The sequence below is a fragment of the Planctomycetaceae bacterium genome (genome assembly GCA_041398785.1).
Lineage (GTDB): Bacteria > Planctomycetota > Planctomycetia > Planctomycetales > Planctomycetaceae > JAWKUA01.
This window is the reverse complement of the sequence record JAWKUA010000017.1, coordinates 1-115343: the sequence shown is the minus strand read 5'-3', so window position 1 is coordinate 115343 and position 115343 is coordinate 1. Positions and strand designations below refer to the sequence as shown.

Genomic DNA, 115343 nt, shown 5'->3' with positions numbered 1-115343 from the left:
CTGAGTCAGGTCGGACGGAGTCGACAGAAGATGTTAAAGCGGTGCCAGACATCGGTGTTCGTGAGTTGTTTCCTGTTTGCGTTTGCCCTGCTGCCGCAGAGTCCCTGCCGGGCGGCGGATGTGCGCTGGGAGAAGGACCTGGAGTCCGCGCTGCAGTCCGCGAATCGATCCAATCGACTGGTGCTGCTGAAGTTCACCGCGGACTGGTGCGGCTACTGCAAGAAGATGGAAAAAACCACCTTCGCCGACGATTCCGTCGTCAGGCTTGTGAACAACAGATTCGTTCCGGTCCTGGTGGACGCCGACGAAAACAAGGACCTGGTGTCTCAGTTGAAGATCAAGGGGCTTCCGGCCCTGCTGATCGTGTCGCCCGACATGCTGATTCTGGAACGAATCACCGGCTACCAGACCGCCGAAAAGTTGCTGCCTCAACTTAACCAGGCACTTGCGGCAAATCAGCCGGCACAACAGCCGACTCAGGCGGTTTCCGATTTCCGTCAGCCGCCCGCGCCGCGAATGGCGAAGCCTGTTTCCCGTTCGCAGGGTTTCGCGGACGACTTTGGTGACGACTTCGATCGTGACTTCGACGGCGATCTGGAAAAGGAAATTGATGCCGAATTCGGCAGCGATCCGTTCGCGAATGACGCCTTCGGCAGCCGCGGCAGCGACGAAGGACCGGGCCGGGCTCGCGTGTCGTCCGGCCAGCAGAATCCGTTTGGCTTTCCCGAGCGCGGAGACGAAAACACCAACCCCTTTGCCGGACGTCCGCCAGCCGGAAACCCGTTTGCAGAACACGCTGCTCCAGGCCCGCGGGACAGCATCCAGGAAGCTCGCAAACCGGCGTTCGGCGGGCTGTGTCTGACCAGCGTTGTCGAAGAACGACGCCTGGTCACCGGACGGCCGGAAATCGTGGCGAACTATCACGGCAGGCTGCTGTTCTTTGAAAGCGAACAGCAGAAACGCAAGTTCCTGGCGGCTCCGGAAAAGTACTGGCCGATGCTCGACGGCGACTGTCCGCTAACGCTGCTGCAGACAGGTCAACACGTGAGCGGTGAACTGCAATACGCCGCAGTCTTCCGCCAGCGCATCTGGCTGTTTCGGTCGCCACAACTGATGCAGGAATTCATCAGCGCTCCGGCGGAGTACGTTGATCGCCTTCAAAGCGAAGTACGGTAGTCATCGAAACGAAAAAACCGCGGACCGAAGTCCGCGGTTTTCGATTGCTGATCGTTGCAGCCTGGGCACCATGACGTGCCGACGAAACAAACCGCCGGAGCCACGGTGGGCCGCACGATACGCAGATTGCTGTCCCGGTCCCGTGTTTCCCGCCGGACTGAATTATCGCGACAGGAATGCCACAACGGCACCGACGTCGACCACCAGAGTCACGTCGTCGAATGCCGGCAGCGATGTCACCACTGCTCGAAGTTCCGCCGGTTCGAAGTTGACCCAATCGGTCTGAGGCAGCGTGGACGATTCCGTGATGGCCTTGTACACCGCCTGAATGTTCGGACGTTTGCGGACTGTGATGATGTCGCCGGCCTTTACCATGATGCCGGGCTTGTTGACTGTGACACCATTCAGTTGAAAGTGCCGGTGGACGATGCCCTGGCGAGCCTGCGGTCGCGTCAGAGCGAAACCCGCGCGGCGCACGACGTTGTCCAGCCGCCGCTCACAGATCAGCAGCAACTGCTGTCCGGTGTTGCCCTTCATGCGCCGCGCCTTGTCGAAGTAGCGGTTCAACTGCCGGTCGCGCAGGCCGTAGAAGAATTTGATCTTCTGCTTTTCCGCCAGGCCGATGCCGTAGTTCGTTGGCTTCTTTCGGCGACGGTGCATTCCCGGCGGGAATTCCTTTCGCTCAAGAGCCCGGATGGAACCGGCAGATTCGTAAACGTTGACTCCCAGGCGACGATTCACTCGCCCCTTTGGTCCTGTGTAACGCCCCATCTGTTCTGAAATCTCCGAAAACGCTCTGGGCTCTGTACCGCCGCGGCGCCACTCACGCCGAGACCGTCACCACTTGCTTTCGAAACCGCCGCCGCAACTCGCGTCGACGTGTGCTCGAAATCGACAGGCACTCCCAAACCGCGATTTGCGGCGGAATGCGTACAGAGAAATGCATCCTGACAGTGACCGTCCGCCGGACGACTGCCGACCGGCGATCACCGCAAGTCAGGACTGGGCAGAGAGTATCGGCGCGTGACCGGAAGATCAACACGGGCGGACGCACCGAGTCGGGATTTTCCCGCGCCAGCGCTGACTGCCGGCTGCTCATGCTGACCCGCACAATGGTTCATGCTCCGCCGGGAAACGCCAATGCGAACGCTTCTTTCGCCGGTGGCCTTGAGTCGCGACTGCTGAGAGCTTCTAATTTCGGGACATGCGGGAGATTCTCTGACTCGCGCGGTGGTTTTGCGCCGAATCCGGGCGCCGCGATTCCGATCTGCGGGATTCCGACGTTCCCGGCAGACCGGTCGCGGTATAGCCGGGCCAGCGATTCTCATTCCCGAAGGTTTACCTGGAGCCCACGATGTCTGACTGGCTGCAAAGATTTGTCGATGACGGGACAATCGGTGACACGCAACTTGAGGAAGCTCGCAGCATGGCCGCGAACCTCGGGATCACCGTCGAAGATGCCCTCGTCCGGCTCAACTACATTTCCGGTGTCGACCTTGGCCGAGTCCAGGCCGAACACTTCGGGTACGAATTCGTCGACCTGGAAGGCAAGCAGATTCCCAACAGCATCATTGAGCTGGTTACGGAATCGATGGCCCGCGAAAACCTGGTCATCCCCGTCGACGTGGACGGCGATTCCGTCGTGATCGCCATGCACAACCCCAACAACATCGAAGTTCTGGACAAGCTGCGGTTCGTCATGAACCGCGACCTGAAAGTCGTCATGGCACCGCTGGAATCGATCCAGGGAGCCATCAACCGGCACTATGGTCAGACGGAAACCGAATCCGTCGACACGATGATCTCCGAATTCACCGAAACACAGATCGATTTCACCGAAGTCGAAGCCGCCGCCGCCACCAAAGGCGACGAAGACGACAGCGCCCCCATTATTCGCCTGGCAAACCTGATCATCACCGAAGCGATGCAGATGCGAGCCAGCGATATTCACATCGAACCGTTCGAAGACCGAATTCGCATTCGTTATCGAATTGACGGCGCTTTGATGGAACGGGACAGTCCTCCCAAGCGACTTCTGGGAGCCCTCATTTCCCGCTTCAAGATCATGGCGACGATGGACATCGCCGAAAAACGCCGGCCGCAGGACGGACGAATTAAGACTCGCATGGGAAATAAGGAGTTCGACCTGCGAGTCAGCATTCTGCCGACCAATCACGGGCAGGCAGTGGTCATGCGTATCCTTGACAGAGACAACATCAAGATCGGCATCCGCAATCTGGGATTCAGCGAAGATAACTACCGCACGTTCCAGAACGTCATTCGCCGTCCGAACGGCATCTTTCTGGTGACCGGACCCACAGGCTCCGGAAAGACCACCACGCTGTACAGTGCTCTGGGCGAACTCAACCGCCCGGACCGGAAGATCATCACCGCCGAAGACCCCGTCGAATACTACCTTCCGGGGATCAATCAGGTGGAAGTCAAGCACAGCATCGGCTTCGACTTCGCCCGCATTATTAAGGCCATGCTGCGGCAGGCTCCCAACGTGATTCTCGTGGGGGAAATCCGGGATACAGAAACCGGAGAAATGGCAATTCAGGCATCCTTGACTGGACACTTGGTTTTCAGCACACTTCACACGAACGATGCGCCCGGAGCTATTACACGTCTTATCGATATGGGCGTACAGCCATTTCTGGTCGCCTGTTCGCTCATGGCGGTCATGGCGCAGCGCTTGGTGCGCGTTGTCTGCCCGAAGTGTAAGGAGCCCTACCAGCCGACTCCTGAGGAGGTCGACTACTTTGAACTGAGCCCCGAGGAGCTGGAAGAAGGTGACTGGGTGCGAGGAAAAGGGTGCAATAACTGCCAGCACACCGGATACCGGGGACGTCGAGCCGTTTTTGAGCTGATGACCATGAATTCCACGCTTCGGGAAATGGCCTTCAACAGCGAACCATCCCAGAACATCCGCCGCCAGGCTCGCCTGTTCGGAATGAGAACTCTGGTCGACGATGCGAAGGACAAGGCAGCGGCAGGGCTTACGACACTGGCCGAAGTCATCAAGCTGTCCAAGGGGGGCCACTAAGCAACTCTGCGGCGAATCCGGGACGAAGCAGATTCGTCCGCTCAATGGACATCGATGCGCAGGATTGGAACCGATTGCGGAGTCCGGGAATAATCAGACATCTCATTCACGGATCTTCTGATGTTCATCACCCGCTCATCATTTTCTGCTTTTTCCCATCTTTGATCCGTCAAACTGATTCTTGCTGAGGGAGTGGCATTTTTCATTTCTGCGTCGCGTCCGGAGTTTCGCCGAATCGCGACATCTGATTGATGACATCTGGACCATGCGCTGGCATCGGTCGGAATTCCCGGGAATCCCGATCGGCGTGATGTCCCGCTGAACCTGAGTGTGAGATTCGAACGCCAACTGACTGAAAGAACTGTGCATGGCGCGTCAGCTTCAGATTGATAAGCTGCTGGAAACGGTGGTGCGGGAGTCGATCAGCGACCTGCACATTACCGTCGGGCAACCCCCGGTGGTGCGTTCAGGCGGCCGGCTGATTCGCCTGGACACCAAGACGCTCGACAAGGAAGACACGACGGCGCTGATGAAAAGCATCACGCCGGAACGAAACCAGCAGGAACTGCAGGAAGTCGGCGGCACCGACTTCGGCTTTGCGTTCGGCGACAAGGCCCGGTTCCGTGTCGCCGTCTTTAAGCAGCGCGGCATGATCAGCATGGTGCTGCGGCAGATTCCCCGCGACTTCCTGACTTTCGAACAGCTCGGTCTGCCGCCTGTTGTCCGCGAATTGATTCAGCGGCCGCGAGGTCTGTTTCTGGTCACCGGGCCGACCGGTTCCGGAAAGACCACCAGTCTGGCCAGCATGATTAACTGGATGAACCATAACATGGATCATCACATCATCACGCTGGAAGACCCGATCGAATACTACCACGATCACAATAAGTCCACGATCAATCAGCGCGAAGTGGGCGTCGACGTGCCGTCGTTCCCGGAAGCTCTGCGGCGAGCTCTGCGAATGGACCCGGACGTGATTCTGGTCGGCGAAATGCGAGACCTGGAAACGATCTCCGCGGCCATCACCGCCGCCGAAACGGGCCACGTGGTCTTCGGCACACTGCATACCACCGGTGCCCAGGGAACCGTCGACCGAATCATCGACGTCTTCCCCACCAATCAACAGGAACAGATCCGCACGCAGCTTGCCAACGCCATCATCGGAATTCTCAGCCAGGCACTGCTGCCCCGCAAACCGAAGGGCCTGGTCGCCGCCTACGAAATGCTGGTGGTGACCAGTGCCATTTCCAACCTGATTCGCGAAGGCAAGACCTTCCGTATCAATTCCTCGATTCAGACCGGCCGCAAGTTCGGCATGATTCTGCTGGATGATTCCCTGTTCAACCTGTGGAAGAACGGATTGTGCGAAGAAGCGGACGTGATTACCAAGTCCAACAATCCCGGCGAACTGCGGGCTCGCATCGAACGAGCCAAACGCGGCGTCTTTGACGACGATGAAGACGACGACGACGAATTCGACGACTGACTCATGCAGTAAACAGGGAACAGTGAATAGTAAACAGCAAATCGCGGTGGTGATGTTCCTCTCAGACCTGAGTCTCGCGGTTTGAGCATTGAAGTTTGTTTTTCCTGGTTGAGCTTTGAAATCTGCTGCTTGAAATTCGAGCTTTGTCTTTTGGTTTCCCTGTTCTCCGCTATTTACTTTTCCCTAATCACTATTTGCTACCCTTCCCATGGCACAACGCAAGCTCGGACAGATTCTGATTGAACTCGGTTATCTTTCTGATGACCAGTTGTGGGACGTGCTGGAAGAGCAAAAGCAGAGTTCCGGCGAACCCATCGGTCAGGTCGCCGTGCGCATGGGCCTGGTAACGCAGGCGCAGGTCACGGAGGCTCTGGCGGAACAGTGGGGCATGCCCGTCGTCAATCTGGCGGAAACCAATATTCCGCCCAGCGTGCTGGAACTTGTTCCGCAGACGATGGCCGAAATCTACAAAATCATGCCCGTGTCGCTGCGCAATGATGTGCTGACCGTGGCCATGGCTGACCCGCAAAACGTCGCGGCACTCGACGACCTGCGCAACTTTCTGGGAAATGAAGTCCGCGGCGCCGTCTCCAGCCTGGCCGATGTCGAAGAAGCCATTGCCCGATACTACGCGGACCGCGAAGAAAGCATCGAAGACGTCCTGGATTCTCTGCGCGTCGAGGAAGACGAAGGCGGCGCCATCAAAGGCTATGACCTGGCCTCCGACGAAGAACTGTCCGACGCGGCACCCATCAAAAAACTGCTGAACATGGTGATGCTGCTGGCCATTCGCGACCAGGCCAGCGACATTCACCTGGAACCCTTCGAAGAAGAATTCAAGATCCGCGTGCGAGCCGACGGTGTGCTTTATGAAATGGTCCCGCCGCCTCGCCACCTGGCAAACGCCATCGTTTCCCGAGTCAAAGTGATGTCCGATCTGGACATCGCGGAACGCCGCCTGCCCCAGGACGGTCGTATTGAACTGAACGTCGGCGGCAATCCGGTCGACCTGCGAGTCAGCGTGCTGCCCACTCTATTTGGCGAAGCCGTCGTCATGCGGATTCTGGACCGCACCGTGGTGGCTCTGGACCTGAACAAGATCGGGATGGATGCCGGAATTCTCAGTAAGTTCCGCACGCTCATCAAAGCCCCAAACGGCATCATTCTGGTGACCGGTCCGACGGGCAGCGGCAAGACCACCACGCTGTATTCCGCACTGAACGAATTGAATGACATCGAAACCAAGATCATCACCAGCGAAGACCCCATTGAATACGACATCGAGGGAATTATCCAGGTGCCGGTCAACCCGGTCGTCGGCGTGACCTTTGCCAACGTGCTGCGAGCCATCCTGCGGCACGACCCGGACAAAATTCTGGTGGGGGAAATTCGAGACTATGAAACGGGGGAAATTGCCGTTCAGAGTGCTCTGACCGGTCACCTGGTCTTCAGCACACTGCACACCAACGATGCCGCCAGCGCGATCACTCGCCTGCGCGATATGGGAGTTCCCGCGTTCCTGATCACGGCAACCGTGGAAGCCATCCTTGCTCAGCGGCTGGTGCGCCGCATCTGCACGGAGTGCCGGACGGAATTTGAACCGTCCGACGAACTACTGATGGAACTGCAACTGCCGCTGGATACGGCTCGCAAATACAAATTCTATTTCGGTAAGGGCTGTGCCCGCTGCAACAACGCCGGCTACAAGGGCCGCATCGGCATCTACGAACTGCTGGCCGTCACCGACGAAATTCGTGACGCCATCGCAGCGGAACAATCCGCCGACGAAATTCGAGACATCGCCCGGACTCAGGGCATGTCCACACTAAGAGAATCCGGGCTGAAACTGATCTTCGACGGACTGACCACGATCGACGAAGTCGTCCGTGAAACCGTAATGGAGGACGTGGAGTAGGGGGAAATGAACAGGAGCTAGTAAACAGGGAATAGGGAATAGTAAACAGTATGCAGTGTGTGCGTCCCGGCGAAACATCGGTCCTCGCTGGCCCCTATTTCCCCGTCGACTATTCACTATTCCCTGCTCACTATTCACTGTTCACTAGTTCCTGCCTCAAACTGCAGCGTTGCATTTTGCAGCAGCAGAATTGAACACTTCCAGCGGCGGGAACTGCAGCATTCCGCAGCACATTTCACAAGTGCCTTGAAACATATACTTTAGAACGATTTTCCAAATCCCGGAACAGAGTTTGCCTTCTCCTTCGGAACGGCCAACTCTCGGGGCTGATCGGAGACAAGGGTATGCCAGTCTTCCAATATGAAGCGATGGACAGCACGGGTCTTGAAGTCAAAGACTCGATCGAAGCTCCGTCGGAGGCCGAAGCCCAGACGATGATTCGGGAGAAGGGCTTCTATGTTACAAAAATCCGCGAAAAAGAACGCCGCAAGAAGGAAAAGCCGGCGCAGAAAAAGGGCGTCAATGACAAGCGCAAGGCGTTCACGCTGGGAGGCGTCAAGCCCAAGGTTCTGACAACGTTTACGCGGCAGCTTTCCACTTTGCAGGACGCCGGACTTCCGGTCCTGCGAAGCCTGAGGATTCTGGAAGGCCAGAACAAGCCGGGGGCGCTGAAGAATGCTCTGATGGATGTGATCGAAGATATTGAATCCGGCAATACTCTGTCGGAAGCCATGGCCAAGCAGCCGAAGGCCTTTGACAATCTGTACGTCAATATGGTCAAGGCCGGGGAGGCCGGTGGTGCTCTGGAAGTCATTCTTCAGCGTCTGGCGGAATTCAAGGAAAAGTCGCAGTCGCTGAAGCGGAAGATCGTCGGAGCCATGATCTATCCGGCGGCGGTCATCACCGTCGCCGTCGGGATCGTGTCGTTCATCATGATCTTCATTATTCCGAAGTTCAAAAAGATCTTTGAGGACTTCGGTACCGACCTGCCGGCAATGACCCAGTTGCTGATTGACATGAGCGACTGGATGATGAGTTACTGGTACATGCTGATTATCGGGCCCATTGGGTTCTGGCTGTTCATCAAGATCGTCAAGAAGAACAGGACCGGAGCATTCGTTGTCGACTGGATTGCGCTCAGGATACCACTAATCGGGAAGATTCTGCACATGGGAACCATTGCGCGCGTCACGCGAACTCTGGGAACCCTGATTGCTTCCGGCGTGCCGATTCTGGAAGCCCTGCTGATTTCCCGCGACACGGCGGGCAACCATGTATTCGTGCGGGCATTCGACAATATCTACGCGGCTATTCGTGAAGGAGAAACCATCTCCGTGCCGCTGAAGGAAGCCAAGATCGTGGACGACATGGTCGTCAATATGGTGGACGTGGGCGAAGAAACCGGTGCTCTGGATGACATGCTGTATAAAGTTGCCGACGTCTACGACGAAGAAGTTGAAGTTCGAGTGGAAGCGCTGGTCAGTTTGCTGGAACCGATCATGGTCGTGGTTCTGGGTCTGATCGTCGGTTTCATCGTCATCGCCCTGTTCCTGCCGCTGATTAAGCTGCTGAACGACCTGGCATAATCCCCCGTCATAATGGTCCCTCTCCTGCGAATGCGGGAACCCAGTACATCACCGTCATTCCCGCGCAGGCGGGAACCAGTAGTGTCCTGTTCATCGTATTTTGATGTGTGCCACTGGCTGTGCCAGTGCCTCTGCCCCTGAAGACACTGGCAAAGCCAGTGGCACACGACCCATCGGTCCACGCCTGACAAAGCAGTAGGTTCCGGCGGCACTTACATCACCGTCATTCCCGCGTAGGCGGGAACAGTACACAACCGGCATCCCCGCGCAGCCTGCACTCGCGCAGGCGGGTGGCGGGAACCGAGTAGTATCCTGTCCATCGTAAATTGATGTGTGCCACTGGCTGTGCCAGTGCTCTGTGCTCAGGAAAACACCGGCACAGCCAGTGGCACTCATCAATCTGAACCCCGTATCCTGACGGAGCTCTCTCATAATGAAGATCGACATTCAAAACCAGCCGCTCCGGAAGAAGTCGCGACGGTTTCACACTGATTGAACTGCTGGTCGTCATCGTCATCATCGGTATCCTGATGGCACTGATCATTCCAACGATTCAGGGAGTGTTGCGGAAGGGTTACGAGGCAGAAGTGTCGGCAGAGATAAATCGCCTGGAAACCTCGATCGCCAGCTTCAAGAATGATTTTGGCTATGAGCCATGGAGTGCCATCGTGTTGACGGAGATCCGTCGACGACACCGTGGCAGGCGGAGTATCGCACGCGGTTGAGGCGTCTTTGGCCGAATAGTTTTCATTCACTGGAACAAATGATTTCAATGGCAAGATGGAGATACAACGGACGAACTGTTCCTGGACAGTTCCGAATGCCTGGTGTTCTTTCTCGGCGGAATGTTATCGTGATAAATGGCAACGGCGATGCCAGCGATAAATGGGCCTCCTGCGCTACGGGGTTCTCAAAGAATCCCGATCAATCCCTTCGTGCTGACTGGCGAAACTCGCCAGGGCCATATTACGCGGCTTCAATATTGGACGCTCGTTGATACTGACAATGACGGAATGTACGAATTTGTCGATCCGCTGTCCGGACAAAAGACGCCGTACCACTTCGTGTCATCCAACAATGGTCAGGGATACTCCAAGACTGATGGTTCACTGAACTTCTATGTGGATGGCGACGGCAAGACACCTCTGAAACGTGATTCCATCAGATCCTTTCACCTGGTATCGACGGTGAGTTCGGCTTCGACATCAGGCCGCCCACCTTTACCGTAGGTCCTGGACCGATTTCACAGCACGCCGGTTTATTCCAGTGATGTGGATTTTTCCAACCGTCCACTTGAACGCGACAACATTGCAAACTTTGCCCAGGTGAGGCGCCTGAGGCCATAACGTTCATTATTCATCCGCGAGCCGCAAGGCGGCCAGTGCCCTGTCCATCGTGCTTTGATGTGTGCCACTGGCTGTGCCAGTGTCCTCCACCTTTGAAAACACTGGCACAGCCAGTGGCACACGACCCATCGATTCATGCCTGACGCAGCACTAGCCCCTGATTGCTGCGACCAAGACCGGGGCTAGTGCCCTGCGGCTTGCCTGTTCCCTGTTTCTCTCGCCAGTAGGCGGAATCATGTCAACACCACAAATCACCATTCATCGACGGCGCAGCGGTTTTACTCTGCTGGAACTGCTGATGGTCGTGGCGGTTATTGCCATCCTGATGTCTCTGACATTCGTGGTGATGGCGGGCGTTGTTCAGCAGGCGGAAGAAGAGGCAACCAAGGTCACAATTCTGAAAGTCAACCGCCTGCTGGAACAGCGGATTGAAGCGTTCGATCGAGCCTTCAAGGGCAGCCGTCGCGATGACTATGTGCGCGGCACCGTGCTGCTGCTGCGGCAGATTGACGGTCGGTTTGACTATTTCGAACAGCATCCGGACGAGGCACCGCCCGCCATTCTGTTGCTGGCAAGAAAGGCCGGGTTCCGGTTTGAGTTTCCTCAGCGAAATGTGGAACTGGTCGCCGGGTTCGATACACCTCCGACAGGTCCCGGCCTGTCAGCAGCAGTCTCCGATACAGTGACCGGGTTGCCGGGATCTGTGTATCGCAAACAGGCGTACCCGATTGCTCGCACGCAGCTTGTCAATGAAGGCACTGCAAATCCGACAATCACTCAGATCAATACGCGGGTCAGTGAGAACTACGCAAAACATCAGGCCTACGAAGCGACGGCTGCAACCAGTGAAGATGTGCATTCGTCGGAAAGCGCGGAATTGCTGTACTTCACTTTGATCTCCTCGGGCACGTTTGGTTCGTCGCCCGTTGATGCGGATTCATTTACCTCGGCCGAAGTCGGTGACATCGACGAAGACGGCCTCCCGGAATTCCTCGACGCCTGGGGCAATCCGCTGAGGTGGTATCGCTGGCCAACTCGTCTGATTGATCCCACAGCTCCCAATCCGTTCGCACCGGATTTTTTCAATGCGAATGATCCGACAGAAGTGGATCCGGTCCCTGATAATATCGACGGCATCGTCGACGGAGAGGGACGCGAAATCACCAATACGGAACGCGACTATGCCGGCCTGATTTTCAAGGGTCTGCCGCCTCAGTCTGTTCCAATTCTGGATTCGCTTGGCAATCCGGTGACGCAGCGAGATCTGCTGCTGGTTGATCCGGATGATCCCGTCGGCATCCTGTACACGTTCATCGAAGATCCCAAGTACATCAACATGGGCATCGATCTGACGCAGGAATTCAACGAAGCCAAGTATCACACGCCGGATACGTACCACGCGCCGCTGGTGATTTCCGCCGGGCCTGATGAACGGCTCGGGCTGCGGGAACCCAACGATTTCAACGCCGGCGCCGGCATCTTCGGCAACCTCGCACAGTATGCGGGAACAACAGCCGCAAGCCCAAATCCAGTGGATCCAGCCGGATTGATCGATCAGCTATCAGACAATATCAGTAACCGCAATCGGCGGATGGGAGGTCGGCGATAATGAGACGGCTTTCCATTCACAACCGCCAGTGCGTGGTCCGGCGTTCCGGGTATACGCTGATCGAAATCCTGGTCGTGATTTCGATCGTCCTGATTCTGGCGTCAATCACGCTGGCGACGGTCAAGTTCAGCCGGGACGCCGATCGCGTGCGGAATGGAGCACTGCAGGTTCAGTCCTTTCTGGCGGGTGCTCGCGACCGGGCGATCTACAGCAAGGAACCGCGGGGAGTCCGGTTGTTTATTGAACCGCCGCCGGGTGGAGTCGCTGCCGGTCCTTCTCCGGTCAGCCGGACAATTTCGACAATGGCCTATATTGCTCCGGGAGGCACCTGGGGATCACCGGAAAATTCCAGCGGCATCAATCTGGAACGCACGGCTCCCGGTGCCGACGTGACGCTGGTGCATGGATTCAATAACCCCGGCTGGTGGAATCTGAAACGTCGCGGCTGGCTGGTCGACGGGTTGAGAATCCGCATCCCGAAGGGACCGACTGGCAACTGGTATCCGATCGACACATCGCTGATCGACACCACGGTTGCTCCGGCGGATGACCAGCTTCTGATCCTGCAGATTCCCTATGCCGATCCCGGCGATCCAACAGACACGATTGCTCACCGCGATCTGACTTATGAAATTGAATTGCCGGCCCGCATTCTGCCACAGGATCCGGCCATTCTTCCTGAAGGCACGGTGATCGACCTGGACGGCTCCAAAGTTCCCGACATCTGGCGTCCGGCCAATACCGGCAACGGCAATTATTCCGGCTACATGGACATCGTGTTTTCGCCGCGAGGCAATGTGATCGGCGACGCGGCGGCCGCGGGCGTGCTCCACTTTTATGTCTGCGATTCGGAAGATTCGCTGTTTCTGAAGGAGCAGTATGTGAATGGCATTGCGGCGTCACGAGCCGTTGCTCCGCTGGTGGCACTGAATGCCTTTGATTCGGCCGTCGCTGCAGGATTGCCGTTCATTCCAATGGATGAAATCGATCCGAACCTGGCGTCGGGCGGAACCGCCTGGCTGGGATTGTCGGATACGCATATCGTCAAAGACCGCCGCATGGTCAGCGTGTTCACTCAGACCGGTGGAATTTCCATCAACCAAATCAATTCCTATGTGGGATTCGGTGGCGGGGCGCCTGATCTGAATGATCCGGTTGATATCGACAACGATGGCAACTTTGCGGAACCCGACGGGCTGGCCGATGATCCGTATCGTTTTGCAGAAACCGGAGATGTGGCACCATGAAACAGCCGACTTCTGTGAACCGAAATCCCGCTGCTCATGCCCGTCACGGCGTGACGCTGGTGGAAGTGCTGATGTCGCTGATGATCATGAGCATCGGCGTGACGTCGGTCGCCGTGTTGTTTCCGATATCGATGCTGCGGTCCATCCAGGCAACGCAACTGACCAACGGAGCGATCACGAAGTACAACGTGGAAACTCTGCTGGACATGCAGCCGGGGCTGATCTTTGATCCGGACGGTGACTATCTGGCCGGACCGGCTGCCGGCAGCCTGGATCTGCTGACGGAACATTTTCGCTTTCCGGCGACTCGGAACTACATCGTCGACCCGGCTGGTTTCTACACTCACGTGGCCGACGGACAGTTTGGCTACGCGGGATTGTTCGGAAACGATCCCACCGGACTGCTGACACCCGTCATCCCCAGACATGGCGGAGGGCTGCACATGGTTCAGGGCTGGGATATTGACGGCAGCGTCGGCGCACCGTTCATTCCGGCGACTGCAGCACATTATCGAGCACTCCAGGTTCTGGGCACGACACTGGCGAAGCAGGGCGACGGCTGGACGACTCAGATTGAAGCCGCCATCAAGGATTCCGCCGCTCAACTAATCAGCAACGGAACCGGTTACGTTGGAATTCAGCTCAGTTCGGACCTGGATCTCAGCCAGGTACCCACATCAGACCTGCTGACGCCCGTTGACGGCGGCGGCAATCTGCTGATTCCGGACCCCGGTGTTTACCGAATCGTGATTTTCAATGAAGACAGCAATATCTCGCAGTCATTCCCGCTGACGTACCTGGATACGGGCACAAATTCCGTGTACTGGTCAGAAGATACCAATGCGGACGGAACGATCGATCGCGATTACGACCAGAATGGCATCGCCGATTTCCGGTACCTGCCGAATGAGTTTCTGTTCGACACGGACGGCGATCTGATTCCGGATACACCGCTGGTCAGTATGGTCCGGCTGGAGTCCAATCGTGAGAATCAGTTTACGTGGATGCTGAACGTTCGTCGCCGCAGTGACGGGCTGGCTCGCAGTATTGACGTCATCGTTCGGTTCGCCAACGGCGTCGACCCGGCCGACGAACGCATGTTTCCGGCGACGTTCGTGGCCGGCACTCCGGGAGTCAGCAGCTATCAGGTGTTTGTCGCAAACGCGACCGACGGAACGGAGCCCAATATTCGCAAGGGGAAATTCATCTTTGATGCCCTGAATGGTGTCTGGTACCGAATTCAGGATGTCCAGACGAAGCCTCTGCTGGCGACGGGACCTCCCTGGGACACCTACGATTACATCGTGACAACCGAAACAGCGATTCGCGAAGCAGCGGGAACTGACTTCATCGATGACAGTACGCTGAACGGCAGCGGCACGTTCGCCGGTGCCATGTTCCCGACGGGGATTGTGGATATCTATCCGATGGGATCACGCAACATTCCGGACGGATTCTGATTTTGAATCCGGGCCATCAAAAGGCTGAATTATGAACCGCGTCAGACGTCAACACTCGCCGGCCGGCAGCCTTCGACGAGGATTCACTCTCGTCGAAATGCTGGTTTCGGTTGCGCTGGTGCTGCTGATGATGACTATGTTCACCAGCATCTTTTCGATGGCAACCAACAGCGTCAGCAAGCAGCGCAGCATCTCGGAGAATGACCAGCGGGCGCGCACGCTGACGACAATCATCCGAGCCGACTTTGCCAAACGAACGAACCGATATCCGTTTCCCTATTACCCCGGAGAACTGAATTCCACATCGCCGACGCCATTCGGAAATCGAGCCGGCTACATTTATATTTCCACCAACGATCCCTATAGCGGTCTGGACGACATCATTCAGTTTACGGTGAACGCGGATAATCTGGTCGAGAACACGGACCAGTCCCCGTATTTCGGCGCCAGCAAGCTGCTGTACGACGCGCTCGCGGAAGCACTGAACGAAGATCGCCGGACAACGATTCGGTTCAACCCGAACCAGCCCGAAGCGGACGATGGTCAGATCTTTACGAACGGCGTCGCCAGTTCGCGTGCGGCGGAAATCAGCCTGTTTGTCCGCAACGGCGACCTGATTCGGCGAGTCAGCCTGCTGCGTGATCCGCTGCCGATCGCCGGTCAGGACTACAGCGTTGAACCACGCAGCACCGGTCAGCCGGGACCTCCGCCGATCGGTGACCATCCGTACTTCATCGACGAGTCGGATCCCGATCTGGGACTTGGTGCCGGCAACGGGGGGCACTTCTACTTCGTTGGCAACCCCGGAGCAATTGATCAGATCAACCCCGGTGATCCCGACTATTTCTTCCTGCCGGCTGGTACCTCACCGCCAACGTCGTGGAACGTCATTCCCATCAACGACTTCTGGCGGCACTTTGATTTTTCCGGGATACCGGTGAATTTTACGCTCAACCTGCCAACCAATGTGCAGTTCATCGGCGTGGATTCGCTGGATAATTCGACGCTTGGCGGAGGAACCACTCCGCTGGGCAATCCGCGGTTTCGTTTTGGATTCAATCCGGTCACGGGATGTTCGCGGGAACATGACAACGCGCTGACAGCGCAGTTCATCGGCCGGTATGTGCAGGCGGAAACGTCGTTTATTGACTTCAACTATCCAATTGCTCCCAGCCGGTTTGAATCGACGGGCGGAGGACTGATCGGCAATGGTAATCCGATGGATGTCGCGGGGACTCCGCTGAACCTGAATCCGTCGGTCGGTCTTGTCGAACAATACCGGGACGCGACCGGAAACGGCCGCGGCGGTGCTCGCCGAGTCGAAGACCTGCTGCTGACCAATGTGCATGATCTGAAGGTGGAAATCTGGGACGATCGGCTGGGACGATTCGTCACGCCGGGTTACGGCGATTTGACGTCGGCCATCGCAACGGGCAATGTCGGTGACTATCACATTCGCCGCAGCCTGCAGGTTCATGGAACTGGTTCAAACGCCGGGCGAGTTCAGTTATGGACCGCTGTCAGGCGGTTCGGAGTTCCCGCTGCAAACCGCCAGCTGCCACATATTTTTGACACGGGCACAGCGGCGTGACCCGCGACGTGGACGGCAGCGGGACGCTGGAAATCGCCGAATCGCAGCCGCCGTACATCGCGTACGCGTTCGATCCGCCAAGGCAGAATGATACTCCGCCGGGACCGTCGTCGCCGTTTGCTCCGGCACCGAACAACCTTGGGTACTGGACGGCTGGGACAAACTATACCGCCGGACAAGTCGTCTTTGCTCCGTGGGTGGACGGTAGCGGTGCGACGGCATCGGATGGTGCTTTTCAATACGATGAAATTCCTGAACCGAAATTCCAGATTGCCTACCGCTGTGTCGTAGATGGCACGTCGGCAGCTACTCCTCCGAACTTCCCCAGAGTTCCTGACAAGCGGATCTCTGAAGTACGGGTGTCGCGGAGTTGGCTCCCAGCACGTTGGTCTGGGAATCGTCGACAACCGTCGGCCGCTGAAGTCTGTGCGGCTGACGATTCGCTTTCTGATCAGAATTCTCAATCAATTCGTCAACTGTCGCTGATTCTAACTGACAGAGTGATCGTGCCAGCGGATCAGGTGTGCCTTGCACTGATCTGAATCCGCGAGTGGTGAACTTATCGATCCACAGGCAACAGCCCGTGGACATTTTCACCCTCTCGCACAGCGGGAGGTCGAGGATGATCGGCGTTTAGCCGATCATGCGAGGAGGGCTGACCGCGCGGTTGCTCTGGCAGTCAGGCGCAGTCGGCCCCCGGATCAACCGGCTGGAACGCCGGTTGATGGCGACCCTCTCCGCGCGCGGAGGGTGAGGATGGTCGGCTGAACGCCGGCTGATCGTTGACCTCCCGCACGGCGGAAGATACTAGGGTCGAGGATGATCGGCGTGTAGCCAATCATGCGAGGGGAGGGCTGACCGCGCGGTTGCACTGGCAGTCAGTGCAGTCGGCCCTCCCCTGGATCAATCGGCTGAACGCCGCTTGATCGGCGACCCTCCCGCACAGCGGGAGGGTTAGGCGGATGCCAGGATCAAAATTACGTTAGAAGAATATTTGACGTCACTCAGGAAGGGGCGCGAGATACGAGTGTGGGGATGTCGGCCGTGAGTAACCAGTCAAATCGGCAGTCGCCGACGAGTTTTCGGCGACGAAGACGTCAGAATCAAACACGGTCCGAAGGCTTGCTGTGGAGCGTTCTTCGTGCCAGGCAAGTATGCGGACTGAAGTTTCGTCGCGAGCATTCAATCGAGAATTGGATCGTTGATTTTGCCTGCGTCGCAAAAATGTTGATCGTGGAAATCGATGGTGGGTATCACGACGCGACCGCAGAAAGCGATCTGCAACGTCAACGCAAATTGGAACTGCTGGGATGGACCGTCCTGCGATTTTCGGACAAAGACGTAGAGCATAACGCAGAAGCGGTCGCCTTTGCCATCGCCAGGGAACTGGGGCTGGAATACGAATTCAAGGATCGTGTCAAAACTGGTTCAGGAATGAAGACACGGCGTGCTCCGTCCCCTCGCTGCGCTGGACCTTCCAAATTGGGAGGATGAAAAGTTGGGACGGAACATTCCGCTTGAATACACATCATTGGGTTCAGGTGTTCTGCCGTGAACCATCGCTCTTTATCGAGCGGGCCGCGTCCGGTTTCAAGGAGCCGGTGACTATGAAACGCTTCCACAAAAAATCACTGCCTGTCACAAAATCGAATCGCCGTGGTTCGACGCTGATTATTGTCCTGGCGCTGCTGGGGCTGCTGGCGTTTACGGGCATGTTCTTTCTGACGTTCTCGTCTCAGGAACGCGCGGCCGCGGAGTATTTTTCCGAAGCGGCGAAGGCGGCGGTCAGTGAGACGGACGATCCGTTCCCGTGGGCAATGGAACAACTGATCGTCGGCGCCAACAACCGCCAGAAGGCCAGCATTGTCTGGAGTCCCACGAATCGCCATTCGATCCTGCGAAACCAGATCGGCAGCGACCTGGCGCCTCACACTGGCACGGGGGTTCACGTCATTTACGATATAACAACAGGTCTCCCGGCAGTGGATGACCTTGATTTCGACGGCACCGAAGATGCCTGGACAACGGTTCTGGAAAATCGCCTGAACTTTGTCGACGCTCTTGCTGCGTACGGCTATCCATCGCCACTGTCGCCGACCGGGTTTACGGAAGATCAGGTCACTGCCGGTCGAGACTATTTTTGAATTGCGGATGCGGTCCCTCAACCGGACGTTGACTACACGTACCCGGACATCAACAGCCTGTTCGTCGCCTACAAGGGATTTGCGATTCGTGACAACGGAGCCGCCGCGGTGCCCCGGTATGAACGCGTTCCGGTCATTATTCCGTCATTCTTCCGTCCGCAGTATTTGAAGTCCGCACAATTCAACGGCGACCCCGCTGACGGTTCACCCAATGTGCCGACGGACTTTGACTGGTACGACCACACGGCTCATCCCGAATACCGGTTCCGATCGTTTCGCCCCTCCACCCGGAACACATTGGCGGCTACCGCATCGACGGCACGCCCGTGTTTCGGTACCTGGATGTGACGCGACCCGCCGACGCAAGCATTGATTGCTTCGCTGCCGCTTGCCAGCGGTGAGTTTCCGTTCCGACCCAATGAAGGCGTTCGCGGGGCGTGACAGCCGGCAGCACCAGCTTAGCCCGATTTCTGGCCGAAGCTGGAGTGTCTGGACAGGGCATCGCCCGGTCAACGACCGGGGGCTCGGGAACGGTTCAGTTTGAACTGGATTCCGACAACGGCGACGGAATCCGTGAAGGCATCCCCGGATGGACTTCAACTATCCGGTGCAGGAGACCGCGAACGGCGAGTATTTCGTCACGCTGCATTCGTTCACTATCCTGGATCTGGACGGCCTGATTGATCTGAACATCCACGGCAATATATCCGGACTGGCTCGAAATAACACGGTTCCCGGCCAGGTTGGCACCGTCATGCTGAACGGGCTGGTTTCCCCAGTCGAACCAGGGACTCGGACCGAACGAAATCAGTCCATATTGGGCAGCGCTGATGTTCGGACGCCGGCACGGAATTCACCGACTGGTATGGTTCGAACCCGTGAGTCGTCAGCAACAGGCCAACATGGAACTGAACTGGCTGCTGACAGGCCGTATTGAAGGGGCGGGCGACTACAGATGTTTTTGAAGGCCCGCTGGGGAGACAGTATCTTTGGTACCATCGTTTCAATGCCGGACGGACCATTGCTTCGCTGCCTCGCCCTGGTCGCTCTGGTGACATTGCCACCGATGCAACGGGGCTCATCAACTTCGACGTGCGGATGATCGGTGGCGCCGAAAGTTGGCAAGAAGGGATACGATGACAATGCGGATGTGCTGGAAGGTGTGGCTGCGTCGGAAACCGGGCGTGTCAAAGGGTTCGTTCATCCGCTGGATTACTCCGGGACGAGGACAACCCTGGGCAACGACGTGCGCGTTCCGAATCTAGTCATGGAGCGCGGGCAGCAGTCCTTCGTCGGCTATTGTATACCGGTTACAGCCTGCTTGGCAGTCTCGCTCCGGCGCGCTGAATGATTCGCGTTATTTGATGGGACCGGATCAGGCTTATGGGACTCCCGATGACCTGGTGACGCTGCCGTTCTTCGACGCGGCTCTTGACGATCCGCTGGAAATGATCGTGGACCAGGATGCAACGCTGCGTCCCGACGACCAGATGTTCGGATATCAGGACTTGATTCAGGGGCACCTGCCCGACGTTGCGGATAAGGGTGTAAGTGAAATCAGCAGCCGCTTGAGTGATCTCGACCCATTTACGTTCAGTGATACCGCTGACTCAGGCCGGTCGATCGGTTCACAACGTTAAGTCATTCTCTGCGGTACGGGCCGATCACCAGTCGGAGAATTGGGACCATACAGCGTACGAACAGTGGTCCCGCGCCAGGCCGGAGACGACGGGCCGCGATGGTGGGAATGGACGGCGGACACCGACGGTGCTGATACCGACAATGACGGCTTCGGCAACGGTGACGGGCTGTTGGGTTCCCGCCGCGGTTTGGAATTGCTCAGCCGTATAGCACGCTTGATCGTTTCGGCCGCAGGTTCGTCGGACGACCGTGGAACCGGGCGAAGTGCGGAACCTGATTGGTCAGCTTCCACTGAGCGTCAATCACATTCTGGACGTGGATCGCAACGCCAGACTCCGCGAGAAGGCACGCCTCGTTTTCTGGCCTACACCTGCAGCGAGCCGGCATGCGATTCCGTCCGCTGACCGAACATCCGGACGCGACCGTGGAGGGTGCGGGAGTCACGGCGATCAATACGATTCCTCCTATACCGCCGGTCAGCCTGCCGAATTTCCCGCCGAACACCTTCGGAGAGCGGGAATTCTGGGCTCGCCACCCGATCGACAGCAACTCGCTCGTGATATCTACGTGCTGCTATACACAATCGGCGGAGCGGAAATTGCCGCCAGCGGAAATGAAATCCGCGACTACACACAACCGAATGATCCCAACGCGGGCACTGGAACGTCGCTCTACACTCATGCTCCAGCTTCGGCATATAGGCTCAGTTCGCGGTCAACCTGGTGGATGCGATGGATTCCGACAATGTCTCATTACCCGTTTTGAATATAGACAAGAATCTGGGAGACGGCTGGAACCTGGATGACAACCCAGTGACCAATGACGGCTTCATCGCTGCAGTATCAACGGACGCAGAATATGCCGCAGCAACTCAGAACGGACTCTATCCAGCGGAAGACAATGCTTTCGATCGCGGTGTGGTTTTCGGTGTGGAAGGACAACAACTGGCGTTTAGCGAAGTACTGGGAATCCGATCGCCGGAAATCAGTGCGGGCGACCATCAGGCCACTCCGTACGACGATCAGCTGGGCCTTCGCGATTTTCTGTTCGTTGAACTGCAAGAACATGCTGCCGATGCCTCTGGACGCTCCAGACGACATCGACAACGGCAGCGACAGCCTTGTGGCGGCTCGCACGTTACGATCGCGTTAATCCTGGCGGATCCACGATCGCACTGCCTTCGGCGCTAACGGCATCGATCGCCGTGTTGGAACACGCGGAAAACGTTATCGATGGCGGCGGACGGTTCACCATTTCCGCAGCCAGCGATTCCGGCCTGAACGGCACACAAACCAGTGCGTTCTTTGTGGACCTGGGCAATCCTGTCAGTGGCTCGTTTGACGGGAACTTTGAACTGATTGCTCCCGATGTTCCTGGCGTCGCGGACTCGTCGTCTCCGGGCGCGACCGACGCTTTAACGGACATTGATGTTCTGCACGCGACTCATGTCGGCCGGTTTGAAGTGACCGGCGGCAACTTTATGGGGACCGTGGGATTCTCCGTGCCGACTTATGCCGGAAATCAGCCATTTCAGGATGCCGCCGGGCAGACAATCGGCTTCGATGCCGCACCACCCACCGATCACACAACGTTCGGATTCGATCTGGTTCTGCAGCGCCGGCTGAATCCGAATATGCCCGCTCTTGATGAACTGGTGGAGAACCCGTGGGTGGAAGTTGACCGAATTCGCGTGATGCTGGCGGATTTCAATCTGACCGACGGAGCACCGCCGATTCAGGTCTTTGATCCAGCCGACGATCACAAGGGTGTCGGACGTCTGAAGAGCACTCAGCGGCTGGAACCGCTGAACGATACACTCGCCGTTTCGCGACAATTGATGACGCAGCCGAAGACCGCAGCAGTTCCCGTGGCCATGCCGCATCGTTTCAATACGGTCAAGGGTGACAGCGGAGGGATCATCAGTGATTCGCTCGGAGTCAATTCCGGCAACCTTGTTGACCCGACCGTGCGCGGGTCAGATGCAAATCCGTTCACACTCTGGCAGCCACATTTTGATCGCGACTATGCATCAACCGGTGAGTTGCTGAATCTTCCGGTGATTGGTCCCAGCCTGCTGACTCAGCGTTTGGACCGGATGAGGCTTGGTTCCTACCAGCAGGTGGGAGACGCGGTGTCTGATCCGAACCTGCTGTCCAATGCGGCAGCCATGTTTCTGATGCCGGACTTCACGGATCTGATGCCCGCGCGTCCCATTGAATCGGCGGAGGACAACCGCTGGTATCGACTGCTGCAGTTTGTCGAAGTACCGTCTCGCGTGAACCGGATGCTGGGCAACTATCTGGCCCTGAACCGACTTCCCGGCAAACTGAATCCCAACATGATTCGTCATCGGGAAGTCTATGCCGGACTGATCGATGACCCGAATTTCGCAACCGCTCCGGTCCTGGCGGATGCAGCACCGCAAAACGGTGCGGAAGATGGTCCGTTTCTGCCGGGGCTGGCGCCGCTTGACGGAACTGATGCGACGCCTGGTTTGAGTGTCCGCGACCGTTGGCACGAATTCATCAACGAACGTGATGGACTGGTGACAAGCTGGGATCCAACAGCGCCGACACCACAGGTCGCCAATTTCTGGATTCCGGGGACTCCCAACAGCCGTCCGTTCCGGTCATTCAACCACATGAACACGTTTGTCGGTTCCGAAAACGGCGGTGATTCGACGCTGCTGAGACGTCTGGGGCTGGATCTGCCTGCAGGACCATTCATCAACCGGGCTGGCGAAGGTTCCGCATATACGACCGGCGTTGATCCCGGCACCAACCGGCACTGGCTGGAAGTCGGTGACCGGCCGTATCATCGCGGTGTTGCCGGTGGTGTATATCCGGAACAACCATGCAGAAGCATCAGTTGCTGTCGAAAATCATGAACAACACGACAACCGTCAGCAACTGCTTCATTGTCTACGGTACCAGCCGCCTACTTTGAAGCACTGCCGGAACCCAACAGCACAGTCTTTCGTGTGGGTGGTCGGATGTGGTCTGATCTGACGGCGATGGAGATCATCAGAATGACGCCGGCTGGGAACGCCGGGCTGTGTTCCTGATTGACCGGACAGAATTGTTCAATGCCTATGATCCGGGGTCCGGGTCATTTGACTGGGAACGGCTGGTGAAGCATCGCGTCGACCTGCCTTCGGACGGGAAATGACGCTCGAGTCTGCGGTGTGTGGCTGTCCTGACAATCCCGTGCCGAACGGAATACGGGAGTCTGATCGCCTGAAGTGACCGGGAACCGTGGCTGGTGAGGAATCGCTGGTCGCGGGTTTCGCAGCGCGAAGGAACCTCCTGCTTTGTCAGCACGGAATTGAAGAGTCGTGTGGCACTGCTGTGCCAGTGGGTTCCTGAGCGAAGAAGCACTGTGCACGACGCTGTGCCAACCTCGGGGCTTGGGGTCGGCAAACGCTGCTGCCCGACCGGTGGCTCACGCCACCGGATATCCTGGATCATTCAGGGCCACGACGGGACTCTATCCTGTCGAAATGCAGCGACGGATCGGAGTCCCATCGTACAGGGTGCATTTCGCTGACTCGACACGACCACCGTCTCCCAGATGCCTTACGTCAGGAAATCCTGATCGCGTGAGTAATCCGCTAACGTCCCGCGTTGCATCGGGGCAAGGATGTCCGGTTGGCACGGTTTGCTCGTTTTCCCGACGATTGCGGCGAGTGAACAAGTCGTTCAATCCCACCTGTCTCGCGGCAAAACGCATGGATCGCGAGTCGGCCGGCACTCTGGTTTCGCCTTCGTGTCCTACGTTTCCGTAACTCCTGCGAAGGAGGTTCAACGGGTGCTCGCACTTCCATTGCGAAGTGGTCCGCGAGTTGACCGGAAGGACACGCGGCCCGGACACGTTCCCGCCCCGGCGCTGTGGCTTCACGATCGCAGTGCGCATGTTCAGTGTCTGTTCGAAGACGTGACGGTGAGCGTTGGAATTTGAAAGTCCGCACGTCCTCCGGCAGCGGAACCCGTCACGTCGAATTTTGTGCAGGCAGAAACTCCAGGCCCAACCGGTTAGCCGGCGGTTGTCGCTTGAGTTCTGCCGGTGTTCTGTATTGTGTTCCGGCAAACGACTGACGCTGCTCATGCCAGGCGCCGCGACCGATTCACAAACCGCCGTCATTCCGGCCGAAGACGGCCAGGTCACCACGTACATCAATCAGGAAGCCGCGGCGCAGACGGCCTGGTTTTCTCCCAATCGGCGCGTCATCTTTATCAATGGCATGAAGAATTCCGGTCAGGACCACGCGGCGTCGGCACTGGCGTTGTCGCTGATGCAGATGTGTCCGGTCGTTGGCGTTTACAACCGCAGCAGCGGGGTGTTTCGCGACCTGATGCAGGCATTCGGAGACAAGGATCAGTTCAACGGCCCGACATCGCTGAGTGCGTCAAACCGAGTCGCCGTAGGCAGGATCTTCCGCCAGGCGACTTCTGAGCAGATCATTCTGAATGCGCTCGGGCGCAATCCCGCTCAGGTATCTCTGTTTCGACTGATGAGAAGACCGGAGCATCGCAGTGCGGAAGTGTTCGCTCACAGCCAGGGCTGCCTGATTTTGAGCAACGTGCTTCAGGCCATTGCGGCGGTCGACGGGAAGTCCGGGATCCAGGGCCGTGTTGTTCATACGTTTGGTTCGCCGGCGGTGCGATGGCCGAAGGGAATTCGGCAGTTGGAACACGGCTTTACGTTCGACCCGGTGAACTGGCTGTCGGGAATCGACTTTTCCATGAATATCTCCAAGGTGGGACTGGCGGCCGGTTCGTTCAACCCGGTGTCTCACGGATTTCTGACGTACCTGGAGAACGATCCGGCGTTCGTGGTCAATCGCTGCCGAATCGGCGGCCTGGGCGTCACGTTCCGCATGAACGAACCGGCACTGGCAGAATGTCTGCTGGACATGGGTTCGAACCTGCCGCGCGTCCGCCGCATTTTTGAGTACCTGGACGCCAAACATAACAGCGACGCGGATGACGTGGCGGAGCTGTACATCGAAGGGCTGAAAAAGAACCCGTCGCTTGCGAAAACGGTCGCCGGCGATCGCGAACTGGTGCGAGTGCTGAAAAAGGTGCTGAGTGAAGGCTGGACCACGGAATCCGAAAAGAAGGCCATCGCCTGGCTGGATTCGCTGTGATCGTCCGGCGGGACCACTGATCCCGAACTTCTCGCCAAAGTCCGTTCGCGGCGTCTGAAATGCGATCGCGGGGCGAGTCTGGCGTGTTCGCGCGGTCGCATTCGCAATTGACGACGAGCCGGACGGAACGCAGCGGCCGTGGAATCGTCGTGATCCTGCGACGATCGGTCGGCATTCATTCGACCCGTTGCGCGCGGGCTTCCGTTCTTCCCTGAATGATTTAATCGGCGCCGGACCGAACGCCCCAGGATGAATCGTGCGGGTTCACGGTGCGTGGGGGTTTTCGGCCGAGGGAATCGATCGGGGTCGCTTGATTGGCTGTCGGTGCCGGTTAAGCTGACTGCCCGCGTGGTGATTTCCACGTGACGTCAGCCTGCCCCGCCAGTGCTTCGTCAGCGAGTATTGATGGATAAAAAAGGTGCGGTCATCGGCAGGGCGATTCTCCTGCCATGCTGTTGCCGCATCGGGCGTCCGTTGGCACGTGCGGCTCAGCGGGAGCCTCGTCCTGCCGAACATCGGTTGCCGATCTGCATTCATCAAACGACGACTGACGGACCACACGTCTCACCCTACAGACAGTCCCCCGGGAATTCATCACGATGAAAGTTGCCGTTTGGGCATTGGTCGTTCTGCTCATCATTCTGCACCAGGACTTCTGGTACTGGGACGACGCAACACTGGTCGGCGGAATCGTGCCGATCGGGCTGGCTTATCACGCCGGAGTTTCGATGGCTGCCGCGTTCACGTGGTTTCTGGCCACCAAATTCGCCTGGCCGCTGGATGAATCCGACGACGGCGCGGAAGGAGGTCAGGCATGAACCTGCTTCTCGCACAGGCACCGGCCGCGGCTTCGGGAGGATTGAATTCCGGCCAGGCAGCTATCGTGGTCATCGTTGGCTATCTGGGATTGCTGCTGGCGCTGGGACTGTTTTCGTCCCGCCTGTTTGCCGGAACGGGCAAGGACTTCCAGGTGGCCAGCCATTCCATCGGCCCGTTCATGCTGCTGATGTCTCTGTTCGGCACGACCATGACCGCGTTCGCGCTGATTGGTTCCACGGGAGAATCCTGGAGTCACGGGATCGGCGTTTACGGTCTGATGGCGTCATCCAGCGGCATCATTCATTCACTGTGCTTCTTTGTGCTGGGCGTCAAGTTGTGGAAGTTCGGAAAGAAGTACGGCTACGCCACGCAGCTTGAATACTTCAGCGATCGTCTGGACAGCCGCAATATCTCCTTCGTGCTGTTTCCGATTCTGGTGGCGATGGTGATCGTCTACATCATGACGGGGATCATGGGAGCCGGAACGGTTGTCAGCGTGTTCACGAAGGGCGCGTTTCCGGAATTCTTCACCGGCAAGCTGATCGACATCAATGACCCGAGCAAAGGCGTGCTGCCGCCAACCGTCGGGCGATTCCTCACGGGCTGGGGGCAGCGATCATTTGTGTCGTGGTGCTGATCTATGTCTTCTTCGGCGGTATGAGAGGCACGGCATGGGCCAACACATTTCAGACGCTGGTCTTCATGGTGCTGGGCATCGTGACATTTTTCGTGATCGCCAACGCGCTGGGAACCGGCGACGGGCTGATCGCGAAGATGCAGTCGATCTCCGCGAAGGTGGATGTTTCAAAGACGACTCGGGCCGAAATGTCGAAGTCGGAGTTCGTTTCGTATCTGCTCATCCCGCTGTCCGTGGGAATGTTTCCTCACCTGTTCCAGCACTGGCTGACAGCAAAAAGCGCCAATGCATTTAAGCTGTCGGTGGTCGCTCATCCGCTGTGCATCATGCTGGTGTGGGTACCCTGTGTGCTGCTGGGCATCTGGGCAACGACCGACGTGGCGCAGGCGGCCATTCCTCCGCTGGCGAAATTCACCGCCGCTGACCAGAACAAAGTGCTGCCGTTTCTGGCCGACCGCTTGTCCGGCAAATGGCTGGGAGCGTTTCTGTCGGCTGGTGTCCTGGCGGCGATTATGAGTTCTCTGGACAGCCAGTTTCTGTGCGTCGGAACAATGTTTACCAACGACATCGCCAAGCGTTTTGCTTCCGGCGGTCAGATGTCCGACAGAGCGACGGTGCTGGTGACACGACTGTTTATTGTCGCTGTGGTGCTGTTGACGTACTCCGTCAGCATGATGCAACTGGGCGATGTGTTTTCGCTGGGAGTCTGGTGTTTCAGCGGATTTTCCAGTCTGTTTCCGCTGATCTTCGCGTCGCTGTACTGGAAGCGGCTGACAAAATTCGGTGCGTATGCCTGTGTTGTCGCGGCCGCCGGTACGTGGCTGGCGCTGTTTGTGCATGGTGTGAATTCCGGTGATCTGGACTTTCAGCTTGCCATCCCCATCGGATCGGAACCGCTGGAAGTCATGCCGGTGACGGCCATGCTGCTGGCATCGACCGTTGCCGTGATTGTCGGATCGCTGGTTTCCAAACCATTGCCCGAAGCGACCATCAGGAAGTTCTTCGCGTAGTCCGCGCGTTGTTGCGTCCGTCAGCGGATCGCGCGGATGGCTGATTTGCGGTGTCAGCGCTGCAGTCCCGGCCGGCGCAGGTTCAGGAAGTCGACATTCAGCGACGGCTGCCCATCCATCGCCAGCTCCGCCAGGACGCGTCCCAGCACCGACGCGAACTTGAATGCATGTCCCGACATTCCGGCGGCAAAGCAGACGCTGTCGTGTTGCGGATGACGGTCGACGATGAAGTGTTCGTCGGGTGACATGGTGTAGAAACACACATCGTGCAGCCGCCGGCGCGAGGAAACTCCCGGAAGGTGTCGCTTCAGAAATTCGCTGACCCGCTGCGTGTCGGCTGAATCCTCGCGCCGATCGATGGTCAGCGGGTCATGGATCAACACGCCGCCACTGTGTTCGGCAACCTTCACTCCGTTCACGCCGTCTGTCGGAAAGCCGTAGAAGTAACCGTCCAGCGCTTCGACGAAAAAGCACGGACAGCCGTTCGATTCGAAATACCGATCGTCGTCCGGTTCAAACCAGTGCAGGTGCTTCAGAATCACCTTCAGCGGAATCTTCAGGTCCGCCAGCAGATCGTTTGCCCAGCAGCCGCTGGTGATGACCAGCCGTTCGGCTTTGTACGCTTGCGAGTTCGTGCGGACGGTGACGCGACCGGGATCGGCAAACCACTCGATGACCGTTTCGCCGTGCTTCGCTTCGGCACCAAATCGCGTGGCTTCCTCGATGAACGCCTTCACGCATTCTTCCACCAGCAGATATCCGGCGTCAGCTTCGAACAGCACGGCGGAATCATCAGGAAGTCGGAATCCCGGAAAGCGAGCCGCGGCGTCCGCCGGCGAAAGTTGCTCGACCGTCAGCCGATGCTGCTTCGCACTGTTCAGGACTCCCTGAATCACCGCGCCGTTTGGCTGCCCGCTGTAAAGCAGCCCCGTTCGATGCAGCAGGTTCGCGAAACGGCGTTCGCAGAATTCGTCCCACAGTCGATAGGCTTCGTGCAGCAGCGGGACGTAATCGGGATGTTCGAAGTACGACCGCCGGATGATTCGCGATTGACCGTGAGAACTGCCGCGATTGTGGCCGGGAGGAAACCGGTCCAGTCCCAGCACGTTCGCTCCCCGGCGAGCAAGCTCGTACAGCACCGCACTGCCGATGCCGCCGGTTCCGATGACAATGACGTCGTAGATCATTCCAGCCCTGCGCGTTCAGTTGACGATTCGGTCTTCGATGAATTCCATCAATCGGCGGGCGATGTCCGTCTTCAGGCCGGAAAATTCCGCCATGGTTTCGGCGTCGGGGCTGAGGATTTCGACGCTGTTTCGCAGCGACGAAATCGCTGACGTGTCGTTCAGCACAATGCAGTCGCAGTGCTTCATCCGCAGCTTTCGCATGGCGTTCGTGCGAGGATCCTGCGATTCCAGAGCGAAGCCGACGATCCAGCGGCCGTTCTTCTGGCTCCCCAGCTCGGCCAGCACGTCGGACGTTTCGACCAGTTCCAGAATGATCGGCTGCCCGGTCTTGGTGATCTTTCCGGCGACGCGTTCGCGCGGGCGATAGTCGCAGACGGCGGCTGTCGCGATGACTCCGTCACACGAAGGAAAAATCGCCAGGCAGGTTTGCCGAAGCTGGTCGGTGGTTTCAATGTGATGAACTTCCGCGCCCTGCGGAACGGGCAGGTCGACCGGTCCGGTGACCAGGACGACCTCGTGACCTCGCTCGACCGCCGCTTCTGCAATCGCGTATCCCATGCGGCCGCTGCTGGCGTTGGACAGAAAACGCACGTCGTCGACATACTCGCGAGTCGGTCCGGCGGTCAGCAGAATTCGCATGTGATGTTGTTTCCGGGCTTCCGTGTTGTCGGATGACGCTTGCTGGGCGAATCTTGTACAGAAATGCCGCGACATCCTCAATCGGATGAAAGTACGGGGTCAGCAATGCCTGCCGATGAAAGCAATAGTGGTCTCATTCCGACATCCCTGTTTGCGTAATGTCAGGATTTCCAGTCGACCACAGGCATTCACTTCGCCCTCCCGTTTAACGGCGGGAGAGCGAGGTATCGGGTTGGTTTCACGCTGCCTTGCAGCGGGAGGACCGTTGCTTGATTCAAGGTAACACGGCCGTCAACATGCATGATGGCGACGTCAAAGCACGGCGAGCACGGTGTTGCAATCGCCGTGCAGTACGGCGAGTGCCGCTGTGGATTTCTTACCAGAAAAGCAGCCGGGATCGGGTCTATGAAACTCGCGTCACCAAGTGCTGAGATTGGGGTCTGCGGAAAAGACCTGCCAGAAAGGGCGATCCGTTATCGACGGATACGGATCCTGGCGATCTGTGTTTTCCTGGTGCTGATCTTCGTTTCGTTCGTGCTGTATCGGACGTCAGTGGTTCGCGGCATTGCGATACCCGTGGAAGACACCGGCGGTGTCTACTATCGATCCCGCGGTGAACCGTCGATGGCGTCAATCATCAGAAGCCTGGCAGGCGGCGGAACCAGCAACGAGGATACGATTCTGTTCTTACCAGGACGGGTGTCCGACGCCTGGCTGAAACAACAGCGCTTTCGACTGGAACGACTAGCGCCGCTGAATCTCACCATCAACAACCCGCGTGTGACTGACGCCGGCATCGCTGAGCTGACCGGTATCAGCGAATTTCGGCGCCTGGATCTCGCAGACACGTCCATCACTGACGCGTCAATGGGCACCATCGCAAAGTTGCGATTCTCCGCTGGAGCAGTCCTGTCCGTGGCGCGGACCAGAGTTTCCGATGCCGCAATTTCACAACTTCTGCAGACGCCTGCAGGCACCAGAATCGGTGGCCTGGAGCTTCATTCCGGGCAACTGACAGCCGCCAGCATTGCCGCGATTCAAGCGAACAGGCCGTTGTCGTGGTTTGGCCTGTACGACGCCGATGATGACTCCATATCGCGACTGCTGCAGTTGAAACTGATTGCCGGCGTTGTGATTCAGGGTGAAGACGTGTCGTCCTCGAGTCTGCCGGTGCTGGAACAACTGATTCAGGCGAATTCTCTGATATCCATGACGCTGCTGGATGTCCCGTTTACCGAAGCCGAACTGCAGCGGCTGAAGCAGTTCGACGTGTCATGCCGTGTCTTTGCGCAGTCGTCGGACGAGCAACGTCGATTTCGCATGGTATCACGTCCCGGAAACTCCAGATGACACGTGGCGCGAATTTAGGTCTGAGGTTGTGGCACGTGGTCCGATCCGGCACGCGCGATCGCAATCCGTGCGCGGAGGTCTTGGAACGGGCTGAAGCGAAACGACCGCCGACGACATTCCGGGCCGCGTGGGTTCGTCCGTTGCGATTCCAGAGTATGATGACCGGAACGTGAGTTGCAGTCTGATGCCCACAGTGCAACGAACTGCGTCGAGATCGGAATCAGGCGGAGAAGTAAAGTCCGCTGGCTTCGTTCGGCGCTTCGGCGTTCAGCGTCGGCGGAGTGTTCCGGTCGGGATCGCACGCTTCAACTTTCCGCACAGGAGAATTCATCATGGCAAAATCGGCGAATGATCAAGTGCAGCCTGCGGGTCGCGAACCGGCACAGCTGCGGGACGACGAACAGCGACGTGAGCCCGAAGACGGCATGGCGCTGTGCCTGTCCGGCGGAGGTTACCGGGCGATGCTGTTCCACGCCGGTGCATTGATCCGGCTGAACGAAATGGGTCTGCTGCCGAAACTTGCGCGAGTCTCCAGTGTCTCCGGCGGGTCAATCGTGGCCGGCGTGCTGGGTCTGAACTGGAACCGGCTGCAGTTCGACGCGAATGGTCGAACGGCAAGACTCTCCGAACTGGTCATCGGGCCGCTGCAGAAAATGGCGAAGACGAACGTCGATACCGGTTCGGTTCTGAGTGGCGTGCTGTTGCCGGGAAGCGTGAGCGACCGCGTCGTGGGCCACTATCAGAATGTGCTGTTTGGTGACGCCACGCTGCAGGATCTGCCCACCGACGCACAGGGTCCGCGGTTCGTGTTCAACGCGACCAGTGTTCAAACCGGATCGCTGGTCCGCATGTCGCGACCGTACCTGGCCGACTATCGAGTCGGCCTGATTCACAATCCGAAGATCAGTCTGGCTCAGGCGGTGGCTGCGTCGTCCGCGTTTCCGCCATTTCTGTCGCCGACGGAGATCGACGTGGATCCCAGTGACTTTGAAGTCGACGCCAGCCTGGAACTGCAGCACGAGCCGTACACCGACACGCTGGTGCTGACGGATGGCGGAGTCTACGACAACCTTGGCCTGGAACCGGTCTGGAAGCGATACCGCACGATCCTTGTCAGCGACGGCGGCGGACAGATGCAGCCCGAACCGGAACCGGACGGCGACTGGGCTCGGCATTCAAAACGCATTCTGGACATCGTCGACAATCAGGTCCGCAGTCTTCGAAAACGGCAACTGATCGATTCGTTCATCAACGGCACACGTAACGGAGCGTACTGGGGCATTCGCACGGACATCGACAACTATCAACTGGCGAATTCACTTCCTGCGCCGGCGGATCAGACTTTGAATCTGGCAAATACGCCGACACGGCTGAAGAAGACTCCCGTCAGGCTGCAGCAGCAACTGATGAACTGGGGTTATGCCGTCTGCGACGCCGCGATCCGAAAGCATTCGGAACCTCTGGTCGCTGACAATTCTGTGTCGCCCGCATTTCCGTTTGACGCGGGTCTGGCGTGACCTGCCTGGCTTGAGTGACGCGGACAGTTACACGGCATCGATCCAGTTTCGGAACGCTGACTCATCAGCGTTGCGGCCGCTGAGAACGATCACGATGTCGCCAGCGCCGGACGGATCAATCCTTCCCGTCAGCAGCGCGGCGGTCGTGATGGCTCCGGACGGTTCCGTTCTCAGACCGTGGTGTTGGTACAGCCACTTCATGGCGGACTGCGTGTCGAGATCCGGCACGGCGACGGCCTGTCTGACATACCGGAGCAGAATCGGCCAGTTGTGTTCGCCGACATCGTACGACAACAGTCCGTCGCAGATACTGGAGGGTCGATCGATGCGCATGCGTCGGCCCGCGGCGTGTGACTGACCGAAATCGTCGGCGCCGGCCGGTTCGACTCCGATCATCGCTGCGTCCGGGAATCCTTCGGCGATGGACAGCACCTGCCCGGCCATCAGTCCTCCGCCGCTGACCTGGCAGACGAAATGGGAAATGGCGCGGTCCTGAGCACGCAGTTCCCGCACCATCAACGGCCGCGACTCCGTTGCCGGCGATCACATGCGGATCGTCGTAGGGAGACGCCTCGACGCCGCGTTCCTGTTCAGCGATTTCCTTCGTGATGCGGTCTCGGGCGTGAGTCTGATGGTCGGTGGAAATGTCGTAGGTGCGGATTTCCGCGCCCGAAGGATCGCGTGAGTTCGAATTTAACCTGCGCGCGGTTTCGGGCATCACGATGATGACGCCTTGCCGAACCGCATGCCGGCATACGCGATTCCCGAAGCAAAATTTCCCGACGAATGGGCGGCGACGGGGCGGTCACCGATTTCGTCCTGATGAGCGGCCATCCAGTTGAGGGCCTCCCATCAGTTTGAACGATCCCACCGGGGTCCAGCCGTAGTCCTTGATCCAGACGCGGCGATCGGCGCTAAGCCCGAGTTCCTTTTCCAGGGCGTAGGACCGAATCAGCGGCGCGGGAGATACGTGCGGCCGGATTCGCGGTTCGGCCTTAAGAACGTCGTCGATCGTCGGGATGTGCAGCGACATGGAAGTACCGGATGTTAAGCAAGGATCTCCCGAATCACCTCACCGGCGACATCGGTCAGTCGGAAGTTGCGGCCGTTGTGGAACCACGTCAGCCGTTCGTGGTCGATTCCCAGCAGGTGCAGCATCGTGGCGTGCAGGTCGTTCACGCTGACTCGGTTTTCGACCGCCGCGTAACCGATTTCATCCGTTTCGCCGTAACTGACGCCGCCCTTCACGCCGGCACCAGCCATCCATTGCAGGAAGCCGTTGGGGTTGTGATCGCGACCGTTGCCGTTTTGTGAAATCGGCATTCGTCCGAATTCACCACCCCAGATCACCAGCGTCGAATCCAGCAGTCCGCGTTCCTGCAGATCGGTCAGCAATCCGGCGACCGGCACGTCCGTCGCGGCGCAGTGATCGGTGTGGTTCTGAGTCAGATTGCTGTGAGCATCCCATTCGCCGTCGCTGTAAACCTGCACAAAGCGGACTCCGCTTTCGACCAGCCGCCGCGCCATCAGGCACTTCGACCCGTACGAACGCGATTTCGGATTGTCGATGCCGTACATCGCGTGAGTCGCCTGCGTTTCCTGCGACAGATCGACCACGCGGGTGGCTTCGGTCTGCATTCGAAACGCCAGTTCAAACGACTGCATGCGGTCGGCAAACTCAACGTCGCCGTTTTGTCGCGACAGGTGCTGGTCGTTGAGCGCGGCCATGAAATCAAGCTGAGCCCGCTGATCTTCGGCGGTGACTCGCGGCTGGCGATTCAGGTTCAGAATGGGTGTTCCCTGCGAACGAAACAGTGTGCCCTGAAAAGTCGTCGGCAAAAATCCGGAGCCCCAGTTGTGAGGCCCGCCCTTCGCGCCTTTGGTGTTTCCCATCACGACATAGCCCGGCAGATTCTGATTGACGGTTCCCAGTCCGTACGTGATCCAGGCTCCGGCGGTCGGGAAGCCGGGTCGAGCCAGGCCGCTGTTGATCTGATAAATCGCCGGCACATGATCGTTGGACTGGCTGTAGCACGACTTGATGAACGCCAGCTTGTCCACGTGCCGGGCAACGCTGGTGTATTTTTCACAAACCCACTGCCCGCAGTCTCCGTACTGCTGAAACGAAAACGGCGACTTCATCAGCGGTCCCGGGTTGCCGAAGAATGCCTGAATGTCCGTCGTCTGTCCGTCGCGTTTTGTCAATTCGGGTTTGGGATCAAAGATGTCGACAGCGCTGGGAGCACCTTCCATGAACAGCCAGATCACGGCCTTTGCCTTCGCGGGAAAATGTCCTTCACGCGGAGCCAGCGGATTGGCGTGCTGCTGATCGGCCAGCAGCCGCTGTTGTCCGAGCATCGACGCCAGCGCAACCATGCCCGCTCCGCCGCCCGCGCGAGACAGCCATTCGCGTCGGCTGAGTGCGCTCGCGATTCGACCACACGGGAATTGTCCGTGACGAAAACCTGTGGAAGCCATTTCGGAATCTTCTAGTCGACGTAAAGGAATTCGTTCAGACAGAACAGCGACTGGCAGTAGTCGGTCACCGCTTCGACACGAGAATCCGTATCGCCGCGAGCCTGCCTGGTTTGTCCCTGGCGCTGCAGGAATTCGACGGCCGCGTGAACTTCGGCTTCGGTCGGGGACCGCGAAAATGCCAGATTGAAGGATGTTTCGACGATGCGCTGATCGTCGTCGCCGGATTCACGGATCAGCCTTGTCGCAAAGTCACCGGCACAGGTTCGCACAAAGCCATCGTTCAGCAGCGCCATCGCCTGAGTCGCCACCGTGGTGTTCTGCCGGCGCGAGCAACTGACCAGCAGGTCCGGGCGGTCAAATGCCTGAAACAGCGGATACGGCACCAGCCGCTTGTGAAACATGTACACGCTTCGCCGGCGCGTTTCGGCGTTGTCCGGAGCGTCATGCGGATAGTCACCGCCCTTCAGGTTGCGCGCCAGGTTGGCTTCCGGAGCGATGTACGGCTTGAAGCCCGGACCTCCCGGCTGAAGGTTCAGCGTACCGCTGACGGCCAGCATGGAATCTCGCAGAACCTCCGCCTCCAGTCGCTTCGGAGGCATCTTCCAAAGCAGCCGGTTTTCCGGATCAACCTGAGCCGGCCCGGGATTGTCGCCGGATGATGCCGGTGCCGAATTCGATCGGTAAGTTCCCTGTTGCCAGACAGCGCTGTTCAGGATGTTTCGGTGCAGGCGCTTCATCTGCCAGCCATTGGCGACGAATTCGTGAGCGAGAAATTCCAGCAGCTCCGGATGAGTCGGCGCTTCACTGCGGACTCCGAAATCGCTTTCCGTGCGCACCAGTCCGTGGCCGAAATGATGCTGCCAGATGCGATTCACGATGACTCGCGCCAGCAGGGCTCCGCCGCCGTGGTCGACGTCGGTGATCCAGTCCGCGAGTGCTCGCCGCTGCAGAGTGCTGTTGGCGTTCGGCATCGCGGCGCGGGCAGCGGACCAGTACTGTTCGGAATCACGACCTTCCGTCAGAATCGCGGGAAAGCCCAGCCGCACCTGAAGTTCACGGTCGTAGAAATCGCTGCGCCGAAACAGCCAACTGGTGCGCACCTGAGAATCGAAATCCTGAAAGAACAGTCCCTCCTGACCGTCCGGCAGCTTTCCTTCTTTGCGGTCTCCGCTGTGGAACACACTCAACAGCCGATAGTACTCCCGCGACGAAAACGCGTCGTACTTGTGATCGTGGCAGCGAGCGCAGCCGACCGTCAGTCCCAGCAGACTGGTGCCGAGCGTGGAGATCACGTCGTCCAGTTCGTTGTAGCGATTGAACAGACGCTCCTCTTCCAGAAATTCATCGCCAAGCTGCGAATGTGTGCCGCCGGTCAAAAATCCGGTGGCCGCTACCGCCTGGGCGTTGTCGGGTTCGTATTCGTCGCCGGCGATCTGCCAGCGCACGAACCTGTCGAAGGGCATGTCGTCGTTCAGCGCATGAATCACGAAGTCGCGGTAGTGGTAGGCATGATCGCGATCGCGATCCGATTCCTGACCGTCGCTGTCCGCATAGCGGGCCAGATCCAGCCAGTACCGTCCCCAGCGTTCGCCAAAATGCGATGAATCCAGCAGTCCGTCGACAAGTTCCCGCACGGCAACCAGCGGGTCGGCTGCGTAGTGCGCTTCGAACTCTGCCGCCTGCTGCGGCGTCGGCGGAAGTCCGATCAGGTCAAAGTAGATTCGTCGCACCAGCGGCCGGGCTGTCTGCGGTTCGGACGGCGACAGGCCGTTGTCCGTCAGTTTTCGGAATACGAAGGCATCGATGTCCGAACGCGGCCAGGAATCCGCAATCGCGGAACGCGGTGATTCGACCGGTGCCAAACGCTGATAGGCCCAGTGCCGGCGAGCACGTTCCAGCCGCGGGTCGAGCACGTCAGCGCCGGAAGGCCATTCCGCTCCCTGATCGATCCACGCCCTCAGCACTCCGATTTCTTCGTGACTTAACCGAGGCTTGTCGTCCGGCGGCATCACGCGGTCCGGTTCCACGGCCGCAATCAGATGCACCAGCGGGCTGGCCAGACTGTTATTCGGCACGATCACCGCGCCGTGTTCGCCGCCTTCGCGAACGCGAGCACGGATGGCCAGATTCAGTCCGCCTTCTTCGTTGCCCGTGGCGTGACATTCAAAACAATGCTGACGGAAGTATCGGCTGCACGTCGCTGACGAAGTTCACCTGCCGTTCCGCTGCCGGAGGAATCAGTTCGACCAGTTCGTCGAAATCACCGGTGCCGGCGGCGAAGTTTTGCTGAACCTCGCCGACCGTCAACGCCCGGCTATAAACGGCGATCAGATGCAGATCCCCCAGCCAGGCTCGATCGGCCGTTGCTTCGTTGGCGATCAGCAGCGGATAGCTTTCGTCCCAGTTCGAAAGATCACCTTCGGTCTTCTGAGTCGCGATCGGTTTCCCGTCGACGAACACGGTTGCGGTGCCGTCGGAGTCTCGCGTGTAGACGATGTGAGTCAGCACGGACTTCAGCGAACCGCCGCCGGTTGTCGTGGCCGGTATGCCGTTGGTGCTGGTCGCCGTTGTTCGCAGCCGAACTTCCCAGGCATCCTGCTGCTGACCAAGCGTGACGTTGCGGTTTCCCGTATCGGTCGACAGTGACAGAATTCGAGCCGGGCCTGACTGCTTTGTGTTCGCGGGCCGAACCCATGCTTCGACGGAAATTGCCCGCGACGTTCGCACGGCGTCGATGACTTTGCGAGCCGGTCCGTCGGACTTCAGGACCGTTTCGTTGTTCAGAGTCAGCACGCTGCGCGACCATTTCGTCTTGCCGGGATCGGCGATCGTCAGATCCAGCGGAGTTCCGGTGCCGGACTGGTCGTGGACAATTCGGCCGTCGCCTTCGTCGAAGGTGTACAGCACCTGCAGACCCGTCGTCGTTCGCTGGGCCTGCGCGGAAGTCGCCAGGCCGGGGACGAATGTCAGCAGGACAGTGAGACAAACACGCATTTTGCTTCTCTGTGAATCGGTTTGAATTCAGACACCCGTGTGGTCGCGGCGGGTTGACGAGCGACCTTCGCCGAAAATCCGGAAGGCGAGAGTTTCCCGCATCCATCCCTTTTTACCTTCCCGGAAGCCCCGCAACAAACGCGGATTCACACAACTCGGCTTTTGCTCTCGCTCGCCCGGACGAGCGACGCGGGACCGGGCTGCCGTCGTCGGTCAATCGGCAAATGAAAAAACCCTTCCCGGAGCCCGGGAAGGGTTTGTGGAGGCGTCAGAGGACGGAAGCGATCCGGTCCTCGTACAAATCATCAGCCGGCGGACTACTGCGTGCGTTCCGCGGGGACTCGATCACCCTCCGACGGCGGACGAATGGTCACAACCGTGTGGCGGATGTAGGTGTCGTCGGTTGGTCCGGGCACGGTCGCGGTCAGCCGGCCTTCCATGAAATCGAACTTCGCTACAATCTGTCCGACGCTGGGCAGCAGCGCCAGAATGTCGCTGACGGCGGCCAGTTCCGGAGCATACGCGGACGCTCCCGTCATGCCAATCACCATCGGCAGCATGGCTCCCACCTTTTGCAGCGCGGCACCGATTTCCCGCGTCTGCTGACCGATGTTTGTGTAGCCGATGCTGCGCACCGGACCGTCGACCTGCAGGTCGAACTGCGTGAATTTCTCCGTGCCCCTGATCGATTCGCCCGAACCCGATCGCGTTTCTTCAACGGTCTGAACGGCCTGAGCGTGTGTCGCCACAACGAACCAGCCATCCTGAAAACCGATCACCGGACGAATTCCCAGCATCGGCAGCATGTTGAGTGACAATTCTTCAAAGCCGTCCATTCCGTCGACCGGTTTCAGCGCAAGGCCCTGCTGCTGCACCTGAGGAATCTGCTGCAGCGCTTCGATTCCGCGATGAATCAGAGCTCGGATCCGATCCGGCTTGTCGCACCTGCAGTACACCACGGACTGTCCCACTTCACCAAACGCGGACCGTGTCGTGCCAGGCATGTTGATCGACACGGTTTCGCCGCTGAAGCCCTGCAGGAAGTCTTCGTCCAGATGGATGTCGTATTGGTCCTGAATTGCGGCCCATTTGTCGAGCCCCTGCTGAGCTTCCGGGAAATGCTTCGGAATCGTTTCCATCACCCACGCATACAGCGGATGCAGCGTCGCGCCGGAATTCAGCGAATAGCTGGTGGCCGATGCCGGAACCCAGCGATCCCAGTGTTCGAACGATTCCTGATCCTTGAACATTTTGCCAATAACTTTGTTGTCGACTCCGGGCAGCAACTTGCCGATCGCCGCGGACCGGTTTTGATAGTCCTGCGTGTACTCCACGGTGACTTCGTAGTCGATGCCATTGAATTGCTCAAAGGCTTCCTGCAGCACCGCAGACACTCTTGCGGCTTCTGCATTGCCGCCGCTGACCTGATTGATGAATGCCGGCAGTCCGCCGAGCTGTTCGAACAGGCGCCGTCCGTCAAAGAACGTCACACCGTCTTCCACGGCGGGCACGTGAGTCAGCGCTTCGGCCAGTCGCGGATCGTCGAACTTGGATTCCGCCGACGGATTCTTCAGCAGCTCCAGACTTCCTCGAAGCATCTGCCGCGACGTGCTGAACACGAACACATTTTCGTCGACGACGCCCAGCACCGGCTGAAACGGCGCCTGCGGAGGCAGGACCATGACGGTGATTTCCGTGCCGGCCAGAGTCTGCGTTTCCACGCGGATATTCCCCTGCGCCGCCTGTTCGGCCAGCTTCATCAGATTCGTAATTCCGGCCACCAGGGATTTCGCAGCGGCACCGTCGTCGCCAAATCGCAGCATCAGCAGATGCTGTGACGTCGGGATTTCCATCTTCTGTGCGTAGACGGATTCGGTGCAGTTGACCAATGCATTCCACTGGATCGGTTCCAGGGCGGTTTCCAGCGTCCGGCGGACTTCCTGGAATTTCTGCAGATCGCGTTCCGACATCCTCCGTTCGATGACCGTCATGACCTTGTCGGCGATCTGAGTTTCCTGGACCGTGTCCCAGATGTCCTGGTAGTACTGCGACTGGTAATCACGTTCGGGGTTGTGCTGATGCCACGCCGCCAGAAACGTGTCGTTCGGCACGGCTTCCCGCAGGTCCGCGGCATTCGCCATCGCGGAAAACGGGACGGCGAACACCAGAGCGGCGTTCAGAAATTGAGATCGCAGTTGCATGGAAGATTCCTTCTGAGGGAAATGGATTGACGGCACGCCGTGCCTGCTGTTCGGGAACTTTCGTAAACGCAGGACGCAAGCGTTCGGATCAGCGAAATCTGGATTGTCCCGTCTTGTTCGACGCGCGGCGCGATTTCCTGGACGAAGTTTGAAAAGGTTGCGCCGGTTACTTCGCGGTCGCTGCGGGAATCCACGCCGGAGAGTCGCTGACCAGTTCCCGGTAGCCGGATTCCAGGGCTTCGATCAACTGAGCCTGTTCGGGCAGATCTGTGTCTGTCAGATTCTGAGTTTCTCCCGGATCGTGCTGCACGTTGTAGATTTCAAAGTCGGACAGCTCCGCCGATTTCGCTTCGGCCAGCGTATCGGGAATCAGGTTTTCCCGCCGCGGGAACTCACCGCCGTTCAGCCGAGCCAGCACTTTCCATTTTCCGTGACGCATGGCGACTCGGGCGTCGTTGATGCCGTTGTAGTAGGTCCAGACCAGAGGCTTGCTTCGATCCGGCATGGACCCCGATTCAAACAATGACACCAGACTGATGCCGTCGAGCGGCCGGTTGGGCGGAAGTTCGGTACCGGCCAGTTCACAGGCCGTCGGCAGCAGATCCAGAGCCGAAGCCGGTGCGTCGATCACCTGCCCCGGACGAATCTTCGCCGGCCAGTTCATGATTCCCGCGACATGAAATCCGCCATCATGCGTGTGAAGTTTCATGCCTCGCAGAATTCCGGTCGTGCCCCAGCTTCGGTTGGCGGTGCGGTAACGATTCAGAGTCTCCGGACCGTTGTCCGCCGTGAATACGATCAGCGTGTTGTTGCGCACGTTCAGCGTTTCCAGCGCGGCGACAACTTTTCCGACCGCCAGATCCACGTTGTGTACGTTGGCGAAAAACTGAGCCTGGTCGGGGTGCCACGCGACGTCACGGTATAGTTCCACAAGTTCCGGCGGCGACGCGACGGGCTCATGAGGTTCGTGGAACGGCAGGTAGATGAAGAACGGCTTATCGGGATTCGCTTCCCGCCGGCGAGTCAGCCAGGCAATCGCTTCGTCAGCGGCGATCTGGCAACTGTATCCTTCGATTCGTCCCACGGCATTGCCGTTGCGGACGTAGTTGGCCGGGTTTTCATGAGACGGAGCTGCGTTGTTCTGCGTCGCCATCCAGTGATCGAAGCCGGCGTCACCGGGCTGAGGCTGGCTGGCGCCGTTGAAGTCGCTGTTGCAGTGCCACTTGCCGGCCAGGCACGTTGCGTATCCGGCATTTTTCAACAGATGAGCAACCGTAACTTCCCCGCGACGCATGTGGACCTGTTCGCGCGCATCAGGCCGCGGCTGATTCGCCGGCGGAATCCAGTCGTACACACCCGCACGGTTCGGACTGCGGCCGGTCAGCAGCCCGACTCGCGACGGCGAACAAACCGGAGCCGTCGAATAGAAGTTGGTGAAGCGAATTCCCTCTCCGGCCAGCCGGTCAATATTCGGCGTGCGAATATGCGGATGCTCGTGGATGCTCAGGTCACCGTACCCCAGATCGTCGCACAGAATGATGACGATGTTGGGACGTTCCGCGTGAACAGTGCTGCTCAAAATCAGAACGGCGACAGCAAAGAGAAATGCGATGCGAATCATGGAACGACGTCCGATCATGTACAGCAGTGAATGGCAAACGAATTTCGTCCCGGCGCCCGCGCACCCACCTCCCCCAAGCGCAGCGTCCGGGGGGAGGTCGCACGAGCGGAGCGATGTGCGGGAGAGCTCGAACGCGAAACCGGCGGTGTCCCGGCACAGCGCGAGCCACGCGCGGTCGCCCCTCCCCGAACGTCGCTTCGCTCGTTCGACCCCTCCCCGCTGGCCTTCGGCCGGGGGAGGTCGCACGAGCGGAGCGATGTGCGGAAGGGGGCTACTTTTCCCCGAAGAACGGGAACAACTGTCGAATTTCCGCTTCGGACGGCTGACGTCCGTATTCGCAGATTTCGAACGCTTCGGCGTACTGGATTTTTTTGGCGCGATCTTCGCCGTACAACTTCACCAGAGTGCTGCGGTAGCGATCGGCTTCGCTGCGCTGGCGGCCTTCCCAGCGTTCCTTCAGCCACGCTTTGCGAAGTTCCGGTTGAGACGCCGGCGGCGCTTCGGCGGCTTCCTCGGCCGAACCGAGTGCTCCTCCTTCAAACGTCTGCGATTCCAGGGCCAGCAGAGCATCGACCTTCTTTTCAAAGACTTCGTCGACAGCGACCGCGATGTCGGCTTCAAACGGATACGGTTTCTGGAATCGATCGCTGGAGTACAGGAACACCGGATTCTTCTTCAGCGGCGGAGTATCCGGGCAGAAAAACGGAACAGCGACCATGTAGGCCGCGTCCTGCACCAGGACTCCCGTGTAACGATGATCGGGGTGATAGTCCCAGGGCCGGTGAGCGATCACGATGTCGGCATTCCATTCGCGGATCAGTCGAGTAATCGTCTTGCGGTTTTCGAGAGTCGGTTCGAGTTCGCCGTCGTGGAGATCCAGAACCTCCGACGCGGCTCCCAGGCGTTTTGCGACTTCGCCGGATTCGGCCGTGCGTCGCTTGGCCAGAGGCCCGCCCGCCATCTGCCAGTGCCCGATGTCTCCGTTGGTGACGGAGACCAGTTTGACATGATGTCCCTGAGCCGCCCACAGCGCCGCACATCCGCCGCTTTTGTATTCGGCGTCATCCGGATGAGCGCCGAAGCAGATGATCCGCAGCTTGCCGTCGTCCGCGGCGGGCTGCTGCGCCTGCGCAAGGGGTGATGACGGAAGCAGTGCCAGCAGGACGACGATGATTCTTTTCTTCATGGGAAACTCCGGTGCTCACGAGACAGTGAAATTCGAGCGATGACACGGCCGGTCCATCGATTCCCCGGACGACCGCAATGACGGAAGCGTATCGCAGACACACCGCCTGACGGTACCAACCAGCGGCGATAGCATTATTTCACGTGCCGCGTGGTGGTGCTCAATTGATAGGCACGCACCGTTCTTCATGCCGAACAGGGGCGCATGCGGAACAGCGCACCACCTTTCAATCACTCCTGACGAATTCTGATGCGTCGATATTCCATCTGGCCGCGGTCGCCTTCCAGGCCGATCGGGCCGGATTCGGGAACTTTGAATTCCGCTTCCAGAAGTTCGCCGTTGCAGGTGCAGCGGGCGACTCCGTTTTTCACTTCCGCGACCAGTTCGTTCCAGTCTCCCGACTTGTACTTCTTCAGGTCTTTGTACGGTCCGGCCAGCGGAAAGTCGCGGCACTGCAACTGCGGATCGCGGATGAAGACTCCGCTGTCGGCGTTCGGCGTCGCTCGAAATTCCAGCTTCAGCGTGAAGTCGCCGCCGAATTCCCGCGTTGTCCACAGTTGCTGAATTTTTCGGCCTTCCGGAGGAGTCGTGACGACAAGCCTGCCGTTGATCGCCACATAGCGGTGTTCGGGAGTTTCACGCTGGCCATCAAAGCTGACCGGTTCCTTTACGACGGGCCAGGCGGCGGCGTTCGGATCGTTCTTCCGCCAGTTTTCGCGAGCCTTCAGCATGGGCTCCGTGGTCTTGCGATAACCCCAGCCCGTCAGATCCTTCCCGTTGAACAGGCTGGTGAATCCGGGTTCCGGCCGGAAGTCATCGGGTTCCGTTTCGAGAAACCCCAGCGTCGCGAAGACCGGTCGCAGAGCACCCGCCCACATCTGATAGCCGCTTTCGTTGGGGTGCAGCAGGTCGGGGAACTGAGCGGCATCCGCGTCGCCGTCTTTGTTGGCGAACAGCGTCCAGGTATCCAGCAGAATGATCTGCGAATCGCCCTTCACCACCGAGGCGACAAGACTGTTGATCTGTTTGATCTTCTCAGCCGGACGCTTCTTTTCCGAAGAACTCGGGAAGACCTGGCACAGCACGATCGGCATTTCTTCGTTGTGCTTTTTCAATTCTGCCAGGATCAGGCTGATGTTGGCGGCGATGGTTTCCGGTTCCGCGGCTTCTTCCAGATCGTTGGTGCCCATCAGCATCACAACGGCGGCGGGATGCAGGTCCAGCACGTCTTCCTTCAGGCGAATCAGCATGCCTCGCGTGGTATCGCCGCTGATGCCGCGATTGGCGAGTTTCATTTCCGGAAAGCGGCCCTGGAAATCATCGCCCCAACCCTGAGTAATCGAATCGCCGAGAAACACGACGGCGTTCTGTTGGGCCTGCACCTGTTTGGCAAAGTCGGAACGGCGATTCGACCACAGGTTGCGAAACCAGTCGTACCGACGAATCGGTCCGGCACCGGGCAGCCCGTCGTCCGATTCCGGCAGCGCGAACTGCTGCGGTGAGTCCGCCGATGCCTGGTTCGCCGTTGTCCACAGCGGCGTCGCGAAACCGCAGAACAGCAGCAGCGCAATCAATGTTCGGTGTGAAGACATCGTTCGGACTGAAGACATCGGAAGGCTCCTGGCGGGGAAACTGTCTGACCGGAAGTCTGACACAACTCACCGCGCGACGAAAGCAATCGCCGCCTCAGCAGGCACCGGCAGCGACGTCACTCCGCGTACGAACTCACGCCCTGGCACGTGCAGACCAGATGACGATCGCCGTAGACGTTGTCCACGCGGCCGACCGGTGGCCAGTACTTAAAGTCCTTCAGCCAGGAAGCCGGATACGCGGCCAGTTGTCGCGAATAGGAGCGGTTCCAGTCGTCGGATGTCACAGCGGCGGCGGTATGCGGAGCGTGCTTCAGCGGATTGTCTTCACGATCGAGCGTTCCGCTTTTCACGTCCATGATTTCCTTGTAAATCGAAATCATCGCGTCGCAGAATCGATCCAGTTCCGCTTTGGATTCGCTTTCCGTGGGTTCCACCATCAGCGTACCGGGGACCGGCCAGGACATCGTCGGCGAATGAAAGCCGTAGTCCATCAGCCGCTTGGCGACGTCTTCCACTTCGACTCCGCTGTCGGCCTTGAACGGTCGCAGGTCGAGTATGCATTCGTGAGCCACCAGGCTGTTGGCTCCCCGATACAACACGGGAAAGTATGGCTGAAGACGGTGAGCGATGTAGTTGGCGTTCAGAATCGCCTGCCGCGTGGATTCCGTCAGCCCGTCGGCCCCCATCATGGCGATGTACATCCAGGAGATCGTCAGGATGCTGGCGCTGCCATACGGCGCGGCGCTGACGGGACCGACGGCATGCGGCGACAACGAACCGACCTCGCGCTGCTCGCCTTTGCGCGAAGAGGGTGAATGAATCGGGTGCCCCGGCAGAAAGTTCGCAAGGTGCTGCGCGACTCCGATCGGACCGACGCCCGGGCCGCCGCCGCCGTGAGGAATGCAGAACGTCTTGTGCAGATTCAGGTGGCAAACGTCGGCTCCCAGTTCGGCCGGAGACACCAGACCCAACTGAGCATTCAGGTTGGCTCCATCCATGTACACCTGCCCGCCGTGGTGGTGGATGATGTCGCAGATGTCACGGATGCCGTCTTCGAAGACTCCGTGCGTCGACGGGTACGTGACCATCAACGCGGCCAGATTTTCGGAATGCTGCGCTGCTTTCGACTTCAGATCGTCAACGTCGATATTGCCTTCGTCGTCGCACGACACCGCGACAACCTTCATACCCGCCATCACCGCACTGGCGGGATTCGTGCCGTGCGCGGACGTCGGAATCAGACAGATGTTGCGATTCTGCCCGCCGTTTGAAAGATGGAATCCGCGAATCGCCAGCAGTCCCGCGAGTTCTCCCTGGGAACCGGCGTTCGGCTGAACCGACACCGCATGGAACCCCGTGCAGGCGGCCAGCCAGGATTCAAGCTGCTCGATCATCGCCGAGTAACCGGCCCACTGTTCCGGCGGAGCGAATGGGTGCAGCGAACCGACTTCCGGCCAGCTAAGCGGCATCATTTCGGCCGCCGCGTTCAGCTTCATTGTGCAGGATCCCAGCGGAATCATGCTGGTGTTCAAAGCCAGATCCTTCGATTCCAGCCGATGCAGATAGCGCATCATTTCCGTTTCGGTGTGGAAGCTGTTGAACACCGGATGCGCCAGGAATTCGCTCGTGCGACGAAGACCCTGCGAAACGTGCCGCATTTCCGTACGACGGGACTCCGGTCCCGTCGAATTCAGGTGCTGCGACGGGATCGGAGTCCCGTCGTACGGCGCGTTGAAAACGTCGCACAGCGCGGCGATTTCGTTTGCCGACGTGCGTTCGTCCAGCGCAATTCCGATGTCGCCGTTTTCGAATCGGCGTAGATTGATGTCGGCATTCGCTGCCTGTCGCAGAATCGCATCGGACTTCGCGACATCGCCGATCGAAATTCGCAGCGTGTCGAAGAACGTGTCGCTGTGCATCGCATATCCGGCTTCCGTCAACCGCGCCGCCAGCTCCGCGGTGAAACCGTGAACTCGTTCCGCGATCCGTCGCAGTCCCTTCGGTCCGTGCCACGCGGCATACATCGACGCCACCACCGCCAGCAACACCTGAGCCGTGCAGATGTTGCTGGTGGCCTTGTCGCGTCGAATGTGTTGTTCTCGCGTCTGCAGCGACAGCCGATACGCGGGATTGCCGTGAGCGTCCTTCGAAATTCCGACCAGGCGGCCGGGCAGCTTGCGCATGAACTTTTCGGAACAGGAAATCCAGCCGGCGTGAGGACCGCCGAATCCCATCGGCACGCCGAACCGCTGACTGCTGCCCACGGCAATGTCGGCTCCCAGTTCGCCCGGCGGAGTCAGCAGTGTCAGCGACAGCAGATCCGCCGCCATCACCACGGCCACCTTCGCGTCGTGCGCAGCGTCGATAAAAGTCCGGAAATCACAGATCGCGCCGTTCGTGTCCGGGTATTGAATCAGCGCGCCGAAGTAAGTGTCATCGAACGTGATGTCGGCGTGACTGCCAACGACCACTTCAATGCCGACCGGTGCGGCTCGCGTCTGCAGGACCGCAATCGTCTGCGGGTGGCAGGCGTCGGCAACAAAAAACCGCGTTGCTGTTCGATGACCGGCGAAACACATCGTCATCGCTTCCGCCGCGGCCGTGCCTTCGTCCAGCAGCGACGCGTTCGACACCGCCAGTCCGCTCAGGTCACAGATCATCGTCTGAAAGTTCAGACATGCTTCCAGCCGCCCCTGCGAAATTTCCGGCTGATACGGAGTATACGCCGTGTACCAGCCGGGATTTTCGATGATGTTGCGCTGCAGCACCGGCGGCGTCACGCAGTCGTGGTAACCCATGCCGATCAGAGAACGGCAGATCCGGTTCTGCTGCATCATCGATCGCAGCCGCGTCAAAGCATCGGCTTCGCTGACGGCGTCCGGCAGTTGAAACGGCTGCCGTCGGCGAATGTGAGCCGGCACGGCGGCCGCAATCAATTCGTCGACGGAAGCAAAACCGATTTCGGCCGCCATCTGCTTTGCAACGACGGCGGACGAACCCAGGTGGCGGTCACGAAACTGCCCCGCCGCCTGCTCCATCGCGGACGAATCGTCGCTGACAGTCGACGGCATCGGCGGCGCTTCAACTGATTTGTTCACGGTAAGCTTCCGGAGTCAGCAGGGAATCGAGTTCAGCGGCGTCGCCGGCTCGGACCCGGAACAGCCAGCCCTGATCGTACGGATCGCTGTTCACGGACGACGGATCATCGGAAAGCGCGGTGTTGGTTTCCACGATTTCCCCCGACAACGGCGAATAAATGTCGCTGGCCGACTTCACGGATTCCACCACCGCCACTTCCTCCAGCGCCTTTACGGTGCGGCCAATGTCCGGAAGTTCGACGTAGACAAGCTCCGTCATTTCGGCTTGAGCGTAGTCGGAAATGCCGACCGTGAAGACTCCGCCGCCATCGTCGCGAACCCATTCGTGAGACTTCGCGTACTTCAGATTGTCTGGAACGTTCATGTGTTCGATTTCCGGATGAGCCCAAAATGTTTAACCGCGAGCCCTGGCGAGCGCTTCGCTTACCGGGTTGCTATACCCCGAGTAGGGTCAATTGAGGTTTTCTGGCTCGCGGTGGAAGAGGTGCTGGATAGATGAGTGTTCGCCGCGGCCAGAATAAAACCAGGCCAGCCCGGGGCCGACAAGTCCGCTTCGACCGATGTTTGATTCGAGGCCGTCATACCGAAGCGCTCCCCCAGGGGTCGCGGTTAAACATGGGGTCACACGAATGGCTTTCTGACGACTTCCGCGGGAAAACGCTTGCCGCGAATTTCGATGTCTAAAACCGTCCCGATCTTCGCGAAGGGAACGGGAACATACGCCATCGAAATGCCGGCTCCAAGCGTCGGCGAAACTCCGCCGCTGGTCAGTTCCGCCAGTTGTTCATCGCCGGCGAAAACCGGGTAACCGTGCCTTGGCGGCGGAGACTTTTCCGTCTGCTTCAGAGCAACCAGCTTCGTGTCGAGTCCTTCCGCCTTCTGTTTCAGTAGCACGTCCCGTCCGATGAAATCACCCTTTTCCAGGTCGACAGCGAAGCTCATCCCGGCCTGCAGCGGTGTGAGTTCCGGCGACAAATCGCTGCCATTCAGCGGATAACATTTTTCCAGGCGCAGAATGTCACGTGCTCCCAAGCCGCATGGCGTCGCTCCGCTGCTGACGGTTCGCCGCCACCACGTTTCGGCGTCGCGGATCGGACAGAAAAGCTCAAATCCATCTTCGCCGGTGTAGCCCGTGCGGCAGACCATCACCAGGCCACCCGCCTTCGTTTCGAACGAGCGGATGCAGAACCGTTCCGGCAGTTGCGGCTCGGATTCCTTGAGTGCATCGTCGGTCATCTGAAGAAAGGCGTCGACGGAGTTCGGTCCCTGAATCGCGAGTCCGCCAAAATCATCGCTGCGGTTTGTGAGCGTAATGCCGGACGATTCCGCGTGACTCCGCAGCCAGGCGAAGTCTTCGTCCACTTTGGAAGCATTGACGACCAGGAAATAGCTCGTCGGATCAGTTCGATAGATGATCAGATCATCGATCACGCCGCCGCGGTCATTCAGCAGAAACGAATATTGCCCCTGCCCGAGTTCCAGCTTTGAAACATCGTTTGTCAACAGGCCGTTGAGCCAGGTTGTCGCTGACGTGTCGGGGGGAATCCACGAAGATCTGCCCCATGTGCGAAATGTCGAACACGCCCAGCGATTCTCTCACGGCTTTGACTTCGGGAATGATGCCCGAATACTGCACCGGCATGTTCCAGCCCGCAAACGGCACCATGCGTGCTCCTGCGGAAACGTGGACGTCGTGAAGCGGGGATTGCCGGAGTTGTTCGGGCATGTCTGTCGGGAACCGTTGAAGTTTCAGGCGGGCAGCATTTCACACCGGTCGCGTCGATAACGGCCGTTCTCCGTCGTTTAAACAATTGCCGATGTGAAGTGACGCGTTGTACCAGTCTCGCGCGCTCGGATGTAGCGACGGCAAATTCATTCCAAGCCGGCGATTTGCATCGGAACGCAGCCGGATGCCGAAAACGTCGGACAAATTGCCGGTTCGAACAGGTCTGTTGCCGGGGCGGCGTGCGCGGTTCGCGAATCGTGGCTCGCCGGATAGAATTCCTGCGGTCAACAACCAACGACCGGCTCTTGCGGAAGTATTCCCGTCATGCTGTTCAATCCTCAGATTTCCGCGAAGGCGCTGTATCCGTTTTGCCAGTCGATGGCACGGATGCTGGAAGCCGGTGTTGAGATTCCGAAGTCACTGAAGACGTCGGCCGCGCGATCGTCGGATTCTCGCCTGACCGCTGCCGTCGACCGCGTGATCACGCGAGTCAAGCGGGGCGACGATCTGACATCGTCGTTTTATGAACACGAAGAACGCTTTCCGGCACTGTTTCTGGATCTGCTGAACGTCGGCGAACAGACCGGGTCGATGCCGGAGATCTTCGGGTCGCTGGGGAAGTACTACGAAGCCAGAGTCGACCGGGTGCGTGAATTTCGGACGGCAATCGCCTGGCCGATGATCCAGCTTTTCGCCGCGATCTGCGTAATCGGACTGCTGATCTGGCTGCTGGGAATCGTGGGCACCGGCAACACGGACGTGCTGGGGTTTGGCCTGCTGGGAGCTCGCGGCGCGACGATCTGGTTTGCGCTGTGTTTCGGGTCGCTTGGCGGTTTGTGGATCTCGTACAAGATGTTCAGCCGCACAATCGTGGGGCAGCAGGTTCTGGACCCGCTGCTGTTGCGGATACCGGTTGTCGGAAAATGCCTGCGTTCGTTCGCGATCGCCAGGTTCGCGTGGTGCTTCGCTCTGACGCAGCAGGCCGGAATGTCGATCAAGCCGTCGCTGGAATCGAGTCTGAAAGCCACCGCCAACGGCGCGTTTGTCGCGGCGATTCCCATCGTCTGGAACGAAGTGCACGAAGGCGAAACTCTGGCCGATGCCTTCGCCGCGCCGAAGCTGTTTCCGACCGAGTTCCTGCAGTTCGTGGAAACCGCCGAACAGACAGGAACCGTCCCGGAAGCTCTGGATCGCATGAGCCACCACTTCGACGCCGAGGCTCACCGAGCGATGATTTTGCTGTCGGCGTTCCTTGCGAGAATGGTGTGGGGGCTGGTCGCCGTCGTCATCATCTTTTTCATCTTCCGCATCGCCATGTTCTACGTCGGCATGATCAACAGCGCGGCCCGTGACGCGCTGAATGTCGGGATCTGAATACCAGGCAGGAGCAGGATGATGACCGATGTGATTAACGGAATCACGATGCGCCGGCTGACGGACAGCGACATCGACGCCGCGAGCGAACTTTGTCGACTGGCCGGCTGGAACCAATTGCCGAACGACTGGAGACGCCTGCGAAACGCCGAACCCGACGGCTGCTTCGCGGCGGTGTCGGACGATCGCGTCGTCGGCACCGTCACTACCACAACCTACGGCACGGGACTGGCATGGATCGGAATGATGCTGGTGCACCCGGAGTTCCGGCGGATGGGTATCGGAACTTTGCTGATGAAGCAGGCGCTGAGTTTTCTGGAATCACGCAACATCGCCTGCATCAAACTGGACGCGTCGCCGGATGGGTTTCCGCTGTACGAGCAGCTTGGATTTCACGATCTGTGGTCGTTTCATCGCTGGCATCGCATCGGCGACGGTAGTGTGTCGCGTCATGAACCAGCTCCGAAGACGATCGATCCGGGCCTTCGCGACGAACGCGCCTTCGGAGCGTGCCGCGCGTTGTGGCTGGAACGGCTCGCTCGCGACAGCATCGTGGTGACGCGTCCGGAGGGTTTTGGAATGCTGCGTTCCGGTCACCTGGCCTCGTATCTGGGTCCGATCACTGCGACTGAGACGTCAACCGCCGAAAGCATCGTCGAAGAACTGCTGCGGGAAACGTCAGGATCCGTGTTCTGGGATGTTCCGTCACCCAATCAACCAGCTCAGGAACTGGCCGACAAGCTGGGTTTCGAACCTGTACGCACGCTGACTCGCATGTGGACCGGCCGGCAGTTCACGCCCGCCGATGAGAGCCTGCAGTTCGCGCTGTGCGATCCAGCGACGGGATGAGGGGTGGAACGATGGGGAATTGGGAATGGGGGGTAGTGTTAAGCTTTGGGATTTGAGATTTCAGATTTGAGATTTCAGATTGGAACCTCTGGTGACGTTGTTATCGGGGATTCAGCAGCGTGACTTTGGTCCCGTCGTAGCGGGCGACGCAGTCGGGGTTTCCCAGAGCATGCTGTTCCAGAATGCGTTCCATCGCTTCCACCGCCGCAACAACCTGCCGGTCGGCGCTCAGGTCCGCGTAGGCAAGTGACCGAATCTGTTGCAGCCGTGATTCACGGTCGCCCGTGGTTCCGTGTTCCACGAAGGCGACTTCGCGAGCGAACTTTTCGATGACTTCAATTCCGTAGCCGCGCTGAGTTCTGTCGCCCCAGGGTTCGACAAACGTGCCGTTGAAGTGGTTGTTCAGCGAAATCGGCATTTTCACCGGCGTCAGGTCTTCCACAGTGCATTCGACGCCGCGCTTGCGCGAATGGCCGTTCCACAGTCCGTTGTCGAAACGAAACTGCACTTCCTGGTCGACGTAGCCGGGGAAATTGTCGGGAGTCACCCAGGACGTGTGGATGTCGAACGCCGCTTCGCGTCCGCTGTCGTATTCATAGATCAGCCTCAACTGAGTGCTGTCCCAGGTGTTTCCATCCTTCGGTCCGATCAGTCCGCGCTGGCCGGTGCAGGTGATCGTCTTCAGCCGTCCGCCGAATGTGAAATCGATCAGCTTGATGTAGTGCACGGCGACGTACGTGCCGGGATTGCGGCCGGTGATCCATTCGGCGAACTGCGATCCGGAAATCTGCTTCGGTTCCAGCAGACTGCAGTAGCCGTTGTTGACGTGTTTCAGCACGCCGTCGTACACCAGAGTCCGCAGCTTTTTGTGATCGGGGTCGGTCAGCTTGTGATAGACGACTCGCGCCAGGACCTTGTTCTTTTCCGCCAGAGCCACCAGGTCGTCCATCTGCTGCAGCGACAGGACGGACGGCTTTTCGACCAGCAGGTGAACTCCCGCCTGAAGGATGTCTCGACAGGCTTCGAAGTGACGATCATCGGGAGTCGCCACGCAGGCGAAATTCAGATCGTGCTGCAGCATGTTGGCGACGGCGTCGTCACCGCTGAAGCTTTGGAAATCGGCAATGCGACCACCGGCCGATTTCCTGTAAGCGTCCGCTCGCCGACCGGTTTTGGTGGCCACAGCAACCAGCGGCACGTCAACGTCGCCGAAGTCGCGGTGATAAATCCCGTCGGCGTGAGCGGCTTCGAAAAACGGCTTGTACGTTTCGTCGAAAATCATCCCCATGCCGACCATGCCGGCTCGCAGAGACGAACGTGATTGCGAAGAAGTCATCTGGCATTCCAAAAAAACTGAAGCGATAGAAGCCGAACCATGCCCCCGCCGGCTGACGCGCTGTCCGGCGGAATCAATCTCGCCGACCGGTTCGCGAACGGTCCGAACGCGAAGCCATCGGTCCGCGGCCATCCGCAGGGTTCGAACGCCGGCAAACTGACAGTCCTGCCGTTTTCCCGTTCCCGGCAGTCATTGTCTGGGGGGACAGCAGGCGGCCAACGGCTACGATGAGAAGCCGGCAAAGCGGTTTGCGTTTCCGATCCGTTGGTGACGTCGTCGCACATCCGGCGACAATCTGTGCCCGCCGTCAGAGGAGTGCCACATGTCAATTATCGAGTCGAATGCTCCGAGCGCCGCGACGCTTCAGCTTGGACCGCTTTCCAACGGCATGATGGTGGACCCGGAAGAATTCGACGCTGCGGAATTCGAACCCGGCTGGCGATACGAACTTCTGAACGGAGTATTGATTGTGAGCCCTTCGCCGCTTCGTCAGGAACGCGACCCCAACGAAGAACTTGGCCGGTTGTTGCGCAACTTTCAGGAGACTCCGCAGGGAGCCGTTCTGAATCTGACACTGGCTGAAGAGACCATTTCCATCGGAGCACAGCGGCGTCGAGTCGACCGGGCGATTTGGTGCGATCTGGGTCGATTGCCGCACGACGACGAGGTGCCCTCGATCGCCGTCGAATTTGTCTCCCTGGGAAAACCGAACCGGGTCCGCGACTACACCATTAAACGCGACGAGTACCATCAGGCAGGTGTTCGCGAATACTGGATTTTCGATCGCTTTCGAAAGGAATTGACCGTCTTTCGATTTCAGGGATCAGCGGCTCAACACACTGTTTTCGGCGAAGGAGCCGTGTATGCGAGCCCGCTGTTGCCTGGCTTTGAACTTCCGCTGGCACGGCTGTTCGAACTCGCGGATCGCTGGGATACGGTCGACGATGCCAATGCGGACAAGGACTGAGTCGGCGCCGGCGCGGCCCCGCCGGTGCAGTCCCGCCGCGGTGCTGTCCGGCCAGCGCTGCCTCGCTGCCTTACGACGCACCGGCGCTGATGATTGATTGCACGGCCGTGACAACGTCGGAGGTCGCAACTTCCTGCTGGGTGCCATCGGTGAGTCCCTTGACCTGCCATTGGCCGGTTTCAAACTCGGCGGCTCCCGCGATCAGCGCGACCAGAAATCCCTTTTTGTCGGCGTACTTCATTTGCTTGCCGATGTTCTTCGCTTCGGGGAACACTTCGGCTCCGATGCCCGCCTGTCTCAGCGTGCGAGCCATGCGAAGATAGTCGCCCGCTCGATCTGCTTCGAACATCGTCACCAGCACGGGAGCGGGCGTGGACGATTTCCGCGTCATTCCCAGTTCTTCCATCGCGGCCAGCATGCGGTCCAGCCCCAGACTGGCTCCCACGCCGGGAAGTTTCTGCGACGTAAACAGTTCCGCCAGGTTGTCGTATCGTCCGCCCGAACACACGCTGCCGATGCCGGGCAGGTCACCCAGCAGCGTTTCGTAAATCGTGCCGGTGTAATAATCCAGCCCGCGGGCAATGGACACGTCCAGCGACACGCGCTCATCCGGCAGCCCGCACGCTTTCACGCTGGCGAACAGTTCGCGCAGGTGGTGCAGTCCGATTTCACCGGTCTCACTGCCGGACAGCATGCCGTCCAGCGACGAAAGAATCTGTTCGGGAGTCCCCTGCAACTGCGCCATATCCAAAACCCGACCGGCCTGCTGATCGCTGATGCCGACAGCGTCCACCATTTCCGCGATCACCTTGTCACGGCCGATCTTGTCCAGCTTGTCGAGCGACCGAAGAATGCCGGACGCGTGCTGCTGCAGGTCATTCTTTTCCAGCAGCCCGTTCAGCACACGGCGATTGTTGACTCGCACGGTAAAACGTTCGATGCCGATCGCTTCGAACAGATCGTTGATGACCAGCAGAGTTTCCACGTCGGCCGTGTTGCTGGTGGTGCCGATCGTGTCGAAGTCGCACTGCAGGAATTCGCGAAATCGTCCGCGAGCCGGCCGTTCGCCACGCCACACCGGGCCGATGTGATAGCGGCGAAACGGTGTTCCCAGTTCCTGAATGTGCTGAGCCGCGTATCGCGCCAGCGGCACCGTCAGATCAAACCGCATGGCGACATCGCGGTCTCCCTGATCGGTAAAGCGAAACACCTGCTTGTCGGATTCATCACCACCCTTGCCCAGCAGGACTTCGGCATACTCCAGAGCCGGCGTGTCGATCGGCGCAAATCCGTAGCTGCGATAAACGCCGCGAGCGATATCGATCAGCCGTTCGCGGGCCATCATCTGGTCCGGCAGGAAATCACGGAATCCGCGAAGCGTCTGCGGCTTGATTTTCTTTGACGACATAAGCTGGCACAGATTCCCGAACGAACAAACGGACGCGGCGCGATTCGGCGCACGGAAGCCGGGTGAGCGCCGGCGTGAGCCGCGAATGCTGTCGTCCACAGCGCGAATCATCAACGCCACCGTTCCGGATTGCACTCAAATTGCGACATTTTGTCGAACCGAGCGGCGCCACACCGTTCGACACACGAGTCGAGTCCCGGTGCCGGAACTCGAAGCAGCGCCAAGTCCCGCTCCAACCGCCACCCCGAAGAACCAGCCTTCCGCGCCGTTTGCATTCCATCTTTGTGCTCTTCGTGACCTTTGTGGTGACCCTGACCATTTGTCTGATGGGAAACCACGAAGAGCACGAGGGAAAACGGCTCTTCCGGGAATGGGGGTGCTGCTGAAGATTCGGTCGGTGAAGGCCCACGGATGTTCGCCGTGAGTGCTACTTATTCTTCGACCGACCTGCTACAGGATCCGACAACCTCGCGTTTCCGGTTGTTGATGCTCGGAGGGCAGGCACAACGTCAGCCGGAGCCGACAGGCTCCGGAAGCTGGTGCCTCGGCGTCCGCAGGCCTGAAGGGCCGACACATCCGCTGCGGCTAAAGCTGTATCGCCCCTCCGGGCAACGCCGTTAAGTAAAAACAGCGGGCGGGAGGTTGAGTCTCCTGAGAGTTTGTTTTTGTTTGGCAGTGGCTTTCCGAACGATGGGTTCTTTGGCCGATGGTTTGTCTTTGTTGTTGGGTTGATAGCGCGCGATCTTGCTGCTGGTGCGCGTGTAGTCATCCTTGACCGCGTCGCTCAACTGACGACTGAGAGCACGGCCGTCGGTCGCTTCTTCGTGGTACATGTCCATTGTCTCCTGAATAATTGCCAGGCTCAGTGAGACGCTCGAATGCTCCGGAGGCCGGTCCACTTTGATTTGTTCCTTCACCGCAAACAGCTGGATCATCCACAATCCGACAAGTGACCAGTCCATTTCCACATAGCTGCATTCGGACGTTCGACTGTGCAGCTCGCGGCGACCGAACGTCTGCTTGAACGAACGGAACTGAAGCTCAATTCCCCAGCGCATGGAGTACACTTGAGCAACCTTGGCATTTGACAGCCTGCGTTCGTTCAGCACGCTCGTCACAAGACTCATGGTACCGCGTTCGTTCTTGATCTGAATCAGCCGCAGCACCAGCGGCGGCTGCTTGCGACGAGCCGCAGCATCCGGCCACACGTACACAATTCCATCGCGTTCACGCGCATGGCCAAGGTTCTTTATCAACCGCACGTTGGCTCCCACGCGAACCAGAAAATGATGGCCGTTATCCAGAAGCGCATTCCAGAAGTCGTAACCGACGAAGCCCGCGTCGCCGCAAAAGAGCGTGTTTTCCGGGAAAGTCTCCGTTTTCAACATGTCCATCAGATGATGTCTTTCGCTGGAAGTCGACGCTCCGGTTTTCCATGTCCACGGCATCTTCAGTCCCATATGCCAGATCAAAGTGATCCACATCTGCGGTTTCACCGGAGCCGACAGTTTCTTACTTCGCTTCTTCCTGTTCTTCCACTTGCGGCGCGACTTGGCCTTCTTCCCGTGACCATAGTTCTTCGCCGAGAAAGCTTTCTCATTGCTCTGCGTTCGCGGCGTGGTGACACGAGAACCATCGACCGCCAATGCGACCCATAAACCAATTCGCCAGTGTTCGCCGCCCACTTCTTCCATAAGTTCCTGCATCCGCTTCTGCGTTCGCGGCAGCAGTTTGACGGACCACGTCTTCAGTGCTCCCGTGAGCCCCTGATAACTCTTGACAGCCACCCAGCCAAACATCACCCGGGAGAGTCGCCGAGCATGAACATACGCGCGGCCGAGCGTGGTTCTGCCGGACCACACCCAGAGGACCGCCAGAATGACAAGTTGATGAGACTTCCATTTGATATTGCCATGCAGGCGGACGTCCGCGAACATGCGCTCGTTGACCACCCACGTCAGCGCGTCGCGCAATAAAGCGCCATGAGTAAACTTCGGTGCCTTCTCCTGCGTGTTGACCGATGCGGCCGCTTGCGTCTTCCGTGACATTCGAGCCAGACTCCTTCCCGGGCTGAAACATGATCAGTCCGCACACCACATGCGGGAGTCTGGCTTTTTTTCATATTCCGCTCTTCAACGCTACCCCGGTTTTTGCCGCCTCTAAATCCTTAACGGCGTTGCCCTCCGGGGCTTTGGGCAGGAATTCGGCATCTGACCGGTGACTCACGCCACCGGCTGAGGTTGTGTCGGCCCGCCGGGCCTGAAACGCTGTTGACTCAACACCCCCATTTTCCGGATGAGCCTGAAACGGATGTTTTCCGCCTCCTGGACGGGAGCCGGGGTGAACCAGCCTTCCGCGCAAGTCGCGTTCTCAACTGCCATCTTCCTGCTCTTCGTGACCTTTGTGGTGCCCCTGACGATTTGTCTGATGGGAAACCACGAAGCGCACGAAGGAAAAACGGAGGGCTGGCGTCAATCGGTGGCAGGTCTTCAACAACCGGCACCGCCGGCTTCGCCTGGTGGCCGGACAACATTCGGTTTCACAGCAGGCTCTGGATAATGCTGGCCGTGATGGTTACCGTTGGTTTCAACAGCGCAAAGAACCATCGGGCGAATCTCAGGCAGGCAGATCGTGACAACTCGCGGGCCAATCAGACTGCTGACGGCGACACTGGCGTTGACCGCGCTGGCGGTCGCTCATGGACCGCTCATCGTTCGCTATTTCAGCAATCGATTGCCGGTCGACGATCCGATCGGAAATCTTCCCGGCGGAGGTCTTGCTCTGCCGGCAATCGGCGTCTTTGTCCTTCTGCTGGCGACGCGGCTGGATGTGGCTCGATTGTTCGAATACGAACCTGCTCAGCGGGTTCTTCGGACGATCGCGGTGCTGCTGTTTCTGGACGTGGCGCTGCTGGTGGCCGCGTACGCTGTTGCGAATCCGTGGCTGGCAGTTCCTGCGGCGTGGCTGCTGAGTGTCGCGGTGTGCCTGATGCTGCCCGAACGAGGCCACCGGCGGTCCGTCGCCTACGTCTGCCCGGTCCTGTTGTTCGCCATCGGACCGCCGCCGTTTGTTCGAGACCAGTTCGTCAGCGCGTTATGGGCGCTGACTGGGGGGCTTGCGTCCCGGCTGCTGGACGCCGCCGGTTATCTGCACCTGTGGCAGCGTCCGACGCTGGAAATCCCGGGTCGGACAATTTCTCTGGAACCGTTCGACCGCGGTGGTGCCGCCGGTTTGTGGGTGCTGCTGTTTGTCGGTCTGGCGGCGATCATCTGGTCGCGGCGTCGATTCCTGCACACTTTGATTCTGTTGCCGGTGGCGTTCAGCTTGTCGGTGATTATCTGCTGTGTTCACACATGTGCGGCGGTGATCGCACGGCAGGCGTATGACGTGGAAATCATTGACTCAGCGGCCAGCCAACTCATCGCGATCGCGTCTGTGCTGGTGTTTCTGGGACTGCTGTACTGCGCGGATTCCGCGGTGACATTTCTGACGGCCCCGATTCCTCGACAGAGCGACGAGACATTCTGGGTGAAGCTTCGAGTCGCCATTCGCAACCCGGACGTCGCCAGGCTTCGCAATCCACTGAACGCGATGTGGAATCGCGCGTTTGATGATCGGTCCTGGCCGGCGAGTCAGGGTACCGGGAAGTCCGGAAGATCCAGTGTGTCATCGCAGCGGACTCCTGTCAGGTCGGAGCTACTGCGGCCGTCGTATCAGTTTTCGTGGCTGAAGGTGTTTCTGAAGTCCTGGTCACGGTCCCGGCCGAAGCACCGGCTGCTGATCGGGCTGCCCGCTATTGCAGTCGCGGTGGCTGTGACTGGAATCGTGGTCCGAGTCCGGGACACCACACCGTCCGCTGTCACCGAACAATATCGCACGGCTCTGGCCGACCTGACGGAAGACAACGACGCCGCTGACGAAACCGGACTTTATCTGCGAAAGCTGCTGCAACTGCGCCCGTTCGACGCCGAAGTGCGCCACGATCTGGCGATGCATCTGCTGCGGCAACACCGCGTCGACGAAGCCATGGTACACGTGCAACGACTGACTCCCGTCGACGGTGCCGGCCATGCCCCGACGCGCCTGTGGCTGGTCGATCAGAGCCGCAAACCTGAAACGGTGGTTTCGTTGTCCGACGAGGAAATCGAACAGCAGTTGCTGCTCGCGATCCGCGATTCTCCGATGAACGCCGACACCCGGCACCAACTGGCCAATCACTATCGCAACAAGGGTCAGCCGCGGCTGGCGGAACAGCAGCTTCTGGCGGCCATCGAACTCGATGCCAGGCTGCAACTTCCGCTGGCGATCGTTCAGCGAGAACTGAATCGCGACGAAACGCAGATCGCCGAACGGCTTGCCGCAGCCGCTCAGGTCTTCGAAGAAGCGCTTCGCCGTGACGAATCGGATGAGGAATCTCGACGGCAACTGGTCGCCGTTCGCGTGCTTCAGAATCGAACGGACGACGCGGAACGAATGCTGCGGGATCGCATCACGTCGTCGGGCAGTTCCCGAGCCGCGGAGACTCTGGCGGAACTCCATCGCGAACGTGCGGCTGCGCTGCTGGCACAGTCCAACTTCAACCGTGATGCGGCGGCGGAACTAATCACGCAGGCAATTCGGCTGAATCCCGCTGATGTCGCTTCGTATCAGATGCTGCTGAAGCTGAAACTGCTGGATGCGGAGTTCGATGCCGCCGACTTTCGAGGGGCACTCAACCACTGGCACCGAGTCAGTGAAACCGACAGCGCGTCGGACACAGACCGCGTGGTTCTGGCGGAACTGCTGATCTGCATCGACGACCACACAGCGGCCGTGGCGGCTCTGAAACCGCTGTCCCGGATTCGACCGCAGTTTCGACCGGCACTGGCCCGACAACTGCTGCTTGCCGGCGACGTCCCGGACGGCGGACGTCTGGTGCAGGAACTTCTGGCGGAACAACAGCAGCGACTGAACGACGATCCGCAAGACATCGACGCCGCTGCGTCTCTGGCCGAACTGCTGATTTCCGCGGGACGCCCCGGTCAGGCGCGAGACACTCTGCACCAGCGTCTGCCAGCGATCGAAAACACCGACGTCCGCGGCGCTGACCGGCAGCGAATCGAAACGGTGTTTACTCACGCGTGTCTGGCAGTGTTCGACGAACAGGTATCCCCGGTCACTTCGGGACGCGAGATGTCGCGCGAATCGGCGCGGGACACGATCGAACTGCTGGCGGACATCCTGAGGATCGATCCGCGAAACCGCGAAGTGATTCGGCGAGCGGCGCAGATTTCGTTTACGGAATCGGCACTCGCGGAACCCGCCGGTCAACTGCTGAACCTGGTCCTGGCGGAAGGCAGCACAACCATCGACGTCTACGCGATGGTCGGCAGCTACGCGTTGCTGGCAGGAGATTTCGACCAGGCTCGCACGTACTTCGAACGCGCACATCAGCTTGACACCGACAACCCGATTGTGCTCAACGGCCTGGCACTCACACTGATCCGCCAGTCCGCTGACAATCACGTGCCAGCTCTGGAACTTTCCAACTTAGCATTGCAGTTCCTTCCCGAGCATCCCGACCTGCTGTCGACTCGCGCGGAAGTTCACATGGCGATGCAGAACTGGGACGCCGCGCGGTTGGATCTGGAACTGTCCGCGACCCGCAAGCCCGGCAGCCGCGTGACTCACGAATTGCTGCTGACCGTCTACAACGCCCTCCAGGAACCGGGACTCGCCGGCGAACAGCGGCAGATTCTGAGCCAGATCGGGGACGAATAGCGGAGCGACAACGCCGCAAAGCGTCCGCCCATCCGCCTTTCCGGGCACACCACGTCTTCCAGCGCTGCAGCGGGACAGCACGTCGCCTCCGGCCTCCGGCGCGTCAGGGCACCGTAAGAATCACCGTGGCCCACTGTCCGAAGTTTTCTTCGATGCTGACTCGCAGTTCCCGAATTCCCGTTTGCTGCTGCAGGTTCAGCATGGCGATCAGGCGCTGAGCGAACCAGCGGGCGATTAGTTCCGCAGTCGTGTTTGCCACCGGCAGAATTCGGCAGTCTTCAGCCGGAAACACCCAGCGGCGGTCTTCGAACACAGCTTCGACTTCGCGGCCGTCGTCGCTGGTTCGCACACGGATCTGATTGTGGTGTTCCGGCAGCAGAACGCTGTGATCCAGTTCGGCCACCAGTGCCAGTGCCGAATCCCGCATGGCGATGAAATCGAACACGTATGAGTTTTCATCAAGATCGCCGCACACCACAACGTCGATTCGCCAGTTGTGCCCGTGCAGCCGTTCGCAGATGTTTCCGTTGAACGTGATGAAGTGCGCGGCGCTGAAAACCAGGGAGTCCTTTGTGACACGAGCTTCAAAGTGTTCCGTCATGATTTGTTCTGTCCATGGGCGGCTGTACGGCAAGCTGACCGGGGCGTTCGCTCGCGGAATGCTGTTCGCGGCCGATCTTAGGTCGCCGGATGCAGCGATTCAAACTGCAGTCTTTTTCCTGGCCTGCGGGTCCGTTACGCTTTTCCCGCGCCGTTTGGGAGTTGCAGAAAACCGGAATTGCGGCGACGCGGACCTTCCGGCTGCGTGCCGATCGATCATGTTGTGAGTTCATCCATGCGACAGTTTTTTCAGCGATCCATTGTTCGCGGCGTCATGTCGCTGCTGGTGTTGACGGCGGCCGGCAGCGCGGTTGCTCAGCGCGATCTGCGAGACATTCCTGCGCCGGACCCGGAACTGGAGCGGTCCACGTTTCGGCTGCCGGAAGGATTCGAAGTCAATTTGTTCGCGGCCGATCCGAAGATCGCCAAACCGATTCAGATGAACTTTGACGAAGCCGGCCGGCTGTGGATTGTCAGTTCCGAAGTGTATCCGCACATCGAACCCGGAGCCCCGGCAAGCGACCGTGTCATCGTGCTGGAAGACTTCGACCACGACGGAGTATCCGACGCGACTCATGAATTCGCCGAGGGACTGTTGATTCCCACGGGCATTGTTCCCGGTGACGGCGGAGCGTATGTCGCCAACAGCACCGAACTGCTGCACTTTTCCGACAGCGACGGCGACCTGAAAGCGGACGCGAAGCGCATCGTTCTGTCGGGATTCGGCACGGAAGATACTCACCACATTTTGCACACGCTGCGGTGGGGACCGGACGGATATCTGTACTTCAACCAGTCAATTTACATTCACAGCCACATTGAAACTCCGTGGGGAGTCCGCCGATTAAACGCAGGCGGCATCTGGCAGTTCCGCCCGGAGACTCTGGAACTGGGTGTGTTCCTGCGAGGACTGGTCAACCCGTGGGGGCATCATTTCGACCGCTTCGGCCAGTCGTTCGCGACCGACGGCGCGGGCGGCGAAGGGATCAACTATGTTATTCCCGGCGCTTATTATTTCACCGCAGCGGATGCTCCCGAGATTCTGTCCGGACTGAATCCCGGCAGCCCGAAGCACTGCGGTCTGGAGATTGTCGAAACTCCGATGCTGCCGCCTGACTGGCAGGGTTCGGCGATTACCAACGACTTCCGCGGTCACCGCGTCTGCCGGTTTGTTCTGACGGAAGATCGATCCGGCTTTGTGTCGCGGGAGCAGCAGGAAGTGATCTGGTCCGACCATGTCGCCTTTCGGCCGATCGACGTGAAGCTGGGGCCGGACGGAGCCATCTACATCGCCGACTGGTATAACCCGATCATTCAGCACGGGGAAGTGGATTTCCGCGATCCGCGACGCGACCACACTCACGGCCGCATCTGGCGAGTATCGTGGACCGGAGCATCCGATCGCGGGCACGTCGACCTGCCGTCGCTGTCGAATGAGGAACTGTTTGAGCAGCTTCGCAGTCCGGACAATTTCCGCCGTCAGGCCGCCAAACAACTGCTGCGTCAGCGTGACGGAGACGTTGCCGCCGAACTGCGGACGTGGCTGGCCAAAGCGAATCCGAATGCCGAACACCTGAAGCTGGAAGCTCTGTGGGTGTTTCAGGCGGCGCGACAGATCGAACCGGAATTGCTGTCGGAACTCCTGCAGGCGCAGAGTCCCGAAGTGCGAGCCGCCGCGGTGCGCGTACTGAGTCACTGGAAGTATCAGATCGCCAATTCGCGCGAACTGCTGGATCAGCGAGTGCTCGATGCCCATCCGCGCGTGCGACTCGAAGCGGTTCGCGCGCTGTCGTTTTCCCCGAACGAAGCGTCCGAATTGGCGCGAGCGGCGGCGGAAAACAACTCCCGGCGCCCCAATGTCGCACCCGCTCACGACGCGACTCGGATCAGCTCGATCATGAAGGCCGCGGATCTGCCGACGGACCGATTTCTGGACTACGGCATTCGACTCAGTGCGCGCGAACAGTTCGAACACTGGGAGCCTGCGTATCGGGAAGGCCGACTGAACTTCGACAGCGTTGACCATGTCCTGGCGGCGTTTGCAGCCGTCGGACGCGGGGCTCCGCTGGATCTGTTGCTGGAAAAAGTCAACGTCGCATCCGTCACGAAGCAGCAGCGTCAGCAGTTGACGTCGCTTGTGCTGGACCAGGGCACCGCCGAACAGATCGCTCGCTTTCTGGAAACAGCGCCGCTGGAATCGGACCCGGACATTCTGCGGCAGGCTCTGGATCATACCGGCCGCGAAAAGAAACGTCTGGCACTCAGTGAACCGCTGCGATCGCGAATTCTGGCGCGAGACAACGCCGAACTGCGGCGGCTCGGGCTGCGCGCAACCGGGCAATGGCAACTGCCGGACTTCGCGTCAACGCTGAAACAGATTTCCGACACCGAGGATGCACCGCTCGAAGACAGAATCGCGGCGCTGACCGGCATGGCTCTTACGGAAGACGCGGCAACTGTGAACGAATTGCGGCAGTTCGCCGGGAATCAGAAACATCCCGTACCGTTGCGGAAGCATGCCGTCGTGGCTCTGGCCGGTGTTCGACCGGAACAGGCGGCTGCGATCGCCGCGGACATGCTGACGGTGATCGATGCCGGTCAGCGTCCCGGTGACATCGCCGCCGCGTTTCTGTCGATGAAGGGCGGTGAGCAGTTGCTGGCCAGGTCTCTGGCCGGCGCGTCGTTCAGTTCCGATGTCGCTCGCGACATGCTGCGAGCCGTCCGCGAATCGGGTCTGGCGGCCGCTGAACTGGAAGCCGCCGTGCGCAGCGCGGGAAGCGTCACCAGCCGAAAGGAACTGTCTTCCGAAGAACGGTCCCGGCTGTTGAAGATGGCGACGGAATCGGCACACGCTGCCGACGGAGAAGCCGTCTACCGCAACCCGCAGCTCGGGTGTCTGAAGTGTCATGCGATCGGCGGCGCCGGCGGCAAAGTCGGGCCGGACATGATCAGTCTCGGCGGAAGTGCTCAGCCCGACTACCTGCTGGAATCGCTGTTGAATCCCAATGCGAAGGTCAAGGAAAACTACAACACGGTGGTCGTCGTCACGACGGACGGAAAGCTGCAGTCGGGCATTCAGGTGCAGCAGTCCGATGAAACCGTCACGCTGCGAAACGCGGACGACGAACTTGTGCAGATTTCGCGGGCCGACATCGAAGAGATCACTCCGGGACTGTCACTGATGCCGGAAGGCCAGGTCGATTCACTGACCGATCAGGAACTTGCAGCGCTGGTGCGGTTTCTGTCCGAACTGGGACGAACTCCCGAATACACGCTCAGTCGCCGCGAGTTCGCTCGCACCTGGGACGTGATGTCGGCCACCCGGGAGGCTGTCTTTCGGCTGCGTCGCACCAGCTACGGTCAGGCGGCGACCGATGATCCGGCATTTCAGTGGAATCGCCGATACAGCACCGTCGCGGGAGTGCTGCCGCTGAACGACATTCCGGTTGTGGACGTCAGAATCGGCGCAACGGAGACCAGCCGCGGATTCGGTTTCGTCCGCTGCCATCTGAACGTGGAAACGGCGGGGACGGTTGCTCTGCGATTCAATGACGTTTCCGGTCTGGAACTGCGCGTCAACGAAAAGCCGGTGATTCTTACGAACGACCTGCTGCTGGACGTCACTCCCGGTCGGCTGCGGCTGACGCTGACTGTCGACGGCACCGCCAGAAATCAGCCTCTGCAGTTGGAGATCATTCGCGACAAGACAACGGCCGTGGCAACGATGGAACAATAGCTGCGGTCTTCTGCTGCGGTCGGCGCAGCAATCGACGAGAGCGGCCGCGTCAGAATTCGATCAGCAGCTTGGCGGCTTCCTTCAGCAGTTTTGAGCGTATGAAAACGGTGTCCCGGACGTGTTCGTCGGCACTGACGATATGCACGATCAGTCGCACGCAGCCGCTGTTGATCGGCAGGTTCCCGCGCTGAGAACCGGGGATCGGTTTTCGATAACCGTCACTTCCCACGACAACACCTTCCAGATCGCTCAGGTTGTACTTCTCCGTGCCTTTCGGAAGCTGGACCTGCACAACGATCTTGTAAGGTTCGCCGGGATCCGGGTTTTCGGGTTCCGTCCAGACGGTGAAGCTTCCGTTGGTGACGGCTCCGAACGGCACGGGAAGCGGCAGCGTGTCACCGCTGGCTTCGGCGCTGGCCGGTTCGCCCTCCGCGGTGCTGGCCTGCGCCGCAAGACTGCTGAGAAAACCCTTATCGAGTTCGACGGCGTCGACCGTCATTTCTTCCGGAGCCAGCGTGGTGTCGTCCACATTCAATTCCATTTCGACGGGCACCGGTTCGACCTGCAGTGTTTCGGAAACGTCGATTTTGGTTTCCAGCAACTCGACAGGTTCGGTGTCGAAATCTTCGGGGTCCGACATCGACGCCGTAAAGACGAAATCGCCGTAGCGATCCGGTCCGTGAACGACAATCACGGCCAGCATCAGCAGCATCAGCCAGTGAACATAGAACGCGGTAAACCACGTCATCCAGCGTGACTTCTTCGTGTTTTCCGCCAGCCATTCGCGGTACGTCTGCTTCGGAGCGGCCGGTGGTTCATGCAGCGCGACGACGGCCGCGGCCGGCGTTGCTCGCGGCGCAGCGGCCGGCTTCGGCGTCGAACGATACGTCACCGTGGCTGTCCGGCGCTGTTCAACCGTTGGCACTGAGGCGGCGTTTTCCGATTCGCCGCGCGCCGAGGTTCGCCGCGCGAGTGTGGAAGGCGCTGCGGGTTTCGACGACGTTTTCGCGACTGCGCGACGGGAACCGGGCGAACCCTTGCGAATGATCAGCCGTGTTCGGTCGCCCGCGCGTCGGGCTTGCGGCGTCGATTGAGCGAAGTCGAATTCGTCAATCGAAAACAGAGTCTGGGAACTGGCTTTCACGACAGGCGACCTCTCTGCCCGGCGGCAACTTCCAGCGGAATCGGGTTTCGTCCGGGAAATCGTGGTGATTGTTCGAAATGCGTTTCAGGCCCGGCAGGCGGCTTCAGGACGTCGCTATTTGCGCACGTAGAAGAATTCCCGCGAATGGCGAGTGCCTTTGGGCAGTTCCTTGAATTGCTTGGCGATCCGAAAACGGCGCACTTCGTCGGGCGAATCCAGGAAGACGATCACCATGCGATAGGCGCTGCCCGACAGGGAATCTTCGTTGCCGAAGTTGACTCGCGCGGCGAACGAGTTGCCGTTAATACCGACCATCTGCTGCACCCACCAGTCGTCGCCGGGCAGGTCGGAACGGACCAGCGCGATCGGCCAGCCGGTAGCTCGCGTAACGCCGACGACGTTCTCCACTCGATCCACGCGATTGGATTCCAGCGGAGTCTGCAGGACAACGTCCTCCAGCGTTTCGTCCTCAGTGACGACGACCGGGTCCGTTGCGGCGGGCTTGTCCTTTTCGTCCTTATCTCGTTTTGAGGAACCGCGGCTGCGCCGGCCGGAAGACCGGTCGGTGCGCGATGGGGATTTTGCAGCCGGCTTTTCGTCTGCGTGATTTGCGGTCGCACGCGCGTGGTCCGCCATCGCGATGTGTCGCGTCGAATCGTAGTAGCTGGGAGCTTCCGGAACGGGATCCACAAATTCCGTCACCGGCCGCCGCCTGCCGATCAGCGCGGGAGGCGACGTGTCCCGCGGAGTCAGAATCTCGCTGATGGGCTTATCGAACACCGGATCGGCGGCGGCTGGTTCCGGTTCGTCAATGTGCGTCATCATCGCCTCGGCCGGCGACATCGCGGAGAACGACCCGGTGTGTTCGGAGTAGTCGCGGCCGATATCCGTCGTTCTGGTGACACTTGCGGACGCCACCATCGCCGCGAGGGATTCCGAATCGCTGTCATAGGAACCGTTGTCGGTCGACCACGTATCGGCATTCTTCGCGGGCGGAAGCGCAGCCACGGAGGCGTCGTGCAATGGTCCGGTGTCGTCGTGATTCGACGGCTGCGCGTCTCCGGACAGTTCTTTGTCGACTTCTGACTCAACCGAAGAACTCGCGGGAGCACACAGAAAAACCAGACACAGCGGAATCACCGTCAGAAGGGTGGCCGCGAAAATGGTTACGAATGGATATTGTCTGGAGTTCACGGGAAACATCCTTCACGAGTGCCAGGTTCTCACGAGTGGGTGAAAGCCCTCGTCTGAAAAATACCCGTCGACGTGAACGCAGCAGCACCAGAATTCTTCGGCGAACGCTGTTTTGTCCGGAGTCAGGCCGGATGCCTGGTCGGCGAAAGGAATTCCGGTCGGCGGGACTCGTCCGCTGGCGCAAGCGGGGGAACGGCTGCCTGGAGGACACGCAGCGCAACCGTCAAAGGCGATATGACCGCTGGCTTCACGTCGGGATTACCCGAAGTCTCCAATTCGCAACGTCCAAAACCGCAGCGTGGCCTTTTGGCAACCTATGTTTCCGGCGTGTAGATCGAACACCATTGGAGAAACTTGCCGGGCCAATTCCATTTTTTCTGAAACCGGCATACCGGACGGAATTGCGAGAGGCGGAAACTGCCATGACTTCAATTACAGACCCTACATCCGGCATTGGTGACGGAACCGCAGCATTCGAAGCGGTTGAGCGTGGTGCATACCGTTTTTCGAACCGCAGTTCCGCCGGAACCACACAACAAACAGCAGCGGCCGCGCCGACCGCAGAACCGCCCGCCACGCGCCGGCGCGGTCGTTTGCTGATTGCTTTGCTGCTGATCGCGGCAGTGGCTTCGGGAGTTGCAACAGTGTGGGATTCTCTGTTGCGCTATCGCGCTTACGGAGTTGTCACGGGCCAGATTGTCGACGTATCCGTGCCCATCGACGGAGTCCTGAAATACGTGCTGGTCCGGGAAGGCGACACTGTGCGTCAGAATGATGCTCTGGCCACTGTCTGCGATCTGGAAATCGAACAGAAGCTGGCTCGCGTCGCTGACGAACTTCGTATCGCCGACGCCACGCTGCACGCGGAGATCGCCAGAATTCAATGGCAGTCGCACGTCGACGAAACCGAAATGACTCGCGCGGTGGTCGAACTCTTCGAAGGCGATTCCCGGCTGCATGAAGCCACGGGAAATCTGAACATCATTCGCAACGAACTTTCCCGGACGCAGAAACTGCACGAACGGAAGGCGATCGCCGAATCAGAAGTTGTCAACCAGACACTGCTGGAAAAATCGCAGCAGGATCGGCTGGAAGCCATTCGTGAATCACTGATCGTCCTGAAGCGGCGAGCGGACGCGGCCCAGCAGGTTCCGAGGCTCGGACCGGAACAGATCGCTCCCCTGACCGCGAAGTGCGACATGCTGCTGAATGAAATTGACCGGCTGCAGGAATGGCTGGCTCAGGGAGATCTGCGGTCTCCCGTCAACGGCACCGTGCTGACCCGGCATCGACCCGCCGGCGAATGTGTGAAGGCCGGCGAGCCGCTGTTTTCGGTCATCGAAGAATCGTCCGCCGAAATTGAACTCTACGTCGACCAGGATATGTCGAGCGAATTTCAGGTTGGCAGCATCGTGGAAGTGAAGATTGCCCCGCTGGACGAACTGGTGCCATGCACTGTCGTTTCCGTCGGCAGAGAACAGCGCAAGCCGCCGGAACATATCGGCATCTTCTATCGTTCAGACATCCGGCTGCTGCCGGTTCGGCTGCGTCCCGTCGCGCCTACGCAGGAAGTTCGAAATCTGCCGGTGGGAGCGGTCGCCAAGCTGCCTCATTTCAGCACGCGATTCTGATCGTGTCGCGGCGATCACAGGACGCTTTCGATGCCAGTTTCCCTTCCCCGATCCCGTGCCGTGTGCGGGAGGCAACGATCATGAACCCTCAATTTGTATTGCTCGTCGACGACGACACAAGCTCCCTTCAGACGCTTACGGATGCTCTGCAGTCTGCGAACATTCGCTTCGCGACGGCGACGAATGATCGTGACGCCTGGCACCTTCTGCGAACCGAACCGGCCATTTCTCTTGTTGTGGCTCGTTATTCGGGATCACAGATCGACGGCCGCCGGTTGTGCGAACGAATTCGGCTGGTGAAGGCGCCGTCTCAACTGCCGGTGCTGCTGATACTGGGCGGTCACCAGAACAATCTGCGTGGTCCGGCTCTGGACGCCGGTGCGAACGACGTGCTGACGTTTCCGATGGATGTTCGGGAACTTTGCAACTGGGCCGCCGGAACGGGCGTACCGACGTCACGCCGCATCGACGCGTCTCACGCTGCCGGTTCAGTCGCCGCGAAGAACGGAGCCGCGCAGCAGACGGTTGTCGTCGTCCCGGAATTCAACCCCACCAGCATGCGGCTGACACACAACATCACTCCGGGGCAGAGACGCCGGTGGGACAACGATCCCCGCGTGACGAAGATTCCGCTGGACACAGTCATGCTGTGCCCCGAATGCCACGGCGTGCCGACATTTCGTCTCGGCTGCCGCAACTGCGGCTGCGGGCTGACGGAAAGAGCCCGGCTGATTCATCACTTCGCGTGTGCTCACGTCGGACCGGAATCGGAATTCCGCCGCGGTCAGGAGCTGACGTGTCCCAAGTGCAAAATGGTCGGCCTGGTTGCCGGAGCGGACTTTGAAAACGTCGACGGCGAACTGATTTGTTCGGACTGTCGCGTTCCGGTGAATCGGCCGGAACTGATCGGGCACTGCCTGTCCTGTGATCACCGATTCGCGGCCTGTGATGCCGTTGTGGATGAACTGATCGGCTATCGGCTGCAGCGTGCGACCGGGGCTCCGCGATCCGAACCGAAGCAGCCACAGTTTCATCGTCCGGCCTCTCGACCCGCGGTCCCCGCGACGTGATACTGAACTCTTCGAACCGGCGGTTGTGTTGTGACATTTGATCGCGAGAACTCCGATGCTGCATTATGAATCTCAACTGAATGTGGGCGAAGCGCTGCCGTTTCAGCCTCACTGCGTGCAGGCCGGAGTGCGCCTGTCGGAACTGAGCAGCCGTAACGATCTGCAGCACCATCCGTTTCTGTTTGTGATCGATGAACAGGGAAATCCGCTGGGTGTCCTGTCGACCCGCGAACTGTCCGGCCGCATCGCATCGGAGAATCCGGTCGAACGCCGGCAGTGGCTCAGCATGCCTGTCGAAGCACTGCTGGACAATCGCCTGGAATCGCTGAGCAATCGCAGTTGCGGGTTGTCGGCCGATGCTCGCGCAGCCGGACTGCCGTCACAATGCACGGCCGTCAGTGAAGACGGACGCCTGCTGGCACTGGTGACCGACGACGATCTGCTGATCAGTTGGCGTTCCATTGCCCAGACGCTGCGGCTGTCGCAGAGCGATACCGTGACGGGTCTTCCCAACCGCACGGCCTTTGAGCAGCATCTTCGAGCGGAATGCAATCGCTGCGAACGATGCGGCGATTCCGTGGCCGTCATTCTGATTGATCTGGATCATTTCAAAGCTATTAACGACCGCTGCGGCCATGCCGCGGGAGACTTCGCGCTGCGAGCCGTCGGCAAAGTGCTGCGGCGAACACTGCGATCGTACGACATGGTTGCGCGGTACGGTGGCGATGAGTTCTCCGCGGTGTGCTGCGGATTCCGGCCGGGGGAAATTGAACCCGCGATGCGAAAGCTGCAGGACACTCTCAGAAACCTGCAGAACGACAGTCCGCCGGAACTGCCGATACCAACGCTGTCCATTGGAGCCTGCGTGGTTCACCACTTCAGCCCGGTGGATGGTCCCGAAGAAATTGTCGAACACGCAGACGAGTGTCTGTACGTGGCTAAGCGGTCCGGTCGCGATTGTTCATTCACCACGGAAATCGGCGCGGAGCTGCTGAATACGCTCCCGCTTCGCGATTCGTCACTGCAGACCGGCGGCAACTATCGTTGATCGAAGCCGGCGGCCGGACAGCTCACTCAGGATGCCCGCTATGCTGATCGAATGGATGAACTGGGTCCGCAGTCTGCGCAGCGACGAGCTGATCGCCGTGCTTGGCATTCTGCTGCTGATCGATGCACCGCGTTACGCCTTCAGCGCGCTGGTCATGGCTGTCTGGGACGTAATCCGCAACGGCTGGAAATCCTGCCTGCCCGGACCGCACGCCACGAAGTACGACTACTTCCCGACTGTCTGCGTTCTGATCGCCGGCCACAACGAAGCCCGCACGATTGTGGAAACCATGAAGTCAGTGTGGGGACGCTATCCTCGCCTGGAAATGGTTGTCGTCGACGACGGTTCCACTGACGGGATGGCGCAGGCCGCTCAGTCGTTTGCCGAAGGCCGCGACGGAATCACGGTTGTTCGGCGGCTGATTCGCGGCGGAAAGTCGTCGGCGCTGAATCATGGCCTGAGACTCGCGACGGCCGAAATCATCGTCACCGTCGACGCGGACTCCCGGCTTTCCGATTCATCCCTGCTGGAACTCGTTCAGCCGATGAAGGACCCGAACATCGCCGCGGTCGCCGGAACCGTGCTGGCATGGAATCCGTTCACCAACCTGGCCACCTGGCTTCAGGCCTACGAATATCGGCAGACGATCTTCGTCAGCCGCATGTTGCGCGGACGGCTGGGACTGCTGGGCATTGTGTCCGGCGCCTTCGGAGCCTTCCGAGCGAGTGCGCTGAAACAACTGGGCGGCTGGGACGTCGGTCCGGGCGAAGACGGTGACATCGCTCTGAGACTGCGAAAAGCCGGGATGAAGATCGCAGTCGCTTCGTACGCCAACTGCTTTACCAACGTTCCGAGATCCTGGTTCCGGTTGTTCAAACAGCGGTGCCGCTGGGATCGAACCGTCATTACGTTTGAATGCCGAAAGCACCAGGACATGGGATTTCCCTGGAGCCGCAACTTCCGGTGGTCCGACTTCTGCCTGATGATGGAACGCTGGTTCTTTAACGTCGTCGCCGTCTATACGTTCTGGCTGTACGGTGTCTGGATCGTGCTGCTGTTTCCCGGCGGTCCGCTGAATCTGCTGGCGCTGCTTTACTGCTGCGGCCTGTGCGTGGAGCTGCTGCAGGCACTGACGCTGCTGTATTACTCCGACCGCCTGAAGCACGATCTGGCTCTGTCGCTGGTGCTGCCGTTCTATCCGCTGTTTCAGGTGTATCTGAAGGCCGTAGACGTGTACGCGCTGACCAGAGAAATCCTGTTCCGCGATTCCGGCGACGACAACTTCGTACCGGCTCACGTCCGCAGCGCGACATGGCGCTGGTAGGCCGGTGATTCAGCGGTGACGGTTGTGCCGGTTCGCCTGCTGCGAGTCGGCGGCGAAGCGATCATGAGTATGTTCGCCGAATCGTCTCGCCGCCGGCCCCGTGTTGCACGATTCCCCGCGACACGTCAGCCGCAGCGGCGTGCAGATCAACCTACGAACATGCGGCGACCAGAGGTTGGAAGTTGCTGCTTCCAACGCTTAGACGAAACCGGCACTCGGCGACCAGCATCCGCTTCACCATCTCCAGCGGCACGGTTTTCAGGTTCACATTGGCCTGAATCAGAGCGTCATAAACCGCCTGCCCGGCGGCAGTTTCCAGCAGATCGCGTTCAAGAGTGGCGCTTGACAGTGACATGTCAGATTCCTTTCGGGTGTTCTCTTGCGGGGAGGGACATTCGGAGAAAGAGAGGGGTTCACGCGAGGAAGTTCCAAACTTGCCACCATGAATCGAAGCGGGGTTGTCAGCGACAAACCGTCGGCCGTGGTTTGCCGTGAATTTCAGCGAGTCGGCAGCTTCTTTCAGCAATCTGTCTCTCAGCTTCCGACTCGCCGGACATTCCGATCCTTACAAAGTCCGTGACTTTGTGCCGGATCGTTGCTGACAAGACCATGACATTGCACACCAGATGCCGAACCTGCCGGTCGTGCCGACATTTCGCGGTCCGGCCGTAAGTCCCGCAGCCGCAGGACAATCCGCCGCGTCGGCGAGAAGCGAATTCTGCCGCAAAGAAAACGGCGCTGGCATCGCTGTCGTCAGGGCGGTGTCGGCTGGATTCAGCTTGATGACACTCCGGGGTTCCGCCAGCCGCCCCGGCCCGCCGTTTTGTGTTGCCGTCGTCCGGCATCGGAACATTCGCCTGGACGATTTATACTGGCCGCGGCGAACGCTGATACTTTTCGCACCTTTCCATGCCGCGAGCCAGAATACCTCAATTTGCCCCGCTCGGGGTATACATTGACGTTCTGCCAGCGAACCGGCTTCGAAATGCATGCTGCCCGGAACACTTCCAGGTCGGCACTTCATCCGCGCATCCAACACTCCCGGCGCAGCGGCTGCACGAGCGGAGCGATACGTGGGCGCGGTCCGGTCGCGCGTCAGGCGTTCCGTGAGCACGACACCACGATGCCACAGGCCGGTTTCAGACCACCGTGCTGAGCCATTTGGTCATCTGAATAATTGCGAAGACCAGTATCCACGCGGCGATAAATCCCCCGGCGCCCAGCAGCGTCGGGCGGGGAAACTGAAAGCCGGAGAACTGAATGACCGGTTCGCGAACGTCGTTGTTGTACGGTACGACGCACGGAGCGGCGTCGGCTTCGTCGGCCCGCACCGGCGTTCTCAACAGCGTGAAGAACCGTTCCAGTTGCTCGTCCGTCTGCTGCGGCGTCAGCAGCGACACAATCACGCCGACGATGATTCCGGCCGACAGGTAACTCATGTTGACCCAGGCATCGGTCATCACAAGCCCCGATTCGGTCATGCGAAACACGGAATCACGGGCGGCGTCGGGAAGGACGGAAGCGATGGTCTGCGGGTACCAGACAACCAGCACCCATGTCAGCGCCGCCGCCAGAGTCGACAGCCAGACGGCCATGGTGTTCCATCGCTTCCAGACAATGCCGAACCACATGCTGACGCCGATTGCCGCCGGCGTCTTGATGATGATCTGCAGGGCATGGATGACGTCGGTAAACGTTGCCTGCAGAATCAGAGCCATTGCCACAATGACCAGACCGGCCAGACGGCCCACCCAGACGTAGTGCCGTTCGGAACGCGTCGTCACCAGGTATCGTCGATAAATGTTTTCGGTAAACAAACCGCTGGAAACCACCATCTGCGCATCACTGGTGCTCATCACGGCCGCCAGCAGCGATGCCATCAGCAGACCAATCAGCCCCGGGGAAACTCGCGGCAGAATGTCGTAGGCCGCTCGACCAAAGAGCTGGTCAGCGAAATCCTTGTCGATCGTCTTCAGTTCGTTGATGCGTTCGGGCGGCAAAGCGTCCAGGTTTCCCGCGGCGCGTTCTGTCAAAGCGGCGTGCAAAGCGGCCTCTTCCGGGTTGCCCGAAGTCAGCAGCGGGCTGGACGATCCCAGATACCACGCGATGCAGGCCAGCCCCGTAAACGTCCACGCAACGGTACACAGACGCTTCAGAAAGTTGCCGAAGGTGAAACCGAAACGGCCTTCGAATTCCGTCTTGCCGGCTCCGCAGACGCCCATGATGTGTGGCTGCACGATGATGCCCGCCAGCGCCGTTGCGGAAAGCGTGAAGACGTAGAACAGCGTGATGGGTTCCTGTCCCAGTTCTTTGGCGACATCCAGTGTAGCTACAAAATCGAACATGCCCTTCTTCAGTCCCGCGGTCTGATGCAGGGCTCCAAACCCTCCGATTTCATGAAACACAAACGGCAGCAGCAGGATCGAGAACGCGATCGTCAGCACTCCCTGGATGAAGTCTGTGATGATGGCGGCGCCGAGACCACCGGCCATGCCATACGTCACGAACAATACAGTCATCGCCAGGATCGCGTATTCATAGCCGGCCAGCAGTCGCCATTCGATACGCGGCTGCAGAGTCGTCACGGCGGGAACATCAGCGGCGGCGCCATCAACTGCAGGATCAACTGCAGGATCAGCGGCCGCGGGCGGCGCGGCACCGGGAACTGGAACGCGTTCCAGCTTGAACACCGGAACTTCGATGTTGATCCTGGCCGCCATTTCATCCAGAGCGTTACCGGTCAGAGCGTTGATCATCTTGCCGCTGCTGTACAGGGCTCCCGCGATGAACACGATGGAAATGATGATGCCGTACACGGAATACAGCACGGCGGTGCCGGGACTGAAGCGAGCCTGAAAGAAGTCGGCCGTCGTCAGCGCCCGGATGCGGCGCAGCATCGGAGCAATGATCCAGTAGAACGGAGTCGCCGGCAGCCACAGAAACTGCCACCAGATTCCCGCCAGCCCGGCTCGCCACGTGCCGGCCACCACGCTGATCGCCTGTTCGCTGCTGGTGCCCGATCCGAAGGCAAAGAACATCATGAAGACTTTGCCAAACCGCCTGCCGCCCATGAAGAAGTCGGCAACGTCATGAACCTTCCGTGACGACCACAGGCCGATGATCAGGATCAGCAGAAAGTATCCGCCCAAAACCAACCAGTCGGCAGTGTGCATTCCCAGAAAGGAGTTCGGCATAAACTTCTCCAGACGGACAACCGCTGTTGAGATTACAGTGACGTCCTGGCAGCAGGATCGCATGGCATCGATTCGATGAACGGTGCGATCGGCACGATATCAGACCGCCACTAAACCTCAATCCGCATCCATGAACGACCTGAAGCCATTGCCGTCCTGCGCCGGACTGCGAGCCACCATTATGGGACTGGGCACGTTCGGAGGTGGAGTCGCGGCGGCGCGATTTCTGGCGGCTCGCGGCGCGGACGTGTCCGTGACGGATCTGCGCGGAGAAGTCGAACTGGCGGATTCGCTACGGCAGCTTGCCGACGTGCCGATTCGAAATCTGTGGCTTCGCGAACACCCGGCCGCCGCGTTTGACGAATGCGATCTGCTGGTTGTCAACCCGGCGATTCGGCCGGATCATGAAGCGGTCGCCGCCTGTCGTGCTCGCGGAATCACCGTCACCAGTGAAATCGAACTCTTTCTGAGCCACAATCCCGCTCCCGTGATCGCCGTGACGGGAAGTAACGGCAAGTCAACCACGTCGGCTCTGATCCACCACCTGCTGAGTCACGACGAAAGGTACGACGACGAAACGCTCAGCGACGACGCTTCATTCACGGTGCCTGCCAGGACATTTCGTCGAGCGTGGCTTGGAGGAAACATCGGCCTTAGCCTGCTGATGTCGCTTGATCAGATCACGACGAACGACATCGTTGTGCTGGAACTGAGCAGCTTTCAGCTCGAACAACTTCGCGACGTGAGGTTCGCTCCGCAGATTGCCGTCGTGACAAACTTCGCTCCCAACCATCTGGAATGGCACGGCACCGTTGACGCGTATCTCACCGCGAAGCAGCGGCTGTTGAAGCATCAGTCGTCTGACAGCGAGGCTGTGCTGCCCGACGAACTTCAGGCGGAAGACGGCTGGCGCGTGCGTGGAACGACGATGCGGTTCGGCACTGTCGACAGCGGAGAAGACGGGGCGTTTCTGGAAGAAGGCCAGTTGATCCTGCGTCGCGGCGATTTCGAGGATGCTGTGCGTCTGGCTATCCCGAGCCAGCTTCCGGGACGACACAACCGTCTGAACATCGCGGCGGCGGCGTGTGCGGCGTGGCAGTTTGGAGCGAACGTCGCGTCGATCGGCCGTCGGCTGCAGTCATTCCGGCCGCTGCCTCACCGGCTGCAGCAGGTTGCGGAAGGTGGCGGCCTGAGGTTTTTCAACGACTCCATCGCGACGACTCCGGAATCCGCCATCGCGGCGATGGAAGTCTGCGGACCGAACTGCGTGATCCTGGCAGGAGGTTACGACAAGGGACAGGATCTGACTTCGCTGGCCGACACAATCCGGCAGCACACGCGAGCCGCCGTGCTGATGGGTCAGACGGCAGCGGTGCTGGCCAGCCTGCTGGAGACCGCGCATCCCGAAAGTTCCGCTGCATCAGACGTTGTCGAACCCGGCGTGCCGGCGACGCCGCTGATTCGCGTTGCCACGGACTTCGCGCACGCGTTCGCTCAGGCGGTTGCACTTGCGGTTCCAGGCGATATCGTGCTGCTGTCGCCCGGATGTGCCAGTTACGGCTGGTTCAGGGACTACCGAGACCGCGGCGAACAGTTTGAACTGCTGGCTCGAGAATGGACGTCCAGGCAATGAATTTTACTGTCCGAAGTTTCGCGTTCCGGAGCGGACGATCCGGGTGTTCGAACACACTCTCGCGTACGCACCGCTTCGACGGATTCACTCCGGGCGGAATATTCGGCGTCGCGATGACTGTGGCGACTCTGGCGCTGATGTTCGCCGGCTGCACGTCGGAATCGAAACCGAAGACGGAGACTCCGCCGCCGATCAAGTCCGCGGAAGCGTCGTCGGTTCCCGATGTCCCGACAGCCGACGATCTGCGACGGCAACTGCGAGCCAACGAGCGGGCTGCGTTCCGGCGCGTCGGTAATGACTTCGTCGAAGCGGATCTGTTTCAGTCGGGAACCAAAACGATTGAACCGCTTGCCGGGCTGCCGCTGCGAGCTCTCGACCTGGGCGCGTGCAAAGCGATCAGCGATCTGACTCCGCTGAAGGGCATGCCGCTGAAACGGCTGATTCTGGAGGACACGTCGGTCGAGGACATCAGCCCGCTGGCAGGCATGGAACTGGAACTGCTGTTTCTGCAGAACACAAAAGTCAAAGACCTGTCGGTGCTGAAGGGAATGCCGCTGAAGCAATTGAACCTGATGAATGTCCCGGTCAGTGATCTGTCCGTCGTGGAAGGAATGCCGCTGGAGACACTGTGGATTCCGGGAACTCAGGTCACCGATGCTTCGCCGCTGAAGAACATGCGGCTGGTCAGCCTGGACCTGGAAGACGTGCAGCTTTCCGATTTCAGCATCGTCGCCGCCATGACGTCGCTGAAACGGCTGAACATTTCCGGCACGCCGCTGCAGGACGTCAGCATTCTGAAGGACCTGTCGCTGGAGAGGATTTCGATCACTCCGGGCAAAGTGACATCCGGCATCGACGTCCTGCGGAATATGCCGACGCTGTCCCAGGTCTGGGTCTCCAACGGTCTCGAATCCGAAACTCAGCAGTTTGCCGCCGCGGATTTCTGGAAACGTTACGACGAAGGAGCGTGGACTCCCGGCGAACAACCGGAGTCGCCGACTGGCGAATCAGAAACGGAAAGCAGTCCGCCGGACGCCGCCGACGCCCCGTCTCAGCCGGATGCTGACGGTACGGAAGAACGCTGATTCAACCGCGAAGGCGGCGTCTTTCGACTTCCTGCGGTCCGCAATTCGCATGACTCACGAAAGCAGGGACTATTCCCCACATTCGACGATCGCTGCTCGTAGGCACGGGCGAACGCCACGCGCGGACAGCGAACTGCGGAGAACTTTGTGAATTACAGTGTCATTCAGAAGATTCGATCGAATGTCGCCGGAGCACTGCTGGGCAAGGAAAAGACCGTCCGGCTGTCGGTCGTGGCACTGCTGGCCGGCGGCCACGTGCTGCTGGAGGACGCGCCGGGGCTGGGGAAGACGTCGCTGGCGCGAGCGCTGGCAAAATCGCTGGGCTGCAAGTTCACGCGGCTGCAGTGTACGCCCGACATGCTGCCCAGCGACATCATCGGGTCGAACATCTATCGGCCCAACACCGGGGAATTCGAATTTCGGCCCGGCCCTGTGTTCACCAACATTCTGCTCGCCGACGAAATCAACCGCACGACGCCCCGCACGCAAAGCGCGCTGCTGGAAGCGATGAGCGAACATCAGGTATCGGTCGAAGGAATGACGATGCCGCTGGAATCGCCGTTTCTGGTCATCGCAACCCAGAATCCGTTCGAATTCGAAGGCACCTACGCTCTGCCGGAAAACCAGCTTGACCGCTTCATGGTCTGTCTGGAAGTCGGCTACCCGGATCCGTCGGTGGAACGCGAGGTTCTGAAGCAGCACCGCAACGGCGAACCGGTCGAACAGCTTTCCGCCGTCACGGAAGCGGCTCAGGTGGTCGAAATCCAGAAGCAGGTCACGCAGATTCGTGTCGACGATTCGATCTCCGACTACATGCTGGAAATCGTTCACGAAACTCGACAACACCCGGAACTGACGCTGGGAGTCAGCACGCGAGGAGCCCTCGTGCTGTACCGCGCGACACAGGCTCTGGCGATGATCGAGGGCCGTGACTACGTGATCCCGGACGACGTCAAGGAACTGGTTGTTCCGGTGTTCGCACACCGGCTGGTCTGTCGCGGAGCCATCCGGGAAGGTCAGCGTCAAAAGGCCGCTCAGATCCTGAATGTCATTCTGGATTCCGCGCCGGTGCCGTCGTAGCCCGACATCACATGCAAGGCCGTGTTCTGTCGGCAGGTCGCACGGAAAACTCGACACCGGCTTACGCTTGTGCGCCGCCGGAACCTCCCGTCGAAGTATGCCGCGGGCGGGGAAGAACGAGGCATGCAGGCTCGCGACCGTAAGACGATCGGCAGATGACAACTTACCAATGCAGGGCGACAATAGTTTCACCCTCCCGTTTCAACGGGAGGGTCGCCGATCGAATGCCGTTCAGGCGTTCGATCGCGGGGAGGGCCATGCACGGGGAACTCGCGTGGCGCGGACGCCCTCCCCTCGTTTGATTGCCTGCACGGCGATCAAACTTCGACCCTCCCGTTGAAACGGGAGGGTATGTTCTCATCTGCCGCAGGCCTAAGAGTTGCGAAAAGCATCAGTGTCCGCCGCGGCCAGCATAACTCCGGCCGGAATTTGTCCGGAACGAAATTGTTGCCCGATGCAGTCTTCAGCCAATCGACCCAGTGACGAACCAGCGCCGGAGTCAGCAGCCGCGGAACAGGCTGCCGATGAGGATTCCGATCGTCTGATGCATTCGCTGGAACACGAATCGGACAGTCTCTGGAAACAGAATCCTGTGCTGGCGATCGCAACACTGACGCTTCCGATCTGGCTCAGCGGCGTCATCCTTGCGGCCGCGTTCGTGACCGGCGGTGCCGCGCTTGTTCGCAAGCTGGTGGTCGCAACCGTTGCCGCAGCCGCTGCCGGACGCTTTGTGATTCTTGGAGGAAAGGCCGATCATCCGGCGGGATTCACAGCCCTGGAACTGGCGGCTCTGGTTCTGTATCTGGATACGATCTGGGCGATCGTGCTGGCCTATCACGTCGGCGCTTTGTTTCGATTGCCGTGGATCGGCATGCGTCTGAAGGCCGCCGTTCAGGAAGGACGTCTGCTGCTGAAGAAGAACCGCTGGATGCGAAACGTGACGGTCGGAGCGGTCGCGGCATTCGTCATGCTGCCGATTTCGTCAACGGGCAGTATCGGCGGATCACTGCTGGGCCGGCTGCTGGGTCTGTCGCGAGTGGCAACGCTGTCCGTGGTCCTGCTGGCAAGTGTGGCGGGGGAGCCGTCATGTACATCGGCGCGGGAGCTTTGAAGCCGTGGTTTGAACGCAGCCATCCATCCGTCCAATACGGCGGAATCGCACTGCTTGCGCTGCTGGGATTCCTGCTCAGCCGCCGCTACCGCCGTTCAATCGCCGATTAAAACACGCACCTCGCGACGGCAATTCTCGCGTCCGTAACATCTGCGGTGTTGTTCGGTGACGACCTGCACGTTTTCGGTTCATCCGGGAAATGGTGGTGTCGATTCAATGCGTGTCCGAGCGGCAGATGAGCATCGCCGCTCGCCCAAACAACTTCAGTCCCGGTCGGCCGACACAACCTCTGCCAAAGCCGGCTACCGCAGCCTGCCGGTTCCGGCAAACGGACGTTCAGCGACACCCCGTTTTCCCGGAAGAGCCTTTTTTGACAAGCCATCGAACGGGTACACTTCTCCATTGCAACGAACACGGTGCCGATGAAGACTCCGTTTCAGACGGGAACAGCATCGCGCGCGGCGGACGGTCCTTGTGGCGGACGCATCGGCGCGTGCCATTCGAAATCGGTGGACAGCGGTGGACGATTTTCGCATTCAATACGTTGAGGGCGATGCAACACGACCCATAACGACCGCTCCGTGGGTCATCGCGCACGTGTGCAATGACATCGGAAAGTGGGGCAGAGGTTTTGTTGTTCCGCTTGGCAAAGCCTGGCCGCTGGCGAAAGACGCTTATCTGCGAGCGATGAGTCCGCAGCAGGACCGGCTGCCTCTCGGTCATTGCCAGTTTGTGGAAGTGGCCGACGATTGCTGGGTGGCGAATATGATCGCACAACGCGGCGTCAGGACGAAAAAGACCGTGGTCCCGCCGCTGCGACTCGAATCGCTCGGAGAATCCCTTGCGGCAGTCCGGACGTTTGCGACGGATCACGGTGCTTCAGTCCACATGCCGCGCATCGGCACCGGTCTTGCCGGAGGTCACTGGTCCGACATCGAGCGGCTGTTGCTGCAGACATTTGAGAAGTCCGAAGTTCCGGTTTTCGTCTACGACCTTCCCAGGTAGTCGATCGCTGTTTTCCAGGCAGTCTCAAATTCGGGCTTCGTGATCTCTTCCGAGTCGCTCAGGTCGAGTTCGCTCATCGGTTGGTCGCACAGCGTACCGCCGAGTTCATCGAAGTACTCTTCGATCGAGCAGAACCACCGCCCGTCGTAGCATTCAACCTGGCGAGTTGCCCAGCCGTCAGATCCAAACTCCACCCACGCCGTTCCGGCTCCGAGTCGCGATTCTGACTCGTGTCGAAAATATCGTGATTCGAAATCGGACGCTTCGATTCCGTCGCTATCCGCATGTTTTTCCATGACGCTTGATCCGTCCTGTCAGGTCCAGGTTGTCGGGGTTCTTCACGAGAAACACTCCCGGCTTCGGATTTTCCACATGCAGTCCCGTCAGGTCGACTTCCACAAAGTATTCACAGCTCTTAATCCGGCGCGTGTCGTTATACAGTTCGCGCGAAAGCTGTCCGTGGCTGATCATGCCCTTCGCACGGTCCGCCGCGGAGAGATCTTTCAGTGTTTTGCCGCCGACGGTATCGGGATCGATATCCGTGAAGTACTGCCCGACTCCGTGTCTGGCGTTTTTCGGTTTCGTCGACGGATGCATTTCATTGCTGCTGGTGATTCCGTTGTAACCCTTCTCGTCGGTGTAATGAATGAGCGTGATGAGACCAAACGGGTCGATCTTTCGATTCGGCTCGTTTGCGTATTCGAACAAATTCAGGCCGCCAGCGATTCGAATGGGATCCTGGCTGATGTAGTGTCCTGCTTCGGGGTCGTAATATCGAAACCGGTTGTAGTACAGCCCGGTTTCCGCGTCTTCGTACTGGCCCGGCCAGCGAAACGGACACGCGCAGCGGTCGCCACGCACGTTGCGCAGGTCGCCGTAGATCGAGACGTCGGCGGACCATACGACGGTGCCTGATTCGTCCAGCATGGCGGTGGGCGTGCCGAGATAATCGGTCACGATCGACCAGCACTGACCTGCGGACAGTTTCGCTGCCGGAGCGAAGCTTTCCGGATCGAACAGCCAGGTGATCATCCCCGCCGGAACGGGCAGTAGTTCGCAATCTTCGTCGTCGGCGGGTGGACCGGTGGACGGATTCGCGGCGAGTGCGGCTTCCGCCGGAGGAGTTCCGTCAGATGCGGATTCCGCGGTCGCCGGTTCGGAAGCGGACTGCCGGTCGCCTTCGACCCATTCGTGAATCGGAGTGTTGCCGTCCCAGATCCATCGCGTCGTTCGGCCTCGAAACGTCTTGCTGACACGGCGGCCGAGAGCGTCGTATTCAAACTCGACAACCTCGCCATCGGGGCGAGTCACGCTTTTCAGCATTCCGGCCGCGTTCCAGACGTAATGCCAGTCTCCCTGCGGCGTTGATCTTCGAATCAGGTTGCCTTCGGCGTCGTATTCAAAGCGGATGATTCCGTCATCCGTTTTCGCTTCCAGCAACTGACCGGCCGGGCCGTACCTGCGATCGCTGCGGTCCTGTGTGCGGAACAGATTTCCGACGGCGTCAGGCATCCGCAACTCGACGCTGCCGTCTGCGTATGTGGCCGAGGCCAGATTGCCGAGTTCATCGTGCCGGAACACCGTCGTTCCGTGATGCGCGTCGACAATCGTTCTCAGCCGGTCATTAATATCCCATTCGTACGCGACGTTTCGCCGTTCGCCGGTAGCGCTGAGAATCTGGTGCCGAACTGGTCGCCCCAGCCGGTCGCGTTCCCAGCGGCTGCGGATGCCTCCGGGAAGGCTGCGTTCCAGTTCAAGCCCGGTCTGGTCGCGCTGAATCTGAGTCTGCCACAGTGTTGTCGCCGGGTCCGTGGCGGCGTCGGCGAACTGAAATCCGGTGACGTTTCCCGTCACGCCGCGATCGATCGTCTGAACCGCGCCAAAGCACGACTTCATTTCGATGCGCATGCCCAGAGCGTCGTATTTTGAGCTGACCCAGAAGTCGTTCTGAGTTTCCTTCAGGATTCGTCCGGCGGCGTCTCGTTCGAAACGAACCTCACAGGCGTCGTTGATCGCTTCGATCAGTTCGCCGTCCTGACGATACGCGTAACGTTCTTCCGACTTGTCACTGTGCGTCACCGCGATGACTCGCCCGGCCGGATCGTACTTGTAGAACGTGATCACACCCGACGCGCGCTCAATTCGAATCACACGGCCCGCGTCGTCGCGAGTGTAAATCCGCCGAACGTCGTCGAATCCGAATTCGCGAGCCACGTCGCCTCGTTCATCCAGCTCAAATCCGTACGCCGCCCCGTGTTCGTTGACAATGCCGATCAGGCTTTCTTCGGTGTTGTACCGGAACTCCACGGTCGTTCCGGCTTCCCGGCGGCTGGCGAGACGGCCCATTCCCTGATACGTGAACCGCACTTCGCGCTGGCGGTCCTTCGCATAGATCAGGTTTCCCATCGCGTCGTACTGCAGCGACCGAAAGTTGCCGTCAGGTTCCACTACGCTTGTCATGCGACCGGTCAGATCGAATTCCCGTCGCTGCTCGCTGCCGGCAGGATCGATCAGCGTGACAACGCGGCCCAGACGATCGAACCGCCAGCGACTCTGCGAACCGTCGGGCGTTGTCAGCGCCGAAAGATTGCCGTCTTCGTCGTAGCTCAGTTCGGTCGCACCACCAGCCGGATTGATGATTGCTCGCAGACGGCGTCGGGAATATTCGAACCCGGTTTCACGTCCCGTCGCGTCGATTCGTCGAGTCAGTTTTCCGAACTCGTTGTACTCCCAGGACCACCGGCAGCCCAGCGCGTCGATCAACGTCACGGGCTGGTCGCGATCGTTGTACGAAACCTGAACCGTCGCACCGTCCGGCGACGTCACCAGCGACGTGTTGCCGCGTTCGTCATAGCCATAGGTTGTGGCCTGCCCGAGTTCATCCAGTTCCACCTGCGGCTGATGGAACTCGTTGTAGACCGTCTGAACGGAATTGCCCTTCGCATCGATCGACTTGTAGACCAGGCCGGAATCGTTCCAGAAATGCACCGTTTTGTGACCCAGCGAATTCGTGACCACCGTGCGCTTCAGATCGACATCGTAGTCAAGTTGGTGGTCATAGATTCCGCCGTCGCCCCACGTATGCACACAGCGGGCGGAATGGCCGCTGCCTTCATATTCGAAGTAGAAACTCAGACCGTTGCGGTCCGTTTCGCGAGTCAGCAGGAAACCGTCGTACTTGAACAGAAACGGCTGCGCCATGGCGTCACGCACAGCTCGCAGTCGGCCCCGGTCGTCGTATTCGCAGGACAGCAGACAGATCAGCGACCGTGGATCGTCCGGATGCGGAGCCTGAATGTTGAGAATCCGGCCGTCGGCGTCCGTCGTGACGGGCAAGCGGCGCCCGGCACTGTCGTGAATCATCATCAGCCGGCCGAGTTCGTCGTAGCGGAATTCGATTCGGTTCTCCGCGCGATCGGATACCGACAGCAGCCGCTGCACGTCGCTGTCAAACGTCACAATGTCGAACCGCCAGGTCAGTCCGGCGGCGTCTCTCATGGCGTAACCGTGTTCGTCCCGCAGCAGCGTCAGCCGTTCGGCGCGATCGAAGCAGGATTCGCCGATTCGAATTCGGGGGAATACGACAGGACGGCCGTCGCTCATCCGCACGGCGATGCCGTCGTCGTCTTCGCACAGAGCCACGTCGTAGCTGTGATGCCAGCCGTGCCCGAGCGGGCCGTCGTATTCCGACGTGCTGTAGTAGACGCGTTCCCAGACCAGAGGCAGCGGACCGGGCAGCCGGAAGTCGACAAGATCCGTGAACACTTTTCCGGTGGCAATGTCGACAGGATGTCCCGTGACCGCGCAGATCGCACGGCTGACACGGTTCTGAACGCTGGGAGGGACGCCCAGCTTTTTCATCGCCTTCTTCGCGGCGTTTCTCATCGCGGTGGACGCGCGTCTCATCGCGCGGCCGATGCGGCCGCTGCCGCGCTGCAGTTTTCGCAGGCCCTTTCCGAGTTTCCCCAGCGCCGCCATGCCGGCCTTCATGCCCATCGCCATCATCGAGATCGTCGGCGGCCCGCCGATCAGCACCGGCGGACCGGCGGGAATCGGCAGCACCATGCTGGTTGGCAGCACCAGCGATTTGACTTTGCTTTTCTTCTTCGGATTCAACCGCGGAATCGGCGGCATTCCGATGCACTGACAACTGAGCGCCGGCAGAGCCATATAGCTTTGAGCGTCGCCGTCGATCACAACCGTGGCGCTGCCCATGAACATTTCGCATTCGTTGGCAGGCGGTTTGATGAACGTTCCGCCGATCGGAAAATGCGGCGGCAATGCTCGGCCCGCCGTTCCCGCCTGAGCACGGTGCATGTTGTTGATCTGCACCGTTGAACCCACGATCGGGACGTAGTCGAACGGATCGATCAGAAACCCGATAAACGGATGGGGAATCGGAATCGGCGGGACCGGTCCTGGCGGCTGAATCAGGTGGATGTCAATTCCCAGAACCGGGTCGAAGTGTTTGGCGGCGAGCATCAGACAGCTCCCTTCTGCGGCAGCATCGATTCCCAGTCATCGCCAAACCACGTCAACATTTGCTCACGGACCTGCCGGTGCCCGTTGCGAAACGGTGCGGCTTTGCGAAGTCGCAGCATCATCTGACCGGTGTAGGGCAGAGTCGAGGTGCGTCGCTGTTCGTCGTCCATCGTCTGACCGGCCGTGAGTGATTTCTGACCGCACTCCCAGGCACGATCCGCGTTTCGACAGCTTTCGTGGCACCACCCGGCAACTCGCCAGCAATCCATTTCTGACGCCGCGTCGGACTGTTCCTCGGCCATGACTGCGGCAATTTCGTAGACAGCAGCCGCTTCGTCGAAACGTCCCGCAGCGATCAGCGCGGATCCTTCCGACATGCGAGTCTGAAGATTCAGCCGCGGAGCCGCCGGGTCATCGGAATCAGCGATCGCAGCATTGGCCGTGCGATAGCACTGAAGCGTGGAATCCAGGTCGCCCGTCGAAAAATACGCCGCACCCAGCGCCATCTGAGCCACCGTAACCAGATGCGGCCATTGGTTGGCCGTCGCAATCGCGGTGGCTCGCACCGCCAGATCCTTTGCGGAATTCGGATCACCAGCCGCCGCGGCGTTGTTGAGTTTGACAAACAACCGGCGAAAGTCGTGGGCCGGCCCTTCGCCGGGAGCCTGCTCCACCAGCTCTTCATAGGCCGCCGGCATGTTCAGTTCAGGGTCAATGGATAGCACACGTTCCGGAAATTTCTCCGCGAGTTCCGTCAGCTCCGGTGCCGTCGAATCATCCACGACAAAAAACCGAACACCCGGCGGAATCGGCTGCGCTGCGAGACTCATCAGCCACTGCTGCCACGCCGATCGCAGTGAAATTGCGGCCGGTACCAGCACGATCGCCAGGTGCTGCATGATCGACTGATAAAAATCGCGGAACGAAGCCAGCGTCGCGATGAGTTCCGACGTGCCAGCCTGCTCCGACCGATGCGGGGCGGACCGATGCGGGGCGGACCGATGCTGGGCGGACCGATGCGGGGCTGACCAGTCCACGTTCATGCCGTCGTCGCGCAGCGATTCCCGAACAGCCTCAAACTGCTCGACCAGCGACCGGATCAGTGACGCGGCATAAGAACCGGCATCGTCGAACGGCACTTCCATGCGGACGAACAGATCAGGAATCGAGCTGACTTCTTCGTTCTGCAGCTCAACAAACAGATCCAGCATGCGCGCCGTGTCCCGGTCAGCAATCCATCTCAGGATGCGAGCATCCGGATGCTGAGCGAAGTCGTTCCAGAAGTCCTCAAGTTTCTGAAACCGCTGCTGTACGGGATTCGCCGGAGGCTGGCTCATGGATCAATGTCTATCCGGCCCGGAGTGAGGCGAGCGGCAGATAAGCTGTTACCCGCCCGCGAGCCGCACGGCGCTATCCGCGGTTTTGTTCGCAGAGAACCGGGGCTGGCGCCCGGCGGGTAGATTCTCATCTTCCGCATGCCTAATGCGTGCTTGAATTGTCGATTGGCGCGCGATCCGGTTGCGTGAAGTTTTCGCGGATTTCAGCGCCGGACGCGACCAATTCATTCGCAGTTCAGCAGGATTCTTCGTCGATGGCGACCACAGGAAGTGAACGGTTTCGCCCGGCCCGGTCGGCCACAACCATGCTGACCGCCCGGAGCAGCGGCCCCGCGGCAACTCTCGCATCGTCCGCGCCCACCTGTCCCGGCGCTGCGACGGGGAGACTTCGCAGCAGCGAACGCGAGTTCCGAAAGAAGGCAAAAAGTTTCTCCGGCAGATCTCGCCGCATTTCCTTTGGGTGCGACGGCGGCGGCTGAATACGAGCGCCGCCGGTCGGCTTGTCGGTTCGGCAGATTCAGCCGACGTGACCGGTGGCCTGAAATCGGGGGGTCGCAGGAACCGGCAAACGCTGCTTTCCGGCGACCACTTGAGGTTGACCGGAACCTGCGATTCTTCAGAATTCCCGCACAATTGCTCAAGTCGCGAATCCTTCCCTCCGCGAAACGTTCTCCGGTTCGCACTTCGTGACGTGTTCGAAATGCCGTTCCTGGCGATTGAACTCCCCTCCCACAAATCCCATCGACAGGTGTTCCCGTGAAATCACTTCACCTGTGGCTGTTCGCAGCCCTTGTTGCATTTCCGACCGGCAGTGCGTTTGCCCGCGAACCTTTTGCTGTGCCGGCGCAGCGGTCGTTCTTTCCGCCGCTGATGGACGCCCGCGCCCTGTTTTCGCCGGGCGCAATGGATGACATCGTCGTGCGAGCCCAGTCTCCCGACAATGGCGGTGTTCCCGTACCGGCCGACGCCGGCGGAGTCGTTCCGAACGTGTCCACGTACGGAGAAGCCGTGCCGGGAAGCGAATTCGGGATGCCGGTCCTGCCCGAAACGTCAACCTGGAACGCGTTCTCGCCACCGACGATGCCGGATCCCTTCATGCAGCCTTCGCCCTATGGACAGCCTTCGCCGTACGGTCAGCCTGTTCCGTATGGGACGGCTCCACAACCGTCTCCGTACGCTCCCTACACGCCGTACGGCATGGGCGCTCCCGCCGCGGGAGCCTACACGGTGCCGGGTGCCAACGGTCCGCGACCCTATCGACTCGGCTGGCAGAACCGCCTGGATATTTCGTACATGCCGAACGTAGCCGTCACCGGCGGTTCGACAGGCAGCTTCGGACAGTTCGGAGTCGACTATGACCTGGCAAATACGGCACCGTGTCTGCCGGGCTGGGTTTCCACCTGGACCAATCAGTTTCGGCTTCGCAACTGGGACGGACCGACGGGTGGCGCAGGGTTGCCGGGTTCCGCTTTTCGTTTCGGTGTCGACTATGAAGTGGAAACACCGCAGGCCGGCCCGTACAGCCTGAGTCTGGGAATCACGCCGTCCATCAACAGCGACCTGAATGCTTCGATGACGTCCGACGCGTTCCAGCTTGACGGTCGCGGCATCATGTTCTTTCAGCTTGACCAATACTGGACTCTGGGTCTGGGAGCTCAGTTCTGGGACCGCGTTCACGACCGTGTCATCCCGTACGGTGGTCTGGTCTATCGGGACGACTTCTGGGAATGGCGGCTGATGTTTCCGGAATCTCAGATCAGCCTGTTTCTCGGAAACGAAGCCTACTGGTCCAAATGGGCGTACGCTCGCGCGGAGTACCACATCGAGGCGTATGAAATTTCCACGGCCACGGGTACCGGCCGCGATGAAGTCGAGCTGAAGGACTATCGCATCCTGATGGGCTTTCGCATGGACGCCAGTGTCTACAGTTGGTTCATCGAAGCCGGTTGGGTGTTTAACCGCGACATCGATTACGCCAGCGCCGCCAATCCCACCGTCAGCCCCGGAACGGCCTTCATCACACAAGTCGGCTGGCGCTATTGATGGCGTCCGGGCCGCTGGATGCGACGGCATCGTACGTCGTTTCGGCCGCTCCCCGGCGTTCACGGGTGCTGCTTCAGAAACTGGTCCCTGATCCGTTGCATGCGTTTCCGATTGGTTCCCAGATCCGAACGGCCGACTCGCGAAGCCGAGCGGAAGTGAATTCGTCCTGCATCCGGTTCCAGCAGGAATTCCACGTCATCGGTAAATCGGAACACGGCGCTGGTGACTTCCACGTGCATGTAGCTGCCGTTGTCCGTCACTACTTTGGTTCGCGGAACTTCTGACACGACGTGTCGCAGTCGTGTCCACGCCTCAGCGGGCGAACCGGTGAACTCCAGCGGAGCCATCCAGAACGATCGGACATCCGTCTGAGTCGACACGCAGTTGGCGGTGCCCGGCGGCTCCGCCAGTCGTCCTGAATGGACTCCCAGAGTGGCCGGACGCGGCGCGGTGAGACTCAGGAAGAACATGGCGGCAACTCCGATCAGCAGGAATCCGGCGGCGAGCAAAATGATGTGTGTCACGCGACGTTTCTTCACCGACGGTATCCCGGAAACAGCAGGCGATCCGAATTCGAAAACCGCATGCAATCCGCAAAGTTAACGGCACACCGAGTTGTACGAGGGTTTCGGCAAGTGGCCAGTGAGAATCCACCGGTGAATCGCAGTTTGTGCTTCACCCTCCCGTTCCAACAGGAAGGCCGCTCAGGAATCAACGTTCAGCCGATTTCTCGCGGGGAGGGCGACGCCCGGAAACTCGGATTGCGCGACCGACCCTCCCCGTCGTTGAATCGCCTGAACGGCGATCAAACTCCGCACTTCCCGCTTTAACGGGAGGGTGAAGCAATCTGTGCTCGCTTTATGCCTCGTGCCGCTGCCGGTTTGTCAGCGTCGGCACGACGGTGGCTGCAAGCACCATAGCGGTCATGAACGTCGCCAGCAGAATGCCCAGAACCGGCACCCTGTTTTCGATATCCCAGTAGCCTTTGACGCCAAGTCCCAGAAAGACGACGGCCGAAACCAGGTTCATCGCCGTCAGCCAGACCGGCGGGCGCAGTTTCGCGGGCAGCCAGCGACGATCCATCCAGATGCTCAGTGAGCAGACCAGTCCGCAGGCAAGCACGCCGGTAAACAGATTGACGGGTGTCAGGATCGTCAGCAGGATGCGAGGTCTGCCGCGTCGCGCGGGTTCGTCTGTTTGGCCATCGGATTCCGGTTTTGCAGCGTTCTCCGGATTGTGTTCGACGTCGATCGAAGCCGCTGCCGCGGTGGACGCGGCCTGTGTGATCGGTATTGGTTCGGTCGCCGACTGCCGAATGAACAGCCACAGCAGAATCGCCAGCGACAGCGGTGCACACCACGCCAGCACGATCCGCCGCAATCGGCCGGCCGTTCGGGGGCTCCAGTGTGAAAAGAATGACCGAACGATTTCGTCCGCGATGGAGCATGCGATTTCGATCGTGCCGTACAGCGTTCCCAGCATCGTCAGAAATGCGCCGATCACGTACAGCGGCAGCAGCCAGGAATGGATCTTTGTCACGAAGCGAGCCTGCAGGTTCAGCAGGCTTTCCTCATCGGGAACGACGTGCGCCGGACCAAGGATGATGGCACCGGACGCGACGAACACAGCACTGAACGCAACGATCAGAAAAAAGCTGATCGCGCAATCCACGACCGGCGCCCGAATCCACTTTCGCACTTCGTGATCGGGGCTGGCAGCCATTTCTTCAAGCTGTTCGGAAGTCGCTCTGTCGGGAAGAATGCCCCAGTGCTTTTCCCGCAGCCATGACGTGTAAGCCAGATAGTCGAAGCCGGCTCCACCGATGACTCCCACGTAGCGCGTGGCTTCGATCCAGACGGAATGCCGAGCGATCTCGGGATATTTTTCCGTCAGCCAGTCGGGATACGCCAGCGGTTTCGGGGCGAGTCCAAATACGAAGCGAAGCCAGTCGGGCTGGTACAGCACCAGAGTCACCACAGCGCAGAACACCATCGCCGTGACGACAAACAACTGCACACGTTCCAGCACGGAGTATCCGCCGGTCGCGGACAGGATCAGCACGGCCACCAGAATTCCGGCGCCCCAGACGTAATCGATCCCGCCGCCGAACAGGCCGCGGGTTCCCGTGATCCATGCCGTCAGGTTGCCCAGCACACCGGAATGAAAACTGATCCAGATCGGCAGACAGATTGTCGCCATCAGCAACAGCGCAATCGGCATCCAGCCGCGCGGGCCGGGAAGGTCGATCATGCGTTCATACGGATGCACTCCCGTCAGAATCATGTGACGGCTCGTCGAAATCACCAGTCCCCATTTCAGCGCCGAGATGACAACAAACACAAACAGGATGTCGTAGCCGAACAGCGCACCGCCGCGTGTTGAGAAGATCAGTTCACCCGTTCCGATGGTCAGCGACGCGATGATGGCACCCGGTCCGAAGATCAGCACCCATTGCAGCATCGTCCGCGGCAGTGGCGGACGCACCGGTTCATCGGAATCTGAAGTCGTATCGCTCATGACGTTTCCTTCGACTCGATCGCAGTGCAACATCGCGGGCACGGACATTGGAGTATGCGCCGCATTGCAATCTTGCCCCTTCCGCACGGATCAGGCAACCGGCGGAATGATATCCGGCGGAGGCAACTCCACCGCATTCAACGCCGTGTTGCGAAGAAACGCTTTCCGATTCAATGCTCACATCCACACCTCTCCCAGCGCAGCGGCAGGGAGCGGTCGGGCGAGCGGAGCGATGCCCGGGAGAGGGGTTCAGGCTCGCTGGAATCCGGACAGCACGACGGCTGATCGCGCCGGAATGTCGACGTGACCATCCGTGACGGACGTCGCCAGGGGTATTGTCTGCGGCGGCAGTGAGTCTTTCGCGGCGATATCAAGTTCCGAGACGTTTAGCCGGAACGAAGACTCGCCGACGTTATATGCCAGCGTCAGAAAATCGTCCTCGTTTCCGTAACGGATGACGACACATTCGCCGGAGACAACCTGTGATGTTCGCGTTCCGTGACGAAAGGCGGGGTGTTGTTTGCGAAGCTGGATGCAGGCTTTGTACCAGTTCAGCAGGTCATAATCCCAACGGCTTTCGTCCCACGGAAACCCGCGTCGGCAGTCCGGATCGTGACGGCCGCTGAGTCCGATTTCGTCGCCGTAGTAGACGCAGGGGGCTCCCGGAAGAGTACACAGAAACAGCCACGCCATCTTCAAAGCGGCTCGGTCGTTCCGGCAGCATGTCAGAAACCGCGGCATGTCGTGACTGTCCAGCAGATTCAGTTGCGACTGAACAATCGGAAGCGGATAGATCGACGTGGCCCGGTCAACAGCCGCGACGAATTCCTCAGCGGACAGCCGGCGCACGTGCTGAAAACTGCTGGGGCGGTGGACCTGTTCGAAGTCAAGATTGTTGCCGCCGAAGAATCCCAGACAGGCGGCCGTGATCTGGTAATTCATCACGGCGTCCCACATGTCTCCCTGCAGCCAGCGAGTCGCTTCGCTCCAGACTTCACCGACGATATAGGTGTCCGGGTTGATGGCTCGAACACGCCGCCGGAACTCCCGCCAGAAATCGTCGTCGTCGATTTCGTTGGGCACGTCCAGACGCCAGCCGTCGATACCGAATTCGACCCAGTGTTCGGCCACCGTCAGCAGAAACTCGCGAACTTCCGGGCAATCCGTGTTGAACTTCGGCAGCGCCGGCAGGTTCCACCACGCGCTGTAGCCGATGGCTTCGTAGCTGCCGTGACCGTTGGCAAGTTCCATCATGGCCTTTTCGCCGGGATACGGCTGAAACGGCAGCCGGCCGCTGAGCCGGTCCGGGTGGAAGTGAAACCAGTCGCGATACGGAGAAGCGCCGCCGTTTTCCAGAACGTGATGAAACTGCCAGAATCCGCGGCTCGCGTGATTGAAGACACCGTCCAGAACAATCTTCATGCCGCGCTGGTGAGCGGCATCCAGCAGCAGTCGCAGAGCTTCATTGCCGCCGAGCAGCGGGTCGACTTCAAAATAGTTATAGGTGTGATAGCGGTGATTCGACGCCGACGCGAAGACAGGGCAGAAGTAGATCGCCGTGACGCCAAGCTGCTGCAGATAGTCCAGTCGGTCAACCACACCGAACAGATCGCCGCCCTTGAAACCGTGCGGCGTGGGAGCGGCGTCCCACGCTTCCAGTTCGCCGGCAACGGGAACACGGCCGCTGCGGTCGAATCGATCGGGGAAGATCTGATAGAAGACAGCGTCACGAACCCATCCGGGAGTGTCGACGGACATTTCAGCACTTTCGATCTGACAGACCTGCGATGGCAAAAGCAGCGGACGGACGATACTGAAACGCACCGCCGGGCAGTAGTCATCATCAACCTTCACGGCGGTCGCTCAGGTCCGACACGATTCGCGCCGATGCCGTTCGATTGCCGTGTCGAATTCCTGTGCAAACGAATGCTTCGGCGCTGCGGTTTTCCGCAGGACCGGATCGACGAAAGCCGGCTCATTGTCGCGTGACGGCCTGGTCAACAGACGAGACGAAATCGTGAAGAGGAACACCGGATGGATGTAGCGTCGCTGCCGCAACTGGCTCGCAACACGGCCCGGTTTCGGGAGGTCATTGGAATCCTGGCCAAGTACGGACTGGCGCGCTGGATGACCCGCGTGCATATCGACTGGGTCCAGCGGATGTTTCAGGATTCCGAAGGTCAGCCGATTTCTGAACTGTCGACTGAACAGCGAATCCGCCACGCTCTGACGGAACTGGGGACCACCTTCATCAAGCTGGGCCAGATTCTCAGCACACGGCCGGACCTGGTGGGACCGAAGCTGACGGCGGAACTGACACAACTGCAGGCCAACGCTCCGGCGGATGCTCCCGACGTTGTTCGAAATCTGATTCGCGAGGAACTCGGGCAGGCTCCGGAGGAACTGTTTTCGGAATTCGACGAAACCGCGTTTGCGTCAGCGTCCATCGGCCAGGTTCACGCGGCCAGGCTGATCGACGGAACCGCGGTGGTGCTGAAGATTCAGCATGCCGGCATTGAAGACCGCATTCGCAACGACCTGGAGATCATGCATCGCATCGCGGAACTGGCCGAACAGTATTCTCCCGAACTTCGGCAGTTCCGCCCCGTGGAAACCACGGAGGAGTTTTCACGGACGCTGATGGCGGAACTGGACTTCACGCGCGAACAGAGAAACCTGCAGGCGTTTCTTCGGAACTTCGCCGGTCGGGAAGACGTGAAGTTTCCGACTCCGTTTGTCGAACTGTCGTCGCGCCGGGTGCTGACGATGGAACGGCTGGACGGCATCAGCGTCGCCGACTGTGAGGCTCTTCGGAAATCGACGTACGATCTGTCCGACATCGCTCACCGCGGAGCCCACATTTTTCTGGACATGATTTTTCGCGACGGCTTCTATCACGCTGATCCGCATCCCGGAAACCTGATGCTGCTGAACGGCGGCGTGATCGGGCTGCTGGACGGCGGCATGGTCGGACGAATTGACGAGCTGCTGCGGGAGCAGATCGAAGACATGCTGCTGGCGGCCGTTCGTCAGGATCCCGTTTCGCTGTGCGATATCATCGTCCGGATCGGCTCACTTCCGCCGGGACTGGATGACCTGCGGCTTCGCGCGGAGGTTGAGTCGTTTCTGGCCGACTACGGAAGTCAGACGCTGTCCGGCTTTGATCTCAGCGGTGCCCTGAACGACATGACCGGAATCATCCGACGGTATGGCATCGTTCTGCCGGTGCGGGTTTCGCTGCTGATCAAAGTGCTGGTGATGCTGGAAGGCACGGCTCGCAATCTGGACCCGGATTTCAGCCTGGCCGAACTTCTGCAGCCGTACCAGAGCACAGCGCTGAGACGGCGGCTGTCACCGCAGCGCATGTTCAACAAGCTGCAGCGCGCGTGGGTCGACTGGACTCGTCTGGGGGAAACGCTGCCGCGCGATATTGCTGACCTGCTGAATCAGATCAAACGCGGTCGCTTCGATGTTCACCTGGAACACCGCAGGCTGGAACAGACCGTCAACCGTCTGGTGATGGGAATTCTGTCGGCGGCGCTGTTCATCGGATCGGCACTGCTGTGGAGCCGCAACGTGCCGCCGCAGTTGTGGGGAATTTCAATTCCGGGATCCGTGGGCTGGTTCTTCGCGCTGGTGCTTGGGTTTCGACTGGTGAAGGCCATTCGACACTCCGGCAACATCGAATGACGCCGGCCGCAGTCTTCGGTACGCGGCGCTTTCAGCGCGGGCAGGCGCCGCGGCGGTCGCTACAGCACGCAGACCAGAATCGTCGCGGCAATGAGCATCAGGTTGACTCCCAGCAGAATGTTGGTCCAGGCCACGTAGCGTTCGTTGGTGTGGCGAAGCCGGGGATGCCAGTCCAGCGACGATGAATGCTGCAGCAGTTTTCGAAACACGCTGGACGCGAACGCTCGCCGATCCGGACGATGCCCGGTCGCCGCGAAGTAGCATCCCAGCACCGGCAGCGACCGTTCAAAATCGCGTTCGTAGGAATACCCGGAACGCAGAACTCGCGCCAGCCGGTTTGTCAGCCGCTGCCGGCTGACACACAACAGCTTGTAAAGTTTGGGATTGCCGGGTTCGCGCAGTTCGTGATCCTTGGCGAACAGCGGATAAACGTTGTCTTCGAAGGCACCGCACGCGTGACGGGCCAGCGCTTCCAGGGATTCGCCGGTCGGGTCGCACCACGGCTGAGAACTTCCCTTCCCGATTCGATTTCGTCGGGAGACTTCGGGACCGAAGCGCCGCACGAGTTCGCGGAAACCGGTTTCCTGCTCCATTCCGCCGACCATGATTGCCAGGTGAGCACGCAGTCCGATGTTGCGGCAGATGACATCGTTGTCGAAGGCGACCGCGCTTTGTAACGCCGACGCTCCCTGGTCACTTGTCGTGATCAGACCGAAGGGCAGAAACGACATCACTCCGTTGATCGCCGGATTCGGTTCGCGGTGCTGCTGCAGCAGATTGCAGACCGCCGCCAGTTTTCTGCTGGCCAGCGCCAGCGACTGCGTATCCAGGCTCAGGCGGTTTTTGGGCCTCGGAGCCGCCGGCATGCCGGCCGCCAGAGTCTGTCCCATCAGATGAAACCCGGGGTTCGAAACGTCGTACAACTGCTGAGTTCCGGAATCACCCTGCTCCGATTCCAGCGGAGGCTGCACACCGAAGCCCACGTTTGTTGCTCCCAGTTCGGTAGACGCGGCGATGTAATCCATGACCGCGCCGACCGTCTGATCGAAGATGCTTTTTTCGCTGCCTGGCGCCAGTGACACATCCGACTCGGCGGAACTTCCCAGCGCGGTGCGTGAAAGCAGAGACACCTGGCTGGCTCCGGGACACGCCAGGAAAATCACTTCGTGCGACGCGAACCAGATCAGCGTAGAATCGCCGAACGGAAGGCCGCTGACTTCGAACGGGATGTCGGATGATTCGACCACGGCCCTGGCTTCGCCGGCGTCGCGCGGACCGACCACCAGATACAAAGGCGTGTCTGCCAGCGAGATTCCCTTGACCTGCAGCACTCGAAGTCCTTCCTGCCAGGCCGCCGCGATATCCGGGAACTCACAATCCGCTTTGGACGAAGACCGCTTTGCCAGCCATGCCGCCAGCAGCGGAATTCCCACCAGCACGGCCGCAACGACGGCAAACGGAAGCGGTCGCTGCTGGATGGCTGCAGGAACGTCACGAAGACCGATTCGAAGCGTCAGCCCCGCCACCGCAACCAGCAGCAGGAACAGAAACGAAAAGAATCCCACTCGCTGTGGCAGCGACATTCCCAGTTGCGGGCGCGGCGAAGAGAAGAGCGACGAACAGAACAGCAGCCTGAGCGGCGCGAAGAGTTTGTCGACCACGCTGTTCATGGATCACTTCTCTCCATCGCCGGACGGCAGCGGTTCGGGCTGCGTAGCATGAGATGCGTCGCCGTTCGCCGCGGAAACATCTTCCGGTGCGCCCAGGTGCAGCGTGGAAACGACGACAACCGCCGACACCAGCACAACGGTCCACAGTGTCGCTCCGAAGAACTGGCATCGGCCGGGCAGAGGATTCGCTCCGGCCGCAGCCCGCGTCTGCACGGGAACGGGCCGGCGCTGTTGCCCGACCTGAATCGACGCGGACGTCTTTCGCAGCCAGGTTCCCAGTTGTCGCGGCAGATTCGTCGCTTCCGGGTCCAGGTCGCCGTGCCGGTACACGCCTCGAAACCCCAGGATCACCGCAAGGTAGTAAACTTCCAGAGCATCCTTTGACGGAAGTTCGGCAGCTTTGGCGGCCCGGTGAAAAAACTCGCGGTCGGCGATTCCTCGAAAGTCGTCGGTATCGACGGAATGGAAGTCACGGACGGTGTCTCCGCCGCGGTCGGAAACAACTGTGCCGGAACCGGGCGGCGGTTCATCGGACTCCGACGGAAACAGATCCAGTTCCAGCATGTTGGAATGCCACCAGCTTCGGCTGCTGTCCGGCCAGCCGCTGCCGTAGATCAGCATTTCATCGATCCACGCCACCAGCGCGAACTTCGCCAGTTGCCAGTCCTGCGATCGACCCAGAGCAGCGTCGGCGGCGGAGAATTTTTCCAGGATCTTCTGCTTCTCTTCCCGCGGATCCGGCTCCTGATTATTTTCGGCCCTTTCCAGCAGTACGATCACGTACTCGAAAATCGGGTCAATATAGGCCGCCAGTTGCGTGTTCATTCGATTTACCGGGCTCTGAAAGAACTCCGCGTCGGTTCACAGAAGAAAGCTATGCCTTTCCGAAACAGGAATCAATCACCTCGATTGTAGTGGCCGCCGCCGCCGGCGAAGCGCCGCAATTTCCGCGAATGCCGGGCAGCGAGCACCGCGAGGCACGGGAAGTCGCGAATTTGCGTCCCGTAACAGAGATCCGGGCCGTCGATCCTCCGATTCCGTGGCGGACCGCAGCAGGGCATTGCGATTAACCGGTGACACCGGTAGCATCGCGGCAGAATTCGTGAACGAACCAAAGACTTTCACCACGGACGACGCTGCCGAAAAGTTCCACCGGCTGTCAACCGCAACGGTTGTCCGGGTTTTCCCGCGTGATCGAGTTCTGCAACTTCCTGAAGAACTGCCGCCAGACGCCGCTCCCTCACGACCCCGCCGACCGTTTTCGGGCTGAGAATTCTCCGCCACTGCTGAACGGGATTCGTCTTCGCACGTTTTGCCATTCCGTCCGCGACATTCCATGAACACGCCACCAGCGATCGAAGAACAGAGCCTTCGCTTCGAAGCGGAACTGCGTGCGGGCAAAGTGGCACGGATGGAAGACTTTCTGCCGTCGCTGCCCTTCGGTGCCACCGACGAACTGGCCGAACAACTCTGTCTGGTGGAAATCGAGCACGAACTTCGCCACGACCGCAGCGTGTCCGAGGCCGCGCTGCGAAAACGGCTGCCGGAATTTCGCCGAGCCGTCAGCGCGGCGTTTACCAGCGCCCGTGCGAAGTATCCTCAGCATTCTGAACGTCTGGTGCCCGATCCGGGCAAGACCGATCAGGGACTGCTGGACGTGTTCTTCAAGTCCACCAATGTGCTGACGCCGGCGCAGTTTCACGAATCCGACGACTTTTCTGACGTTGAAATCCCGGAAGCGGAAGTTCAACTGAAGGTCGTGAAGGGACCGCACAGCGGCAGGGAGTTTGTGTTTCGAAATCCCGTCTCAGTGCTTGTCGGTCGCAGCGCGGATTCTCACCTGCAACTGATTGATGACGAAAAGTGTTCGCGCCTGCACTGCCGTTTTGAGATTTCGCCGCCGAACTGTTCGCTGGTGGACCTGAAGAGCACCAACGGCACGCTGGTGAACGCGGAACTTGTCGACCGCTGCACTCTGCAGGACGGAGATACCGTGCAGGTCGGCCGCACGAAAATTCGCGTTCACATTCAGGATGCCCGCAAGGCGTCTGATACCGCAAATCAGCGGCTGGCCGAACAGACATACAATCCGTCGCTGCATGCTCCCGCGCTGCCGGGTTACGAAATCGGAGACCTGATCGGCCGGGGACGGTTTGGCGTTGTGTATGCGGGACACCACCTGTCGACCGGCAGAAAAGTGGCCGTCAAGATACTGTCGCGATCCGCGATTCCCAGCGGAGACGAAGTCCAGCAGTTCATTCGCGAAGCGTCCATCTGTGTCGGCCTGAAGCATCCGCAGATTGTCGAAACGGTGGACTTCGGCGTTCACGACGACACGCCTTATCTGGTGTTTGAATTCATCGACACCATCGACATCGCCACGCGCCTGCGTCGAATGCCGGCGGCCGAACGATATACCGTCTGTGCGTCGCTGGCCGCACAGCTTCTGGATGGTCTGCACTACGCTCATTCACGCGACATCGTGCATCGCGACGTTAAGCTTTCGAATCTGCTGTTCTTCGAAGACGCCGGACGGCTGCGAGTCAAGATTGCCGATTTCGGCCTGGCGCTGCGGATTGTCGAAGCCAGCGGCAGCGAACGAGCCGTCGTGGGAACCGCAGCGTACATGGCTCCGGAAATTCTCCTGGAGCCTGCCAAAGCCGGACCGCGTTCCGAAGTCTACGCGGCGGCAGTCTGCCTATACCAAATGCTCTGCGGTCGTCGGCCTCACGAAGCCCGGCGATTGTCGAAAATGGTCTTCAAGATCCTGAACGAACCGCCGACTCCCATCCGCGAACGGGACAGCAGCGTCCCTGATGAACTGGCGGCGATCATCGAGAAAGCCCTTTCACGCTCCCCCGATGACCGGTACCAGACCGCCGCCGAAATGCGCGACGCACTGCTGCAATTCCACCACACGCGTTCGAAACCGTGAACGATTCCGGTGCCTGGCGGGACTAACGCAAGGGGGTTCATTCTCTCCGCGGGTGTCACACACACTGTCCCCTCGCCCGCGAAACGGGAGAGGGAGATTTTTCTGCGTCCAGCAGAAAAATCGGGGTGAGGGCCCGCGCGCTCGCTGCCGGCCAGTTACTGAGCCGAGCGCCCGGCGTCAACGACGAATGGAACACCATCGGTCCCAGCCGCCGGTCGTTCAGTCTTCCGCGATGCAATAAAGATGCTTCTCGGTGCGAATGAAGATTTGGTCTCCCGCGATCGCCGGAGACGCGTCGATGCCTTCGTCCAGTTTGTTGACCGCCAGCACTTCCAGTTCCGTGCCATGCCGAATCACTGCCGTCGCGCCTTCTCGTCCGGGAAAATAGACCCGATCAGCCGCCGCGACCGGCGACGCGTAGACGGAACTGATTTCCGGCAGTCGCTGCTGACCAATCAGAACTTCGCCCGTGGCGGCATCGACCGACGACATGATTCCTTCACGGGATTTTGTGAAGTAGAGCTGCCCCTTGTACAACACCGGTGACGCAACGTACGGCGCGCGTCGTCGCGTTTCCAGGCGACAACGTCCGTGTCGGTCACGTCATCAGTGGCGTCCAGCGGAATCGCGTAGATCGCGTTGCCGCGATACCCGGTCATGCACACGATCATGTTGTCCTGCAGCACGGGCGACGGAATCGGGTTCTCCACCTGACCGCCGCATTCCCAGACCAGGTCGCCGGTTTTCAGATCGTAGCTGCGGACGCGATGCCCGTTTGTCACGACCTGAGTTCTGCCGTTGTGTTCCACGATGAACGGAGTCGCCCACGTTGTTCGTTCATCTCGTTCCACCTGCCAGCGAATTTCGCCGTTGGTCGCGTCGAGCGCAATCAGTGATGACTGGCCTTCATGATCCCACGGAATGACCAGTGTGTCGCCGTGCAGCGCCCGGAGAACTGCCTTCGCCGAAGCTGTTGCGAGTCTGCATCTGTCCGAGATCGCGGTGCCAGACTTCCTTGCCGTTCATGTCGAAACAGAACACCCCGCGCGAACCGAATGACACGAACAGGTGCTTTCCGTCGGTGACCGGAGACCCGGACGCGAACGTGTTCGTCCCGTGGCCGCCTTCATGCGGCACCGCTTCGACGGCAACCGTCCGCCAGACTTCGCCCCCGTCGTCCGGTCGTAGCAGATGACAGCATACTGGTGGAAATTCGTCGGAGGCGGCGCGGCGCCGAAACCTCCGCGCCGCCTCGGCCCCCACGGCCCTGCTGCTGATCGGCCGGCGGTTCCGCTGCGGCTGCCGCGGCTCCTTCGGCCTTTCGATCTGTCGGAATCGCAGTCAAAACATAGATGCGATTTTCCCAGATGATCGGCGTGGCGCTGCCCTTGCCCGGAACTTCGATTTTCCAGCGAACGTTCTTCGTTTCGCTCCATTCGACGGGCGGATTGCCCGTGTCCGACGAGCCATTGAAGTTCGGCCCGCGCCATTGCGGCCAGTTGTCGCTGACGTCGCTCGCGAAGGCTGAAACGGAAAGGCTAAGCAGAATGCTGGTGCAGGTGACGACGGAACGCATCGGAACTTTCCTTTGACGTTGTGAAACACAGCAGGCTGAAGAATGACACCAAACGGCGGCGAGTCACCAGCAGCGCCCTGCGGTGAACGTCACAGCAGCGGACCGCAGCGAACATGCATGCATTCTGAATGCGCTCATGAACCGAAACCGGATGGCGATGCAGGCCCGTCGCGATGATATCAAAAGCAACAACGCGTTCCAGGGCTCCTGCTTTCAGATGCGCTGCCTTGCGAGCCCGTCGTGAGCGGGAATGACGGGGCGCGAGCTTGCGCGGGAATGACGGGGCGCGCGGGCTGCTGGGTTCCCGCCTGCGCGGGAATGACGGGGCGCGGGCTTGCGGGGAATGACGGAACGCCGCCGCCGGAACAACGGTGTGCAATCTGTGGGAATCTGAGAAATCTGTGGCCAACTCTTCGACGATGGCCGGTCAATCGCGGTCGACGGGTTCAATTGTCTGACCGTTGTCGATTTCCGTTCGACAGTCCGGAAGGCTTTCCAGAAACAGCCGGCCGTATTGTTTCGTCAGGACTCGCGGGTCAAGAATCACGACTCGTCCGGAATCCGTCGCTCGGCGGATCAGACGGCCGAAGCCCTGCTTCAGTTTGATGACGGCTTCGGGAACCTGATATTCGCGAAACGGGTTGCCTCGGCGAGCCTTAATCGCATCGACGCGAGCTTCCAGAAGCGGATGATCGGGCACGCTGAACGGCAGCTTGGGAATGATGACGTTCTGCAGCGAATCTCCCGGAACGTCGACACCCTGCCAGAAGCTGTCGGTACCGAACAGGACCGCTCGCGGATCATTGCGAAATCGTTCCAGCATCGCGGAACGCGGCATTCCGCGGCCCTGGCTGTACAGCGTCAGGTCGTGTTCCGCCAGCCAGCCGAGCAGTCGCTGCACGGCGAATTCCATCATCGAATAGCTGGTAAACAGAACAAACGCGCGGCCGTTGGTTTCCAGCACGTGTCGCTGAATTCTTTTGACGACTTCGGCTTCGAAGCCGCGAGCGTCCGCGCCGGGATCGGGCATGTTCGTCGACAGGATCAGACGCACCTGCCGCCGATAATCAAACGGGCTTCCCAGCCGGCAGTCGCCGCCATCCGTCAGTCCGACGCGCGATCGGAAGAAGCTGAAGTCCTTTGTTCCGACGGCCAGCGTCGCGCTGGTCAGAATGACGCTGGGAACGGCGTTGAAGAGGTGTTCCTTCAGAATCGGCCCGACTTCGATGGGGGCACTCATCAGAGTCAGTCGCTGTTGCCGAACTCCGCCGCGTTCCAGCCAGAACACGGCACCGCGTTCCTTCTGCACGCACCACGCGGCAAGGTTGTCGGCCAGCAGATAGCAGCGACCCGCGGCGGACGTCAGTTCGACTTTGTCACTTTCGTTGCTGATGCGATCCGCGTAGTTTTCGATCTGTTTTCCGAGTTCGGTCAGTTTCGGAGTGACGTTGTTGACGACGTCGACGGGTTTGTCCAGCCGGCCGTTTCGCTTTCCGAATCGCGTCGCCCAGTCGTCAATGGCGAAGAACAGGTCGCGACTCGCGTGGCGAACTCCCTGGGTCAGCTTTTGGGCTTCGACCATTTTGTGCAGCACCAGCAGACCGCGATTCGCCCGATCGTTGTACAGCTTGTTCATCAGGTATTCGATCTGCCCTTCGGAAATCGACAGGCCCAGATGGTCGGCGGCCACGGATTCGATGGTGTGGGCTTCGTCGAAAATGACGGTGTCGTAGTCCGGAAGCACGCTGGCTCCTTCGCGCGCAGCGCCAGATCCGAAAAGAACAGCGCGTGATTGACGACCAGCACGTGAGCGTTGCGGACGCGGCGGCGAGCCTTGTAGTAGAAGCATTCGTCGTGGTGAGGGCACTTTCGGCGAAGGCAGTCGCCCTGATCGCTGAGCACTTCGTCCCACACGCCGGCTGCGGTCGAAAACTCAGATCGGAACGGCTGCCGTCGGTGGTTGTTTTTGACCAGGATGAAATCTGAGCCAACTGCCGCTGCCCGTCCATTTCGAACAGAGCCTTTTGTCCGGCGCGGGCGACGGCCTTTGCGGTGCGACGCAGACTGATGTAGTTGCTGCGGCCCTTGACCAGCACGGCGGAAAATTCGACCGGAAGCACCGACTGCAGAAACGGGATGTCGCGCCCGATCAGTTGTTCCTGCAGACTGATCGTGTGAGTCGACACGATGATTTTTGGAGTCTTCCGATCGTTCTTCTTCTGATCCTTCTCGTTTTTCTGCGCGTCTTTTTCAGCGTCCGTCCTGCGGCGTTCCTCAGCGGCCAGAATGGCGGGAACAAGATAAGCGAAACTCTTGCCGACCCCCGTCCCGGCTTCCGCGACCAGATGCCGTCCGTCACGGATTGCGGCGCGATGCGTTCGGCCATTTCCAGTTGCTGCGGGCGTGCTTCGTAGCCGGACAGACGACGTGCGATGCTGCCCTGTCGGCCCAGAACGTCGTCCACAGTGGGAGCAGCATCGCTCATTGCATGTCCCACGTCTCGGACCCTTTCCAGGGCTTTGTCACGGTCGACGACCTGCTCTGCGAACCTTCATCGGAATCCTTTGTTTTGGAACGCAGCCGCTGCACACAGACAAACGCCACGTCGTCGGGAACCGGGCAGCCGTTGCGGAATTTTTCCAGACCGACTCTCAGTCCGATGTCCAGCGTACATCCTGTATCGCGGCCCGCCAGATCAACGAGTTCAACCAGCGTCTGGCCGCTCATCATCCGGCCGGTCGGGTCGATCAGCTTGGAAACACCGTCGCTGAACAGCACCAGCGAATCTCCTTTTTCCAGCAGAATACAGCCTTCGCCGCTGGCCGGGCGACCTGTTCCGATCGGCGGGCCGACGACAGCATCGTCCGTCACGGTCTGCGTGATTCCGTCGCGGATTCTGACGGGAATGCAGTGGCCGGCGACTGTCACCGACACCGTGGCGGATTTCGGATCAAGAATCAGAACACCCACCGACGTGATCATCGGAACGTGGCCGATTCGCTTCTGCAGTTCCCTTTCGGCCGTTCTTAACGCGGCGGCCGCGGATTCGGTTTCGACGATGGCACCGATCAGCAGCCGCGTCAGGCAGACCAGCAGTCCCGCGGCTTCTGATCCGCGCCCGGGCACATCGATCAGCAGGCAGGCTATTCTTCCGTCCGATAACGTGGCGTAGTCGATCAGGTCGGCTGCGATGTCGGGAGCGGCGATGATCTGATGTCCCCAGCGGAAGCCCGGTACTCCCGGCGGCGACAGAGGACCCAGGCTGGCTCGCAGCCGGGACGCGTCTTCCAGTCCGCGATCGACCAGCGCCCGCGCGACTTCGAGATCCACCTCCGCGGCGTTTTCCAGAGCTGCCGAAATGATGTGAATCAGAATCGCCAGTTGTTCCAGTTCTGACTGGCTGAACGACCGGTCCGTCTGCCCGGTGTCGACCTGGATGGCTCCGAATGCTTCCGACGATCTTCCCACGAGCGGCGCGGACAGGATGTACCTGGCGACCGATACGTCCGCTTTGTGTCCGGACTCCGATGGCTTCTGCCAGTAATCCACAAACAGGATCGCTTCGAAGCATTCCATGCTGTGATGCAGCACCGGCAGGCAGATCTGCGCGTCGCGGTTTTTCTCGCGAGCCGCCGCGGCCGCAACAACCAGTCCCGTTCGCGTTCGGTTGCGGGTAATCACGGCGACACATTCCGCCGCCGAAAAGAATTCGAACAGCGATTCCAGCACCGTGCCCAGGATTTCGTCAGTTCGAATCGCCCGCCTCAGGCCATGCGTCAGCTTCAGTGCCTGAGCCAGTTTGTGTCCGGCGTCCTGAGCGACCGGACCGGAACCGGATTCGTCGATGCCGATCATCGAGACGCGCGACAGAATCTGGCTGTCACGAAGCTGGTCCCGCCCGAGCTGTTCGTAGGAAATCTCATCGCCGCGTTCGACGGTGTGCCGGGCGGCGGAATTCTGCGACGGGACCGCTGAGTCGGACACGCTGATGACGGTCGGACGGTATCCCCAGTTGCCGGAATCTCCGTCCAGGGAATCCTGCGCGAAGAACACAAACGGCAGTGTCGAAACTTCCAGCCGGTCACCATTGCTTAGCGGCGTTTTTCGCGAGATCGCCCGGCCATTCAGAATCGTGCCGTTGCGGCTGCCAAGGTCTTCGACAAAGTAGCGGCTGCCTTCCGCCGTGATTCTCGCGTGATGGCGGCTGACGGACGGCGATTGGATCACCACGTCGCATGATTCGTGGCGGCCGATCGTCAGGGCATCACCCGTCAGCGGGTGCGTGATCGGATCCGGCTGGTCTCCGAATGCCTGTTTCAGATAGGCCATAGAATACTCACCGATAACGGCTGCGTCGCAACAAGCGTCCGCGAAAATCGTCAGCGGCCCTGGTTCCCGATTGGCAGGATCTGCCAGACGGACGTTTTAGTCGCCGCCGCTCCGTTCCACAACACCTGGCGAACCGGCATGCGGCGGTTCCCCTGTTTAGGCGTGCGGCAGATGAGAATCTACCCGCCAGCCGCCGGCCGCGGTTCTCTGCGAACACAACCGCGGCTGGCGCCGTGCGGCTCGCGGGCAGGTAACAGCTCATCTGTCGCTCGCCTTAATGCGCTGTTCTTTGAATTGTCGGCGAATCTCTTCAGTTGCGACGCTTCCGTTTTCCGCGATACTCCTGCGGCGGTCGCGGTCCGAAAACCGCCGCCGCTTCATTTGCCGGGAGGCGAATGTCCGCTGTCTGCATAAGGATGTCCATGAGCACAACCGCCACAAATCCGCCTATACCGGCGACGACATCGAAGTTCTGGAAGGACTGGAACCGGTTCGCAAACGCCCGTCCATGTACATCGGCGGCGTCGATGCCCGCGGACTGCATCATCTGCTGTGGGAAGTCGTCGACAATTCCGTCGACGAATTCCTGGCCGGCGAATGTGACAAAATCACGGTGACTCTGCACAAGGACGGCTGCAGTTGCACGGTCCACGACAACGGACGCGGCATTCCCGTCGACAAGCACAAAAAGATGAAGAAGTCGACTCTGGAAGTCATCCTGACAACGCTGCATGCCGGCGGAAAATTCAGCAACAAGAACTACGCTCGCAGCGGAGGTCTGCACGGAGTCGGCTCGTCGGTTGTCAACGCTCTGTCGTCGCACATGGTCGCCACCGTGCATCGCGACGGCGGAGAATGGGTGCAGGAATACCGGTACGGCAAACCGGTGGCTCCCGTCAAGAAAATGCGGCCGTTTCGAGGCCGCGGAACGCAGATCTTCTTTCGGCCCGATGACGATATCTTCCGCCGCATTCACTTCAATTCCGACACCATTCGTCAGCATCTGGAAGATATCTCGTACATTCACGGCGGCCTGACGATCGTCTTCCGGGACGAATTCCGCAACGAAACTCACGAACTTGCGCATCCCGACGGAATCGTCGCCTACATCGAAAAGATCATTCACGAAAGCGGCAAGAAGTCCGTTCACGAACAGTTGTTTTCCACGGATCGCGACGACCAGACGGCTCGCGTGGAACTGGTGCTGAAATGGACGGAATCCACCGATGAGCATATTCGCAGCTACGTAAACGGCATCCGCACACACGGCGGCGGAACTCACGAAAACGGACTGAAGGCGGGACTTGTCAAAGCCGTCCGCAACTACATTGAAGTCCACAACTACAAGCCCCGCGGAGTCACGATTTCGGCCGAAGATATTCGCGAAGGCATCGTCGCCATCCTGTCCGTTTTTAACGGCGACCCGATGTTTCAGGGGCAGACCAAGGAACGGCTGAATAATCCCGAAATGGCCTCACACGTCGACGGACTGATCCGGCCGGCGGCTGGAAAACTGGCTGAACAGTAATCCGACGCTGGCCGATTCGATCCTCGGCCGCATCGTGCTGGCCGCGCGAGCCCGCCTGGCAAGCCGTGACGCCATCAGCGAAGTGAAACGCAAATCCGCCGCCTCACGCCGCACCAATCTTCCCGGCAAACTGGTCGACTGCCAGGCAAAGAACGCCGACGATTCGGAACTGTTCATCGTCGAAGGTGACTCCGCCGGAGGCACCGCTGTGATGGGTCGCAACGCGTCGACTCAGGCCGTGCTGCCGCTGCGAGGCAAGATTCTGAACACGGAGTCCCTGGCTCTGTCCAAGATTCTGAAGAATCAGGAAATCAGCGACATTGTCGAAACACTGGGAACCGGCGTCGGACCGAACTTTGACATCCACCGGCTGAGATACGCTCGCGTGATTCTGCTGATGGATGCCGACAGCGACGGTTACCACATTTCGACGCTGCTGCTGACGTTCTTTTTTCGACATATGCCGGAACTGATTCGCCAGGGCAAACTGTTTATCGCTCAGCCGCCGCTGTTTCGCATCGAAGTCGGCAAGACCACCCACTACGCTCAGACCGACGCCGAAAAGGAAGAAATCCTGGCGTCGCTGCCCGCCAACCGGCAGGCCACCGTCCTGCGATTCAAGGGTCTGGGCGAAATGAACGCCGCTCAACTGCGAGACACCACGCTGAACCCGAAAGCACGAGTCCTGCTGCGAGTCGACATCGAAAGTCAGTTGGACGCCGACAGCACCTTCAATCAGCTTCTGGGCAAGGACGCGTCGGAGCGATACCGGATCATCATGGAAGAAGCCAGCTTCGCCGACGACGTGGATCTGTAAACCGCTGCCCGCGGAACCTCCCGCGCGGATCTGCCCGGGAACCGCCTTCCGAACATCGCCTTCCCCACTCCGATACCATGCCGCGAGCGGGGAAAAACGAGTCATTCAGCCTCGCGACCGTAAGACGATCGACAGATGAGAATTGACCAATGCAGAGCGACAATAGCTTCACCCTCCCGTTTCAACGGGAGGGTCGCCGATCGAATGCCGTTCAGGCCTTCGATCGCGGGGAGGCCACGCACGGGGAACTCCCGTTGCGCGGACGCCCTCCCCTCGTTTGATCGCCTGCACGGCGATCAAACTTCGACCCTCCCGTTGAAACGGGAGGGTATCTTCTCATCTGCCGCAGGCCTAAGAGTTGCGAAAAGCATCAGTGTCCGCCGCGGCCAGAATAGCAACAGGACCAGTCATGAACCGACGACGACTCGGCAACAGCGGAATTTCAGTTTCTGATATCTGCATGGGCACGATGACGTTCGGCGAACAATGTGACGAACAGCTTTCGTTCCGGATCATGGACCGCGCGTTCAGCGCCGGGATCGATTTCTATGACGCGGCCGAACTGTACCCCGTGCCGCCCAGCAAAGAGAAAGTCGGACTGACCGAAGAAATCGTCGGACGGTGGATGAAGACCAAACCGCGCGACGCCGTGATCGTGGCCACCAAGATCGCCGGCCCGGCTCACGGCTGGTTCGTGCCGCCGATCCGCAACGGTCACGCCGCACTCGACCGGCGGCAGATCTTCAGCGCCGTCGAAGACAGCCTGCGCAGACTGCAGACAGACTACATCGACCTGTACCAGACTCACTGGCCGGACCACCACGCTCGGTACGAAGACATCCTGGACGCCCTGACCGCGCTCGTTCAGCAGGGCAAGGTGCGAGCCATCGGGTGCAGCAATGAAACATGCTGGGGCCTGATGAAAAGTCTGTCCGCCGCCGAAAAACACGGCCTGTGCCGCTACGACACCGTGCAGAACAATTTCAGCCTGATCAATCGCCGCTGCGAAAGTGAACTGGCTCAGGTCTGCCGTCGCGAAGACGTCGGCCTGCTGCCGTATTCACCGCTTGGTGGAGGCGTGCTGACCGGAAAATACACCGACAGCTTTCCGTCCGGCGCTCGCTTCACCGCCTATCAAAACGCGGGAGAACGTCAGCAGAAGATGGCTCAGCGGTTCCTGAACGACCGCACGCGGGAAACCGTCGAACGCTTGAAACCCATCGCCGCCGATCTGGGAGTCACTCTGACAGCTCTGGCGGTTGCCTGGAGCAAACAGCACGACTTCGTGGCCTCCACGATCATCGGCGCCACCAGCGTCGAACAACTCGAAGAAAGCCTCGCCGCCGACGGACTGATCCTGGATGCAGAAACCCTGCGCCGCATCGACGAGATCGACGATGCCATTCCGAATCCCATGAAGGAAGACGGCCTGCGAAGGTTGTAGTTGCAACAGGACTCACATCCTGCAACTCGCCAAAGCCGGACACGCACCGCCGGGCAGCGCGACGTTATTTCGAAATCGCCGCCGGCAATCCCGGTCAGGAGCCGTGAATGCGGAAGGGGTGCGGATGCGCCGGCTCTGGCTCTGGTCCGCAAAGCGAAACGCTCATTTCTCATGTCCCGGTTCCGGCGGCAGCCGCGCCTTTCGGCGTCATCACCTGAGGGTACGTGAGATTGAAGCCGAGCGCGTTGTAAGAGACAAGGCGAATCGCGGCTCGTCCGGCGGGTTCGGCATGCCGCCTGATGACGCATGTCCCGGAAAATCGATCGCGGAGTGTCTGCTTGTGGTCGTCAGTACTGACCCAAAGGAGATCAAAGATGAACGAGAATGGACCGAACAGGCACAGCAGAAATCGAAATGTCATACGGAACACCGATGGTGTTTCGCCCTTCAGGTTGACGATTCTGGCATCCAGCAACCAATAACCGACAGTACGGATTCTTGATGCCTTTAGAACGGAGAGGTACAGCCACGATATGACTCCGAACAGGAGGGAAAACTGCTCGTCGGAAATGTCCGTGACGCTGAGGACGACGATGCCAATTACAAAAAACAACACAATGAGAACCATCAGATCCACAGCAAGAATCGCCATTCGACGCGCGAGCCCGACGTAATCCTCGCGGCGGAAGTAGGCGCCTTCACCGAGTGTGTCTCTTGATGTCTCAGCCATGCCGCGTGATTCCGTCGGATGCAGGACCGCGAATTGCCAGCTACCCGGAGGCGTCAATCCAGCGGGATCGATCGTGTCTTGAACGCTGCTGCTTCGTGCGCCGCCGGTCGCCTGCGAAATCGCTCCACACGCTGTTGCGGCGCTGTGAGCAGCTTACGCCCTGAACGGGGTGCTGTCACGAGCATCCGTCCCACTGGCAGCGGCGACGGGCCGCCAATCTTTCGGCAACCGGCATATGGAGTGCGATGGTTCAGCATCGCTTTGGTTTTCCAGAAATCATCGAAGTCCGGTCCGTCGTACGGTTCACCGGATAACACCGATCAACGGAAAACGAAAGCGAGCGGCAGGTGAGTTGCTGTGCGTGGTGGCCCGTACGATCGCCTTCCAGGGCCGTCGTCAGGACTTCATCGATAGCCCTGGAAGACCATCGTGCATGTCAATTCTCACCTGCAGCACGCCTAAAGCGGCGACAAGTCGCCGCACTCCAAAACCGTCGCTTGTTCAAGGTCAGGTCTCGCATCCCGTTCCACGACGGCGAGCTGCGCGATGTCAGTCCGCAATTGATGCCGAAAGCGGGGTGCTCTACGCGAAGAATCCAATCGCGTCGAGATCGTTCAACAACGAACGCTCATCAGTCAAATCCAGCGATGCCTGCGGCAGACGACAGGTGCCGAAGTCGAATCCCAGTTTCTTCAGCACGCACTTCGCGGCCGCGTGAAACGGGTGGCGGGCCATGATTTCGATGAATGCCACCGACTTCGCCTGAGCCTCCCGGGCTGCATGAAGGTCGCCGGATTCAAACGCGTCGATCAGCGTGCGGTACAACGGAGCGGCGATGTTGTATGTGCTGCCGACCGCTCCCCCGATGACCAGAGCGGCTGAGCAGCATTTCGTCGCAGCCCCACAAGATGTCGAATCTTCCGTTGTCAATGCTCAGACAGCTTTGGAATTCGTGAACCGTGGTTGACGTAAATTTTAGTCCCGCCAGATTCGGGATGCTGTCGGCCGCCTTCGACAGGAATTCCGTCATGTTCAGGTTCACGCCGGTCATTGACGGAATGTGATAGTAATAAAACGGCAGATTGGGACCGCCGGCAGCCACTTCGGCCATCGACGCGATCAGCAAATCCACCGACGCCGGCTTGAAATAGAACGGGCAGGTTGCCGAAATCACATCGGCTCCGATATCCGCCGCATGAGTCGCAAGTTCGCGAGCTTCGCGCAGACAATTGTGCCCGACCTGGACGATCACAGGAACTCGCCCGGCCGCCGCCTTCACGAACGCTTCGGCCAGCACACGCCGTTCATCGCCGGTCAGCGAAACTCCTTCGCCCGTGCTGCCGCAGACATACAGGCCGCTGACGCCGCTGTTCAGCAGGAAGTCGACATACTCCGGAATCGGTTTCGTGTTGAGCGAACCGTCCGCATGAAACGGCGTGTACGTCGCGGCGATCAGACCGGTGAGTTTTGGCATGGACGTTTCCGGGTATTGTGAACACTCGCAGACTCAACGCGGCTGCGGCCTGCGGTGTGTTGCGCAGTGCCGAGCGACTGTGCGGGAAGGCGGAGCCTTCAAGGCAGACCGTTCCAGGGCTGGAGCCCTGGAACGGGGTGGATCGAGACGGAACGCGGTGAATCGGCGGCGGCTACTTCAGGCCTCGGCGAATCAGCAGAGCGTCGACGGTGGGAGCCTGGCCTCGAAAGGCCTTGTAGGAATCCATCGGGTCGCGGCTGCTTCCTCGCGACAGGACTTCCGCGCGGAACCGGCTGCCGTTGTCCGCGGTCGCTCCGCCGCCGGCCTTCATGTACGCGAACGCATCAGCCGCCAGCACTTCGCTCCACAGATACGCGTAGTAGCTGGAGGAATAGCCGCCGGCCCAGATGTGAGCAAAATAGGGCGTCCGGTATCTTGGCGGAACGGCAGCGATGTTGACGCCATATTTCTTCAGCGTCGCGGCTTCGAAAGCTTCGACGTCGTCTGGGATCTGGTCCGATGACAGCGTGTGCCATTCCAGGTCCAGAATCGCGGCGGCCATATATTCCAGAGTATCAAAGCCCTGATTGAACTTGCTGGCGCGAATAACCTTGTCCAGCAGATCCTGAGGAATCGGTTCACCGGTCTTGTGATGCCTCGCATAGTTGGCCAGGATCCCCGGCTGAATGGCCCAGTCTTCCTCAAACGTCGACGGAAATTCCACGAAGTCCCGCGGCGTATTGGTTCCCGCAACGGACGGATAGGTCACGTCCGAAAACAGCCCGTGAACCGCGTGGCCCATTTCGTGGAACATCGTGGTGACGTTGTCGAAGCTGATCAGCGCCGGTTCGCCTTCGGCCGGGCGGGGGATGTTCAGGTTGTTACAGATAACGGGCTTCTCGTGCAGCAGTCCGGACTGGTCGACGAAGGAACTCATCCACGCTCCGCCGCGCTTGGAGTCTCGCTTGAAGAAGTCGGCGTAGAACAGTCCGATCTGCGAGCCGTCGCGATCCATCACGTTGAACACCCGCACTTCGGGGTGATAAACGGGCAGGTCTTTGCGTTCCTGGAACGTGATGCCGAACAGCTTGTTCATCGTGAAGAACACGCCGTTGTTCAGAACGGTGTCGAGTTCGAAGTATGGCTTGACGGCGGCTTCATCAACTTCGAACCGTTCCGCCCGGACCTTTTCCGCGAAGTATTCCCAGTCCCAGGGAGCCAGATCATGGTTGGCTCCCAGCTTCTTCATCATGGCTCGCAGATCATCGGCTTCCTGTTCGACGCGAGCGACGACGCCGGGGACCAGGTCCGTCAGCATTTTGCGGGCGGCGTCGGGATTCTTCGCCATCTGGTTCTGCAGCTTGTATTCCGCATGGTTTGCAAATCCCAGCAGCTTCGCCCGCTCGGCCCGCAGTTGAGCGATTTCCAGGACCAGCGGACGATTGTCGATGCCTCCGTTTTCGCCGATGCCGCGATAGGCCGACGCTTTCCACACGCGTTCGCGCAGACTGCGATTGTTCAGCGACGTCAGGATCGGCACGCGAGTCGTGTTGGTGATCTCCAGCAGATACTTGCCTTCCAGCTTGCGATCCTTCGCTCGTTCGGCGGCGGCCGCGATTTCCGCTTCGCTCATACCATCCAGTTCGGAAGCGTCATCGACAATGACCGACCGCTCCTTCGTGATGGCCAGCAGGTTGTCTTCGAACTTTGTTTCCAGCGTCGAAAGCTGTTCGTTCAGAGTTCGAATCCGGTTCTGATCCTGTTCGGACAGGCGAGCTCCCGCGCGGACGAAATCTTCGTGATGCTGACGCAGAACTTCCTGCTGTTCGGGAGTCAGATTCAGGCCGTCGCGATCGTTGTACAGCCGGTCGACTCGCTGAAACAGACGGCGATTCAGCAGGATGTTGTCCGAATGAGCGGCCAGCAGCGGCGCCATTTCCGTTTGAATGTTCTGCAGGTGCTCGTTGGTGTGAGACCCGGTCATGTTGAAGAACACTTCCTGCACGCGAGTCAGCAGTGTTCCCGATTTCTCCATCGCCACAATCGTGTTGTCGAAGGTGGGTTCCGCATCCTGTGCGGCAATTGCTTCCATCTCCGCAAGCTGCTGCTTCATGCCCGCCATGAACGCCGGCTGATAGTGTTCAATCTTGATTCTGTCGAACGCAGGCGTATGGAACGGCAGCGGACTGGGCGCGAAGAACGGGTTGTCGGATGAAAGATCGGAGGGTGGCGCGAGATTTTGCTTCACAGTGGCGGAGATTCTTGCTGGAGCCTTGTCTTGAGACTGAACGCTGGCGGAACTGGTCACAATCATCGTCGTCGCCGCGACTGTGACGGCAACGGTCCGCCATGAAGCGGACGTCTGGGAACACCGGGACATTGCTGCATCCTTTGTACGGCGTGAATTTGCGGCTTGATCATGCGGCCATGGCAGCAATCGCGTCAACCGCGATGGACACGAGACGTGCTGCGACCGCTGACCGGTTTGTTACCAAAGCCGCCGTCCATCCGCCAGCCGTCGACGTCGGACTTCGCAGAGAAATGCCGCTCAATCAGACGTCCGGGCGACTTCGCGGCGCCGCGTTCCGCGCCGGCCCCCCGTTCCGCACCGGCGAGCTGCGCAATATCAGTCCGCAATCGCCGCCGCCCGTGTGGCACTGGCTGTGCCAGTGTGCGTCAACATGGACCGCCTGTGCCATGTCGAATTTCGGCATGGTCAAACCGGTTGACTCGCTCATCCGTCGCAACTCGGCATCCCTCGAATCACGCCCGAC

At 59.7% G+C, this 115343-nt stretch carries 87 protein-coding genes; 45 read left to right on the top strand and 42 right to left on the bottom strand.

Features of this window, described 5'->3' with window-relative positions; genetic code table 11:
* Positions 1-30 precede the first annotated feature (30 nt).
* Complete coding sequence (locus R3C19_19140) at positions 31-1176, top strand: thioredoxin family protein (protein MEZ6062465.1); 1146 nt, start codon at positions 31-33, stop codon at positions 1174-1176.
* A 162-nt stretch (positions 1177-1338) separates the two neighbouring features.
* On the opposite strand, the gene rpsD is transcribed toward R3C19_19140, so the two are convergent.
* The gene (gene rpsD / locus R3C19_19135) at positions 1339-1947 is read right to left on the bottom strand and encodes a 30S ribosomal protein S4 (GenBank protein ID MEZ6062464.1); all 609 of its coding nucleotides are present in this window, start codon (positions 1945-1947) and stop codon (positions 1339-1341) included.
* A 583-nt stretch (positions 1948-2530) separates the two neighbouring features.
* On the opposite strand from rpsD, the gene R3C19_19130 reads away from it, so the two are divergent.
* The 4 genes from R3C19_19130 (at position 2531) to R3C19_19115 (ending at position 9209) form a co-directional block, all read left to right on the top strand.
* Positions 2531-4222: a GspE/PulE family protein gene (locus R3C19_19130; GenBank protein ID MEZ6062463.1), complete on the top strand. Its 1692-nt coding sequence runs from the start codon at positions 2531-2533 to the stop codon at positions 4220-4222.
* Between the two features lie 367 nt (positions 4223-4589).
* Positions 4590-5708, top strand: a complete 1119-nt coding sequence (locus tag R3C19_19125) for a type IV pilus twitching motility protein PilT (protein MEZ6062462.1) — start codon at positions 4590-4592, stop codon at positions 5706-5708.
* A gap of 208 nt (positions 5709-5916) precedes the next feature.
* Positions 5917-7623, top strand: coding sequence for an ATPase, T2SS/T4P/T4SS family (locus R3C19_19120; protein ID MEZ6062461.1), 1707 nt, complete (start codon positions 5917-5919; stop codon positions 7621-7623).
* A 344-nt stretch (positions 7624-7967) separates the two neighbouring features.
* Positions 7968-9209, top strand: a complete 1242-nt coding sequence (locus R3C19_19115; GenBank protein MEZ6062460.1) for a type II secretion system F family protein — start codon at positions 7968-7970, stop codon at positions 9207-9209.
* A 428-nt stretch (positions 9210-9637) separates the two neighbouring features.
* Here R3C19_19115 and R3C19_19110 read toward each other — a convergent pair whose 3' ends face one another.
* Entirely contained in the window at positions 9638-9964 is a 327-nt protein-coding gene (locus R3C19_19110; protein ID MEZ6062459.1) for a hypothetical protein, read from the bottom strand.
* 180 nt (positions 9965-10144) lie between these two features.
* Between R3C19_19110 and R3C19_19105 the strand changes: the two genes are divergently transcribed.
* The 15 genes from R3C19_19105 (at position 10145) to R3C19_19035 (ending at position 27859) form a co-directional block, all read left to right on the top strand.
* The gene (locus tag R3C19_19105) at positions 10145-10438 is read left to right on the top strand and encodes a hypothetical protein (GenBank protein MEZ6062458.1); all 294 of its coding nucleotides are present in this window, start codon (positions 10145-10147) and stop codon (positions 10436-10438) included.
* 352 nt (positions 10439-10790) lie between these two features.
* The gene (locus tag R3C19_19100; protein MEZ6062457.1) at positions 10791-12164 is read left to right on the top strand and encodes a type II secretion system protein; all 1374 of its coding nucleotides are present in this window, start codon (positions 10791-10793) and stop codon (positions 12162-12164) included.
* Complete coding sequence (locus R3C19_19095; protein ID MEZ6062456.1) at positions 12164-13411, top strand: prepilin-type N-terminal cleavage/methylation domain-containing protein; 1248 nt, start codon at positions 12164-12166, stop codon at positions 13409-13411. The genes R3C19_19100 and R3C19_19095 overlap by 1 nt, the downstream gene beginning before the upstream one ends.
* Positions 13408-14871 carry a prepilin-type N-terminal cleavage/methylation domain-containing protein gene (locus R3C19_19090; GenBank protein ID MEZ6062455.1) on the top strand — a complete coding sequence of 488 codons (1464 nt, stop codon included), beginning with the start codon at positions 13408-13410 and terminating at the stop codon, positions 14869-14871. Before R3C19_19095 ends, R3C19_19090 begins: the two co-directional genes overlap by 4 nt.
* A 31-nt stretch (positions 14872-14902) precedes the next feature.
* A complete protein-coding gene (locus R3C19_19085; GenBank protein ID MEZ6062454.1) occupies positions 14903-16462 on the top strand; it encodes a type II secretion system protein in 1560 nt (519 codons plus the stop codon).
* Between the two features lie 1035 nt (positions 16463-17497).
* Positions 17498-17956: an endonuclease domain-containing protein gene (locus R3C19_19080; GenBank protein ID MEZ6062453.1), complete on the top strand. Its 459-nt coding sequence runs from the start codon at positions 17498-17500 to the stop codon at positions 17954-17956.
* Between the two features lie 113 nt (positions 17957-18069).
* The gene (locus R3C19_19075) at positions 18070-18606 is read left to right on the top strand and encodes a hypothetical protein (GenBank protein ID MEZ6062452.1); all 537 of its coding nucleotides are present in this window, start codon (positions 18070-18072) and stop codon (positions 18604-18606) included.
* A gap of 589 nt (positions 18607-19195) precedes the next feature.
* Positions 19196-19543, top strand: coding sequence for a hypothetical protein (locus tag R3C19_19070; GenBank protein ID MEZ6062451.1), 348 nt, complete (start codon positions 19196-19198; stop codon positions 19541-19543).
* Between the two features lie 427 nt (positions 19544-19970).
* Positions 19971-20246, top strand: a complete 276-nt coding sequence (locus R3C19_19065; GenBank protein MEZ6062450.1) for a hypothetical protein — start codon at positions 19971-19973, stop codon at positions 20244-20246.
* A 732-nt stretch (positions 20247-20978) separates the two neighbouring features.
* The gene (locus tag R3C19_19060; protein ID MEZ6062449.1) at positions 20979-21437 is read left to right on the top strand and encodes a hypothetical protein; all 459 of its coding nucleotides are present in this window, start codon (positions 20979-20981) and stop codon (positions 21435-21437) included.
* A 14-nt stretch (positions 21438-21451) separates the two neighbouring features.
* The gene (locus tag R3C19_19055) at positions 21452-23134 is read left to right on the top strand and encodes a hypothetical protein (protein ID MEZ6062448.1); all 1683 of its coding nucleotides are present in this window, start codon (positions 21452-21454) and stop codon (positions 23132-23134) included.
* 1215 nt (positions 23135-24349) lie between these two features.
* Positions 24350-25393, top strand: coding sequence for a hypothetical protein (locus R3C19_19050; protein MEZ6062447.1), 1044 nt, complete (start codon positions 24350-24352; stop codon positions 25391-25393).
* A 599-nt stretch (positions 25394-25992) separates the two neighbouring features.
* On the top strand, positions 25993-26211 hold the full coding sequence (locus R3C19_19045) for a DUF3311 domain-containing protein (protein ID MEZ6062446.1): 219 nt from the start codon (positions 25993-25995) through the stop codon (positions 26209-26211).
* Positions 26208-26849: a hypothetical protein gene (locus tag R3C19_19040; protein ID MEZ6062445.1), complete on the top strand. Its 642-nt coding sequence runs from the start codon at positions 26208-26210 to the stop codon at positions 26847-26849. The genes R3C19_19045 and R3C19_19040 overlap by 4 nt, the downstream gene beginning before the upstream one ends.
* Positions 26843-27859 (top strand): hypothetical protein, encoded by a 1017-nt coding sequence (locus R3C19_19035; GenBank protein ID MEZ6062444.1) that lies wholly within the window; start codon positions 26843-26845, stop codon positions 27857-27859. The genes R3C19_19040 and R3C19_19035 overlap by 7 nt, the downstream gene beginning before the upstream one ends.
* A 53-nt stretch (positions 27860-27912) precedes the next feature.
* On the opposite strand, the gene solA is transcribed toward R3C19_19035, so the two are convergent.
* Positions 27913-29046 (bottom strand): N-methyl-L-tryptophan oxidase, encoded by a 1134-nt coding sequence (gene solA, locus R3C19_19030; GenBank protein ID MEZ6062443.1) that lies wholly within the window; start codon positions 29044-29046, stop codon positions 27913-27915.
* A 15-nt stretch (positions 29047-29061) separates the two neighbouring features.
* On the bottom strand, positions 29062-29685 hold the full coding sequence (locus R3C19_19025) for a phosphopantothenoylcysteine decarboxylase (protein ID MEZ6062442.1): 624 nt from the start codon (positions 29683-29685) through the stop codon (positions 29062-29064).
* Positions 29686-30198: 513 nt separating this feature from the next.
* On the opposite strand from R3C19_19025, the gene R3C19_19020 reads away from it, so the two are divergent.
* Complete coding sequence (locus tag R3C19_19020) at positions 30199-31035, top strand: hypothetical protein (GenBank protein MEZ6062441.1); 837 nt, start codon at positions 30199-30201, stop codon at positions 31033-31035.
* 332 nt (positions 31036-31367) lie between these two features.
* Positions 31368-32552, top strand: coding sequence for a patatin-like phospholipase family protein (locus tag R3C19_19015; protein MEZ6062440.1), 1185 nt, complete (start codon positions 31368-31370; stop codon positions 32550-32552).
* A 27-nt stretch (positions 32553-32579) separates the two neighbouring features.
* On the opposite strand, the gene R3C19_19010 is transcribed toward R3C19_19015, so the two are convergent.
* The 13 genes from R3C19_19010 to R3C19_18950 all read right to left on the bottom strand — a co-directional run bounded on the left by R3C19_19010 (position 32580) and on the right by R3C19_18950 (position 49448).
* Positions 32580-33068 carry a pyridoxal-phosphate dependent enzyme gene (locus tag R3C19_19010; protein ID MEZ6062439.1) on the bottom strand — a complete coding sequence of 163 codons (489 nt, stop codon included), beginning with the start codon at positions 33066-33068 and terminating at the stop codon, positions 32580-32582.
* A gap of 289 nt (positions 33069-33357) precedes the next feature.
* Complete coding sequence (locus tag R3C19_19005) at positions 33358-33585, bottom strand: hypothetical protein (GenBank protein MEZ6062438.1); 228 nt, start codon at positions 33583-33585, stop codon at positions 33358-33360.
* Positions 33586-33599: 14 nt separating this feature from the next.
* Entirely contained in the window at positions 33600-35030 is a 1431-nt protein-coding gene (locus R3C19_19000) for a DUF1501 domain-containing protein (GenBank protein ID MEZ6062437.1), read from the bottom strand.
* Positions 35031-35041: 11 nt separating this feature from the next.
* A complete protein-coding gene (locus R3C19_18995; protein MEZ6062436.1) occupies positions 35042-37150 on the bottom strand; it encodes a PSD1 and planctomycete cytochrome C domain-containing protein in 2109 nt (702 codons plus the stop codon).
* A gap of 43 nt (positions 37151-37193) precedes the next feature.
* Positions 37194-38024, bottom strand: coding sequence for a LamG domain-containing protein (locus tag R3C19_18990; protein ID MEZ6062435.1), 831 nt, complete (start codon positions 38022-38024; stop codon positions 37194-37196).
* 317 nt (positions 38025-38341) lie between these two features.
* Positions 38342-40225 (bottom strand): hypothetical protein, encoded by a 1884-nt coding sequence (locus R3C19_18985; GenBank protein MEZ6062434.1) that lies wholly within the window; start codon positions 40223-40225, stop codon positions 38342-38344.
* Between the two features lie 166 nt (positions 40226-40391).
* Positions 40392-41846: a sulfatase-like hydrolase/transferase gene (locus R3C19_18980; protein MEZ6062433.1), complete on the bottom strand. Its 1455-nt coding sequence runs from the start codon at positions 41844-41846 to the stop codon at positions 40392-40394.
* A gap of 271 nt (positions 41847-42117) precedes the next feature.
* Complete coding sequence (locus tag R3C19_18975) at positions 42118-43032, bottom strand: PIG-L family deacetylase (GenBank protein MEZ6062432.1); 915 nt, start codon at positions 43030-43032, stop codon at positions 42118-42120.
* Positions 43033-43262: 230 nt separating this feature from the next.
* Positions 43263-44624 carry a GDSL-type esterase/lipase family protein gene (locus tag R3C19_18970; GenBank protein ID MEZ6062431.1) on the bottom strand — a complete coding sequence of 454 codons (1362 nt, stop codon included), beginning with the start codon at positions 44622-44624 and terminating at the stop codon, positions 43263-43265.
* Between the two features lie 116 nt (positions 44625-44740).
* Complete coding sequence (gene gcvP / locus R3C19_18965) at positions 44741-47722, bottom strand: aminomethyl-transferring glycine dehydrogenase (GenBank protein MEZ6062430.1); 2982 nt, start codon at positions 47720-47722, stop codon at positions 44741-44743.
* Positions 47706-48086 (bottom strand): glycine cleavage system protein GcvH, encoded by a 381-nt coding sequence (gene gcvH, locus R3C19_18960; protein MEZ6062429.1) that lies wholly within the window; start codon positions 48084-48086, stop codon positions 47706-47708. The genes gcvP and gcvH overlap by 17 nt, the downstream gene beginning before the upstream one ends.
* 257 nt (positions 48087-48343) lie before the next feature.
* Entirely contained in the window at positions 48344-49225 is an 882-nt protein-coding gene (gcvT, locus tag R3C19_18955; GenBank protein ID MEZ6062428.1) for a glycine cleavage system aminomethyltransferase GcvT, read from the bottom strand.
* Complete coding sequence (locus R3C19_18950) at positions 49164-49448, bottom strand: hypothetical protein (GenBank protein MEZ6062427.1); 285 nt, start codon at positions 49446-49448, stop codon at positions 49164-49166. Before R3C19_18950 ends, gcvT begins: the two co-directional genes overlap by 62 nt.
* Before the next feature lie 324 nt (positions 49449-49772).
* Between R3C19_18950 and R3C19_18945 the strand changes: the two genes are divergently transcribed.
* Positions 49773-50822: a type II secretion system F family protein gene (locus R3C19_18945; GenBank protein MEZ6062426.1), complete on the top strand. Its 1050-nt coding sequence runs from the start codon at positions 49773-49775 to the stop codon at positions 50820-50822.
* 21 nt (positions 50823-50843) lie between these two features.
* Positions 50844-51671 carry a GNAT family N-acetyltransferase gene (locus R3C19_18940; GenBank protein ID MEZ6062425.1) on the top strand — a complete coding sequence of 276 codons (828 nt, stop codon included), beginning with the start codon at positions 50844-50846 and terminating at the stop codon, positions 51669-51671.
* Between the two features lie 100 nt (positions 51672-51771).
* Here the strand turns inward: R3C19_18940 and R3C19_18935 are convergent, their stop codons facing one another.
* On the bottom strand, positions 51772-53007 hold the full coding sequence (locus R3C19_18935) for a Gfo/Idh/MocA family oxidoreductase (protein MEZ6062424.1): 1236 nt from the start codon (positions 53005-53007) through the stop codon (positions 51772-51774).
* A gap of 322 nt (positions 53008-53329) precedes the next feature.
* Between R3C19_18935 and R3C19_18930 the strand changes: the two genes are divergently transcribed.
* Positions 53330-53974, top strand: a complete 645-nt coding sequence (locus R3C19_18930; protein MEZ6062423.1) for a Uma2 family endonuclease — start codon at positions 53330-53332, stop codon at positions 53972-53974.
* Between the two features lie 70 nt (positions 53975-54044).
* On the opposite strand, the gene hisS is transcribed toward R3C19_18930, so the two are convergent.
* Together hisS and R3C19_18920 are read right to left on the bottom strand one after the other, a co-directional pair.
* A complete protein-coding gene (hisS, locus tag R3C19_18925; protein MEZ6062422.1) occupies positions 54045-55382 on the bottom strand; it encodes a histidine--tRNA ligase in 1338 nt (445 codons plus the stop codon).
* 617 nt (positions 55383-55999) lie between these two features.
* A complete protein-coding gene (locus R3C19_18920; protein ID MEZ6062421.1) occupies positions 56000-57430 on the bottom strand; it encodes a transposase in 1431 nt (476 codons plus the stop codon).
* A gap of 583 nt (positions 57431-58013) precedes the next feature.
* Between R3C19_18920 and R3C19_18915 the strand changes: the two genes are divergently transcribed.
* Positions 58014-61142 (top strand): hypothetical protein, encoded by a 3129-nt coding sequence (locus R3C19_18915; protein ID MEZ6062420.1) that lies wholly within the window; start codon positions 58014-58016, stop codon positions 61140-61142.
* 103 nt (positions 61143-61245) lie between these two features.
* Here the strand turns inward: R3C19_18915 and R3C19_18910 are convergent, their stop codons facing one another.
* Entirely contained in the window at positions 61246-61743 is a 498-nt protein-coding gene (locus tag R3C19_18910) for a 6-pyruvoyl tetrahydropterin synthase family protein (protein MEZ6062419.1), read from the bottom strand.
* 234 nt (positions 61744-61977) lie between these two features.
* On the opposite strand from R3C19_18910, the gene R3C19_18905 reads away from it, so the two are divergent.
* On the top strand, positions 61978-65478 hold the full coding sequence (locus R3C19_18905; protein MEZ6062418.1) for a HEAT repeat domain-containing protein: 3501 nt from the start codon (positions 61978-61980) through the stop codon (positions 65476-65478).
* Positions 65479-65527: 49 nt separating this feature from the next.
* On the opposite strand, the gene R3C19_18900 is transcribed toward R3C19_18905, so the two are convergent.
* Both R3C19_18900 and R3C19_18895 read right to left on the bottom strand, forming a co-directional pair.
* Positions 65528-66622: a hypothetical protein gene (locus R3C19_18900; GenBank protein MEZ6062417.1), complete on the bottom strand. Its 1095-nt coding sequence runs from the start codon at positions 66620-66622 to the stop codon at positions 65528-65530.
* 114 nt (positions 66623-66736) lie between these two features.
* Complete coding sequence (locus R3C19_18895; GenBank protein MEZ6062416.1) at positions 66737-67816, bottom strand: hypothetical protein; 1080 nt, start codon at positions 67814-67816, stop codon at positions 66737-66739.
* A gap of 422 nt (positions 67817-68238) precedes the next feature.
* On the opposite strand from R3C19_18895, the gene R3C19_18890 reads away from it, so the two are divergent.
* The 4 genes from R3C19_18890 (at position 68239) to R3C19_18875 (ending at position 72889) form a co-directional block, all read left to right on the top strand.
* Positions 68239-69447 carry an HlyD family efflux transporter periplasmic adaptor subunit gene (locus R3C19_18890; protein ID MEZ6062415.1) on the top strand — a complete coding sequence of 403 codons (1209 nt, stop codon included), beginning with the start codon at positions 68239-68241 and terminating at the stop codon, positions 69445-69447.
* Positions 69448-69527: 80 nt separating this feature from the next.
* Complete coding sequence (locus R3C19_18885; protein ID MEZ6062414.1) at positions 69528-70517, top strand: response regulator; 990 nt, start codon at positions 69528-69530, stop codon at positions 70515-70517.
* Between the two features lie 55 nt (positions 70518-70572).
* Complete coding sequence (locus R3C19_18880; GenBank protein ID MEZ6062413.1) at positions 70573-71565, top strand: GGDEF domain-containing protein; 993 nt, start codon at positions 70573-70575, stop codon at positions 71563-71565.
* Between the two features lie 40 nt (positions 71566-71605).
* On the top strand, positions 71606-72889 hold the full coding sequence (locus R3C19_18875; protein ID MEZ6062412.1) for a glycosyltransferase: 1284 nt from the start codon (positions 71606-71608) through the stop codon (positions 72887-72889).
* A 151-nt stretch (positions 72890-73040) separates the two neighbouring features.
* On the opposite strand, the gene R3C19_18870 is transcribed toward R3C19_18875, so the two are convergent.
* On the bottom strand, positions 73041-73244 hold the full coding sequence (locus R3C19_18870; protein MEZ6062411.1) for a hypothetical protein: 204 nt from the start codon (positions 73242-73244) through the stop codon (positions 73041-73043).
* Between the two features lie 784 nt (positions 73245-74028).
* Positions 74029-76083: a hypothetical protein gene (locus R3C19_18865; protein MEZ6062410.1), complete on the bottom strand. Its 2055-nt coding sequence runs from the start codon at positions 76081-76083 to the stop codon at positions 74029-74031.
* A 130-nt stretch (positions 76084-76213) separates the two neighbouring features.
* Between R3C19_18865 and murD the strand changes: the two genes are divergently transcribed.
* From murD to R3C19_18835, 6 genes are all read left to right on the top strand, one after another.
* Entirely contained in the window at positions 76214-77716 is a 1503-nt protein-coding gene (murD, locus tag R3C19_18860) for a UDP-N-acetylmuramoyl-L-alanine--D-glutamate ligase (protein MEZ6062409.1), read from the top strand.
* A gap of 113 nt (positions 77717-77829) precedes the next feature.
* Positions 77830-78801 (top strand): hypothetical protein, encoded by a 972-nt coding sequence (locus R3C19_18855; GenBank protein MEZ6062408.1) that lies wholly within the window; start codon positions 77830-77832, stop codon positions 78799-78801.
* A 147-nt stretch (positions 78802-78948) separates the two neighbouring features.
* Entirely contained in the window at positions 78949-79881 is a 933-nt protein-coding gene (locus tag R3C19_18850) for a MoxR family ATPase (protein MEZ6062407.1), read from the top strand.
* 454 nt (positions 79882-80335) lie between these two features.
* The gene (locus R3C19_18845) at positions 80336-80992 is read left to right on the top strand and encodes a hypothetical protein (protein ID MEZ6062406.1); all 657 of its coding nucleotides are present in this window, start codon (positions 80336-80338) and stop codon (positions 80990-80992) included.
* Positions 80968-81102 carry a hypothetical protein gene (locus tag R3C19_18840; protein ID MEZ6062405.1) on the top strand — a complete coding sequence of 45 codons (135 nt, stop codon included), beginning with the start codon at positions 80968-80970 and terminating at the stop codon, positions 81100-81102. The genes R3C19_18845 and R3C19_18840 overlap by 25 nt, the downstream gene beginning before the upstream one ends.
* Positions 81103-81511: 409 nt before the next feature.
* On the top strand, positions 81512-81997 hold the full coding sequence (locus R3C19_18835; GenBank protein ID MEZ6062404.1) for a macro domain-containing protein: 486 nt from the start codon (positions 81512-81514) through the stop codon (positions 81995-81997).
* Here the strand turns inward: R3C19_18835 and R3C19_18830 are convergent.
* The 3 genes from R3C19_18830 to R3C19_18820 are packed head-to-tail and all read right to left on the bottom strand — an operon-like array spanning position 81979 to position 87816.
* Positions 81979-82293 (bottom strand): hypothetical protein, encoded by a 315-nt coding sequence (locus R3C19_18830; protein ID MEZ6062403.1) that lies wholly within the window; start codon positions 82291-82293, stop codon positions 81979-81981. The two genes, R3C19_18835 and R3C19_18830, sit on opposite strands and share 19 nt — an antisense overlap.
* Positions 82274-86479, bottom strand: coding sequence for a DUF6531 domain-containing protein (locus tag R3C19_18825; protein MEZ6062402.1), 4206 nt, complete (start codon positions 86477-86479; stop codon positions 82274-82276). Before R3C19_18825 ends, R3C19_18830 begins: the two co-directional genes overlap by 20 nt.
* Positions 86479-87816 carry a hypothetical protein gene (locus R3C19_18820; GenBank protein ID MEZ6062401.1) on the bottom strand — a complete coding sequence of 446 codons (1338 nt, stop codon included), beginning with the start codon at positions 87814-87816 and terminating at the stop codon, positions 86479-86481. The genes R3C19_18825 and R3C19_18820 overlap by 1 nt, the downstream gene beginning before the upstream one ends.
* 756 nt (positions 87817-88572) lie before the next feature.
* Between R3C19_18820 and R3C19_18815 the strand changes: the two genes are divergently transcribed.
* Positions 88573-89859, top strand: coding sequence for a hypothetical protein (locus R3C19_18815; GenBank protein MEZ6062400.1), 1287 nt, complete (start codon positions 88573-88575; stop codon positions 89857-89859).
* A gap of 59 nt (positions 89860-89918) precedes the next feature.
* Here the strand turns inward: R3C19_18815 and R3C19_18810 are convergent, their stop codons facing one another.
* From R3C19_18810 to R3C19_18800, 3 genes are all read right to left on the bottom strand, one after another.
* Complete coding sequence (locus R3C19_18810) at positions 89919-90383, bottom strand: DUF1499 domain-containing protein (GenBank protein MEZ6062399.1); 465 nt, start codon at positions 90381-90383, stop codon at positions 89919-89921.
* Between the two features lie 334 nt (positions 90384-90717).
* Entirely contained in the window at positions 90718-92376 is a 1659-nt protein-coding gene (locus R3C19_18805) for an Nramp family divalent metal transporter (protein ID MEZ6062398.1), read from the bottom strand.
* A 249-nt stretch (positions 92377-92625) separates the two neighbouring features.
* Positions 92626-94230 (bottom strand): glycoside hydrolase family 13 protein, encoded by a 1605-nt coding sequence (locus tag R3C19_18800; GenBank protein MEZ6062397.1) that lies wholly within the window; start codon positions 94228-94230, stop codon positions 92626-92628.
* Positions 94231-94410: 180 nt separating this feature from the next.
* Here R3C19_18800 and R3C19_18795 point away from each other — a divergent pair, with 180 nt between their 5' ends.
* Positions 94411-96066 (top strand): AarF/ABC1/UbiB kinase family protein, encoded by a 1656-nt coding sequence (locus R3C19_18795; GenBank protein ID MEZ6062396.1) that lies wholly within the window; start codon positions 94411-94413, stop codon positions 96064-96066.
* Between the two features lie 59 nt (positions 96067-96125).
* Here the strand turns inward: R3C19_18795 and R3C19_18790 are convergent, their stop codons facing one another.
* Positions 96126-97736 carry a hypothetical protein gene (locus R3C19_18790; protein MEZ6062395.1) on the bottom strand — a complete coding sequence of 537 codons (1611 nt, stop codon included), beginning with the start codon at positions 97734-97736 and terminating at the stop codon, positions 96126-96128.
* 3 nt (positions 97737-97739) lie between these two features.
* Complete coding sequence (locus tag R3C19_18785) at positions 97740-98561, bottom strand: DotU family type IV/VI secretion system protein (GenBank protein ID MEZ6062394.1); 822 nt, start codon at positions 98559-98561, stop codon at positions 97740-97742.
* Between the two features lie 511 nt (positions 98562-99072).
* Here R3C19_18785 and R3C19_18780 point away from each other — a divergent pair.
* Positions 99073-100671: an FHA domain-containing serine/threonine-protein kinase gene (locus tag R3C19_18780; GenBank protein MEZ6062393.1), complete on the top strand. Its 1599-nt coding sequence runs from the start codon at positions 99073-99075 to the stop codon at positions 100669-100671.
* A 219-nt stretch (positions 100672-100890) separates the two neighbouring features.
* Here the strand turns inward: R3C19_18780 and R3C19_18775 are convergent, their stop codons facing one another.
* From R3C19_18775 to R3C19_18760, 4 genes are all read right to left on the bottom strand, one after another.
* Complete coding sequence (locus R3C19_18775) at positions 100891-101163, bottom strand: hypothetical protein (protein ID MEZ6062392.1); 273 nt, start codon at positions 101161-101163, stop codon at positions 100891-100893.
* The gene (locus R3C19_18770; GenBank protein ID MEZ6062391.1) at positions 101127-101669 is read right to left on the bottom strand and encodes a PQQ-binding-like beta-propeller repeat protein; all 543 of its coding nucleotides are present in this window, start codon (positions 101667-101669) and stop codon (positions 101127-101129) included. The genes R3C19_18775 and R3C19_18770 overlap by 37 nt, the downstream gene beginning before the upstream one ends.
* 128 nt (positions 101670-101797) lie before the next feature.
* Positions 101798-102247, bottom strand: a complete 450-nt coding sequence (locus R3C19_18765; GenBank protein ID MEZ6062390.1) for a hypothetical protein — start codon at positions 102245-102247, stop codon at positions 101798-101800.
* Positions 102248-102674: 427 nt separating this feature from the next.
* Complete coding sequence (locus R3C19_18760; GenBank protein ID MEZ6062389.1) at positions 102675-103991, bottom strand: ATP-dependent DNA helicase; 1317 nt, start codon at positions 103989-103991, stop codon at positions 102675-102677.
* A 280-nt stretch (positions 103992-104271) separates the two neighbouring features.
* Here R3C19_18760 and R3C19_18755 point away from each other — a divergent pair, with 280 nt between their 5' ends.
* Positions 104272-104661 carry a hypothetical protein gene (locus R3C19_18755; GenBank protein ID MEZ6062388.1) on the top strand — a complete coding sequence of 130 codons (390 nt, stop codon included), beginning with the start codon at positions 104272-104274 and terminating at the stop codon, positions 104659-104661.
* 67 nt (positions 104662-104728) lie between these two features.
* Here the strand turns inward: R3C19_18755 and R3C19_18750 are convergent, their stop codons facing one another.
* Entirely contained in the window at positions 104729-106576 is a 1848-nt protein-coding gene (locus R3C19_18750) for an FHA domain-containing protein (GenBank protein ID MEZ6062387.1), read from the bottom strand.
* Positions 106577-106853: 277 nt separating this feature from the next.
* Between R3C19_18750 and R3C19_18745 the strand changes: the two genes are divergently transcribed.
* The 3 genes from R3C19_18745 (at position 106854) to R3C19_18735 (ending at position 110365) form a co-directional block, all read left to right on the top strand.
* The gene (locus R3C19_18745) at positions 106854-108104 is read left to right on the top strand and encodes an ATP-binding protein (GenBank protein ID MEZ6062386.1); all 1251 of its coding nucleotides are present in this window, start codon (positions 106854-106856) and stop codon (positions 108102-108104) included.
* A gap of 34 nt (positions 108105-108138) precedes the next feature.
* The gene (locus R3C19_18740) at positions 108139-108921 is read left to right on the top strand and encodes a toprim domain-containing protein (GenBank protein MEZ6062385.1); all 783 of its coding nucleotides are present in this window, start codon (positions 108139-108141) and stop codon (positions 108919-108921) included.
* A gap of 409 nt (positions 108922-109330) precedes the next feature.
* Positions 109331-110365: an aldo/keto reductase gene (locus R3C19_18735; GenBank protein ID MEZ6062384.1), complete on the top strand. Its 1035-nt coding sequence runs from the start codon at positions 109331-109333 to the stop codon at positions 110363-110365.
* 169 nt (positions 110366-110534) lie between these two features.
* On the opposite strand, the gene R3C19_18730 is transcribed toward R3C19_18735, so the two are convergent.
* From R3C19_18730 to R3C19_18715, 4 genes are all read right to left on the bottom strand, one after another.
* Positions 110535-111095: an RDD family protein gene (locus R3C19_18730; protein ID MEZ6062383.1), complete on the bottom strand. Its 561-nt coding sequence runs from the start codon at positions 111093-111095 to the stop codon at positions 110535-110537.
* 582 nt (positions 111096-111677) lie between these two features.
* Positions 111678-111932, bottom strand: coding sequence for a dihydrodipicolinate synthase family protein (locus R3C19_18725; protein MEZ6062382.1), 255 nt, complete (start codon positions 111930-111932; stop codon positions 111678-111680).
* A complete protein-coding gene (locus R3C19_18720; protein ID MEZ6062381.1) occupies positions 111892-112569 on the bottom strand; it encodes a dihydrodipicolinate synthase family protein in 678 nt (225 codons plus the stop codon). Before R3C19_18720 ends, R3C19_18725 begins: the two co-directional genes overlap by 41 nt.
* Before the next feature lie 172 nt (positions 112570-112741).
* Complete coding sequence (locus R3C19_18715; protein ID MEZ6062380.1) at positions 112742-114949, bottom strand: M3 family metallopeptidase; 2208 nt, start codon at positions 114947-114949, stop codon at positions 112742-112744.
* A 71-nt stretch (positions 114950-115020) separates the two neighbouring features.
* On the opposite strand from R3C19_18715, the gene R3C19_18710 reads away from it, so the two are divergent.
* The coding region (locus tag R3C19_18710; protein MEZ6062379.1) for a hypothetical protein at positions 115021-115343 on the top strand (323 nt) is incomplete at its 3' end.

Bases quoted from the DNA above. Each gene is read 5' to 3' on its own strand.
- R3C19_18855 (MEZ6062408.1), top strand. From the start codon at position 77,830: ATGACTGTGGCGACTCTGGCGCTGATGTTCGCCGGCTGCACGTCGGAA.
- R3C19_19120 (MEZ6062461.1), top strand. From the start codon at position 5,917: ATGGCACAACGCAAGCTCGGACAGATTCTGATTGAACTCGGTTATCTT.
- R3C19_19000 (MEZ6062437.1), bottom strand. From the start codon at position 35,030: ATGGCTTCCACAGGTTTTCGTCACGGACAATTCCCGTGTGGTCGAATC.
- R3C19_19115 (MEZ6062460.1), top strand. From the start codon at position 7,968: ATGCCAGTCTTCCAATATGAAGCGATGGACAGCACGGGTCTTGAAGTC.
- R3C19_18910 (MEZ6062419.1), bottom strand. From the start codon at position 61,743: ATGACGGAACACTTTGAAGCTCGTGTCACAAAGGACTCCCTGGTTTTC.
- R3C19_18820 (MEZ6062401.1), bottom strand. From the start codon at position 87,816: ATGAGCCAGCCTCCGGCGAATCCCGTACAGCAGCGGTTTCAGAAACTT.
- R3C19_18920 (MEZ6062421.1), bottom strand. From the start codon at position 57,430: ATGTCACGGAAGACGCAAGCGGCCGCATCGGTCAACACGCAGGAGAAG.
- murD (MEZ6062409.1), top strand. From the start codon at position 76,214: ATGAACGACCTGAAGCCATTGCCGTCCTGCGCCGGACTGCGAGCCACC.
- R3C19_18930 (MEZ6062423.1), top strand. From the start codon at position 53,330: ATGTCAATTATCGAGTCGAATGCTCCGAGCGCCGCGACGCTTCAGCTT.
- R3C19_19060 (MEZ6062449.1), top strand. From the start codon at position 20,979: ATGGATTCCGACAATGTCTCATTACCCGTTTTGAATATAGACAAGAAT.
- R3C19_18870 (MEZ6062411.1), bottom strand. From the start codon at position 73,244: ATGTCACTGTCAAGCGCCACTCTTGAACGCGATCTGCTGGAAACTGCC.
- R3C19_19070 (MEZ6062451.1), top strand. From the start codon at position 19,196: ATGGACTTCAACTATCCGGTGCAGGAGACCGCGAACGGCGAGTATTTC.
- R3C19_18875 (MEZ6062412.1), top strand. From the start codon at position 71,606: ATGCTGATCGAATGGATGAACTGGGTCCGCAGTCTGCGCAGCGACGAG.
- R3C19_18790 (MEZ6062395.1), bottom strand. From the start codon at position 97,736: ATGAACAGCGTGGTCGACAAACTCTTCGCGCCGCTCAGGCTGCTGTTC.
- R3C19_18775 (MEZ6062392.1), bottom strand. From the start codon at position 101,163: ATGTCGTCGGTCGATGCCGCCACGGGCGAAGTTCTGATTGGTCAGCAG.
- R3C19_19075 (MEZ6062452.1), top strand. From the start codon at position 18,070: ATGAAACGCTTCCACAAAAAATCACTGCCTGTCACAAAATCGAATCGC.
- R3C19_18985 (MEZ6062434.1), bottom strand. From the start codon at position 40,225: ATGCAACTGCGATCTCAATTTCTGAACGCCGCTCTGGTGTTCGCCGTC.
- R3C19_18975 (MEZ6062432.1), bottom strand. From the start codon at position 43,032: ATGAAGAAAAGAATCATCGTCGTCCTGCTGGCACTGCTTCCGTCATCA.
- gcvH (MEZ6062429.1), bottom strand. From the start codon at position 48,086: ATGAACGTTCCAGACAATCTGAAGTACGCGAAGTCTCACGAATGGGTT.
- R3C19_18940 (MEZ6062425.1), top strand. From the start codon at position 50,844: ATGACCGATGTGATTAACGGAATCACGATGCGCCGGCTGACGGACAGC.
- R3C19_18890 (MEZ6062415.1), top strand. From the start codon at position 68,239: ATGACTTCAATTACAGACCCTACATCCGGCATTGGTGACGGAACCGCA.
- R3C19_18825 (MEZ6062402.1), bottom strand. From the start codon at position 86,479: ATGCTCGCCGCCAAACACTTCGACCCGGTTCTGGGAATTGACATCCAC.
- R3C19_19125 (MEZ6062462.1), top strand. From the start codon at position 4,590: ATGGCGCGTCAGCTTCAGATTGATAAGCTGCTGGAAACGGTGGTGCGG.
- R3C19_18830 (MEZ6062403.1), bottom strand. From the start codon at position 82,293: ATGGAAAAACATGCGGATAGCGACGGAATCGAAGCGTCCGATTTCGAA.
- R3C19_18970 (MEZ6062431.1), bottom strand. From the start codon at position 44,624: ATGTCTTCACACCGAACATTGATTGCGCTGCTGCTGTTCTGCGGTTTC.
- R3C19_18780 (MEZ6062393.1), top strand. From the start codon at position 99,073: ATGAACACGCCACCAGCGATCGAAGAACAGAGCCTTCGCTTCGAAGCG.
- R3C19_19065 (MEZ6062450.1), top strand. From the start codon at position 19,971: ATGGGACCGGATCAGGCTTATGGGACTCCCGATGACCTGGTGACGCTG.
- R3C19_19015 (MEZ6062440.1), top strand. From the start codon at position 31,368: ATGGCAAAATCGGCGAATGATCAAGTGCAGCCTGCGGGTCGCGAACCG.
- R3C19_18885 (MEZ6062414.1), top strand. From the start codon at position 69,528: ATGAACCCTCAATTTGTATTGCTCGTCGACGACGACACAAGCTCCCTT.
- R3C19_18715 (MEZ6062380.1), bottom strand. From the start codon at position 114,949: ATGTCCCGGTGTTCCCAGACGTCCGCTTCATGGCGGACCGTTGCCGTC.
- R3C19_18750 (MEZ6062387.1), bottom strand. From the start codon at position 106,576: ATGGCCTATCTGAAACAGGCATTCGGAGACCAGCCGGATCCGATCACG.
- R3C19_19045 (MEZ6062446.1), top strand. From the start codon at position 25,993: ATGAAAGTTGCCGTTTGGGCATTGGTCGTTCTGCTCATCATTCTGCAC.
- R3C19_19095 (MEZ6062456.1), top strand. From the start codon at position 12,164: ATGAGACGGCTTTCCATTCACAACCGCCAGTGCGTGGTCCGGCGTTCC.
- R3C19_18805 (MEZ6062398.1), bottom strand. From the start codon at position 92,376: ATGAGCGATACGACTTCAGATTCCGATGAACCGGTGCGTCCGCCACTG.
- R3C19_18735 (MEZ6062384.1), top strand. From the start codon at position 109,331: ATGAACCGACGACGACTCGGCAACAGCGGAATTTCAGTTTCTGATATC.
- hisS (MEZ6062422.1), bottom strand. From the start codon at position 55,382: ATGTCGTCAAAGAAAATCAAGCCGCAGACGCTTCGCGGATTCCGTGAT.
- R3C19_18980 (MEZ6062433.1), bottom strand. From the start codon at position 41,846: ATGATTCGCATCGCATTTCTCTTTGCTGTCGCCGTTCTGATTTTGAGC.
- R3C19_19085 (MEZ6062454.1), top strand. From the start codon at position 14,903: ATGAACCGCGTCAGACGTCAACACTCGCCGGCCGGCAGCCTTCGACGA.
- R3C19_18730 (MEZ6062383.1), bottom strand. From the start codon at position 111,095: ATGGCTGAGACATCAAGAGACACACTCGGTGAAGGCGCCTACTTCCGC.
- R3C19_18880 (MEZ6062413.1), top strand. From the start codon at position 70,573: ATGCTGCATTATGAATCTCAACTGAATGTGGGCGAAGCGCTGCCGTTT.
- rpsD (MEZ6062464.1), bottom strand. From the start codon at position 1,947: ATGGGGCGTTACACAGGACCAAAGGGGCGAGTGAATCGTCGCCTGGGA.
- R3C19_19140 (MEZ6062465.1), top strand. From the start codon at position 31: ATGTTAAAGCGGTGCCAGACATCGGTGTTCGTGAGTTGTTTCCTGTTT.
- R3C19_18990 (MEZ6062435.1), bottom strand. From the start codon at position 38,024: ATGCGTGTTTGTCTCACTGTCCTGCTGACATTCGTCCCCGGCCTGGCG.
- R3C19_18945 (MEZ6062426.1), top strand. From the start codon at position 49,773: ATGCTGTTCAATCCTCAGATTTCCGCGAAGGCGCTGTATCCGTTTTGC.
- R3C19_18785 (MEZ6062394.1), bottom strand. From the start codon at position 98,561: ATGAACACGCAACTGGCGGCCTATATTGACCCGATTTTCGAGTACGTG.
- R3C19_18950 (MEZ6062427.1), bottom strand. From the start codon at position 49,448: ATGCCCGAACAACTCCGGCAATCCCCGCTTCACGACGTCCACGTTTCC.
- R3C19_19100 (MEZ6062457.1), top strand. From the start codon at position 10,791: ATGTCAACACCACAAATCACCATTCATCGACGGCGCAGCGGTTTTACT.
- R3C19_18840 (MEZ6062405.1), top strand. From the start codon at position 80,968: ATGTACATCGGCGCGGGAGCTTTGAAGCCGTGGTTTGAACGCAGCCAT.
- R3C19_19005 (MEZ6062438.1), bottom strand. From the start codon at position 33,585: ATGTCGCTGCACATCCCGACGATCGACGACGTTCTTAAGGCCGAACCG.
- R3C19_19050 (MEZ6062447.1), top strand. From the start codon at position 24,350: ATGCCAGGCGCCGCGACCGATTCACAAACCGCCGTCATTCCGGCCGAA.
- R3C19_19090 (MEZ6062455.1), top strand. From the start codon at position 13,408: ATGAAACAGCCGACTTCTGTGAACCGAAATCCCGCTGCTCATGCCCGT.
- R3C19_18720 (MEZ6062381.1), bottom strand. From the start codon at position 112,569: ATGCCAAAACTCACCGGTCTGATCGCCGCGACGTACACGCCGTTTCAT.
- R3C19_19010 (MEZ6062439.1), bottom strand. From the start codon at position 33,068: ATGGTGCGGGAACTGCGTGCTCAGGACCGCGCCATTTCCCATTTCGTC.
- R3C19_18745 (MEZ6062386.1), top strand. From the start codon at position 106,854: ATGCGCTGTTCTTTGAATTGTCGGCGAATCTCTTCAGTTGCGACGCTT.
- R3C19_18795 (MEZ6062396.1), top strand. From the start codon at position 94,411: ATGGATGTAGCGTCGCTGCCGCAACTGGCTCGCAACACGGCCCGGTTT.
- R3C19_19130 (MEZ6062463.1), top strand. From the start codon at position 2,531: ATGTCTGACTGGCTGCAAAGATTTGTCGATGACGGGACAATCGGTGAC.
- R3C19_19040 (MEZ6062445.1), top strand. From the start codon at position 26,208: ATGAACCTGCTTCTCGCACAGGCACCGGCCGCGGCTTCGGGAGGATTG.
- R3C19_18905 (MEZ6062418.1), top strand. From the start codon at position 61,978: ATGCGACAGTTTTTTCAGCGATCCATTGTTCGCGGCGTCATGTCGCTG.
- R3C19_19080 (MEZ6062453.1), top strand. From the start codon at position 17,498: ATGTCGGCCGTGAGTAACCAGTCAAATCGGCAGTCGCCGACGAGTTTT.
- R3C19_19025 (MEZ6062442.1), bottom strand. From the start codon at position 29,685: ATGCGAATTCTGCTGACCGCCGGACCGACTCGCGAGTATGTCGACGAC.
- R3C19_18935 (MEZ6062424.1), bottom strand. From the start codon at position 53,007: ATGACTTCTTCGCAATCACGTTCGTCTCTGCGAGCCGGCATGGTCGGC.
- R3C19_18865 (MEZ6062410.1), bottom strand. From the start codon at position 76,083: ATGCCGAACTCCTTTCTGGGAATGCACACTGCCGACTGGTTGGTTTTG.
- R3C19_18845 (MEZ6062406.1), top strand. From the start codon at position 80,336: ATGCAGTCTTCAGCCAATCGACCCAGTGACGAACCAGCGCCGGAGTCA.
- solA (MEZ6062443.1), bottom strand. From the start codon at position 29,046: ATGATCTACGACGTCATTGTCATCGGAACCGGCGGCATCGGCAGTGCG.
- R3C19_18765 (MEZ6062390.1), bottom strand. From the start codon at position 102,247: ATGCGTTCCGTCGTCACCTGCACCAGCATTCTGCTTAGCCTTTCCGTT.